A 113,394-nucleotide genomic window follows, 5' to 3' on the forward strand; every position below is an offset into this window, starting at 1 on the left:
CAGGAAGATCCCGAGGTACTGGAGCCAGGGAAACCACGGCGCATGCACCGCGGACCGTGCCTTGCCGCTCTTCTCCCAGGTCTTTCGGAAGGACAGGTGGCTCAGCAGGATCATCAGCCAGACCAGGATGCCGCCGCCGAGCGCGACGCCGAACAGGTAGCCGTACGCCACCGGACTGAACACGCTGGTCAGCACCGCGATGCCCACGCCGATGCTCGAGACCCCGATCGCCGCGACCGGCGCGCCGCTCGCGCTCAGCGTGCCGATGGCCGCTGGTGCCAGCCCGGCGCGTGCGAGCGAGAAGAGCATGCGCGAGCACAGGTAGAGGTTGGCGTTCATGCTCGACAGTGCCGCGCTGATCAGCACCAGGTTCATGGCCGCGGCCGCGTACCTGAAGTCGAAGAAGGTGAAGACCTTCACGAAGGGGCTGTGGGCGACCTCCTTGGCGCCGGTCTCGGGCCAGGGCACGACGGCCAGCATGATGCCGAGCGAGAGCACGTAGAAGAGCACGAGGCGCGCGATCATGGTGCGCATGGCGCGCGGCACGGCCTTGGCCGGATCGGCCGCCTCGCCGGCCGTGACCGCGATGATCTCGATGCCGTAGAACGAGAAGATGGCGATCAGCACGCCCATCCAGACACCCCAGAAGCCGTGCGGAATGAAGCCGTCGTGCGCCGTGTAGTGATCGAAGCCCACGGCCGGGCGACCGATGCCGAAGACCACGGCTAGCCCGAAGACGATGAAAGCGCAGATCGCGAAGATCTTGATCGTCGACAGCCAGTACTCGAGGCTGCCGAAGGTGGAAACCGAGCGCGCGTTGGCGTAGATGATCGCGGCGCCGAAGCCCGTGGTCCACATCCACACCGGGATGTCCGGGAACCAGAAGCTCATGTAGAGACCGATCGCGACCGCCTCGCCGCCGATCGCGATCGACTGCGCGGCCCAGTAGGTGAAGCGCACGACGAAGCCGGCCCAGCGGTTCAGGTAGAGCTCCGCGTAGGTGCCGAAGGAACCGGCCGTCGGGTGGGCCACGGCCATCTCCGAGAGGCTGTACATCATGACCACGGCGATCACCGCGGCGATCAGGTAGCTCAGCAGCACGCCAGGCCCGGCATAGCCGATCGCGATGCCGCTGCCCATGAACAGCCCGGTGCCGATGGCGCCGCCGAGCCCGATCATCGTGAGCTGGCGCTGGGTGAGTGTGCGGGCCAGGCCTTGCTCCCGGTCCATGATCTTCTTGTCGTCATTCATAGCTTGTCTCCCTTGTCGATCGTGGGTCGGCCCGGTGCACCGTGGTGCCGGGCCCGTTTCAGGCCGGCAGCCGCGCCGGCAGCGTGACCTCCAGCAGTTCGAGCCCTGGCGCCGGACTCACGCGGTAGTCGGCGCCCGCGGGCAGCACGCAGCTGTCGCCCGCGTGCAGCGCGTGCTGGCCGAGCACGGTGCTGCCCAGTTCGCACTGGCCCGCGAGCACGAACAGGAACAGGAATTCGCCCTGGTGCGCGCCGGGCGCGCCGAGCGCTTCGCTCTCGACGGCCGCGTTCGCGGGGCCCGTCGCGGGCCGCAGCACGCGCACCCCGCCGAGCCCTTCGGTGGCCGCGGAGATGCCGGTGTCGCGCGCCTCGAAACCCGGCAGCCGCGAAGGGCCCCAGGGGGTGGCCGCCGCGACGTGGCGCACGAACTTCTGCGAGTCGTAGCTGCGCTCCGGCAGCCAGGCGCCGGTCGGCAGGTGCATCCCGGGGTCGCCGTGGGTCTCGTGGATCGCGGGGCAGCCGATCTCCACGACCTCGGCGCCGCCCGACGATTCGAGCACCCGGTGGCGGATCTCGGGCGGCTGCAGCACGCAGTCGCCCGCCTGGAGGACGAAGGGATCGCCCTGATCCTCGTAGACCAGCCGGACCCACCCGGCCTTGCAGAAGATCACCTGGAACCGGACCCGGTGGTAGTGCACGTAGTCCGGCACAGGGCCGCCCTGCGGAAGCAGGATGTGCGAGGCCACGAAGCGGCCGTTGAGGCGCGACGGGATGAGGTCCCGGTACAGCATGCCGGCGCGGCCGACACCCCAGCTCTCGGGTCCCGCGAGGCGCGTCAGCACGAATTCCTGGACCGCCGGCGGAACGTGGACCGGCGCGTGGGCGTCGACCAGGTCGACCACCATGCCGTCCGGACCGGAAAGGCGAGGGGGCGTGCCGGCCGGCAGCAGGGCGGGCTTGCAGAGCAGCCGGAGATGCGCCGCGTCCGGCGTTGCGTTGGGCACCATCTCGAGCCGAACGGTGCAGCCGTGGGCGCTCAGCACCGCGATGGTGGGCGCCTCCGAGGGCATGATCATCCGGACCTTGAAACCGAGCCGGGTGGTCAGGAAGTTGATGGAGTCGTTGAGGTTCTTGCAGCGCAGGACCAACTGCGCTCCTTCGATGGTGCTGGCGAGGGAATTGAGAGACATTGACGTGGAATTTCGTGAAAGTTAAGAGGCTTCTGATTCAGGGCAAAGCGAGGCCCCTGATCCAATGCTAGGGAGGGCCCATTGCGTGCCGTGTTAGGCGCTTGACGCCGGAAACGCTTGGGCCCTAGTGAAAACCCGCCCCCCTGTTCGTGAGTCCGGACCCTCCCGCCATGTCGTCAGCCGTTCCTGAAGAGCCCCCGGTCTCGGCCTGGCTGACTGCACTCGAATTCGACTGGGACGAGATCACGCGCGGCTACCGGCGGCAGGCGATCGCGAACAACGCGCTGGTGTTCGGCCAGGGCTGGCACCTGGATTCGGTCTACGTGGTGCAGTCGGGCCGTCTGAGGGTGACCGCCGACTCGATCGACGGCCGTAAGCACCACCTGATGTTCATCGGCCCGAATGGCCTGGCCGGCGATTGCGGTCTGTTCCTCGAGGGCCGGCGCTACCTGGTGTCGGCCGAGGCCGCGACCGACGCGGTCGTCTGCGCCGTCCCGGCCGCTGCCTTCATGAACGTGCTACAGCAGTCGCCGGCCCTGATGCGCCAGTTCGCGGCTTTGTCCGCGCTGCGCTTTCGGATCATGCTGCAGCACCATGCGCTGCTGGGCGCCAATTCGGCCAGGCGGCGAGTCTGCCATCACCTGCTCGGCCTGATGGGGAGCTACGGCGTCGCGCATCCCGCCGGCACCTTGATCAGGATGGCGTTCACGAAGCAGGAGATGGGTGACCTCTGCGCGCTCTCGCGTGTGAGCGTGTCGCAAATCCTGAGCCGGCTTGCGGAGGACGGCGTGGTCGCCGAGGAAGGCCGGGAGCTCGTGGTGCGCGCGGCCGACCGGCTGGTGGAACTGGCGCGGACCTAGTGTGACAGGCGCTAGTCGCCCTGGAAGCTGTCGCGGAAGGTGAACCAGGTGCTCGTGAAGAACATCGACGCCATCACGAGCGCGCCGCCGATCATCACGGCGCCCCCGGCCGCCGACGCCCCGGCGCCGACGCCCATCGCGCCAAGCGCGACCAGCAGCGTCGCCAGCAGGCTCAGCACGATGCCCGCGCCGATGAAGACACCCGCCCAGACGAGGCCGAACACGGTGAGCGCGCCGAAGTTCTTGAAGCAGGCCACGAAGCTGAAGAACAGGCTCTTGGCCGGCGGCACACGGTGCCAGTGCACCAGGGCGGGCGCGTGCCAGAAGGCCAGCGACAGCGGCAGGTACAACGCCATTGCGATCCACAAGGCCACCTGGAACTCGGTGGCCTCGGCCATTTCGCGCGTCAGTTGCCCGCCCAGCAAGTAGACGCGGGCGAATTGGCCGCCGTCGGCAATGGCGGAAATCGCCATGACCGCGAGGAACAGCGCCGCATACATCGCGCCCAGCACCGCCATCGGCCGCACGTCGGATCGCACCGCGTGCAGCGCCGCCAGGAACACGGTGCCGGCCGCCGGCTTCTCCGGCCCCGCGGCCTGCGCGGTCGCGGCCATCAGGCCCAGCGTCATGGTCGGCAGCAGCATCAGCGCGATCGCCGCGCCGACCAGCGGCAACTGCGAGGCGAGCGACACCATCGTCATGAAGAAGAAGAACAGCGAGATGAAGGCCAGCGGCTGTCGCGCGAAGGCCTGGAGCCCGGTGCGGACCCAGATCACGCCGGTGCGTGCCGGCACGAGATTGAGTTTCATCCTAGGCCGCCAACGGCTGGGCGCCGGTGGGCAATTCGAAGCCGGCGTGGGCACGTTCACGCAGCACCCGCTCGAAATGGCGCGGGTCGTGCGGCTTGAGCATGCTGGCTTCGCGCGGCAGGTGGAAGTCCCACAGGCGCGAGATCCAGAAGCGCAGCGCGGCCGCGCGCAGCATGGCCGGCAGCAGCGCGCGCTCGGCGCCGGTCAGCGGACGCACCGAGGCATAGGCGGCGAGCAGGGCGTCGGCGCGGGCGGCGTCATGGCGGCCGCTTTGCAGGTCGATGGCCCAGTCGTTCAGGCACACGGCGATGTCGAACAGCCAGGTGTCGGTGCCCGCGAAGTAGAAATCGAAGACGCCCGTGAGCCTCGGCGCATCGGCGCTGGCGTGGGTGTCGTACATCGCGTTGTCGCGGAACAGGTCGGCGTGCACCGGGCCGCGGGGCAGCGCGGCGTAGGCCGACGATTCGGCGATGTGGTTCTGGTAGGCGAGTTCGCTGCGCAGCAGCCCTGCCTGCGGCGCTTCCAGATAGGGCAGGACCACCGGCGCCGTGTCGTTCCACCAGTGCAGGCCACGCAGGTTGGGCTGGATGCGCGGGAAGTCGCGCGCGGCGATGTGCATGCGCGCAAGCAGCCGGCCGAGTTCGGCGCAGTGGGGCGCGGTGGGCGCCAGTTCGCTCTTGCCCTGCAGGCGCTGGACGATCGCGGCCGGCTTGCCGGCCACCGTGTGCAGCAGCTCGCAGGGTGCGTTCGCGGGAATCGACAGCGCGTGGCCATCCGGCGGGGCGACCGCCGGGTCGGCCACCGGCTCGGGGACGGGCAAGCCGCGCGCCGCGAGGTGCTTCATGAGGCAAAGGTAGTAAGGGAGCTGCTCGGCGCCAAGGCGCTCGAACAGCGTCAGCACGAACTCGCCCGATGCCGTGGTTGCGAAGTAGTTGGTGTTCTCGATGCCGCCCTCGATGCCGCGAAGCTCGCGCAGGGGGCCGAGTCCCAGGCGCTGGACCAGCGCGTCGGCTTCGTCGAATCCGACTTCCGTGAAAACCGCCACCGCGCGCTCAGAACTTGAAGACGTTCCACCAGACGCGCGAACCGCTCTCGCTGGCGCTGGAATCCGACTGGCCTTCGCTGCGCGAACGCTCGTTGTTGGGCATGACCTGGTAGGCCGGCGCGTTGGACTTGGGCTGTACGGTGATGTTCTGCGTCTGGCCGCCGACGCGGAGTTCGTCGATCTTGTTGCGGCTGTCCTCGATGTGGATGCGCTCGATCTTCTGGTTCTGGCGTCCGGCTGCCTTGTCCTGGTCGGCCTGTTGCTGCGCCGGGCGGGCGGACGACTCCGCGGGCTGAGGGTTCTGGGCCTGGACCGCCGCGAAGGGCGCAATACAGCCCAGCAGCACGGCAGCCAGCCGCATGCGGGGGACGAGAAGACGGGTGGACGACATGGGGCGATTGTAGGTCCGCGATTGCATCAGCGATACCCGCAGGTGCGCTCGGGGACGCACCTTGCGGGTGGGTTGCCCCGCCACGGCAAAATGCCTTGATGACCGACAAGAAAACGCTGCTGCTCGTCGACGGATCGAGCTACCTCTACCGCGCCTTTCATGCGATGCCCGACCTGCGTGCCGTTCCCGGCGACAGCGCCAGTCCGGCCACCGGTGCGATCCGGGGAATGATCAACATGATGACCGCACTGCGCCGCGAGGTGCGCGCGGACTACGCCGCCTGCGTGTTCGATGCGCCCGGCAAGACCTTCCGCGACGACTGGTATCCCGAGTACAAGGCCAACCGCTCGCCGATGCCGGACGACCTTCGCAGCCAGATCGAGCCCATCCACCAGGTGGTGAAGCTCCTGGGCTGGCCGGTGCTGTGCGTGCCCGACGTGGAGGCCGACGACGTGATCGGCACGCTCGCCCGCACTGCGGCGAAGCAGGGGATCGAGGTGATCGTCTCCAGTGGCGACAAGGACCTGAGCCAGCTCGTCGACGAGCACGTCACGATCATCGACACCATGAACGGCAAGAAGCGCGACATCGCCGGCGTCACGGCCGAGTTCGGGGTGCCACCGAGCCTGATGATCGACTACCAGACGCTGGTGGGCGATGCGGTCGACAACGTGCCGGGTGTCGAGAAGGTGGGCCCCAAGACGGCGGCCAAGTGGCTCGGCGAATACGGCTCGCTCGACGGTCTCATCGCCCGCGCGGGCGATGTCAAGGGGCAGGCCGGCGAGAACCTGCGCAAGGTGCTCGACTGGCTGCCGCAGGGCCGGCGGCTCGTGACCATCCGCACCGACTGCGATCTCGACGGCCATGTGGCCGGCCTGCCGTCGCTCGACGGGATCGCGATCGGCGCTCAGCAGATCGATGAGCTGAAGGTCTTCTACGAGCGCTTCGGCTTCAAGTCGCTGGTGAAGTCGCTCGAAGCGCACGACACGCCGCCCGAACGCATCGAGGAAAGCAGGAAGAGCCATGGAGCGGAAGGCGGCACCGGGTTGTTCGACCAGCCCGGCTTCGAGGCTGTCGAGAAGGCCTCCAACCTCGTCTACGACACCATCTTGGCCTGGGAGATGTTCGACCAGTGGCTCGCCAAGCTGCAGTCGGCCGATCTCGTCGCGCTGGACACCGAAACCACCTCGCTCGACGAGATGGTGGCCGAGATCGTCGGCATCAGCTTCAGCGTGACGCCGGGCGAAGCGGCCTACGTCCCGGTCGGCCACAACTATCCCGATGCGCCGGCGCAGCTGCCGCGTGACGAGGTGCTTGCGCGCCTCAAGCCGTGGCTCGAAGACGGCACGAAGAAGAAGCTCGGCCAGCACATCAAGTACGACCGCCACGTGTTCGCCAACCACGGCATCGAGGTGCAGGGCTATGCGCACGACACGATGCTGCAGAGCTACGTGCTCGAAGTGCACAAGCCGCACGGGCTCGCCAGCCTCGCGGAGCGGCACCTCGGCCGCACCGGCATCGACTATGAAGACCTGTGCGGAAAGGGCGCGCACCAGATCCCGTTCAGCCAGGTCGCGATCGACAAGGCGGCCGAATACGCCTGCGAAGACTCCGACCAGACACTGGATGTTCATCGCGCGCTCTGGCCCAGACTCCAGGCCGACGAGAAGCTGCGCTTCGTCTATGAATTGGAGATGGCGACCAGCGAGACGCTCTACCGCATCGAGCGCAACGGCGTGCTCATCGACGCGCCCACGCTGGCCTCGCAAAGCAACGAACTGGGCAAACGCATCATGGCGCTGGAGCAGGAGGCCTACACCCTGGCCGGCCAGCCGTTCAACCTCGGCTCGCCCAAGCAGATCGGCGAGGTGTTCTTCACCAAGCTCGGGCTGCCGGTGGTCAAGAAGACGCCGAGCGGCGCGCCGAGCACCGATGAAGAGGTGCTTGAAAAGCTCGCCGAGGACTTCCCGCTGCCCGCCAAGATCCTGGAGCACCGGGGCCTGTCGAAGCTCAAGGGCACCTACACCGACAAGCTCGGCCTGCTGGCGCATCCGCGAAGCGGACGGGTGCACACGCACTACGCGCAGGCGGTGGCCGTGACCGGCCGGCTGTCGAGCAACGACCCCAACCTGCAGAACATCCCGATCCGCACGGCAGAAGGCCGCCGCGTGCGCGAGGCCTTCGTGGCGCCGGCGGGCCGCGTGATCGCGAGTTCGGACTACTCGCAGATCGAGCTGCGGATCATGGCCCACATCAGCGGAGACGAATCGCTGCTGCGCGCTTTCAAAGAGGGCATCGACGTGCATCGCGCGACCGCCGGCGAGGTGTTCGGCGTGGCGGTCGACCAGGTGTCGAGCGAGCAGCGTCGCTACGCGAAGGTGATCAACTTCGGCCTCATCTACGGCATGAGCAGCTTCGGCCTCGCGCGCAACCTCGGCATCGACAACAAGGCCGCGGCGTCGTACATCGATCGCTACTTCGCGCGCTATCCGGGCGTGAAGGCGTACATGGACGAGACCAAGGCGCGCGCCAAGGAGATCGGCTACGTGGAGACGGTGTTCGGCCGGCGCCTCTACCTGCCCGAGATCAAGTCGCCCAACGGCCCGCGTCGCGGCGCTGCGGAGCGCGCGGCCATCAACGCGCCGATGCAGGGCACCGCGGCCGACCTCATCAAGCTCAGCATGGTGAAGGTGCAGGAAGTGCTCGATGCCGAGAAGCGCGGCACGAAGATGATCATGCAGGTGCACGACGAACTGGTGTTCGAGGTGCCCGAGAGCGAGGTCGAGTGGGTTCGTACGGAGATCCCTCGGCTCATGGCGAGCGTGGCGGATCTCAAGGTGCCGCTGCTGGCAGAGATTGGCTTTGGTCCCAACTGGGACAAGGCGCATTGATTGTTGCTCGCCCCCAGGCTGCGCGCACTTCGTGTCGCTTCGCCAACCCCCTACCGGGGGCAACACCAGCGGCCCGGCGAAGCCGGTTCCGCGGTGTTTCCGGTATTTCATTTTTGGGAGACATGACTGAATGACTGCTGTTGCTTTTGCCCGTAAAGCTTTTCTGTTGACCGCACTGAGCGCTGCATGCGCATGTGCCCTTGCCGCCCCCGATGAACGCCTGACTGCGTTGGCCGCCAAGGAGAAGCCGGCGCTGCTCGAAACCCTCAAGGAGTTCGTCTCGATCGAATCCGGCAGCCGTGACCTCGAAGGCCTCGACAAGATGGCGAACCTCGTCGCCTCGAAGTTCAAGGCGCTCGGCGGGCAGGTGGAGCTGATCGATGTGTCCGAGGGCGCCTACCGCATGGAAGACACGCCCGAGAAGATCGGCAAGGTGGTGCGCGCGACGTTCAAGGGCACGGGCACCAAGAAGATCATGCTGATCGCGCACATGGACACGGTCTACCAGATCGGCATGGCCAGGCAGCAGCCTTTCCGCATTGACGGCGACAAGGCCTACGGCCTCGGCATTGCCGACGACAAGCAGGGCGTCGCGGTGATTGCGCACACGGTTGCGATGCTGAAGGCGATGAACTTCAAGGACTACGGCACGCTCACGGTGCTGATCAACGGCGACGAGGAAATCAGCTCGCCGGGCGCACGTTCGCTGATCACCCAACTGGGCGGCGAGCACGATGTCGTGATGTCGTTCGAAGGCTCGTCGGTGCGCGACGACAAGCTGTCGCTCGCGACGGCGGGCATTGCATCGGTCACGCTCAACGTGACGGGCAAGGCCTCGCACGCGGGCTCGGCGCCGGAAGCGGGCGTGAATGCGCTTTACGAACTGTCGCACCAGATCCTGCAGATGCGCGACCTGTCGGACCCCGCGACGGGGCTCAAGCTCAACTGGACCATCTCGCGCGCCGGCAGCAACCGCAATGTGATTCCGGCGACGGCAACGGCCGGTGCGGATGTGCGCGTGCTGAAGGTGAGCGACTACGACCGCATCGAGCACCAGGTGAGGGAGCGCGCGAAGAACCAGCTCGTCCCGCAGGCGAAGGTCGAGGTGAAGTTCGAGCGCCGCCGTCCACCGCTGGAGGCGAACGATGCGTCGCTCGCCCTGGCGACGCATGCGCAGCAGATCTACAAGGATCTCGGCAAGACGCTCGGCGCGGACGACAAGGTCGCAGGCGGCGGCACCGATGCGGCTTTCGCTGCACTGAAGACGAAAGCGGCGGTGGTCGAGCGCTTCGGCCTGCAGGGCTTCGGTGCGCATTCGATGGACGCGGAGTACGTGCTGATCGATTCGATCGAGCCGCGGCTGTATCTGGCGACGCAGCTCATCATGGACGTCTCGCGCGGCAAGGTGAGCCAGCCCGGGCACTGAGCGAGATGCGACTGCGCCACATCGAGGTCTTCAACGCGATCATGCTCACGGGGAGCGTGAGCGCGGCGGCGCGGCTGATCAACATCACGCAGCCGGCGGTGAGCCGCACGCTGCAGCATGCGGAGATCCAGCTCGGCTTCTCGTTGTTCCAGCGCGCAAAAGGGCGCCTGACGCCGACCACCGAGGCGCTGGCGCTGTACCCGCACATCGAGCGGTTGTTCGCGCAGCTCGACGAGGTGCAGCGGCTCGCGGCGAACCTGCGCGCGGGGACCGACTCGGGCGAGCTTCGAATCCTCACGGTGCTGGCGTTGAGCTACGAGGTGCTGCCGCGTGCGCTCAAGCGCTTCCGCGAGAAGCATCCGGGTGTGGCGGTGACGGTCGAATCGCTGCACTCGCCGCAGATCATGTCGGCGTTGTTGTTGCAGGAGGCGGACGTGGGCTTCGCGTTCAGTCCTGCTGTGCATCCCTCGTTGACGCAGGAGACATTGGCGGACAGCCGCATGACCTGCATCGCGCCGAAGGGCATGCTGTCGCGCGCGCTGTTGCGCAACGGCTCAGTGGCCTTGCACGACCTGGTCAAGCTGCCTGTGGTGGGGCTCGACAGCCGCGATCCTGTAGGGACGAGCCTGAGTCAGGCGTGCCGGCAGGCGGGGGTGGGGTTCCAGGCCGTCGTGACCGTGCAGACGTATCACGCGGCGCTGGCGATGGCGCATCACGGGCTTGGTGTGGCGCTCGTGGATGGATGCACTGCGCAATCGGCGGATCGGGACAAGGTGGATGTGCTGGCGCTGGAGCCGCTGATTCCGGTGCCGATTCGGGCGCTTCGGTTTGCCGGTCGGCCGGATTCTGTTGCTGTCCGGAACATCACTCGGTTCATGCGGGAGGCTGTCGAGGAGATGAGTTCTTCGGCTTAGGGGTGGCGATGGCGGGCGGTGAGCCCTTGGGCGGCCGACGTCACCGGCCGCTTCGCGGCTGCCCTGCGCTGCTCGCGGTACGCGGGGTCCGCGCGAAACTCGCTTCGCTCAAACACGCGCGGCCCTCTTTCCGCGTGCCGCTGCGCTGCTCGGCGGTGCCTCAACGGCCGCCCAAGGGCACACCGCCCGCCGCCGCTGAAACGGTAGGGGAGAACTGTCCACCTTCACCGGCTTGGTGGGGGAAGGATTGGCGACGTCGCAGACGAGCAGGCCCTTCGCACACCACGGAGCCCGGGTTGCGGTGCGGCGCTGGGGGCGCCTCTACGCCGCCGAGGAGCGCAGCCTTTCGCGGATCAGGACTCGCGCTGTCTGAGCGAAGCGAGTTTGCGCGAGACCCCGCGAAAGGCGAGCACCGCAGGGCAGCCGCGAAGCGGCCGGCGTAGTGAAGCCGCCAGCGCCGCACCGCAACCCGGGCGGCCCCAACCAACGCGCGCGAACAGCCGAGTCAGTGGTTATCCCGAGGAATCCCGAACGTAGCGTGGATCCGCTGGTACTTCACGGCAGGCTTCAGAACCATCCCTTCCGAAAGCTCATCGACAACAGCCCGCTGGATCTCCTGCCAAGGCGTCTGGCTCTTCGGATACGGATAGCCCCCTTGCTTCTCCAACTCTGCACGCCGCTTCGCCAGTTCCTCATCCGAAACCAGCATGTTCGCAGTGCGCTTCTTGAGATCGATGCGCACACGGTCCCCGGTACGCACCAGCGCCAGCCCACCGCCCGTCGCGGCCTCCGGCGAGGCATTCAGGATCGAAGGCGACCCCGACGTCCCCGACTGCCGCCCGTCGCCAATGCAAGGCAGCGCCGTGATGCCCTTCTTGAGCAGATACGAGGGCGCCCGCATGTTCACCACCTCGGCAGCGCCCGGATAACCCACAGGCCCCACGCCGCGCATGAACAAGACGCTTCGTTCGTCGATCTTCATCTTCGGATCGTCGATCCGCGCGTGATAGTCCTCCGGTCCGTCGAACACGATCGCCGTGCCCTCGAAAGCCATCGGATCGTTCGGATCTTCCAGGTAGCGCGAATGGAATTCGGCCGTGATCACGCTCGTCTTCATGATCGCGGAATCGAAGAGATTGCCCTTCAGATTGAGGAAGCCTGCGTTCTTCTTCATCGGCTTGTTGTACGGGAAGATCACCTTCCGGTCGCTCGTGAACTTGCCCTCGCAGTTCTCGGCCAGCGTCTTGCCATTGGCCGTCATCGCCGGCTTGATCTTCTTCTGCGCGACCAGTTCGGCCACCACCGCAGGCAGTCCGCCGGCGCGGTAGTAGTCCTCGCCGAGATACTCGCCCGCCGGCTGCAGATTGACCAGCAGCGGAATCTTGTAGCCGTGCTTCTCCCAGTCGTCCGTCGTCAGCTCCACGCCGATGTGGCGCGCGATCGCATTCAGGTGCACCGGCGCATTCGTCGAGCCGCCCAGCGCGGAGTTGACCACGATCGCGTTCTCGAATGCTTCGCGTGTGAGGATGTCCGAAGGCTTCAGGTCCTCGCGCACCATCTCCACGATGCGCTTGCCCGTCATGTAGGCCATCTCCTGGCGGTCGCGATACGGCGCCGGAATCGCGGCGCTGCCCGGCAATGTCATACCCAGCGCCTCGGCCAGCGAATTCATCGTCGAGGCCGTGCCCATCGTGTTGCAGTGGCCCGTCGACGGCGCCGACGATGCGACCAGCTTCAGGAATTCCTGGTAGCCGATCTTGCCCGCCGCCATCATCTCCCGCGCACGCCACACGATCGTGCCCGAGCCCGTGCGTTCGCCCTCGTACCAGCCGTTGAGCATCGGCCCCGAGTTCAGCGCGATCGCAGGAATGTCCACCGTCGCCGCCGCCATCAGTTGTGCGGGCGTCGTCTTGTCGCACCCGGTCGTCAGCACCACGCCGTCGATCGGATACCCGTACAGCACCTCGACCAGCGACAGGTACTGCAGATTGCGGTCCAGCGCCGCCGTCGGCCGCTTGCAGGTTTCCTGGATCGGATGAATCGGAAACTCGAACGCAATGCCGCCCGCATCGCGGATCCCCTCGCGCACCCGCTCGGCCAGCACCAGATGATGCCGGTTGCACGGCGCGATGTCCGAGCCCGTCTGCGCGATGCCGATGATCGGCCGGCCCGACTGCAGCTCGTCGAAACCCATGCCGAAGTTCATCGTGCGCTCGAGGTAGAGCGCGGTCATGTCGGCATTGGCCGGGTTGTCGAACCAGGCTTGCGAGCGCAACTTGAACTTCGGAGTCTGGCCCGTCGAGGCCTTGGCGTTTTTCTTCTTCTTGGGCGTCATGCGATTCCCTTCAGGGTCTGGTCTGCGTTCGGCGCGGCTTTGCAATCGTCGATGTACTGGCGAACGATATCTGCGAAGTTCTCGTGCGGATGCAGGCCCAGCCTCGCGGCGCGCATGGCCGAGGCGCCGCTCGGCCAGTTGGCGACGATGCCCGCGATGCGCTCGTCGCGTTCGAATCGCACCCGCGCGCGCACGGCCGGACCGGCCACCTCTTCGAGTGCATCGAGCATCTCGCGCACCGTCACGTTGAGCGCCGGCAAGTTGAGTGCGGTTCGCCCGCAGAAGGCCTCGCGGCTGGCCTCGTAGACCGCGATCAATCCGTCCACCGTGCGTGCCGGCGATGTCATGGGATGCGACACGTCGGGTGAGACGGGGCAGATCGACTCCATCCCCGCCAGCGGCTCGCGGATGATGCCGCTGAAGAATGACGACGCCGCGCCGTTGGGCCGGCCGGGCCGCACCGTTACCGTCATGAGCCGCGCCGCGCGGCCGTCGATGTAGCCCTTGCGCGTGTAGTCGGCGATGAGGTGTTCGCAGATCAGCTTCTGGATGCCGTAGGACGTCTGCGGCACAGGCAGCGTGTCGTCGCCGACGATCTTCGGCATCGGATGCGCCGGGTCGGGTCCGAACACCGCGACCGAGCTGGAAAACACCACACGCGGCACCTTGCCGCCGGCGTTGACGCGCGCGCGGATCGCATCGAGCAGCGCGCGTGTGCTGTCGAGGTTGGAGCGCAGGCCGAGGTCGAAGTCGAGTTCGCATTCGCCCGAGACGGCGGAGGCGAGGTGAAAGACGCCATCGAACTCTTCGTCGCGCAGCGCGGTGGTCTGTTCCAGCAGCGGGCCGGTGCGTGCTTCCACGCGCGGATCCGCGAGCAGGCTCGCGGGCGGCGGCGCGATGTCGGTCAGCACGATGCGGCCGATGCGCTCGCCCGCGAGCGTGCCGCGCGCGAGCAAGGCCTGGGCGAGGCGCGATCCGACGAAACCGCCGCCTCCCGTGATCATCAGTTTCATGGGGACTCCTTCATGGCTTTCTTGCCCTTTCTGGCAGTGGTGGCCGCAGCCTCGCGAACGGCCTTGACCGCCGCCTGGCGACGACGGCCGTCGATGACGCCGCCCTCGATCAGTCGCTGTTCGCCGCGGGTGATGTGTTCGGTGGCCCGGCGCCGCGCCGCTTCGGGATCGCGCGCTGCGATCGCTTCGAAGATGGCGCGGTGCTCGCGCTGCACCTCGGTCATGAAATCGAGCCGGCGCGCCTCGTTGCCGCGCGTGATGCGCATGCCTTCGCGCAGGTACTGCTCCAGGAAGCCGAGCAGCAGCCGGAACTGCGGGTTGCCGGTGGCTTCGCCGATGACACGATGGAAGGCGAGGTCCTCGGCAACGCCGTCGCGGCCGTCGGCCACGGCGCCGTCGATGGCTTTGAGGGCGCGGCGCAGTTCGGCGATCTGGGCGCGCGAGGCACGCTCGGCGGCGAGGGCGGCGATTTCGCCTTCGAGCACTCGCCGGACCTCCACCACATGCACCACCGCCTGCACCGAAGTCAGCACAGCCGGGTCGAAGGCCAGGGCCTGGTTGACCGGTCGCGGCGCCACGTACACGCCCGAGCCCTGCCGCGAGTTGACCATGCCCTTGGACTTGAGCTGGTGCACCGCCTCGCGCACCACGGTCCGCGAAACGCCGTGGGCCTCGGCAAGCTTCTGCTCGGTCGGCAGGCGGTCGCCTTCGTGCAGGGCGCCGGACTCGATCTGCGCGCTCAGCAGCGCCGCCAACCGGTCCGACAGCCGATCGACGATCAGCGGAAGGGGTTGGGAAGATGCCGGAACGCGCACGGCGTGGATGGAATTCAGCTCGGTTATCTGGTCATCATACAAATTGACCGGGGGTTAATGCGTACCGGTTTGCCCTGATGCGCGAGCCTTTCGCGATGCCAATACTGCGCGGTTGCGAAAGCGGTTTCATGGCCCCCGAGGCGCCGCCTTCGCCAGTTCCGCGTACTTTGAAGGCTCCAGTGCATGGCAAGTGTCACGATCCAGGCAGTCAAGAAGAACTTCGGTGATGTCCCCATCCTTCACGGCGTGGACATCGACATCCGGGACGGCTCCTTCACCGTCCTCGTGGGGCCATCGGGCTGCGGCAAGTCGACCTTGCTGCGCATGATCGCCGGGCTCGAGGAGATCAACAGCGGCGAGATCCGCATCGGCGACCGCCGCGTGAACGACCTCCCGCCGAAGGAGCGCGACATCGCGATGGTGTTCCAGAACTACGCGCTCTACCCGCACATGACGGTGCGCGACAACATGGCGTTCGCACTCGCACTCGCGAAGATCGACAAGGCCACCATCGAGCAGAAGGTCGGTCGCGCGGCCGAGATCCTCGCGCTCACGCCGCTGCTCGACCGCTATCCGCGCCAGCTCTCGGGCGGTCAGCGTCAGCGCGTGGCGATGGGGCGGGCGATCGTGCGCGATCCGCAGGTGTTCCTCTTCGACGAGCCGCTGTCGAATCTCGACGCCAAGCTGCGCGTGGCCATGCGCAGCGAGATCAAGGAGCTGCACCAGCGGCTCAAGACCACCTCGATCTACGTCACGCACGACCAGATCGAGGCCATGACCATGGGCGACAAGATCGTGGTGATGCGCGACGGCCGCATCGAGCAGACCGGCAGCCCGCTGGAGCTCTACGACCGGCCGGCCAACCAGTTCGTCGCCGGATTCATCGGCTCGCCGGCCATGAACTTCCTTCCCGGCACGCTGCGGCGCAACGGCGGCGCGGCGATGGTCGAGCTCGCGGACGGCACGAAGCTCGACGCACCGACGCACGCGGGCGGCGTCGACGGCCAGCCGGTCGTCTACGGCACGCGGCCCGAGCACCTGAGTCTTGCGGACGGCGGCGGCATTCCCTCTCGCGTCGTGGTGATGGAGCCGACCGGCATGGACACCTTCGTCGCCTGCCGGCATGAGGGCACCGAGATCTCGGCGGTGTTCCGCGAGCGCCACGACTTCGCGCCGGGGACCACCATCCACCTGCAACCCGATCTTCAGCGCGCGCATCTCTTCGACGCAGGCACCGGCCAGAGGCTGGTGGCTTGAGGTTCTTTTCTTGACCCTTTCAACATCAGGAGACAAAGAATGAGTGACTTCAATCGCCGCACGATTCTCAAGAGCTCGGCGGGCTTCGCGGCCGCGGCGTCGCTCGGCGTCGGCACGGCCGTCTTCTCGCCGCTCGCGAATGCCCAGTCGATGACTTTCAAGCCCGAGAAGGGCGCCAAGCTGCGCGTGCTGCGGTGGAGCCGCTTCGTGCAGGGCGACATCGATGCCTACATGGCCAACGTGAAGAAGTTCAGTGAAACCACCGGCATCGAAGTGCGCGTGGACAACGAGAACTGGGAAGACGTGCGGCCCAAGGCGGCGGTGGCGGCCAACACGGGCGCCGGCCCGGACATCATCCTGTCGACCAACGACGACGCGAACCTCTATCCCGACAAGCTGCTCGACGTGACCGATCTCGCCGAGTACCTCGGCAAGAAATACGGCGGCTGGTATCCGGCGGCGGAGATGTTCATGCGGCCCGACGGCAAGCGCTGGATCGGCTTGCCGCTGGGTGCCTCCGGTTCGCTGATGGTGTACCGGGAGAGCATGCTCAAGGCGGCCGGCTTCGAGACCTTCCCGAAGACCAACGACGATTTCCTCAAGATGTACAAGGCGCTCAAGGACAAGGGCACCCCCGGCGGCATGGCGCTCGGCAATGCAACGGGCGACAGCACCTGGACCAACTGGCTGGTCTGGTCCTTCGGGGGCAAGCTGGTGGACAAGAACAACAAGGTGGTGCTTGACAGCCCCGAGACGATCAAGGCGCTCGAATACGCCAAGGAGCTGTACGCGAACTTCATCCCCGGCACGCTCTCGTGGCTGGACCCGAACAACAACAAGGCCTTCCTCGACGGGCAGATCAGCGTCACCAACAACGGCATCTCGATCTACTACGCGGCGAAGAACTCGCCCGACGCGAAGGTCAAGGAGCTGGCCTCCGACATCAACCACGCGGTCTTCCCGGTCGGGCCGGTGGGCGTGCCGACCGAGTCGCACCTGTTCTTCAACCAGATGGTCATGAAGTACACCAAGTACCCGCAAGCCGCGAAGGAGTTCCTGCGCTTCATGATGGAGCGGCCGCAGTTCGACGACTGGCTCAAGGGCGCGGGCGGCTACGTCGCGCAGCCGCTGCGCGCCTACGAGGCCAACGAGATCTGGACCGTGGACCCGAAGAACACGCCATACCGCGACTCGGTCAAGAACCTGCGGCCCGCCGGCTACGAAGGCAAGCTGGGCTATGCGTCGGCCGGCGCGGCGGCGGACTTCATCATCCCGAACATGGTGGCCGAAGCGGCGAGCGGCTCGAAGTCGCCGAAGGAGGCCGCGGAACGCGCGCAAAAACGTGCAGAACGCTATTACAAGGTCTGAGAATGGTCGCGCAGGCGCGCCGCATTCCATGACGCTGCTTGCCCGCTTCCAGAACAGCCGCAACGCCCTCGGCTTCGCCTTCATGCTGCCGGCGGCGGTGCTGCTGCTGCTGTTCCTGACTTACCCGCTCGGCCTGGGCACCTGGCTCGGCTTCACCGACACCAAGGTGGGCCGGGGCGGGGAGTGGGTCGGGCTGGAGAACTATGTCTTTCTCTGGAACGACTCGGTCACGCGGCTCGCACTCTTCAACACGCTCTTCTACACGGCGGTGGCGAGCGTGTTCAAGTTCTTCCTCGGGCTGTGGCTCGCGGTGCTGCTCAACAAGAACATCCGCTTCAAGACCTTCTTCCGCGCGGTCATCCTGCTGCCGTACATCGTGCCGACGGCGCTGTCGGCGATCGCGTTCTGGTGGATCTACGACTCGCAGTTCTCGATCATCAGCTGGGCGCTGGTGAAGCTTGGGCTCATCGACCACTACATCGACTTCCTCGGCGATCCGTGGAATGCGCGCATGGCGGTGATCGCGGCCAATGTGTGGCGCGGCGTGCCCTTCGTCGCGATCACGCTGCTGGCGGGGCTGCAGACCATCTCGCCGTCGTACTACGAGGCCTCGGCCATCGACGGCGCGACGCCATGGCAGCAGTTCCGGCACGTCACGCTGCCGCTTCTCACGCCGATCATCGCGGTGGTGATGACGTTCTCGGTGCTGTTCACCTTCACCGATTTCCAGCTCATCTACGTGATCACGCGCGGCGGGCCGCTCAATGCGACGCACCTGATGGCAACGCTGTCTTTCCAGCGCGCGATCTCGGGCGGAGCGCTGGGCGAGGGCGCGGCGATCGCGATCGCGATGGTGCCCTTCCTGCTCGCCTGCATCATGTTCAGCTACTTCGGCCTTCAGCGCCGTGCATGGCAACAGGGAGGCTCCGACAAATGAGCGCCAAGCCCGGACAGATGGATGTGGTCGGCATGGGCTACCTGGAGTCCGTGCCGCGCAAGGTGGTCACGGTCTACCTGCCGCTCCTGGTCTTTCTCATCGTGCTGCTGTTCCCGTTCTACTGGATGGCGATCACCTCTGTGAAGCCCGATGCGGAACTGCTCTCGCGCGAGGGCAACCCGTTCTGGGTGATCGCGCCGACGATCAATCACTTCCACAAGCTGCTGTTCGACACCTCGTACCCCCAGTGGCTGTGGAACACGCTGCTGGTGTCGGTGGTATCGACCTTCGCGTCGCTCGCCTGCTCGGTGTTCGCGGCGTACGCGATCGAGCGGCTGCGCTTCAAGGGCTCCCGGCAGACCGGGCTCGCGATCTTCCTCGCCTACCTGGTGCCGCCGTCGATCCTGTTCATCCCGCTCGCGAACGTGGTTTTCAACCTCGGCATGTTCGATACGCGCTGGGCGCTGATCCTGACCTATCCGACCTTCCTGATCCCGTTCTGCACCTGGCTGCTGATGGGCTACTTCCGCTCGATCCCGGCCGAGCTGGAGGAGTGCGCCCTGATCGACGGCGCGAGCCGCTGGCAGATCCTCGTGAAGATCGTGCTGCCGCTCGCGGTGCCGGGGCTGATCTCGGCGGGCATCTTCGCCTTCACGCTGTCGTGGAACGAGTTCATCTACGCGCTGACCTTCGTCTCGTCGTCGGAGATCAAGACGCTGCCCGTCGGCGTGGTCACCGAGCTGGTGCAGGGCGACGTCTACCAGTGGGGACCGCTGATGGCCGGCGCGCTGCTCGGCTCGCTGCCGGTGGCGTTCATCTACTCGTTCTTCGTCGAGTACTACGTGTCCGGGATGACCGGTTCGGTCAAGGAGTGAAGGCCGCGAGCGCGGTCCTCAATTCCGAAAGCGCGCCGTCCCAGTCGCCCGGCGAGGGCTGGCGGAAGACGCGGAAGGCCGGATACCACGGGGTCGTCTCGCTGCTGGTGAACCAGCGCCAGTCCGCCGCATAGGGCAGCAGCAGCCAGGCCGGTGCGCCGATCGCACCTGCAAGATGCGCGATCGAGGTGTCGGTGGTGATGAGCAGGTCGAGCGCCTTGATCTGCGCGGCCGTGTTCACGAAATCGGAAGCGTCGAAGGACCGGACCACCGGGCCCTGGGTGCCGGCATCGGCCTGCTTCAGCGTCTCGGGCAGCAGCAGGCTCCACACGCTCGCGTTCGTGGGCAGCGACGCGCGCAGCGGCGCCAGCGGGATCGAGCGCTTGTGGTTCTCCGGGTGGTCGGGATTGCCGGTCCAGACGATGCCGATGCGCGGCCCCGGCCGCGACGCGATCGACTGCCGCCACCGGTCGACCCTTTCCGGATCGACCTGCAGGTAGGGCACCTCGCCGGCCAGGCTCGATATGTCGAAAAGTCCGAGTGCCAGCGGCAGGCTCATCAGCGGGCAATGGAAGTCATGGGCTGGCAGCGCATCGCCGCGACCCGCGAGGACGTCCACGCCCTTCAAGGAACGCAGGCTGTCCTGCAGCGACCGCTGCACCTCGAACACGATCCGGCCGCCGCGCGATGCCAGCAGCGGCACGTAGCGGCAGAACTGCAGCGTGTCGCCCAGGCCCTGCTCGGCATGGACCAGGAGCGTCTTTCCCTGGAGCGGCTCGGCGCCGGTCCAGCGGGGCGCGTCGAAGGTTCGCGCGTGGCCGAATCGCTCTTCCTCGATCCGCTGCTCGTAGGCAGGCCAGCCGTGCGCGAAGTCCCCGGCGCCGAGCAGGCACAGCGCGCGGTTCCATCGCACGCCGGCCGGTGCGTCCGTCTGCGCCAGCAACCGGTCGTAGTGCGGCATGGCCTCAGGGTGCCGCTGCATGTCGCGCAGCGCGTTCGCGAGATTCATTCGCGCCTGCCCGTCGTTCGGGTTCTGCGCGAGGAGGTGTTCGTACAGCGGGATGCCTTCGTCGAAGCGGTCCACCGCGCACAGCGCATTCGCGAGATTGAATTCGATCTCGGGGCGGCCCGGGGCCAGCTTGCGCGCCTTCTCCAGTGTGGCGAGCGCGGCATCGTGCCGCAGCAGCGCGAGTTCGGCGACGCCGAGATTCATCAGCAGTTCGGCGCTGTCCGGCTGCGCGCGCAAGGCTTCCGCAAAGGCCGCGTGGGCCTCGTCATGCCGACCCGCCTCGAAGAGCGATTCGCCGAAGCGGCGCAGCAGGTCCGGCCCCAGCGGCCCCACCTGCCGCAGCCGCATGAAGCATTGGATGGCCTCTTCGTGCCGTCCGAGGGATTGCAGTGCTTCGGCCTTGTGCGGAAGCACCCGCACCTCGCCGGGCCGCTGCGCGAGCACCTGCTCGAAGCCTGCAAGGGCGCTGCCCGGGTCACCCGCCTGCCGGTGCAGCAAGGCGAGGTTGAAGCGCATCGCGACGTTGCCGGGATCGCGCTGCAGCGATTCGCCGAGCAGGCCGATCGCGCCGGGGATATCGCCCCTGCCGGCGGCGATCAGCCCGAGCATCGCCGGTGCGCGCGCATCGGCCGGGTCGGCCTCGCGCAATGTCTTCCACGCGGCTTCCGCCAGATCCACACGGCCCTCGCGCTGGTGGGCCAGTGCGCGATCCGCCAGCTCCGACTTCTGCTGCGGCGACATCAGAGGTGCTCTTTCACCTCGTCGAGCGGCGAGCCGAGCAGGGCGTTGATGCGGTGCTTGAGGGCGGCGCGGCGGTCGTTCGTCAAGTACACCTGCCGGGCGGCCTCGATGAACTTCGCGTCGAAGCGGGATTCGCGTTCGGCGTGGCGCACTTCGTTCTCGATGTCCCAGAGCTGCTTGTTGACGGCGAGCAGTTCGGCCTGCACCTGCTCGATGGCGGCGGCTTCGGAAGAGGTCTCCAGCACTTCGGCGGTCGCCCTGGAGAGCAGTTCGAGTTCGCGCCGGACGAAGACCAGCTTGGACTCGTCGGTCACGCGCTCGCGCTTGATCTCGAGAATCGTCTTTTTGTCGAAGAGTTCGCCGGGCGAAACCGGGACCATTACGGGTGCGTGCACGAGGAAATCCGCCATCAAGTCAAGGAAGCCGCGAATTGTAGAAGGGCCCCCGACAGGCCCAATCCATCGTTCGCAGTGAGCTTGTTCGGGGCGATGGCGACCGCGATTTGCGGTTTCTGCAAACTGCTGCGCACGCCGGCCCAAGCGAGGTGCGGGGCTGCCTGCCGGAAGGAGATGAACATGATTCGATCCTGGGCGCTCTCGATATTGCTGGCCGCGGGCGCGTCCGCGGCGAGTGCGGCGGACCTGACCGTCGTCTTCGTCAATCCGGAGAACTTCCGCGATGCCGCGTATTCGCGCTCGTTCCCCAGCGAGCGCGATCGGGAGGAGGTGATGCGCGACGTGCAGCAACACCTGCAGCGGCTCGCCGACCGCCATCTGGGGCCCGGCGATGCGCTGCGCATCGAAGTGCTCGACATCGATCTGGCCGGCGGTTTCAGTCCGCTGCGCCGGGCGGGTCCCGAGGTGCGGATCCTGACCGACGTCACCTGGCCGCGCATGGAGCTGCGCTACGAGTTGAGCTGCGACGGTCAGGTGATCGCGAGCGGCCGCGAACGCATCAGCGACATGAACTACCTCCTGATGGCGCGGCGCAGCTCGAGCAGCGACCGCTTCATTTATGAGCGCGCGATGCTGGACGACTGGTTCGCGCGCCGCATTGTTGCCGCGAAGGAACACGGCTGATCCGGGCGAATCCAATGGCTTGCCGGCGTCGCTTTCCCGTGCCGGCAGGAGGTGTGCGATGAAGCAACTCAAGCATTGGCAGGACGTGGTGAATGCACTTCTGGGCGTATGGCTCGCCATTTCGCCCTGGCTCGTGAGCTACCAGGAGATCCCGTCGCCCACCGCGAACGCGGTGCTCGTCGGCGTGGCGCTGGTGGCCGCGGCGCTGGGCGCGATGATCGTGCCGCGCGCCTGGGAGGAGTGGACCGAGTGCGCGCTCGGCGCGTGGCTGGTCATCTCCCCGTGGGTGATCGGCTTCGGCATGCACCGCCAGGCGATGCTGACCGCGGTGATCACCGGCGCGGTGATCGTGGCGCTGGCACTCTGGACGCTGGTGACCGACAAGGAATACAGCGGCTGGCTCCATCGCCCGGCGCATTGACCGTGCGGGCGCGCTGCCGCCGGCTCAGCCGGCGAGCGGCGTTTTCGGCCGGTCCGGCCGCACCCGGCGCGCCGGCCGCAGTTGCTGGATGAGCGCGACGAGCCGGTCGGCCATGCGCCGGCAGGCCTCGCCGCCGCCCGTGAGAAAGCGCGCGTCGAACAGGATCGACAGCATGTCGAGGTGGTCCATCGTCGTGTCGATGCGGCGCACCTGCGGGCCGAGATTCATCAGCGCGTCACGGTAGGCCTCGAGAACGGACGCCAACGCCGCATCGCCGGCACCGTCCGGCGCGGCGAAGCTGCCGTCGCGCAGCTTTTCCACCAGCAGGGCTTCGGGGCTGGCGACCACGTCCCAGGCATCGCCGTCGTGCGCGGTGGCCCTGGAGATGATCAGGCCGCACTGCCGTGCGAGCGCCACGCCGTTGGCCATCGCTGCCGGCGCATCCCATCCATCGAGCGCGGTCTGCAGCGCGAGCGCACGCAGGGCCTCGCAGGGACGGAAGCCGTCGTCGCCCGCCATGCCTTCGGCGCGCGCATACGCCTGCAGGCCGGCCTGCACCTCATCGGTCATCGCACTGCGCCAGCGGTGGCGCTGCGCGGCGGTGCCCTTGATGCGCAGCAGATGCAGCGCGAACACCACCGCCTTGCGTTCGCAGGCGTCGCCGAGCAGGGCATAGCGATCGGCGTTGGCGCGCAGCGGCGCGGCCGCGCGGCAGAGCGTGCCGCCGGACACGAGGCGATCCAGCGCGCGCAGCCGCCCGATGCCGTGCTCGATCAGCGGCAGGCCCTTGGGCATCGGCCGCGGCGGGTACTTGCGGCCCGCCTGTTGTCCGGTGTGGATGCGTTCGATGTCGCGTTCGGCGCGCGCAAATCCGAGTTCGACCTCCACCGCCGCCAATTGCTCGATGTCTCGAATCGGTACGCGGCCCTGCAGGTCGACCGTCCGGATCGCCACGACCAGGGCGCGATAGGCCTGGTCGGGGCAGCCCAGATCGCGCCAGATCGTGCCGAGTGCGGACTGCAGCATCGGCAACCGCAGCCAGGACGGCGGGCAGCGCCGGTCGCGCGCCTCCTCGATCGCCTGGATACGCGCCTGCCGTTCGCTTTCCAGCGCGCGGTCGGGACGGCGCGCGATCTCGACCCGGGCGCGCGCGAGCTCGTCGAGCATCTCGTCGATCGACGCGAAGGGCGCTCGGCCCCCTGCGGCGCCGGAAGTGGCGTCGGCCGGCTCCGCAAGCCAGAGCGGATCGCCATAGGCCTGGAAGGCGCCCCACGTCACGTTGTCGGATCGCGTCGCCCACAGGGCCTGGCGGGCCTCGAACACTGCTTCTCCGAAGGGGCGCCGGTTCTGCAGCAGCGACTGGTAGAACACCTCGCCGAACTGCTGCGCCAGCTTGTCGTCCACCGCCCAGCCCGCGACGACCACGCAGCGCACGCCGATGGCCATCAGCTCGCGCGCGACGCTGCCGGCCAGCTTGTTGCCGTCGCGCACCGTTGGCCCGGCCGCCCCGCCCGGATCGATCTGGCCCAGGTGGCAGCAGTTGAGGAAGACCAGTTCGGGCACCGATTCCATCGCCTCGATCTCGGCGGCGGTGATGAGCAGCCCGCCCGAGAGCACCACGCCGCTGCGGCGCAGCCCGTCCACGTGCCGCTGGTCGAACACGCCGTGTGCGGACACGTGCAGGATGCGGTAGGGCTTGCGATAGAGCTTCGCGAGCACGTCGGAGGCGAGGTTGTCGGCGCCGATGGCGCGGCTCACCTCGTAGCCCATGCCGACCAGCAGGCCCGCGACCGCGTTCGCTTCCACCTCGGCGCCGGAAAGCGGATCGGGGTCCTTGCCTTGCGGGTTGGCCGGATCCGGAAACGCTGCCGCAAACCCCTGCACCGACGGATTGCCGACCACGTAGGCGCTGCGCGCCAGGCTCTGCCGCACGTCGCGCCGGTAGGCCGACGAGGACAGCTGCCGCACCACCGGCGTGCACAGCGCCAGCGGCACGAGCGGGCCGTCCGTCTGCGCCTCGGTCGCGAACAGGGGATCGGTCAGCATCAGCTCCCACGGCAGGTTGGCGGTCGCGCCATCGACCACCAGCACGATGCGCTGGAGCTGCCGCGCCGCGTCCTTGAAGTCCGGCGGCACGATGAGCTGGAACAGCATGCGGCCGAAGTCGGCGTTCCATTGCGTCTGGCTGATCTGCTGGCGCACCAGCGTCTCGATCAGGCTCGGCTGGCGCTGCTGCACCACGGTCTCGGCGCGCGCGCGCTGGCCGACGTAGAGGAAGCGGAGCCTGTCGGCAAGCCGGGTGGCGCCGTCGGGGCGCGGAGCGGCGGCCTGGTCGTCGGCATCGGTGACGATCAGCCGCGGCCAGTAGCTCGCGCCACGCGCATCGAACAGGCGCTGGCGCAGCCCGGTGCCTTGCACCAGCTCGGGGTTGCAGGCGAGCAGCGTGTCTTTCGACGCCGCGGCCGTCTGCAGCCGGGACGCGAGCTGGCGCAGCTCGTAGACCGCGGTGATGGCCGTGTCGAGATAGAGCTCGACGATGTCCAGCTGCGACACCCGCACCGACAGGCCCGTGGTGCGCCGGAACTTCTCGTTGGCATCGATGACGCCGCGCACCAGCGCCTCGACCGAGCCGGCGATGGTCAGGTTGGCCGACGAGTTGTAGCCGAGCAGCAGGGTCGCCAGCGGCACCTCGCGGTCCTCGCGGCCCATCACGTCGACCACCTGCAGCAGATAGCGCAGCACGCCGGCGCGCACCGCGACCATCAGCGCGTCCTGGCTCAGGCTGCCTTCGTAGCTGCCCAGGCCGGTGACCACCGCGCCGACGAGCACGCCGCGTCGGCGTTCGATCGCGCTGGGCGTGCGCAGCACCACCGCCGCGGTGCCGAGCGGGCCGGCGTAGAGGTCGAGCGCGCGGCGCTGCGCAAGCTGGCCGTCCATGAGCTCGGCGTCGATCAGCGCCTCGGTGCCGGCCATCGAGTCGTTCTCGTAGTGGCCGACCATGATCGGGTACGACAGGAACCGCAGGTCCATTGCCTTGAGGTTCACTTCGAGGCGCTGCTTGGCGCGCGCCGCGACGCGGGTGTCCGGCGTGCCGCCGATCACGGCGGCGGCGAGGGTCGCGTCGTCGACCGCGTTCGGCGGACCGGGGTCGTAGCTCACCGGGCGGTCCGGCGCGGCCCCGCGCGCGATGGGCGGCGTGCGCTCGAGCGCAGCGGTCGCGCCGGTCACCAGCAGCTCGCCCAGTGCAGCGAAGGCGGACGGGGTGGAAAGCAGATCGCCATGCACCGCCGGCAGGTAGTAGAAGCTCCCGATGCCGCCGATGCGGCCCGAATCCCAGGTCACGGTGCCGTCGCCGCGTGCGGTCGAGACCATGCGCAGGCGGGGCGTTCCGCTGCGCGTTTCCAGCCGGACCCCGCACGGGGTGTTCGGCGCGATGCCGAAAACGTAGACCGACTTCGCGCGATACGCGTCCGGCAGCGCGGGCAGGCCGGTGTCGTCGGCCTTCGCATCCTCGGTCCACAGCCATCCGGCCGAGGCGAGGGTCTCGGCATCGGGCTGGCCACAGTGGTAGTCGCCGAACCACAGGTCGGTGTTGACCGCCTTCAGCGCCGTCCAGCCTTCGGGGCGCCAGTACTGCTGCGGCTCGCCGCCCTCCGGCTGTCCTTCGAAGGTGTCGACGAAGCCCGGCCGCGGCAGCAGTTGCAGCGCGCCGCGGAAGCCCGAGACGACATCGAGCACCTCCTGCATGTCGTGCCGGATGTCGAGCCGCGCGAGCGTGCGCAGCGCGTCGCCCTTGCCCAGCAGGTTCTCGACCATCGAATGCGAGCCCTGGTGCGGCGTGCCGGCCATGACGAGTCGCGCGCCGTCGCGCTGCATGAGCCGGTCCATCACTTCGCGCCGCCGGTGGATGCATGCGCGAACCACCAGCCCGCCCATGCTGTGCGCGAGCAGGCGGATCGGCTGCGTCGTCTGCTTCAGCAGCAGGTCGAGGAAGGTGCCGAGCCGCTCGCCGAGCACGTCCAGCGGCTGGCGCCAGTCGTAGGGGAAGGGCACCACGCGATGGCTGCCCGCGAGGTGCTCGCAGATCGCGCCGTAGGTCTTGCCGAAGAGCCCGCCGGTCGTCACATTGGCGGCGCCGAAGGCGATGTCCGTGAGGCCGCCGGCCGCGAGGCTCAGGGGGTTCAGCCACACCCGCTTGCCGTCCGCATCGAGGCAGGTGCCCATCACGCCGGGCAGCACGACGACGATCGGCCGCTCCGCGCCCGCGGCGTCGCGCGACGCGCCGATGCCCGCGGCGTCGAGGCTGGTGAACTGCGGCGGCATCACGCGGAACGCGGCGACGTCGTCCGGCCGATCGAGCACCAGCCAGTCGCGCATCGCGCTGCGCGTCTCCAGGTTGCCGAAGTAGCTGAAGTGCGAGACATCCGACGCGCGGTCGAACATCACGCGGGCATTGGCCTTCACGGCGACCCCGGCGAGCATCGATGCGGTGTCGACCACGAGGTCGTTGTCGGTGTTCTCGAACAGCAGGAAGTCGGTGAGCAGCGTCCCCATGCGCATCAGCAGGTTGCCGCCCTGGATGTCGCCGGCGATCAATCCCATGCGGATGTCGGGCTGCACCGCCCCGTCGCGTAGTAGCGCGGCCATCGGCGAGTCGGGCAGCATCGCCTCGATGCCCGGCACGAGGTGCGGATTGGTGCGGTTGCGCGCGATCTCGATCACCACGCGCTTGAACGCCGAATACAGCGGGTTGCCGAAGAAGTAAGGCACCCGGCCGATCAGCGTCAGCAGGCCCGAGAGAAACACGTCGAAGTTGCCGCTCGCGAGCTTGGTCCCTTGCGAAGGGCTGGCCACGCGCACATAGCGCTCGATCACCGGCGCCTTGTCGCGCAGCATCGCGAACAGGTGGCCCAGCTGCTCGCGGTGCCGGGCGTGCGCGGTGTCCAGCTCCTTGCGCACCTCGGCTTCGCGGCCCTGCGCATCGCCCACGCCGGGGAAGGCGAAGCTGTAGCTGTCGATGTGGCGGTCGATGTCCTGCAGGCACATCAGGTCGCCGACGATACCGCCGCGCGAATGGGTCACGAGGCTGATGCGCGCACCCTTGGGCAGCGCCGTCGCCAGTTGCAGCGCGTTGTCGATCGGGCTTTCGGACAGCGTGCGGTGCTCGAAGCCGTAGATGCCGCCCGGGAAGCGGCTTTCGAGCCGGGCCCAGAGGCCGCGGTCGCCGCGCTGCAGGTCGGCGAAGCTGCCGAGCGTGCTCGACGCGGTGCCGTGGACGAAGACCAGCGCCGGGCGAGCCTTGCCATCGGAGCCGATCATCGCCGCGACGTCGTCCGGCGCGCCGCCTTCGAGCTTGCCGCCCGTATCGTTCCAGCGGTAGAGATGACCGGCCGGCCGGCCGAGGCGGTCCTCGATGACGGTCATGAGCGCCTGGGTGGCGAGCCAGCTCACGCCGGCATCCACCGCGGCCGCCTGCTTGCCCTTGGCGCCCTTGTCCTTCGGGAGATCGGCGATGAGCGCCTCTGCCGCCTCGGTCAGCGAATCGCGGCCCACGGCCACCGACACCACGCGCGTGACCAGACTGCCCATCGCGTCGGAAAAGACGCCCCGGCGCGGCATCGCGCTTTCGGCGTTCAGGCGATCGAAGAGCACGCGGCCATCGTCGTCGACCAGATCGGGCCGGTTGAGCAGCAGCGCATCGCGCAGACGCGCGGGGCTGGTGACCAGCGTGCCGCCGTCGGCCAGGTCGATCACCAGCACGTCGTCGTCGGCCGCTGCGATTTCGCTCGCGGTGGCGTCGGCCATACCGCGTACGGCGGCGCCCAGCTCGATGCCGGACTTCGGCGTCAGCAGTCCGTCGGGCAGGAAATCGTCCTCGGCCGCAGGGACGTTCGCGCTGCGCGTGGAAGACTTCAGAAGAGCAGGCACCTCGGGTCTTGTGTCCTCGCGTCCGGTGAGCTTCAGGACGATCGGTGGCGCCATGCGCTGTCTCTCCTCTCGGCGTGGCAGGGCGTCAGGTGAAGACAGCGCGGTTTCGCGCCTGCGCGCTGCCCTGGATCTGCGGCTTCTGCGGATAGCGCGTGGAAGGCAGGTCGTCCGCCAGCGCCGCGTGCCACTGCGTGTAGCTCGCGTTCGCGGGCAGGGCGCGCAGCGCCTTCAGCGCGTAGAAGGTGAAGGCGCCGTTGGAGCGGTTCGCGAAGGTCGCGTCATAGCTGAAGTGGTTCTCGCCTTCCTCGCAGCCGGCCATGAGAACGTCGCCGGCATCGTCCTGCTGCGCGCTCCCGAGCGCGGCGGCGGCTGTGTGGTTCGCGTCGGCGGGCACCGGGCCGCCGCCCGGCCCCCCCTTCGCGAGCCGCTCGCCGGACATCCATGCCGTCATCGGCATGAAGCGCGGCATCCTCCCGGCCTCCTTGTCGGCGCTGCTCGGCGGCGCACGGTTCACGGTCCCTGAGTGACAGCTATCGGAAATCAGGACGATGTGCACGCCCTCGCGGCGCGCCATGAAGATCGCATGGATCTCGTCGTCGATCAGCGCGGCGTTGATCAGGCGGATGTCGTGGGGACAGAGCGCCTCGTCGAGTCCGTCGGCCTCGTCGCCGTCGGTGTCGTACTGGTAGGTGCCATGGCCCGAGTAGGTGATGACGACCACGTCGCCGCTCACTGCCTGCCCGACGATGTGGTTGAACGCGTCGACCATGCCGGCCTTGGTCGCTTCCCCGTCGAGCAGCTTGCGCACGCTGAAGCCGCGCGAAGTCAGTTCGGCGGCCCAGTCGTTGGCGTCGTTGACGCAGCCGGCAAGGTCCATGTCGGTGCCGGGGTAGTTGTTGATGCCGATGCACAGGGCGAGCTTGGACATGCGTGCCTCCTGTCGTTCGTTCGGTCAGGATGGGGGCGCCGGCGGCGCCTTCCTGATTGAACACGCGGCAGGCGCGCAAGTCGTCTTCCAAACGGACTATGGCGCACGGCAGGGCGCACGGCGCGATGCGGCCGCGCGCGCCGGTCATCGAGCCTCAGGCGCTCAGGGCTTTCATCTCCGCATACAGGTCCGCCTTGCCCTCGAAGCCGATCCCCGGCAGGGCCGGCAGGGTGACGTAGCCGTTGTCCACCCGCACGCCATCGGGGAAGCCGCCATAGGGTTGGAAGAGATCGGGATAGCTCTCGTTGCCGCCCAGCCCGAGGCCGGCTGCGATCGCCAGCGACATCTGGTGCCCGCCGTGGGGGATGCAGCGGCTCGGCGACCAGCCGTATTCCTTCAGCATGTCCAGCGTGCGCAAGTATTCGACGAGGCCGTAGCTCAAGGCGCAGTCGAACTGCAGCCAGTCGCGGTCGGGGCGCATGCCGCCGTGTCGGATGAGGTTGCGCGCGTCCTGCATCGAGAAGAGGTTCTCGCCGGTCGCCATGGGGCCCGCGTAGACCTCGGAGAGCTTCGCCTGCAGTTGGTAGTCGAGCGGGTCACCCGCTTCTTCGTACCAGAAGAGCGGGTACTGCGACAGCGCCTTGGCGTAGTCGACGGCGGTCTTGAGGTCGAAGCGGCCGTTGGCGTCCACCGCGAGTTGCTGGCCGGGGCCGAGGATCCTGAGCACCGACTCGATGCGTTCGCAGTCCTCGGCCAGCGTGGCGCCGCCGATCTTCATCTTGACCACCGAGTAGCCGCGAGCGAGGTAGCTCTCCATTTCCTTGCGCAGGCCGTCGAGTCCCTTGCCGGGGTAGTAGTAGCCGCCGGCCGCGTAGACGAAGACCCGCGGATTGGCCTTGCCGTTGCCGTAGCGTTCGGCCAGCAGCTGGAAGAGCGGCTTGCCCGCGATCTTCGCGACCGCGTCCCACACGGCCATGTCCATCGTGCCCACGGCCACCGAGCGTTCGCCGTGCCCCCCGGGCTTCTCGTTGATCATCATCTGCGCCCAGATCTTGTGCGGATCGAGGTTCTCGCCGGTCTCGTCGACCAGCGTGGCCGGATCGGCTTCGAGCACGCGCGGGCGGAAGCGATCGCGGATCAGTCCGCCCTGTCCGTAGCGGCCGTTGGAGTTGAAGCCGTACCCGATCACCGGCTTGCCGTCGCGGACCACGTCGGTGACCACGGCGACGAGGCTCAGGGTCATCTTCGAGAAGTCGATGTAGGCGTTGCGGATGTCCGATTTGATCGGGCGGGTGGATTCGATGATGTCGACGATTTTCATGATGCTTTTCGATGAGTGACGGGAAGTGAAAGAGCGCAGCGTCAGCGCGGCAGCGAGGAGCCGCCGCAGATGGCGACGTCCTGGCCGGTGATGGCGGCCGCGGAGGGCGACAACAGGAAGGCGACGAGGGCGGCGATCTCCGCCGGCTCGATGAGCCTTCCGATGGGCGGAAGGCGCGGTGCGCTGCCGGCCCGGGCCGGATCGGCCAGCATGCCGGTGGCCGTGGCGGCGGGCGAGACGACATTCACCGTCACGCCCCGGTCCGCGACTTCGGCCGCCCAGCTTCGCGCCAGCGCGATGAGCGCCGCCTTCGTGGCCGCGTACTGGCCGCGTCCCGGCATGCCCTGCGCCACGCGGCTGCCGATGAAGATCACGCGGCCGTGCCTGCGCTGCGCCATCGCGGGCACGATCGCATCGGCGATGCGCGTCGCGGCATCCACATGCAGGCGCCACATCAGTTCGCCGCCCGCGTGGTCGAGCTGGCCGAGCGTCCCGACGCGCAGCACGCCGGCCGCATGCACGAGCGCATCGGCGTCCTGCAGCGCGGCGGCCGCGGCGGCGACGCTCTCGCCTTTCGACAGGTCCGCTTCGACCGGCGTGAAGGCCCCGTGCGCGATGGCCGGCGGTGCGACATCCAGCCCGCTGACGCGCCAGCCCGAAGCCAGCAGCGATTCCGCGATCGCGCGGCCGATGCCGCTGCTGCTGCCGGTGACCACGGCATGCCGCAGGTCATTCGACATGGATGTTCCCCTCGGTCACGATCTTCTGGGAGCGCGCCATGTCGCCGCCCTGGAACTTCGCGAATTCCTCCGCGCTGCCGGGTGCGAGCAGCAGGCCCTGTTCCTTGAGCTTGTCCTTCATGTCGCCGGCCAGCGCCTTGTTCACCTCGGCATTGAGCCGCTGCACGATCTCCGGCGAGGTCTTGGCCGGCGCCCAGAGGCCATACCAGCTGTAGAACTCGAAGCCGGGAATCGTCTCCGCCACCGTCGGCACGTCCGGCAGGCTGGAGGCGCGCTGCGCCGAGGTCACCGCGACCACGCGGAGCATGCCGCTCTTGTGGTACTGGAGCGACCCGAGAATGGGATCGATGAAGCCGTCGATCTGCCCGCCGATCAGGTCCTGGAAGGCCGGCGCGGTGCCCTTGTAGGGAACGATCAGGTAGTCGATATTGCCCGCGCGCCTGAGCAACTCGGTAGAAAGATGCCCGGCGGAGCCGATCGAACCCACCGCGAAGGTCATCTTGCCCGGATGCTCCTTCGCATACGCGATGAGCGACTTGATGTCGGTGATCGGCAGCTTCTTGTTGATCGCCACCGACAGCGGCGCCTTGGCCACCAGCGCCACCGGCGCGAAGTCGCGGTTCACGTTGTAGGGCACCGACTTCATCGTCATCGGCGCCGTGGTGAAGGTCGAGGCGTTGAACAGCAGCGTATAGCCATCCGCGGGCGCCTTGGCGACCACGTCGCCGCCGATCACGCCGTTGCCGCCCGCGCGGTTCTCGACCACGAAGGGCTGGCCCATCTGGTCGCTGAGCTTCTGTGCCAGCAGGCGGCCCACGAAGTCCAGCGTGCCGCCGGGCGGGAACGGGATCACCATCTTGATCGGCTTGCTCGGATACGTCTGCGCAAAGCCGCTGGCGGTCGCCGCGAGGGCGAGGGCGCCCAGCGCGGCGCGGATGAAGTGCTTGCGTCGCATGTCTTGTCTCCTGGATGGGTTTGAAGAGCCAGGCGGACTTGGCGCCCGGCTTCGGTCGGCGGAATCAGCGCTTGAGCAGGCCCGCGCGCTTCACGGCGGCGCGCAGGGCTTCGACTTCCTCGGCGTTGGGCGCCTCGGTGGGCGGGCGCACCGTCGCGTCGTCGAGAACGCCTGCGAGGTACATGCCGCCCTTCATTCGCGCATGGGCCTCGCCCGTGGGCTCGCCGCCGCCGTAGACCGCATCCTTGAGCGGCGTGATGATGGCCTGCACTTCCATCGCGCGCTTGAGGTCGCCGGCCTTGACCGCGTTCCACAGGTCGATGATGAGTTGCGGGATGAAGGTGGCGAAGCCGACCAGCGCGCCGTCCACGCCCTGCACCATCGAAGCCAGCAGGTATTCGTCGTGGCAGGTCAGGATGGCCTTGGAGGCATTGGCTTCGCGAATCGCCTGGATGTCGCGGGCGTACTTGTTCATGTCGCGCTGACCCACCTTGAAGGCCTGCACGTAGGGCAGCCGGGCCAGGTCGGCCAGCAGCTTCGACGAATACGAAGCGCGCGTCCACGCGGGGTAGACGTGGCACACGAGGTCGAGCTCGGGCGCGGCCTTGTGGATCGCCTCGAAATACTGCAGCGCATGGTCCGGCGTGAAGCCGAAGCGCAGCCAGTGGTGGGGCGGCATGACGTCCAGCGCCACGGCGCCGGCGGCCTTGGCGGCGCGGGCATGCTCGGCGGCATCGGCCAGGCCTTCGCAGACGATCGACGAGATCACCGGCAGGCGGCCCTTGAGCTCGTCGGCGACGATGCGGGTGACCTCGGCGCGCTCCGCGGGCGTCAGCGCGAACACCTCGCCGGTGTGGCCGTTGGTCATCACCGCGACCACGCCATCGTGGCCGGCGAGCCATGAAGCCAGCTTGCGAAGCGCGGGCTCGTCGATCTTGTGGTCACGGGTGAAGGGGCACGAGATGGCGGGAATGATCCCCTTGTAGTTCGCGATGGAAGGCATGCAGTCGTCTCCTGGATGAGTCAGTGGGTTGTCGGGTGGCTGTCGATGGGGTGAATCTTCCCGCCCCGAGGCGTATACGGTCCAATACCCGATTCGCATACAACTATCTCCACGGAGAAACCGAGAAAGGACGCACCGCATGGGCCCGGGAAACCGACCGCTGGATCTGGAATGGCTGGAGGACTTCCTGGCGCTGGCCGAAAGCGGCAATTTCTCCCGCGCGGCGCAGGCGCGGAACATTGCGCAACCCGCGTTCAGCCGGCACATCCGCGCGCTGGAGGAATGGGTCGGCGTGGACCTGTTCGACCGCAGCGCGCATCCGGCCGCGCTCACGGCGGCGGGGCGGCGCTTCCAGCCCTTGCTGGAAGAGACGCTGGCCCAGCTGGAATCGGCGCGCATCAAGGCGCGGGCCGCGCACGACCAGGCGGCGGCGAGCCTGCTCTTCGCGGCGACGCATGTGCTGTCGCTCACCTTCTTTCCGCAGTGGCTGGGCGGGCTGGAGTCGCAGTTGCGGCTCGGACCGATCCAGACCATCTCGGACAGCTTTCATGCCTGCGAGGACCTCGCGCTGCAGCGTCGCGTGCAGTTCGTGCTGTGCCATGGGCACCCGGAGGTGCCGGGGCGACTCGACGAGGCGGAGTTCCCGATGCTGCGGCTGTCGGACGATGTGCTGCTGCCGGTGTCCGCGCCGCTGGCCGGGGGTGGCGGTGCGATGCATTCATTGGATGCTGCGGAGGCGGCGGTACCGGTGCTGGCGTACAGCGAGCCTTCAGGGCTCGGCCGCATCATGCGTGCGCGGATGCGTCAGGTGTTCGGCGAGGGCAGCAGCGTGCCCACGCTGCCGCAGGGCGTCGACATCGTGTTCACCGCGCACCATGCGGCCCTGCTCAAGGCGATGGCGCTCGAGGGCCGCGGCGTGGCCTGGCTCCCGAGGAGCCTGATCGCGGCTGAGTTGAAGAGCGGCGCGCTGGTCGCGGCCGCATCCGCCGAATGGAACGTGCCCGTCGAGATCAGGCTCTATCGCCAGCGCGCGGACATGGCGCCGGCGGCCGAGGCGCTGTGGACGCTCGTGCAGGAGCGCCCACCGGGCTCAGGCGGGCGTTGAGCAGAGGCTGCGGATCTCTGCGGGGATCGGCACCGCGCGGATGCCCCCGCCTTCGCGCTTGGCCGCGAAGATACGCACCTCCTCGCATTCGAGAATCAGGTCTTCGCCGCGCATCACGCGGTAGCGCTGCACGAAGCTCTTGTCGCGCCATTCTGGAATCGTCACCGTAACGCTCAACGTGTCGCCGTAGCTTGCGCTCTTGACGAAGCGCGTGTGCGTGTCGACCAGCGGTGTGCCGATGACTCCCATCGTCTGCGCCGTTTCTTCCCAGCGCGGCACCCCGCGCTCGGCGAAGAAATGGCGCGACGCGGCGTCGATCCAGCGGAAGAAGTTGGGAAACCAGACGATGCCGGCAGGGTCGCAGTCGCCGAATTCGACGCGCACGGTGTAGATGACTTCGATGCTCATGTCAGTGTGAAGTTGAAATCCGCGGGGGAGGTCGGGGCGCGTGGCGAGGACGCCGGGTGGTCCCCTCCGCGAATGTCCCCCGGCCTTCGGCCTCCTCCTTTATTTCGCTGCGGGGACCACCCGGCATCCTCGCCACGGGAAACGCCGCGGCGTGCGGGCCGATCAACCACGGCCGTGACGGATCGCGCCGATGGTGTGCTCTGCGCAGCGAAATAAAGGAGGAGCCCGAAGGGCGGGGGACATTCGCGGAGCAGAGTACACCGTCGGCGCGGTCCCGCCCCACCCGTCGACCATCACCCCATCCTGGTCGGCAGCCACAAGGCAATGATCGGGAACGCGATCAGGATGACGAGCCGCAGGATGTCCGTCAGGATGAACGGCAGCACGCCCTTGAAGATCGTCGTGAAAGTCACCTCCTTCACCACGCTCTTGATCACGAACACGTTCATCCCCACGGGTGGATGGATCAGGCCCAGTTCCACCGTCATCACGATGATCACGCCGAACCAGATCGGATCGAAGCCCAGGTGCACGATGACGGGATAGATGATCGGCACGGTGAGGATGATCATCGCCATCGCGTCCATCAGGCAGCCGAGCACGAGGTACATCAGCATGATGAGCGCGAGCACGCCGTAGCGGCCGATGCCGAGGCCGGTGAGGAACTCGGTGAGCTTCTGAGGGCTCTGCGTGATCGTCAGGAAGTAGCCGAAGAGCAGCGCGCCGATCAGCACGGTGAACACCGCTGCGGCCGTGCGCGTCGCCGACAGCAGTGCCTCGCGGATCTTCGGCCCGTCGAGCTTGCGCCGCAGCACCCCCAGGATGAAGGCACCGCTCGCCCCCACGCCGCCGGCTTCGGTCGGCGTGAAGAAGCCGCCGTAGAGCCCGCCGATCACGAAGACGAAGAGCACCAGCGGCGCCCACACGTTCTTGAGGTCGGCCACGCGCTGAGACCACGGCTTGACCTCGCCGCCCGGCAGCCAGCCCGGACGCACCTTGACGATCACCATGATGGTCAGCACGTACATGGTCATCGCGAGGATGCCCGGCACGATGCCCGCCATGAAGAGCTTGCCGATGTCCTGCTGCGTGAGGATCGCGTACACCGCCAGCACCGTCGACGGCGGCAGGATCGCGCCCAGCGTGCCGCCCGCGGCGATCACGCCGGTCGAGAACGACTGCGGATAGTTGAAGCGCCGCATCTCCGGATAGGCCACCGCCGAGAAGGTGGCCGCGGTGGCGACCGACGATCCGCAGATCGCCGCGAAGCCGCCGCAGGCCAGCACGGTCGCGACGCCGAGGCCGCCGCGCAGGTGCCCGATCATCGAGTTCGCGGCCTTGAACAGCTCGCGGCTCACGCCCGACACCGACACCAGCGCGCCCATCAGCATGAACATCGGGATCACGCCGAAGGTGTAGTCGGTCACCGTGCGCATCGACGTCTGGCCCACCAGCTTGAGCGCCGGCCCGATGCCGACGATCGATGCGTAGCCGGTGACGCCGACCAGCCCCATCGCCATGCCGACCGGCACGCGCAGGAGCATCAATGCAAAAAGTGCGAAGAAGCCAAGGATGGCGATTGCATCAGTGCTCATGCTTACTCATCGGCTTTCATTTCAGGCTTCTCGTCGTGAAGGAGTTCGGGATGGAAGATCAGGCGCCATGTGCGGATCGCGATCAGCAGCACGGCCGAGACATCGCCGAGCCACGCGACCGCGTAGAACGGCCAGGTCGGGATGTTCATGTCGTAGGTCAGCACATGGTCGACATAGGTGCCGCGCACCTTGTCGAACAGCGTGGCGGTCTGCACCGTGACCACGAAGAGCAGCACCACGGTGGCGAAGACGTCGATCCAGCGCTTCATGCGCGGGCTCGCGGCGGTCCACACGAGGTCGACCGTGATGTGGCCGCCCCGGTAGCTGGTCGCCGCGATGCCCCAGAAGATCAGGATCCCCAGCAGCATCCGGCCGAAGTCGTACGAGTCGGGGATCGAGGTGTCGAAGAACTTGCGCAACACCACCGCGAGGAAGATGTTGAGCGCGACGATCCCCACGAACAGGGCGGCGAGCCATTCGATCGCATTGATGAACCGGTCGCCGGCCGCCCCAATCTTCTTCGGGGCGTGGTCGCTTCCAGCCGTCATTACAGCGCCGAGCTGGTCTTGGCGAGGTTGGCCTTCAGCGAATCCATCACCGCCTTGGGATCCTGGCCGACCTTCTTCACGCTCTCGGCCCATTGCGCCTCGACCGGGGCCACGGACTTGCGCCATGCGTCGAGCTGTTCGGGCGTGAGCTTGTAGATCTCATGGCCCGATTGCGCGGCGATCTTCGCGCGGCCGCCGTACTCGAAGTCGGCCCACGGGGTGGCGACCTTCTCGGCCCACTCGCTGGTGCAGTGGTCATCGATCACCTTCTTCTGCGCAGCCGACATGCTGTCGTACTTGCCCTTGTTCATCGCCCAGACGAAAGGCGTGACGTAGAGCGGCGCGTCCATGTGATAGCTCACCACCTTGTCGATGCCGAAGAGGCCGATCGAACCCCACGGGAAGGTGATCGCATCGGCCACGCCGCGCTCGAGCATGTCGCGCGATTCGGGGGCCGAGGCCTGCACGTTGGTGCCGCCGAGCGAGGTGACCATCTGGCCGATGGTGCTGGTGGCCGGGCGGATCTTCATGCCCTTGATGTCGGTGGGCGCGAGGATCTTCTTGCGCGCGTGAAAGGTGCCGGGGTCGTGCACGAAGGCGAAGCAGACCTTCACGTCCTTCATCTCGGTGGCGGCGTACTGGCGATACCACGCATCGATGGCGGCTGTTCCGCCCTTGCCGTTGGCGAAGAGGAAGGGCAGCGAAGCGCCCGCCATGATCGGGAAGCGGCCCGGCTGGTAGCCCGGGTTGATGTAGGCGAAGTCGGCGATGCCGTCGCGCGCCATGTCGTAGTGGTCGAAGGCCTTGCCGAGCTGCTCCGACGGGAACAGCACCGCTGTGATGGTTCCGTTGGATGCCTTCTTGATGTCGTCCGCCCATGCCTGCAGCGAGGGGTTCAGCGGATGCTGCGCGGGCACCCAGCTCGACATCTTGAGCTGGACGGGTTTGTCCTGCGCCTGCGCGGGTGCTCCGGCCAGGGCCAGCGCCGCCGAAAGGGCGAGGACGGCGCGCGCGGCAGCCGAGGGCATGAGGCGGGTTGTCGACATGGATGTCTCCTTCGAAGGTGTTGTTGAATTCGTCGATGGGTTTGCGCGCATCTTGTGGTGTTTGTGCAGTGCGCAATTCGGTTATTTTTTGTAAAGGTCCGCGTGGGCGTAAATCGGCGTTTACCTTGAGAGTCAGAGCGCACGCGTCGCCGAACCCGGCGCGCGCTTCATCCAGCGGATCGGCTGCTCCCTGACGGGGCGCGCCGGGGCCCCGTGGCGCACCAGCGTGGCGTCGAGCGCGGTGCCAGCTTCGTCCGCGAGCGCGGCTTCGCGCGCGGCGGCGATCGCCTCGGCGCGCGCGCCCGGCGTGCCGTCGGGCAGGGGCGCGATCGCCAGATGGTCGATCACATGCAGCAGGTTGTGCTTGCCGCGCTCGTTGGTGCTGCCGTAGCCCTTGATGAGGCGGCCGCACAGCGCGATCTCGTGGCCCAGGCGCCAGTGCGCCTGCGTACCCTTGACGACTGCGTCGAGCCAGCGGTCGATCAATGCCTGTTCGTGCGCAAACCGCTGCCCGCGCCGGCGCAGCCATCGCATTGAAGCGAGCAGCCGCAGCGACGCCATGCCGATCACCGAATGGCTGCCCACCTTGAGCGGCAGCGCCCACGGCGTGGACCGCCGCCGATCCCAGGCAGTGACGCGGTCGGCCAGCGACGGCGGCAGCAGCGCGGCGAACTCGGGCGCGCCAGGCTTGAAGTGGTCATAGACCTTCACGAGGTCGTCTTCGCCGGCCTTGACCTCGTCGCGTACGCGCCGTGCACGGCTCGCGCGGCTCTTGAGTTCGGCGACGCGCACGATGTCGTCGAAGGCCATCCACAGCGCGAGCCAGCGCGCCATCTCGCGCGTGATGGCGAAGGCGTGCGCACCCGCCGGATCGGTGGTGCGTTCGGCCGCGAGCACCTTCTGGAGCCTCTCGACGTAAAGCTGTGCGTAATCCGCATCCTGGTAGTCGAGCACGCGGGCGTGGCCGAGCGCGAGCATCTCGTGCACCGCGGGCGGGAACAGGCTCGCGACCGCCTGCGGCAGGGCAGCCGCGGCGGGCGATTCGTCCTTGGACGACGCGAGCAGGCCGGTGACCATCGCGGCCTGCTGGCGCGGCGCGTTCACCGCGTCGAAGGCCTTGGCGAAGCCACGCAGACTGGCCTCGGCCATCTTGCTGACCTTGTCGCCGTTGCCGCGCACCACCGCTTCGTAGGCTTCGCGCGGGAAGGGATAGAGCCCGCTGCCTGCAATGGCGCCGAGCATCACCGCGCTCACGACCGTACCGGCCTCGCGCGCAGCGGCGCCCATCTCGAACACGTGATGCTCGCGGCTGAAGGCCTTGAGCACGTCGAGCAGGCGCTGTGCGTCCGCACGGCCGTCGCCGAGCTGCATTCGCTCGGCCGTGGTGAGCGTGCGGCTCGACGAGGTGATGACGAGCGTGCGCTGCGGCGTGCTCATGCCGTTGCCGATCTGGCGCGTGGTTTCGAGCAGCTCCGACGACACGATCGCATCGAGCGCGCCCGGAACCGGGCTCAGGCTGAACACCGGGCTGCGACCGCCGAGTTCGACCAGCGGAACAGGGAAGACTTCGACGTAGTAGGTGGTCGCGCCGGTGCGCTGCGCGACGCCGGGGATCGAGGTGCTCTGCGCCGCATAGCCGGCATGGCGCGCGACATCGACCAGCCATTCGGTCAGCACGCCGCCGCCCTCGCCGCCGAGCGCGCAGATGAGAAGGGTGATGGGTTGTGTTCGGTTCATGTTCGTCATGCCGGCTGAAGGACGCGAACGACCGCGCCGCGCAGGCTGTGCAGCAGCCTTTCATGCCACTTGGGGTTTTGCACCACTTCGGCGCGATAGAAGCTCGGGCACAAGGTGGCGGCATGCGCATTCGCGCCGCAGAGGCCGCAGCCCACGCACCCGTCGATGACCACGGCCACCGGGTCCACCTTCAGCGGATCGGGGTTGTCCTTGATCGTCAGCGTCGGGCAGCCCGACAGCCGGATGCACGCGTGGTCGCCGTTGCACACGTCTTCGTCGACACCGTACTTCACGCGCACCACGCGCTCGCCCTGCCGCAGCAGGCTCGCGATCCACGGCTTGATGCGGCGCTGGCGCTCGAGCTGGCATTCGCCCTCGGCGATGATCACCTTGAGGCCGTCGAAGCTGCTCGTGAAGGCCTCGTTGAGCGTCTTGCGCATCCTGTCCACGTCGTAGGTATGGACGGTGCGCAGCCACTGCACGCCCAGGCCCTTCAGCGTGGATTCGATAGTCTGGTTCTTGTCGACCAGGCTTTGCTGCTTGTCGACCGCCTGCGCCTTCACTTCGTCGTCCGGCGTGGAGATGATGTCCTGCGTGCCGGTGGCCGAGGTGTAGCCGTTCTTGAAGATCATCAGCACCGCGTCGTCGCCGTTGAAGAGCGCGCTCTGCACGCCGGTGAGCAGCCCGTTGTGCCAGAAGCCGCCGTCGCCCATGATCGACAGCACCCGCCGCTGCATCATCGGCGACACGCCCGCGCGGCTCGCGAGGCTCATGCCGTAGCCGAGGATCGAGTGCCCCATCGAGAAGGGCTCGAAGGTGCCGAAGGCGTGGCAGCCGATGTCGGCGGCAATGTGCACCGGGCCGCTGTCCTGCTGCGCGAGCTTGAGCGCGGAGAACACCGGCCGCTCGGGGCAGCCGATGCAGAAGCTCGGCGGGCGGTTGGGCAGCGGCGTTTCGAGCTTTGCCGCGACGGCCGCGCGGCGATCGCGGTTGCCGGTGAGCCAGCCTTGCGCGGAATCCTGCGAATGCACCGGCAGATGGCGTTGCACGAACGATGCGAGGCCGCCGGAGAGCGCCTCGACGCCGAGTTCGCCCGCCGGCGGCAGCATGTCGCAGCCGTGCAGCGCGGTCTGGATGTCGCGGCGGCGCAGCAGGGTGGCGATCTCCTGCTCGATGTACTCGGGCTGGCCTTCCTCGACCACGAGCACCGCGCGCTTGCCGGCGCAGAAGTCCGCGACTTCCTCCGGCACCAGCGGATAGGTCACGTTGAGCACCAGCAGTGGAATGTCGGTCGCGCCGAAGGCATCCGCGAGCCCGAACTGCTGCAGGCTGCGGATGAGCGCGTTGTACAGCCCGCCCTGCACCACGATGCCGAGATCGGCGTGCCTTCCCGGCATCAGCTCGTTGAGCTTGTGCTCGGCGATGTAGCGCCGCGCCGCGGGCAGCCTTTCCTCGCCCTTGAGCTTTTCATGACGGAAGGTGACCGGCGGATGCGCGAGCCGCATGTAGTCGAAGCCGGCCGGCTCCTCGATCAGGGCCCGCGTGGAGACCGGCGGCGGCAGGTTGTCCCTGCATTCGAAGCTGCCGCGCACATGGCAGGTGCGGATGCGCAGTTCCATCATGCAGGGCATGTTGGAGGTTTCCGAAAGACGGAACCCATGCTCGACCATGTTCACCATCACACCGAGGTCGGGCCGCGGATCGAGCAGGCACATGCTCGACTTGAGCGCGTAGGCATGCGTGCGCTCCTGGATCACCGAGGCGCCTTCGCCGTAGTCCTCACCGACCACGATCAGCACGCCGCCGCGCACGCCCGGCGACGAGAGGTTGGACAGCGCGTCGGCCGCCACGTTGGTGCCGACGATCGACTTCCAGGTCACTGCGCCGCGCAGCGGATAGTGGATCGACGCGCCGAGCATCGCGGCCGCCGAGGCCTCGTTGGAGCAGGCTTCGACATGCACGCCGAGCTCGTCCATGTACGGCTTGGCCTGCACCATGACGTCGAGCAGGTGCGAGACCGGTGCACCCTGATAGCCGCCGACGTAGGCCACGCCCGATTGCAGCAGCCCCTTGGTGATCGCGAGGATCCCCTCGCCGTGAAAGGTGTCGCCAGCGCCGAGGCGCAGTGTTTCGATTTCCTTGCTAAACGAAACTTCCATCGTGTTTTCCTCCCCCAGCCTCGCCCACTTCGTGTGGCTCGGACACCCCCTCGAGGGGGCGCACCCGGCGGCCCGGCAAAGCCGGTTCCGCGGGTGCCCTGGGTTGACTATGTCGGGCTAGTGGGTTGCGGGTTGCGCCAAGGCGCGGTTGGGAAAGTGATCGGTGCTAGTTGCCTTGGACACGGGCGATGTAGTAGGCGAGGTTGTCGAGGTCCTCCGGCGGAATGCCGTTCACCGCCTCGACCATCGCCATCGTGTAGCCGGGGCGCTTGCCGGAGCGGAATTCGCGCAGTGTCATCTGCAGATAGTCTTCCTTTTGCTGCGCGATGCGCGCCACCTGCTGTCCGCCGCTGAAGTCGGCGCCATGGCACATCGCGCACTTGTATTGCTGCGCGAGCACCTGCCCGCGCGTCATGCGTACGGCGTCGGGCGGCGTGGCCGGCGGCGGCGCGGGTACCGGCGGCAGCGTTGCGATGAATTCCGAGAAGCCGCGCATGTCCTGGTCCGACATGGTCTTGGCGACCGCGCTCATGGCCTCGTTGGAACGGCGGCCTTCGCGGAACAGGAAGAGCTGCGTGATCGCATAGAACGAATGCTGGCCCGCGAGCACCGGCGTGCCCGGCATCTCGCTGCGGCCGTTGGCGCCGTGGCAGGCGGCGCACAGCGCCGCGTAGCGCTGTGCGTAGGCGCCCGGGCCGCCCGCGGACTGAGCGCCCGCGGCCGTCGCCGCGAGCCACAGGAGCGTGGCCGTCGCTGCGGTGATGGCGTGTCTCGCCGTCCTTCTCATTTGCCGTAGCTGATGCGATAGATCGCGCCGGCGTGGTCGTCGCTCACCAGCATCGAGCCGTCCTTCAGGATCATGAAGTCCACCGGGCGGCCGAGGTAGTTGTTGTTCTCGACGAAGCCGGTCATGAAAGGCTCGATCTTGGCGCCGCCCTTGCCGTCGGGCCAGGCGACCGAGATGTCGGCGTACTTGACGGTGCGGTTCCATGGACCGTGGCGCGCGATGAACATCGCGCCCTGGTACTTCGCTGGGAACATCTTGCCGGTGTAGAACTTCAGCCCCAGCGAGCCGGCATGCGGGCCGAGCAGCGCGTTGGGCTTCTTGAAGTCCGCACAGTTCTTGCCCCAGCCGAACTCGGGGTCGGGGATGTTGCCCTGGTGGCAGTACGGATAGCCGAAGTGCTGGTTCGGTCCGGTCACCTCGTTGAGCTCGTCGTTGGGCAGCTCCTCGCTGAGCCAGTCGCGGCCGTTGTCGGTGAACCAGAGGTGGCCGGTCTTCGGATCGAAGTCGAAGCCGACCGTATTGCGCACGCCGGAGGCCACGGTTTCCATGCCGCTGCCGTCGAGGTTCATGCGATAGAGCTTGGCGTACTCGCCCGGATCGCAAATGTTGCAGGGCGCGCCGATCTCGAAATAGAGCTTGTTGTCGCGGATGCGCAGGAACTTCCAGCTGTGGTCGCCGCCGCCCGGCAGCTTGTCGTAGATCGTGGTCGGCGTGCCGAGGTTGTCCAGCTTGCCGTCGACGTTGTCGTAGCGGTAGATGTGCGTGTTGGTCGCAAGGAAGAGCGAGCCGTTCTGGTACTCGATGCCGGTCGCGAAGGGCATCTTGTCGATGATCACCTTGGGCTCGTGCTTGCCCTTCTCGGGGATCGCGTAGACCTTGTTGCCCACGAACAGCGTGCTGACGAGGATGTTGTCGTTCGGACCCTGGCGCAGCCCGCGCGCATCGAGCACGCCCGAGGCCCAGGTCTCGACCTTGAAGCCCGGCGGCAGCTTGAACTTCTTCGTGGGCAGCTGGTCGACCGCGGTCGGGATCGGGAAGGCCGGCACCGGCGCCATGCGCATGGCGGTATCGGTCTTGGGTCGCCCCTTGGCCCAGCCGGGTTCTTCGGCCGGTTGCTGCTGGGCCCATGCGGCGGTCGCCGCGCAAAGCAAGGCGGCGATCACCGCGTGCTGACGGATCTTGACCATCTCTTGTCTCCTTCTCTTTGGGGTTGGCTCGACGCCACCCGGGAGTGTGCGAGACCGTGGGTCGGCCATCAATAAAATGTTCGAGCTAAACAATATGAATGCCATGCATATCGACGCCGTCGACCTCAATCTGCTTCGGCTCTTCGACGCCGTCTATCGCGCGCGAAGCGTGAGCAAGGCGGCCGAATCTCTCGGCCTCACCCAGCCCGCGGCCAGCCACGGACTCGGCCGGCTGCGTCTCCTGCTGAAGGACGCGCTGTTCATCCGCGCGCCCGGCGGGGTGGCGCCCACGCCGCGCGCCGAGCGCCTCGCGCGGGCGGTGCAGTCGGCGCTGGCCACGCTCGAAGACGCGCTCGGCGAGCCCGATCGCTTCGAGCCCGGGGAATCGCGCAAGACCTTCCGCATCCACATGAGCGACATCGGCGAAGGCCGCTTCCTGCCGGCGCTCATGGCGCGGCTGGGCGAACTGGCGCCCGGCGTGCGGCTGGAAACGCTGCCGCTCCTGCCGCAGGAGATCGCGCCCGCGCTCGACAGCGGCCGCATCGATTTCGCCTTCGGCTTCCTGCCGAAGGTACGCGATACGCAACGCGTCACGCTGCTGAAAGACCGCTACATCGTGCTGCTGCGCAAGGGGCATCCTTTCGCCAAGGCGCGGCGCACCGGGCAGGCCATGCTCGAGACGCTGCGCAAGCTCGAATACGTCGCAGTGCGCACGCATGCCGAGACGATCCGGATCCTCCATTTGCTGAACCTCGAAGACCGCGTGCGGCTCACCACCGAGCACTTCATGGTGCTGCCGGCGATCGTCCGCGCGACCGACCTCGCGGTGGTGATGCCCCGCAACATCGCGCGCGGCTTCGCGGAAGAGGGCGGCTACGCGATCGTCGAGCCGGCGTTTCCGCTGCGCGATTTCACCGTGTCGCTGCACTGGAGCAAGCGCTTCGAGGCGGATCCGGCGAACCGGTGGCTGCGCGAGGTGATCAAGGACCTTTTCAAGGAGGCGTGAGGTTGGGGTTAACCCCTAGCTTCCATACCGGCCACCACATAGCCGATATGGGCATGCCCATATGCATCGAGGGCGTTTAAGGAATAACTTTCGTCTGGCCCGATTCTTGATCGCCCCCACGAGCATGAGCATGACAACGAGTACACAACCCATCCAGTTCTTCCACCGCGGCCGGATCGTCGACGTCAGCGGCGTGCACCCGACCCGCTCGGTGCTCGACTGGGTGCGTGAGGACGCCCGCTGCACCGGCACCAAGGAAGGCTGCAACGAGGGCGATTGCGGTGCATGCACCGTGGTGATCGGCGAACTGGCCGATCCGGGCGAGAAGGGAGCGATCGGCGGGCTGCGCCTGCAAACGGTCAACGCCTGCATCCAGTTCCTGCCGACGCTGCACGGCAAGGCGCTTTTCACGGTCGAAGATCTCAAGGCGCAGTGCGGGCACGGCCATGACGCGCAGCAGCACGACAAGCATCCGGTGCAACGCCTGCATCCGGTCCAGCAGGCGATGGTCGACTGCCACGGCTCGCAGTGCGGCTTCTGCACGCCGGGCTTCGTGATGTCGCTGTGGTCGACCTACGAACACCACCAGGAAGGGCAGACGCGCCCGACGCGGCAGCAACTGGCCGACGACCTGTCGGGCAACCTGTGCCGCTGCACCGGCTACCGGCCGATCCTCGACGCGGGCCAGCGGATGTTCGACCTGCCGGCGGTGCGCCTCGACACCAAGCCGGTGGTGGAGGCATTGACCGCCCTGAAGCACGAACACACCTTCGACTACGCCGCGCCGCTGGGCCAGCGCCTCGATCATTTCCACGCGCCCACCACGCTCGCCGAACTGGCCGCGCTGCGCGAGGCCAAGCCGGCTGCGCAGCTGCTGGCCGGCTCGACCGACGTCGGTCTGTGGGTCAACAAGCAGTTCCGCGACCTCGGCGACATCATCTATGTGGGCGACGTGGCCGAGATGAAGGCGATCGAGGAACGCCCGGATGAGCTCTATCTCGGCGCGGGCGCCTCGCTCGAATCCGCCTTCGCGGCGCTCGTGCGGCGGGTGCCGAGCCTGACCGACGTGTGGCTGCGCTTCGCCTCGCCGCCGATCCGCAACGCAGGCACGATCGGCGGCAATGTGGCCAACGGCTCGCCGATCGGCGATTCGCCGCCGGTGCTGATGGCGCTCGACGCCGAGATCGAACTGCGCCGCGCCAACGCCGTGCGCCGCATGCCGCTGCCCGACTTCTACGTCGACTACATGAAGAACCGCCTGGAACCGGGCGAGTTCGTGCAGGGGCTCGCGATCCCGAAGGCCGCGCTGGCGCGGCAGGTGCGGGCCTACAAGGTCAGCAAGCGCTTCGATTGCGACATCTCGGCCCTGTGCGGCGGCTTCGCGATCGATCTCGACGGCGATGTGGTGAAGGACGTGCGCCTTGCGTTCGGCGGCATGGCCGCGATCGTCAGGCGCGCCGCGAACGCCGAGGCCGCGCTGATCGGCAAGCCGTGGACGCAGGCGACGGTGAACGCCGCCAAGCTGGCGCTCGCCAAGGACTTCACGCCGCTGACCGACATGCGCGCGAGTGCCGACTATCGCCTGCAAGTCGCCCAGAACCTGCTGCAGCGCCTCTGGCTGGAAACGCGCACCACCGATCCGTTGCCCGTGGAAGCCACCAGCGTGTGGAGCGTGATGCCGCACGCCGTCGCCGTGGAAGGAGTCTGAGATGAACAAGCCGATCGATCCGAAGCTCTTCAAGTCGGCCGAGGCCTTTGCCGACTACGTCTCCAACACCGCCGCCCGCATCGACGTGAACGCGGAAGCCAAGGCGCATGGCGACGGCGCGCGGGTGGGCATCAGCCGCCCGCACGAATCGGCCGCACTGCACGTGGCGGGCGAGGCGAACTACATCGACGACATTCCGGAACTCGCGGGCACGCTGCATTGCGCGCTCGGTCTTTCCCCGGTGGCGAACGGACGGCTCAAGGAGATGAAACTCGATGCGATCCGCGCGATGTCGGGCGTCGTCGCGGTGCTGACCGCGGCGGACATCCCGGGCAGCAACGATTGCGGCTCGATCGTCCATGACGATCCGATCCTGTGCAGCGGCGACATCCGCTACATGGGCCAGCCGGTCTTCGCGGTGATCGCCGAGACCCGCGATGCCGCGCGCCGCGCCGCCGCACGCGCCAAGGAGGCGCTCGACATCGAGGCCGCGCCGCCCGTGATCACGCCACAGGAAGCGCATGCGAAGGAGCAGTACGTGGTGCCGCCGATGCACCTCGTCCGCAACACCGACGAAGGCGGCGCCAAGGCCGCGATCGCCAAGGCGCCGCATCGGCTCAAGGCGCAGCTCGACGTCGGGGGGCAGGAACAGTTCTACCTCGAAGGCCAGATCAGCTACGCCATTCCGAAGGAAGGCGGCGCGATGCATGTGTACTGCTCGACGCAGCATCCGAGCGAGATGCAGCACCTGGTCGCGCACGCGCTGCACCTGCATGCGAACGAAGTGCAGGTCGAATGCCGGCGCATGGGCGGCGGTTTCGGCGGCAAGGAATCGCAGTCGGCGCTGTTCGCCTGCGTGGCTTCCGTGGCGGCGAACAAGCTCAAGCGGCCGGTCAAGCTGCGGCTGGACCGCGACGACGACTTCATGATCACCGGCCGCCGTCACTGCTTCTGGTACGAATACGAAGTGGGCTACGACGACGAAGGCCGCATCCTCGGCGCCGAGATCACGATGGTTTCGCGCGCCGGCCACTCGGCCGACCTGTCGGGCCCGGTGATGACCCGCGCGCTGTGCCACTTCGACAACGCCTACTGGCTGCCGAACGTGGAGATGCACGGCTTCTCCGGCAAGACCAATACGCAGAGCAACACCGCGTTCCGCGGCTTCGGCGGTCCGCAGGGCGCCATCGCCATGGAGAACATCCTCGACAGCGTGGCGCGCGAGCTGGGCCGTGATCCGCTGGATGTGCGGCGCGTCAACTTCTACGGCAAGACCGAGAACAACGTGACGCCCTACGGCCAGACGGTGGTCGACAACGTCATCCACGAGCTGGTGGCCGATCTGGAATCGAGCAGCGACTACCGGGTGCGCCGGGAGGCGATCGCGGAATTCAACGCGAAGAGCCCGGTGCTCAAGCGGGGCATCGCGCTGGCGCCGCTAAAGTTCGGCATCTCGTTCAACGTCAAGCATTTCAACCAGGCCGGCGCGCTGGTCCATGTCTACAACGACGGCTCGATCCTGGTGAACCACGGCGGCACCGAAATGGGGCAGGGCCTGAACACCAAGGTCGCGCAGGTGGTGGCGCACGAGCTGGGGGTGAGCTTCGAGTGCGTGCGCGTCACCGCGACCGACACGCAGAAGGTGGCCAACACCTCGGCCACCGCCGCATCGACCGGCGCCGACCTGAACGGCAAGGCCGCGCAGGATGCGGCGCGGCAGATCCGCGAGCGGCTGGCCGCCTGTGCTGCAGCGCGTCATGGCGGCGATGCATCGGCGGTGCGCTTTGCCAACGACAAGGTCGAGGTCAACGGCCGCACGCTCCCGTTTGCCACCGTGGTCGGCGAGGCGTACCTGGACCGGGTGCAACTCTGGTCCGACGGCTTCTATGCCACCCCCGGCCTTTCCTGGGACAAGGACAAGATGCAGGGCCGCCCGTTCTTCTATTTCGCCTACGGCGCGGCGGTCAGCGAGGTGATCGTCGACACGCTCACCGGCGAATGGAAGCTGCTGCGCGCCGACATCCTGCACGACGCCGGCAAGTCGCTGAACCCGGCGGTCGACATCGGCCAGGTCGAAGGCGCCTTCATCCAGGGCATGGGCTGGCTCACGACCGAGGAGCTGGTGTGGCATCCGAAGACCGGTTTGCTGACCACCCACGCGCCGAGCACCTACAAGATCCCGACGGCCAATGACTGCCCGCCGGTGCTGAACGTGCGGCTGTACGAGGGCCAGAACTTCGAGGATTCGATCCACCGCAGCAAGGCCGTCGGCGAGCCGCCGCTCCTGCTGCCGTTCTCGGTGTTCTTCGCGATCCGCGACGCGGTGTCGTCGGTGGGCGAGCACCAGGTCGATCCGCCGCTGCGCGCCCCGGCGACCAGCGAGTCGATCCTGCGTGCGATCACCGCGGTGCAGGGCGCGGCCGCCTGAGGGCGCTTCATGTAGCGGCGCGCTGTCTGTATAACTGCCCGCACCTTCCAGACCATCGCGGGCAGTCATGAGAGACCAGGCGCTACTCGACAAGATCGATCTCCACCTTATCCGGGTTCTACACACCGTGCTCACCGATCGCAGCGTCTCGCGTGCGGCCATCCGATTGGGGATGTACCAGCCCGCCGTGTCCGCCGCCCTCAAGCGGTTGCGGGAGCTTTCGGGCGACCCGCTGCTGGTGCGCTCCGGCTCCGGCATGGTGCCGACCGACGCGGGCCTGCGCATGATCGAGCCCGCGGCGGCGATCCTGCGCTCGGCCGAGATGCTTTTCAGCGATGCGCGCGGCTTCGATCCGCAGACGGCGCAGACCACCTTCCGCATCGCGGCGAGCGACTACATGGACCCGCTTTTCCTGCCGCAGCTCGTCGCGCGCATCAAGAGCCAGGCGCCGATGTGCCACATCGAGATCCATCCGCTGTCCTCCGATTCGGACTACCACGCGCACCTCTCGCTCGGGCAGGTGGACGTGGTGATCGGCAACTGGCTCAAGCCGCCGGAGGACCTGCACATGGCGCGGCTCTTCGGGGACGACATCGTCTCGCTGGTGAACAAGGACCATCCGGCGGTGCGCCGCGGCTGGGACTTCGAAAGCTGGCTGTCGGCCGAGCATGTCGCGCCGACGCCCACGCACCCCGGCGCGCGCGGGATCATCGACCAGATGCTCGACGAGATGGGCCGCCAGCGGAACATCACCGCGCGCTGCGCGCATTTCGGGCTGATCCCCGACATGGTGGCGTCGAGCCTGCTGGTGCTCACCACCGGCCGCCAGTACTGCGAGCGCTTCGCCGACCGGCTGCCCGTCGCGATCCTCGAATGCCCGGTGCCGCTGCCGCGCCTCATGTACTACCAGCTGTGGCACGAGCGCACCCATTCGTCGAGTTCGGCGCGCTGGCTGCGCGAGCGGACCAAGGAAGTGGCCGCATCGCTGCGGCCCGCGGCGGCGGCCGCCGCCGCCAGCGGCACCGGATAGACCTGGATTGATTCGCGCCCGGCGTCGCGAAGCAGCACGAACCCACGCCATCGACCCATAAAGACTCGGAGACAAGACGATGAACCGGACAGACCAAGTGCTCGACCTCGGCGGGCAGGACCTCTCACGACAGCGCACTGCGCCCGCCGCCAAAGGCTGGGCCGAGCGCATCTTCAAGCTGGAGGAGCACGGCACCACCGTGCGCACCGAGATCGTGGCGGGGCTCACCACCTTTCTCACGATGGCCTACATCATCTTCGTGAACCCGTCGATCCTCGGCGACGCGGGCATGCCCAAGGACGCGGTGTTCGTCGCGACCTGCCTGATCGCGGCGCTGGGCACCGCGATCATGGCGCTTTATGCCAACTACCCGATCGCGCTCGCGCCGGGGATGGGGCTCAACGCCTACTTCGCCTACGTGGTGGTGCTGCAGATGGGCTTCACCTGGCAGGCGGCGCTGGGGGCGGTGTTCATCTCGGGGTGCCTGTTCCTGCTGGTGACGGTGTTCAGGCTGCGGGAGCTGATCATCAAGGGCATCCCGCATTCGATCCGGGTGGCGATCACGGTCGGCATCGGGTTGTTCCTCGCGATCATCGCGCTCAAGAGCGCGGGCATCGTCGCACCGTCGAAGGCCACCTACATCACGCTGGGCGACCTGCACACGCCGCAGGTGGTGCTGGCGACCATCGGCTTCTTCCTGATCGTGGTGCTGGACCGCCTGAAGGTGCCCGGCGCGATCCTGATCGGGATCGTCACGGTGACGGTGCTCTCGTTCTTCTTCGCGGACAACACCTTCCACGGCGTCTTCGCCGCGCCGCCCTCGATCGCCCCGACCTTCCTGCAGCTGGACATCAAGGCGGCGCTCTCGGGCGGCATCCTCAACGTGGTCCTGGTGTTCTTCCTGGTCGAGCTGTTCGACGCGACCGGCACGCTGATGGGCGTCGCCCGCCGCGCGGGTCTGCTGGTGCCGGGGCGGATGGACCGGCTGAACAAGTCGCTGCTGGCCGACAGCGGCGCGATCTTCGCCGGCTCGCTGCTCGGCACCTCGAGCACCACTGCCTATGTCGAAAGCGCTGCGGGCGTGCAGGCCGGGGGCCGCACGGGCCTCACGGCACTGACGGTCGCGGTGCTGTTCCTCGCCGCGCTGGTCATTTCGCCGCTGGCCGGCGCGGTGCCTGCCTACGCGACCGCGCCCGCGCTGTTCTTCGTGGCATGTTTGATGCTCAAGGAACTGACCGAACTGGAATGGGAAGAAACGACAGAGGTCGTCCCCGCCGTCGTGACGGCGCTGACCATGCCTTTCACCTATTCCATCGCCAACGGCCTGGCGTTCGGCTTCATCTCGTACGCGGTGCTGAAGCTGTTCACCGGCCAGGCCAGGCAGGTGCACTGGATGGTGTGGCTGATCGGCGGCGTGTTCCTCTTCAAGTTCATCTATATCGGGGGGCACTGAAGCCGTCCGGCGCGGACGAACTGACGAGACAATAGGCGATCGCCGAGAGGCGGTTCAGGGCTCTTGCGACAACCCACAGGCCAGGCATAGGCATGACAATCCATAGACTCCAGCTAGCGCACATCACCAAGCGCTACCCCTCGGTGGTCGCCAACAGCGATGTGTCGCTGACGGTGGCGCCGGGCGAGACCCACGCCGTCCTCGGCGAGAACGGCGCGGGCAAGTCCACGCTGATGAAGATCATCTACGGCTCGGTCAAGCCGGACGAGGGCAGCATCATGTTCAACGGCAATCCGGTGAACGTGCGCAACCCGCAGGAGGCGCGGGCGCTGGGCATCAGCATGGTGTTCCAGCATTTCAGCCTGTTCGACACGCTCACCGTGGCCGAGAACGTCTGGCTCGGCCTCGACAAGAGCCTGAGCCTCGCCGAAGTGGCCCGTCGGGTGCAGGCCAAGGCCGGCGAGTACGGGTTGGACATCGACCCCTCCCGCCCCGTGCACACGCTGTCGGTCGGCGAGATGCAGCGCGTCGAAATCATCCGCGCGCTGCTCACCGACCCCAAGCTGCTGATCCTCGACGAGCCCACCTCGGTGCTCACGCCGCAGGCGGTGCAGAAGCTCTTCGTCGTGCTCAAGCAGTTGGCCTCCGAAGGCTGCAGCATCCTCTATATCAGCCACAAGCTGCACGAGATCCGCGAGCTGTGCACCGCGTGCACCGTGCTGCGCGGCGGCAAGGTGACGGGGGTGTGCAATCCGCAGAACGAATCGAACGAATCGCTCTCGCGCCTGATGATCGGCGCCGAGCCCCCGCCGCTCATGCACCGGCCGATCCATGCCGGCGCTGTGGCGCTGCAGGTCAAGGGCCTGACGCTGGCGCGCGAGGATCAGTTCGGTGTCGATCTGGACGGCATCTCGCTCGATGTGCGCGCAGGCGAAGTCGTGGGCATCGCCGGCGTTTCCGGCAACGGCCAGAAGGAACTGCTCTACGCGCTCTCGGGCGAGGACACGCGCGCCCAGGCCGGAATGATCGAGGTCTTCGGCAAGGCCGCCGCGCATTTCCGGCCGCGCCGCCGCCGTGCGCTCGGCCTGCACTTCGTGCCCGAAGAGCGGCTGGGCCGCGGCGCGGTGCCGACGCTCGGGCTTGCCCACAACCTGCTGCTCACGCGCAGCAACGCGGTCGGCAAGGGCGGGTGGATCCGCACCCGCGCGCTGAACCAGCATGCGGCCGACATCATCAAGCGCTTCAACGTGAAGGCCGGCGGGCCGGGTGCGGCGGCGCGATCGCTGTCGGGCGGCAATCTGCAGAAATTCATCGTCGGCCGCGAGATCGACGCCAACCCGAAGATCTTCATCGTCTCGCAGCCGACCTGGGGCGTGGACGTGGGCGCGGCGGCGCTGATCCGCGGGGAGATCCTCGCGCTGCGCGACGCCGGTTGCGCGGTGCTGGTGGTCAGCGAAGAACTCGACGAACTGTTCGAGATCAGCGACCGGCTGTACGTGATTGCCAAGGGCCGCCTGTCGCCCTCGATCGACCGCGCCGCCGCCACGGTGCCCCAGATCGGCGAGTGGATGAGCGGCCTGTGGGACAAGTCGCGCCACGCCGCCACGGCTTCGCAGGAGGTGGCCCATGCTTAAGCTCGAACCTCGCCCGCAACTCTCGCGCTTCTGGAGCTACGGCTCGCCGATCCTCGCGCTGCTCGTCACGGTGCTGATCGGCATGGCGCTCTTCGCCGCGCTCGGCAAAGATCCTGTCAAAGGGCTGCTCGTCTTCTTCTGGGAGCCGATCAAGACCCCCTATGCGCTGGGCGAGCTGATGGTCAAGGCGACGCCGCTGCTGATCATCGCGCTCGGCCTGGCCGTGTGCTTCCGCGCCAACGTCTGGAACATCGGCGCCGAAGGGCAGTTCGTCTTCGGCGCCATCGCGGCCGGCGGCGTGGCGCTCCTGGCCGACAAGACCACGAGCCAGATGATCGTCGTGCCCATCCTGATCGCGGGCGTGCTGGGCGGCATGGTGTGGGCCGGCATCGTCGCCTTCCTGCGCGACAAGTTCAACGCCAACGAAATCCTCGTGAGCCTGATGCTCGTGTACGTCGCGACGCTGCTGCTCGGCTACATGGTCTACGGGCCGTGGAAGGACCCGCATGGCTACAACTTCCCGCAGACGAAGACCTTCGAGGCGGTGACGCAGATCCCGCGGCTGATGAAGGGTTCGCGGGTGAGCATCGGGCTCGTCATCGCGCTGCTCGGCGCGGGGGCGCTCTGGGTGTTCCTGTTCCGCACGCGCGCGGGCTTCGCGCAGCAGGTGGGCGGGCTGGCCCCGGCGGCGGCGCGCTATGCGGGTTTCTCGGCACGGCGCGCGGTCTGGATCGCGCTGCTCACCTCGGGCGGCGCGGCGGGCCTCGCCGGTGCGCTCGAAGTCGCGGGGCCGCTCGGGCAGCTCACGCCCTATGTGCCGGCGGGCTACGGCTTCGCCGCGATCATCGTCGCCTTCGTCGGGCGACTGCATCCGGTGGGGATGATCTTCTCGGCGGTGCTCATGAGCATGTTCTACATCGGCGGTGAACTCGCGCAGTCCCGGCTCGGACTGCCGAAATCGCTCACGGGCGTCTTCCAGGGTCTGCTGCTCTTCACGCTGCTGGCCTGCGACACGCTGATCGCCTATCGCATTCGCCGCAAGCTCGCACCGAAGGCTATCGCGGTGACGCCCGGAACCTCTTCGCTGCAGGCCAGCACGCCGCTGACGGCACCCGTCGCCCGTCCCGCGACCACGGAAGGAGCTGCATGACCATGAACCCCCACGCTCATCACTTCGTGTATTCGCTGCCCCCCGAGGGGGCGCATGCCTCCCTTGGGGCGGCCCGGCGGGAGGCATGATGGAAAGCTACGCACTCCTCCTGGGCTCGACCCTCAGCGCCGGCACGGTGCTCGCGATCGCGGCGCTGGGCCTCCTGATCAACGAGAAGGCCGGCATCGTGAACCTCGGCGCCGAGGGCATGATGCTTTGCGCCGCCATCGCGGGCTTCGCGACGGTCGTCACCACGCACAACACCTGGCTCGGCTTTCTTGCGGGCATGGCGGCGGGCGCGCTGCTCGCGGCCTTCTTCGGCGTGCTGGTGATCTGGCTCAACACCAACCAGTACGCGACCGGGCTGGCGTTGAGTCTGTTCGGCGTCGGTTTCTCGGCCTTTGCGGGCATCAACTTCGTGCAGGCCAAGCTGCCGTCGAGCACGAGCTACGCGCTGCCGGTGCTCGGCGACATCCCGCTGGTCGGGCCGGCGCTGTTCCGCCACCACCCGATGGTGTATTTCGCGGTGCTGCTCACCTTCGGGCTGGTCTGGTTCCTCTATCGCACGCGGGCCGGGCTGGTGCTGCGCTCGGTCGGCGAATCGCCGGAGTCGTCGCATGCGCTGGGCTATCCGGTGCGTCGCATCCGCTTCATGGCGGTGATCGCGGGCGGCGCGCTGTGCGGGCTCGCCGGCGCGTATCTCTCGACGGTCTACACGCCGCTGTGGGTCGAGGGCATGGTCGCCGGCCGGGGCTGGATCGCGCTGGCGCTGACCACCTTCGCGACCTGGCGGCCGATTCGCGTGCTGCTCGGGGCGTACCTGTTCGGCGGCGTTTCGATGCTCGGTTTCCACCTCCAGAGCACAGGGGTTCAGGTGCCCAGCCAGTTCCTCAGCATGCTGCAGTACATCGCGCCGATCGTGGTGCTGGCGCTGATCTCGCGCAACCCGGCTTTCATCCGCGTCAACATGCCGGCTTCCATAGGAAAACCGTTCTACCCCGGCTCATAATCGCGTTTCGTTTTGTTTCGTCGCCAACCCGTCCTATTGAGGATTTCAAACAATGACTGATCTGAACAAGCGCTCCCTGCTCAAGCTGGCCGCCCTGACCGCGGTGGCTTCGGCGGCCCTCGTGGGCTGCGGCAAGAAGGAAGAGGCTCCGGCACCGGCAGCAGCGCCTGCCGCCCCGGCGCCCACGGCGGCGGCGCCGGCACCCGCTGCGGCCGGTCCGCTGAACATCGCCTTCGCCTATGTCGGCCCGGTGGGCGACGGCGGCTGGACCTTCGCGCACGACAACGGACGCAAGGCGCTCGAGAAGGAATTCGGCGACAAGATCAAAACCACCTTCGTCGAGAGCGTGCCCGAGGGCGCCGACGCCGAGCGCGTGTTCCGCGACATGGTCAGCCAGGGCAACAAGCTGATCTTCGGCACCACCTTCGGCTACATGGAGCCGATGCTCAAGGTCGCAGCCGACAACAAGGACGTGAAGTTCGAGCATGCCACCGGCTACAAGACCGCCGAGAACATGCGCACCTACGACAGCCGCACGTACGAAGGCGCGTACATGGCCGGCATCGTCGCCGGCGCGATGACGAAGTCCAACGTCCTCGGCGTGGTCGGCTCGGTGCCGATCCCCGAAGTGCTGCGCAACATCAACAGCTTCACGCTGGGCGCGCAGTCGGTCAACCCGAAAGTCACGACCAAGGTGGTCTGGGTCAACGAATGGTTCAGCCCGCCGAAAGAAACCGAGGCGGCCACCGCCCTCATCAACGGCGGCGCCGACGTGCTGTTCCAGAACACGGACTCGCCGGCCGTGCTCAAGACCGCGCAAGAAAAGGGCAAGCGCGCCTTCGGCTGGGATTCGGACATGACCGCTTACGGCCCGAAGGCCCACCTGGCCTCGGCCACCATCAACTGGGCGCCGTACTACATCAAGGCCACGCAGGACGTGCTCGACGGCAAGTGGACCACCGGCCAGAGCTGGTGGGGCGTGAAGGAAGGCGCGATCGATCTCGTCTCCATCGCCGAAGACGTGCCGGCCGAAACCAAGGCCAAGGTCGACGAAGTCAAGAAGGGCCTGAAGGACGGCAGCTTCTCGATCTGGAAGGGCCCGATCGTCGGCCAGGACGGCAAGGAACTCGTGGCAGCCGGCACGGTCGCCGACGACAAGTTCCTCACCGGGATCAACTTCTACGTCAAGGGCGTCGAAGGCTCGGTGCCCGGCGGCGAGAAGAAGTAAGCAGGAAGGTCCGGACGCTTCCGGCACGAAGGGGTTGCTTGCGAGCAACCCTTTTTTCATTTCGACTTCGGACGAGCGATTGACTCATTCGGGCGCCGAGATTCCGCCTGAGCCGACCGGCGCCGTGATCATTCCTTGGCGTTCGCTGGCGCGCACTGCGGCACCTTCGCTTCCAGCGCGATCTTGCTGACGGCGTAGAGGGTGACCTGCCGCGCGACCGGGCTCCTTTGGGTATAGGCCGGTTCGTGCTCCAGGCCGCTCAGGCGGAACACCTGACGAACCTTGGCACAGTCCACGGGGCTGCGGCCGGACTGGGCGGGCACGGTGCCGTCGCCGGTGCCGCCGTCCGGTTTTCCGGCACGTAGCTCCCAATGGCTCACTTCGTGCGTGCCGTGCGGATTCCCCTCGAACGAGGTTCGCGGAACTCGCTTGAGGCCCACGTGCTCCGGGTTCTCCCCATCGATTCGGATGCGCGTGTCATTGGCGCTCATCTCATACACCTCCTGTGGTGCTGGCGTATCGGATTCGTCGCGTTCGCCGCGCTTCATCTGCCAGACGATGCGTTCGAAGCTCTCGGTCGCGCCTTTGTTGTCGGCTCCGTAGAAGGCGTAGGTGTTGGGGTGGTAGGTTTGCGGCGTGACTTGCTCGTGAAAGTCCTCCGCTTTCCCCAGAAATTCCAAATAGTCTCGCCACCGAATCGGCACCCCATCCTCTGGCGACAGCCACTCTTCTTTGACGAGCGCCCACCACCGGTCACGCCGCTTGTAGATTTCCGAGTAGGGGTCAGCCTCGTGCAGCATCTTCTGCACGTAGTTGTTGTCGGGGCCGCGAACTTCCAGCCAGTTCTGCTTGTAGCGCTGCGTCGGCAGCAGTTCGAGCGGGCCCGGCGCCTGCGCAAAGATGGCCGTCACCTCCTGGCCGGTGCTGCCGATGACCTGGCCGAGCCCCCAGCCTTCTTCAGACAAACCCAGCTTGCAGCGACGATAGGCAATCGGTGCGCCATCCACCGGCATCACGCCGTGCACGATGCCGGCGATCTTGGCCTCCATGCCATCCATTTGCTGGCATGCCCGCGCCACAAGGCCGCCCATGCTGTGGGTAATGACGATGACCTGCTCACAGCGCGAGTTGGCGCTGTTGTTCTCCGCAATCACCTCGTCGATGCGCCGCCTGAGCCGCTCGGCGCTGTTGGCGTTGTCGTCCAGCCAGTTGTAGCCGCAGGCATAGACGGGGAACAGCCACTTGCGAAGATTGGCGAAGTCTTCCGGGTCGCTCAGCGCCGGGCCCTTTTCGGGCCGCCACGGTTGATCGGCGGGGTCCTTGGCCTTGAGCTCCATCAGCGCCTTGATCTTGGTGACCACGTCGGTACGTTCGGGCTGCAGGGAACGATGGCCGTTGAGGGTCTCTTCCAGCAGCATCAGGAAGTCCTGGTAGCTGCCCTTGCCGACTTCGCCCCAGCCGCGACGTTGATAGCAAGTCTCCAGGTCCTTTGCATTTGCGGCCATGACGCTACCGACGGCCTTGGACGGCACGGCACCTTCGGGGTCGACCTCGGTTCGGTCGGGGTGTAGAAATTCCTGGCGTTTGCCCGCCTTCTGCCCCCACTTGTCAAAAAACAGCGATCCCAAGGAATCCAGGTTCCAGACCTTCGTTCTTTTTTCGTCCAGGCCACGCAAGTTGGAGCCCATGACGCCGGGCACAAAAACGATCGGCAGCGCGTTCACGATGCCTACGCGGACCACCACCAGATCGGTGCGTTCCTTGCGGGTGAGGTTGTGGCGATAACACAGGGTGCCGTCGGGTTGCGGGGAGGGGAGCAGGACGCGAGGGTCTTGAGGGGTGGTTGTGTCAGTCAAAGGTTGGCCTTCCCTTGCTTAGCGCTTGCGCACCGATGCGACGATCTCGTCCCACAGTTGCAGGACTTGCTTGTCGGACAGGCTGGAGTCGCTCTCCGGATGCACGATTGCGTTGCTTCGTGACGAGTAGTACGCCTTGCCTTCTGTCTCTGGCGGCTTCTGCCCCGCGGGGACGGGTACGAAGTACCGCATGCCTGTCTTCAACGCGATGCCGAAGAAGGGGCGCTCCAGCGTGCGAGGCTGGTCGTCGCGCCGCTCGATGTCAAAGAAATGGTGAATCGGAGATTGATTCGCCCTGGTGAGCGACTCCTCGGCGGGATCACCCCCCAGCTGAGTCTTGCCTTCGCGCAGCGTGGAGATCATGGTGTGAAACGGCGCGTAAGCTGCGTAGGCCTGCTTCCGGCGCTCAAGAATGCCCTGGCGCGGCTGCCCTGTGACGGCGTGGTAGTCAACCTCCAGCACGACGTCACCCACGTCGTTCGCACCGAACTGGAAGCTTGCCCTCTCATCGTCCTGCCCTACATCGAACAGCACGCCCTGCATGCAGAAGCCCGGCTTGGCGCGTTCCGCGTTCTCGTAGGGCAGGAGCTTCGAGGCGATCATCTTCAGACGCGCCTCGGCGGGAGCAGGGTCGGCGTTTCTGTAGGTGATGTTGTTGTCGTCGTTGCTGTACGACTTCTGCTCCAGCGTCACATAGCGCTGCCCTACCAGTACATGCAGCTCAGATTTGATCGATCCCGCTGAGGCTTCGTCCGGCAAACGCCGCAACAGGGCAGTGACCTTGTTGATCTGCTCTCCGTACAGCAGCATGGAGCCTTGGGTCTTCCGATTCTTTGTGTCTCTCATTTCGAAGCGCCGTTTGTTCACCTCGTCCCAGAACGCCTCATTCGTAAAGCGCTCCTGTTTGACAGTGGCATAGACAGTCTCGAAGTTCTTGCCCAGCCCGTAATACAGCTCGATGTTCCCCCAGCCGCTGGTGTGCAACTCGAAGCTCGAGGGCAGTGTGACGAGATAGCGGCCGATGCAATGGGTGGTGCGTTCTGTCGGAATGGCAGTCATGGTCTTGGGCGCGTAGTCAGCGGACGAGTGGAGTGACGAGCAGCCGCACAGCGACGCGGCCACCACGAGTACGAGCGAACGTAGGTTCATGTTTTGCAGACAGGGTTAGCGCTGGAGGCCTGGCAGTTCGAACGACGCGCTGTCAGGAGGCCGACCTCCTTCTGCATCGGGGGTTGCTGCGTCGAGGATCGAGGTCGCCCGCCTTGTCTTTCACGGCGACAGCATCGGCCTGACGGGCACGCGGGTTTCAATGCAAGCGCGCCCGGAAAGGCGGGCACGGCCGGGCCGCTGATGGCCAGCGTTTGAGGCATCTGTTTTCTCCCTGAATTGATCGCCGTGACAGTGGCGAGAACCCCGGTGGCGCGTGACGTCCGAAGTTCGCGGCGGAGCATATACCATCGCATCCGAATCGGCGTCCGTCTCTTGAAGGAATCTTGATGAGCGCGCCCTTGGACTCACGATGATCGAAAAAGAACTTTGGCATCCGGTTGCGCTCGCGGGTGAGCTGGCGGGCGCACCGCTCGCCGTGCGGCTGCTCGGCGAAGACCTCGTGCTGTGGCGCGACGGCGAGGGCGCGGTGCATGCGTGGGCCGACCGCTGCCCGCATCGCGGCGCGAAGCTGTCGCTCGGCCGCGTGGTCGAAGGCGAGGGCGGACCGCAGCTCGAATGCCCGTACCACGGCTGGCGCTTCGAATCCGTCGGGCGTTGTGCGCATGTGCCGGCGTTGCCGTCTTTCGTGCCGCCGGCCACGAATCGCGCGACGACGCATGCGGCCTGTGAATCGGGCGGCCTGGTGTGGGTGCGGATCGACGCGCCGGCGACAGGAGCGGCATCGCCTCCGGTGTTCGCAGCCGAGCACGACCCCGGCATGCGCAAGATCGACTGCGGCCCCTACGACGTCGAGACCAGCGCACCACGCCTCGTCGAGAACTTCCTCGACATGGCCCACTTCGGCTTCGTGCACGAAGGCTGGCTCGGCGCGCGCGACATGGCGGTGATCGACGACTACCGCGTCGAGCCCACGCCGAACGGGCTTCTGGCCACCGGCTGCAAGGCCTGGCAGCCTCAATCCACGGTCAACTCGACCGCCCCCGCGCAGGTCGAATACACCTACGAGGTGACCGCGCCCTACACCGCGGTGCTCACCAAGGTGCCCGATGCCGCGAGCGTCGGCATCGACGACTACCGCGAATCCATCGCCCTCTACATCTGCCCGATGGGAGCCGAGCGCAGCCGCGTGTGGTTCCGCTTCGCGACCTCGGACTTCGCGCGCGACGAGGCTTCGGTGCGCTCCTTCCAGGACACCATCTTCCTGCAGGACAAGCCGGTGCTCGAATCGCAAAGCCCCAAGCGCGTGCCGCTCGACCTGCGCGCCGAGCTTCATACCGTGGCCGACAAGGCCTCGTCCCTCTACCGCCGCCATCTGAAGTCGCGCGGCATCACCTTCGGAGTCTGCTGATGAACGCCTTCGCCCGTACGGTCCCGCCGATCGCCGCGGACCGCCTGCCCGACCTGCTGCGCACCATGCCCAAGGCCGAGCTGCACATGCACATCGAAGGCTCGCTGGAGCCCGAGCTGATCTTCGCGCTCGCGCAGCGCAACGGCGTCTCGATCCCCTACGCGAGCGTGGAGGATCTTCGCCGCGCCTACGCCTTCACCAACCTGCAGAGCTTCCTCGACATCTACTACGCCGGCGCCAGCGTGCTGATCGTGGAGCAGGATTTCTACGACATGGCCTGGGCCTACCTCGAACGCGCGGCGGCCGACAACGTGGTGCGCACCGAGATGTTCTTCGACCCGCAGACGCACACCGAACGCGGCGTCGCGATGCAGACGGTGATCGATGGCCTGCACCGTGCCTGTGTCGACGCGAAGTCGAAGCTCGGCGTCGATGCCGAGCTGATCCTGTGCTTCCTGCGCCACCTGAGCGAGGAGGATGCCTTCGCGACGCTCGAACAGGCGCTGCCGTTCCGCGATCGCTTCATCGGCGTCGGCCTCGATTCGAGCGAACTGGGCCATCCGCCCGAGAAGTTCGCGCGCGTGTTCGCGCGCTGCCGCGAACTGGGCTTCCATCTCGTTGCGCATGCGGGCGAAGAAGGCCCGCCGGCCTATGTCTGGAGCGCGCTCGACGTGCTCAAGGTCGAACGCATCGACCACGGCGTGCAAAGCACCAAGGACCCGGCGCTGATGAAACGGCTCGCGCAGGACCGCATCCCGCTGACGGTCTGCCCGCTGTCGAACCTCAAGCTCTGCGTGTTCCCCGACCTCGGCCAGCACAACCTGCGCGAGCTGCTTGACGGCGGACTGGTTGCCACGGTCAACTCCGACGACCCGGCGTACTTCGGCGGCTACATGAACCGCAACTTCACCGAGACCTTCGCCGCCACCGGGCTCACCGCGCAGCACGCGTGGCAGCTGGCGGCCAACAGCTTCGAGGGCAGCTTCACCGATGCGGCGACCAAGCGCGGCTACGTGGACCGGCTCAACGCCGTCTTCGACAGCTTCGCCTGAGTGCGCGCCGGTTTCGCGAGCAGCGGCAGCGCCACCAGCGCGCACGCCGCGGCGGCGAACCACACCATCGGCCAGTCGCGCCAGGCGAGCAGGTGCGGGATCGACCAGGGCGTGACGAAACACACGACGAACACGCTGGTGTTGGCCATGCCGAGCGCGGTGCCGGCGCGCGCCGGACCCGACAGGGTTGCGAGCTCGGTGTAGCCGACGCCATGCCAGGCCGAGACGCACACGCCGCAGGCCAGCACCAGCACGGTCAGCAGGACTTGCGAGGCGGGTGAGTCCGCCGGGGCGCTGCCGGTGGCGAGCGTCGCGAGGCCGAGCACGGCGAACAGGCCCGCGCTCCATGCGGTGCAGGCGCGCAGGTACGCCGGCCGGTTGCGGCGGCGATCGGTCCAGCGGCCGCTCCACACGCGCATCGCCATCGCGCCGAGCTGCAGGCCGACCATCGTGGCGGTGATCGCCGCGAAGCCGACCCGTCCGAAGTCGTGGAGAAAGACCGTGCCGAAGGACAGCACTGCGAACTGCGGCGCGCACAGGATGCCGATGCCCGCGACGAGGCGCCAGACGCGCGGATCCCCGAGCGGTCCACGCAAGGATGGCGCCGCCGGCGCATCGGCGCGCTTCGCGTTCCGGGGCGCGACCGGCGGCTCATTGGAGTACCTGCGCGCAGCAGCGCTTCGGTGTTCGCCTTCGGAGCGGCCGGGCGGCTCATGGACCCAGCACCAGGCCAACAGCCCGCTGAGCAGGCACAGCAGCGCAAGGAAGACGTAGAGCATCGCGAAGCCGGCGTGCAGCGCGATCGCCGGCAGCAGCAGCGCGCCGAGGCCGCCGCCGAGCGGCACGGCGGTCTGCCGGATGCTCATCGCGAGGCCACGTTCGCCCTCGGCGAACCAGCCCATCACGGCGCGTCCGCTGGCACCGTTGACGCTGCCGCCGAGCAGGCCCACGAGCAGCAGTCCGGCACCGAGCCAGCCGGGCCCGGGCACATGGCCGGATCGCGGCGCCGCGAGCAGCGCCATGGCGAGCAGCGCGAGCGCGGTCGTGCCAAGGCCCGTCAGCAGCACCGGACGGTCGCCCCAGCGATCGGTCAGCAGGCCCCAGGGAAGTTCGCTGATCGCGATGCCGAGCCCGATCAGGCCGAGCATCAGGCCCAGGGTGGCGTTGTCGAGCCGGTAGCCGGCGCGCATGACTACGGCGGTCATCGGGATGCCGCTGAAGGCGACCGAGAAGGCGGCGTTCGCCGCGACGCCGGCCGCGAGGACTTTCCAGCGGTGGCGGGGAGAGGTGGAGGGGGAATGTGGCATGGCGCGACGCAGTTTCCGCCCCGCGCAATGTTTTGAAAATCAGAAAATAATTGACCTTCAGTTCAAAAAAACAGGATGGTTGAAATGGGCCAGGTGTTGTTCGATCTGGACGTTCTGCGCAGTTTCTCGACCGGGATCGCGCTGGGCAGCTTTGCGCGTGCGGCCGACCGGCTCGGGCGTTCCACCTCGGCGGTGAGCGCCCAGCTCAAGAAGCTCGAGGCCCAGGCAGGCACGGCGCTGTTCCGCCGCGCGGGCCGCGGACTGCAGCTGACTGACGCGGGCGAGACCATGCTGGCGTACGCGCATCGCATGCTCGAGATCAACGACGAAGCGGCGGCCGCCATGCGCGGTGCCGACCTCGAGGGCTGGGTGCGCCTCGGCGTGCAGGAGAACCTCGGCGAATCGGTGCTGCCGGCGGCGCTCGGCCGCTTTGCGCGGGCCCATCCCAAGGTCCGCATCGAGGCGCACATGGCACGCAGTGCCGATTTGCGCGAGCGGCTGCACCTCGGGCAGCTCGACCTGGCGCTGATCTGGGAGGTCAAGGGCGCGCCGGGCGTGGCCGAGCTGCCGAACCGCGAGCGCCTGATGCGGCTGCCGCTGCAGTGGGTCGGTCCCGCCGATCTCGACGGGCTCGACGCGCCCTGGTGGACCGAGCGCCGTGCCGGCGGCGCGCGGAAGTCGCGGGAGCCCTTGCCGCTCATCCTGCTGGATGCCGCGTGCCCCCTGCGCGCGACCGTGACCGCCGTCCTCGACCGCGCGGGCATCGCATGGCGGCATGCGTTCACCAGTTCGAGCCTTTCGGCGCTCTGGGCAGCGACCTCGGCCGGGCTGGGGCTGTCGGCGCTCACCGCCTTCGGCCTGCCGGCGCATGTGCGTGCCTTCGACCACGGCATGGCCGGCCTGCCGGCGCTGCCGCCGATGACGCTGGCGATGTACCGCGCGCAGGCAGAGTCCGAGCCGCCCGTCGCGAGGATGGCCGATCTGCTGCGCGACGCGGTGCGCGACGGCTCGCGGGCCTTCTGAGCCTGCGGGCGCCGGTCAGGCCAGCCCGAGTTCGTCCCGGCCCTTCTGCGTGATGCCGACGACCTGCGCCGGGCGCTGCAAAAGCATACCGATCGAAGGGTGGTGCGGCGCCGGCACGAAGGCCACCACCAGCCCCGCGGCGCGCAGGATCCGGACCTGGTCGATGTCCGCGGTCTGCGTGAACGACATGGGCAGGGGCGACCCGGCAATCCGGCGCAAAAGGTCGATGGCCATGGTCGTCTCCTTGCCGATGTCCAGTTTCAAGTTCAGAGGTCCTGCATGCTGAAACGGAGCGCTCACCGCATGGCGGCCGCCCGAGCGCCGCAAGAGTAGAGAGCCGCGATGACACCGGTATGAACCAGGCATGACCCTCCGGCGACGTGCGCGGGGCATCGAGGGCTGCCGCCGAGGGCGACCCGGGTAAAATTCGGGATCGGCGCTGGTGCCCCCCAGCGCCGAATTTCATTTCCGGGGCCATGTAGAGGAACACCATGCTCAAAAACCTCGCAGCCGCGCTCGCGGCCGCCTGTTTCTTGATTCCCGCCTTTTCCCAACCCGCGCCGAAGGCCGATCCGCTGAAGGTCGGCTTCGTCTACGTCACGCCGGTCACCGATGCCGGCTGGACGCGCCAGCACGACGACGGCCGCAAGGCCATCGAGGCCGCATTGCCCGGCAAGGTGAAGACCACCTACGTCGACAACGTGGCCGAAGGCCCCGACGCCGAGCGCGTGATCCGCGATCTCGCGCAGCAGGGCAACAAGCTCATCTTCACGACCAGCTTCGGCTACATGGAGCCCACGATGAAGGTCGCGCGCGACTTTCCCGACGTGAAGTTCGAGTCGATCACCGGCTACAAGACCGCGCCCAATGTCGCGATCGCGAACGCGCGCTACTACGAGGGCCGCTACCTCGCGGGGGTCGCGGCCGGCCGCATGACGAAGACCAACGTCGCCGGCTATGTGGCGGGCTTCCCGATCCCCGAGGTGCTGCAGGGCATCAATGCCTTCACGATGGGCATGCGTTCGGTCAACCCGAAGGCGCAGGTCAAGGTCGTGTGGCTCGACGTCTGGTTCGATCCGCCAAAGGAGCGCGATGCCGCAATGGCGCTGTTCAACCAGGACGCGGACGTGATCGCCTTCCACACCGGCTCCACGGCCGTGATGGCCGCTGCGCAGGAGCGCGGCAAGCTCGCCATCGCCTATCACTCCGACATGCGCAAGGTCGCGCCCGACGCGCAGCTCGTCGCGGTGACCCACCACTGGGGCGACTACTACACCCAGCGCGCCCGCGCGGTGCAGGACGGCACCTGGAAGAGCGGCAACACCTGGGGCGGCGTCAAGGAAGGGATGATCCGCGTCGGCGACTTCGGGCCGAAGGTGCCCAAGCCGGTGCAGGACGAGGTGATGGCGCGGCAGAAGGACATCGCCGCCGGCAAGCTCAAGCCCTTCCAGGCGGCCGCCGCCGACGTGCGCGACAACGAGGGCCATGTCGTCATCGCCAAGGGCCAGTCGCTCGCCGACGAGCAGATCCTCAACATGAACTGGCTGGTCGAGGGCGTGCAGGGGCACGTGGGGCGCAAGACGCCCTGAGCCGCTTCAGTGGACGAAGCCGCTTTCGCGATGGAAGTAGGCGCCTTCGGGGTCCAGGCTCTTGACCTTCTTCGCCGGCTGGCCCGCATACACCACGTATTCCTCGGCGTGCGCCTTGTTGAGCAGCGATCCCGCGCCGAGGATGGTGCGGTCCGGCAGCACCGCGCCGCCCAGCACGGTGACGCGTGTGCCGAGCAGGCAGTAGGCCCCGATGCGGATCGGCTTGCAGTCCTGCCGGTTCTCGTGGGTGTCGATGCCGTGCGTGATGAGCTGCGAGCCGTAGCCCGCCACGGTGGTGAAGGCACCGATCTCGACCCGGTCGGTGCAGTCGATGATGTGCTGCTTCGTGATGGCGGCGTGGTCCCCCAGGAGCAGCGACGGATCGCGCCCCGAGCGATGGCGGAAGTGCTCGCCGAGCCGGGGGTGGCCGGTGACCCAGTTGGATCGCCCGATGTACGAATGCGCGCCGCACTCCATCCGGTCCAGGTGGATGGCAACCGTGAAATGGTCGATGTGCGCGCCTTCGTGCATGACCAGTTGATCCGGAAAGACGTAGGCCAGCCCGATGCGCGCGCCGTCCGCGATCTGGTAGCCCCAGAAGCGCCGGAGCACCCAGCGCTTGATCTTCCAGGGCAGCATGACGACGCAGAGCGCCAGCAGCCGCTTCATGATGCGACCGTCCTCCGTTCGCCGATGACGCGTTCGTAGGTGGCCTTGTAGTTGTTCGCCATCTGCGCCGCGCTGTAGTGCGAGGCGTTTTCCAGGCCCAGGCGGCGCATCTCCGCCAGGCGCGGTGCGGCCGCCTCCATCGCGGCGGCCATGGCGGAGGGGTCGTGCGGATCGACGTACACCGCGCCTTCGCCGCCGATCTCGTTCATCGGCGCGAGGTCGGACGTGAAGACCGGGCAGCCGCAGGCCTGCGCCTCGATGATCGGCCAGCCGAAGCCTTCCTGGAACGAGGGGAAGAGCAGCGCGGTCGCGCTGGCGTACAGCGCGCGCAGTTCTTCGTGGGACACCTTCTGCACGGTCTTGATGCGGTCGGCAACGCCATGCTTTTGCGCCAGCTCGGCCATTTCGGGCACCAATTCGGGGCCGACGAAGACGAGACGGTCCGCCATCGGCGGCTGCCCTGCGGCCGCGGCGCGCTCCTGCAGTGCGATGAAGGCTTCGAGGACGCCCGGGCGGTTCTTGCGGGCCATGTCCCAGCCCACGTGGATCAGGTACTTGTCCTGCACCGAGATCCCGAATCGCTCGATGATCTTCTGGGCCTCGTCGGGCGCCACCGGCGCGAAGTTGTCGTTCAACCCGTTGAGGACCGTCGTGACGCGGCGCTCTTCCGCCAGGCCCATGGAGAGCAGCTCGCGGCGCGTCATGGCCGACACGCACGCCACGAGATCGGCACGTCCCAGGCCCTTGGAGATCAGGCGCTGGAACTGCCGCCCGGTCCAGCCGACATTCCAGCCCTCGATCATTCCGTGCGCGGCCTGTACCGCGATCACGTCGTGGCAGGTGATCACATTGGGCTTGGACTTCACCCAGGGGATGTACATGCCGTTGGAATGATCGGCCACGTGGACCACGTCGGCCCAACGCAGATGCCGCCTGAGCGACGGGATGAACAGGACGAACTTGTCCAGGTAGCCGAGCCACTTGAACCAGCGCGAGGTGGCCGGCACGCGCAGCACGCGCCTCGGAGGCGAGACGACGCGGAGGTCGCAGCCGATGCGCGGCAATTCCCGCTCGAGCACGCGGCTGAAGGCGATCATGCTCGTCTGGCCGTCGGGCATGTAGTTTGCGATCAGGAGGACTTTCATCTTGTTGTGGCGCTCTTGGCGGCGTCGCGTGAATTCATCGATCTTCCTGGGGAAGAGGGAAGAACGGGCGGATGGGGCCAGAAAACCGATGAAGCGTACCATCCGCCCCGGCGGCATCATGTCAGCCATATGGCACTCGTATAGGGGCCATATGCGCAAGCACATCGTGTACCCGCATCGCTGACTTACCCTCCGTGCCCATGCAAGCGTACCGTGCCTCCCTCTTGAGATTCGATCCCGCCGGCCGGCCGGTCTATGACGAGGACGGCCTTCTCGTCGTCGGCCCCGATGCCGACGGGCGCCAGCGCGTTCAGGATGCGGGCGCCTGCGCCGCGGTCGCCGCCCGCCATCCGCAGGCGCCGGTCACGCATTGGCCGGGCCGCATCATCGCGCCGGGCTTCGTGGACATGCACATCCACTATCCGCAGACGGACATCATCGGCGCGCCGGCCGATGGCCTTCTGCCCTGGCTCGAGAACTACACCTTTCCGGCGGAAACCCGCTTTGGCGACAAGGCGCATTCGGCGGAAATCGCGGAATTCTTTCTTGATGAGTTGATGCGCAACGGCGTCACGACCTCGCTGACCTTCGCCACCTCGCACCCCCAGTCGGTCGACGCCTTCTTCGAGGCCGCGCAGCGGCGCCGCCTGCGCATGTTGACCGGCAAGGTGCTTCAGGATCGTCATTCGCCCGACGGTGTACGCGACCAGGCTGAACAGAGTCTGATCGACTCGGAAGCGCTCATCAGGAAGTGGCACAACGTCGACCGGCTCGGTTATGCGATCACGCCGCGCTTTGCGCCCACCAGCACCGATGCGCAATTGCGCGGGGCGGGCGAGCTTGCCGCGAAGTACCCGGACACCTGGATCCACTCGCACGTGGCCGAGAACAAGGACGAAGTTCGCTGGGCGCGCGAGCTGTTCCCGCACGCGCGCTCGTACCTCGACGTCTACGCGGGCTTCGGCCTGATGCGCGAGCGCGCCGTCTACGCGCACTGCATCCACTTCGACGACGACGACCGCCGCCTCATGCGCGAGACCGGCACGGCGACGGCGGTGAGCCCGACCAGCAATCTCTTCCTCGGCAGCGGCTTCTTCGACTTCGAGGGCGCAGATCGCATCGGCTATGAATACGGCCTGGCGAGCGACGTGGGCGGCGGCACCAGCTTCAGTCCGTTCACCACGATGATGGCGGCCTACTACGCCGGCCGCGAAGGCCAGACCAAGCCAGGCGTGAGCATTCCGCCTTCGCAGCTCTGGTGGCGTCACACCGCCGGCGCCGCACGGGCGCTGGGGCTGGAGGGCGTCATCGGCAACCTGCAGCCGGGCTGCGAGGCCGACTTCGTGGTCATCAACCCGAAAGCCACGCCGCTGCTCGCGCGCAAGACCTCGCTGGCCGCGAACCTGGAAGAACTGCTGTTCGCGATGATCGTGCTGGGGGACGACCGGCTGATCGAGCGCACCGTCATTTGTTGATCACCCCCAGGCTCGCGCACTTCGTGTCGCTCTCTCGCGCGGCCGCCAGCGGGGGCTGCTCTTCGGGCACGTCCAAGCCTGCGCAGGCAGGCTCGGAGCCGCGGCCCTCAGCCCCCTCGCCGGGGGCAATCCCGGCGGCCCGGCGAAGCCGGTTCCGCGGGATTTCTGGTCTTTTGGCGTACTTCTAGAATAGCGGCCCGAAAAAGGACCCTGCCATGAGCATCAAGAGCGACAAGTGGATCCGGCGCATGGCCGAGAAGAACGGAATGATCGAGCCTTTCGAGCCCGGCCAGATCCGCGAGCAGGACGGCCACAGGATCATCAGCTACGGTACCTCCAGCTACGGCTACGACATCCGGTGCGCGCCCGAATTCAAGGTGTTCACCAACATCCACAGCACGGTGGTCGACCCCAAGAACTTCGACGAGAAGAGCTTCGTCGACTTCCACGGCGACAGCTGCATCATCCCGCCCAACAGCTTCGCGCTCGCGCGTACGGTCGAATACTTCCGCATCCCGCGCAACGTGCTGACCATCTGCCTGGGCAAGAGCACGTACGCGCGCTGCGGGATCATCGTCAACGTCACGCCCTTCGAGCCGGAGTGGGAAGGCTACGTGACCCTCGAATTCAGCAACACCACGCCGCTGCCGGCCAAGATCTACGCTGGCGAAGGCTGCGCGCAGGTGCTGTTCTTCGAGAGCGACGAGGTCTGCGAGACCAGCTACAAGGACCGTGGCGGCAAGTACCAGGGCCAGCGCGGCGTGACGCTGCCGAAGGCCTGAGCCTACACCGCAAGGATCTGCCTGCGCGTACCATCGTGCGGGCATCGCGGGAATCGCGGTCAAGGAGCGTGTCATGAGATGGGAAGGCAACGAACAGTCCGACAACGTCGAGGACCGGCGTGATGATGGCGGCGGTGGGGGCGGTGGATTCGGCTTTCCCGTGGGCGGGCGCAGCATCGGCATCGGCACGGTGGCGGTCGCCCTGATCGCGGGCTGGATCTTCGGCATCAATCCCCTGACGGTGCTGGGGCTGCTCAGCGGTGGCGGGCCCCCCGCGCAAGTGCAGCAGCAGGGGCCGGCGCACAAGCCGCCGGCCGACGACCGCGAGGCGGCTTTCGTCTCGACCGTGCTCAAGAACACCGAAGTGGTGTGGAGCGACATCTTCCGCCAGAACGGCGGCACCTACGCCCCGCCCAAGCTGGTGCTGTTCCGCGGCGCCACGCCAACCGCCTGCGGCACCGGCCAGTCCGCCATGGGCCCGTTCTATTGCCCCGGCGACAAGAAGGTCTACATCGACCTGGGCTTCTACGACACCCTCCGGAACCAACTCGGCGCGCCGGGCGTTTTCGCGCAGGCCTACGTGATCGCGCACGAGATCGGCCACCACGTACAGGACGAACTGGGCATCACCGGCAAGCTCGACCAGATGCGCGGCCGCCTGAGCCAGACGCAGAACAATGCGGTCAGCGTCCGCGTCGAGTTGCAGGCGGACTGCTTCGCCGGCGTCTGGGCGCATCATTCGCAGGAGTCCAAGCAGTGGCTGGATCCGGGCGACATCGAATCCGCGATGAACGCGGCGCAGAAGATCGGCGACGACGCCCTTCAGCGCTCGGCCGGCCGTGCCGTGGTGCCGGACAGCTTCACCCACGGGACCAGCGCCCAGCGCCAGCGGTGGTTCTCCACCGGCTTCAAGAGCGGCGACCTGCGCGACTGCGACACGTTTGCTGCACGAGGTCTCTAACCCGAGCCTCGCCCACCTCGTGGGGCTCTGACACCCCCTTTCAGGGAGCAATCCCGGCGGCCCGGCGCAGCCGGTTCCGCGGGATTTCCAGCTTGGCCAAACCGCTCTGGCAGGCCTCGGATATAGGGGTAACCCCATTCCTGCGACAATAGAAGGCTTCATGACCAGTTCCTTCTCCAATCTTTCCCTGGCCGAGCCTCTGGCGCGCGCTGTAGCCGAAATGGGCTACGAGACGATGACGCCCATCCAGGCACAGGCCATTCCGGTGGTGTTGTCGGGCCAGGACGTCATGGGTGCCGCCCAGACCGGCACCGGCAAGACAGCCGCCTTCTCGCTGCCGCTGCTGCAGCGGATGCTCAAGCACGAGAACAGCTCGACCTCCCCGGCGCGCCATCCGGTGCGCGCCCTGGTGCTGCTGCCCACGCGCGAGCTTGCCGACCAGGTCGCGCAGCAGGTCAAGCTCTATGCCAAGTACACGAACCTGCGCAGCACGGTCGTGTTCGGCGGCATCGACATGAAGCCGCAGACGCTCGAACTCAAGAAGGGCGTCGAGGTGCTGGTCGCCACGCCGGGCCGGCTGCTCGACCACATCGAAGCCAAGAACGCGGTGCTCAACCAAGTCGAGTACGTGGTGCTCGACGAAGCCGACCGCATGCTCGACATCGGCTTCCTGCCGGACTTGCAGCGCATCCTCTCGTACCTGCCCAAGCAGCGCACCACGCTGCTGTTCTCGGCCACCTTCTCGCCCGAGATCAAGCGCTTGGCCGGCAGCTACCTGCAGAACCCGGTCACGATCGAGGTGGCGCGGCCGAACGAAACGGCTTCCACCGTCGAGCAGCACTTCTACAGCGTGAGCGACGACGACAAGCGCCGTGCGCTCAAGCAGATCGTGCGCCAGCGAGGCATCACGCAGGCCTTCGTGTTCGTCAACAGCAAGCTGGGCTGCGCGCGGCTCGCGCGTTCGCTCGAGCGCGAGGGCCTGAAGACCACCGCCCTGCATGGCGACAAGAGCCAGGACGAGCGCCTGAAGGCCCTCGCCGCCTTCAAGGCCGGCGAGGTCGACCTGCTGGTGGCCACCGACGTGGCCGCGCGCGGCCTCGACATCAAGGACGTGCCGGCGGTCTTCAACTTCGACATCCCGTTCAACGCCGAGGACTACGTGCACCGCATCGGCCGCACCGGCCGTGCAGGTGCATCCGGCTTGGCGGTGAGCTTCGCGAGCGGCGGCAACGACGTCCGGCTGGTGGCCGACATCGAGAAGCTGATCAAGAAGAAGATCGAGCTGGAGCCCGTCGAATTCGACGACGAGCGCCCGCGCGGTCGCATCAACGACGGCCGCCGCCACTGGCGCGAAGAGGGCGAAGCCGGCGATGCGCGCGACGTGCTCGATACGCTGGACCGTCCGCGCGATCGCTCCGACTCGCGTCCGACCCGCAATGGCCGTCCGCACCGCGCGCCGGCCGCGCCGCGCGATCCCTTCTTCGAGAAGCCTTACGAGGCGCCCGAGCGCGAGGCGGCGCCCGCGTGGGAAGCCACGGCCAAGGCAGCGCCGGCGCGTGGGGTCTCCAGCAACATCAAGAGCAAGCGCAAGGTCGCCGCGCTTTTCAAGTCAAACCCCTAGGCTACCCCCCAGCCTCGCTCACTTCGTGTAGCTCGGGCACCCCCTGCCGGGGGCAACACCGGCGGCCCGGCGGAGCCGGTTCCGCGGTGTTCCCCGTGTCTCGCGCAGTTAGCCGGGTTTCTGGGCCTGGGGGCACTTCACCTGGATCAGCTCGCGTTCCTGCGGCGTGGCGCCGATCCGCACGGCGCTGAGGCAGCCGCCCCACACGCAGCCGGTGTCGGTCGAGATCAGGTCCGGCCTGGAGAGCCAACCCAGCGTCGACCAGTGGCCGAACGCCACCGTCGCAGTCGACGTCTTGCGGCCCGGCACGTCGAACCACGGCATGAAGCCTTCGGGCGCGCCGGCCTCCGCATCCTTGGATTCGAATTCCATCACGCCACTCGCGGTGCAATAGCGCATCCGCGTCAGCGCGTTGACGATCACGCGCAGCCGCGCGGCGCCGGTGAGCGATTCATTCCATTGAGCGGGGTCGTTCCCGTACATCGTGCGGAAGAACTCCGCGACGTCGGGGCCCTGCAGCGCCGATTCGAGTTCGCCCGCGAGGCGCATCGTGTCCTCGACCGTCCATTGCGGCAGCACGCCCGCATGCACCGTCAGCAGCGTGCCGCCGCCGATGTCATGGCGCAGCGCCACATGCTGGTGGCGCAGCCAGTCGAGCATCGCATCGCGGTCCGGTGCGTCGAGCACGGCGGCGAGCGTGTCCTTGCGGCCGACCTTGCGCGCCCGATGGGCCACGCCAAGGAGGTGCAGGTCGTGATTGCCGAGCACGCTCTGCGCCGCGTCGCCGAAGCGCTGCACGCGCCGCAGCACCTTGGCCGATGCGGGCCCGCGATTCACGAGGTCGCCGAGCACGATGAGGCGGTCGCGGCTCGGGGAGAAGTCGATCTTGTCCAGCAGCCGCTGCAGGGGTTCGTCGCAGCCCTGCAGATCACCGATCAAGTAAAGTGCCATGATCCCCATTCTCTCCTGCGTTCATGGACGTTTTCCTCCTGGCCTTGCTGACGACGGTCAATGCGTTGTTTGCAATGTCCGAAATGGCCCTTTCCACCAGCCGCCGCGCGCGCCTCGCCGCGCTGGCCGAGACGGGGGACGCGGGCGCCGCCGCGGCGCTCAAGCTGATGGGAAATCCGACGCAGTTCCTCTCCACGGTGCAGATCGGCATCACTTCCATCGGCATGCTGAGCGGCATCGTCGGTGAGGCCGCGTTCGCCGAACCGCTCGGCGCGTGGATGGAGAAGATGGGCCTGGGCCGGGGCACCGCCAGCATCGCGTCGACCGCGTTCGTGGTGACCTGCATCACCTTCTTCACGATCATCTTCGGCGAGCTGGTGCCAAAGCGCATCGGCCAGCTCTATCCCGAGCCGGTGGCCCGCTACGTGGCCCGGCCGATGCGGTGGCTCGCTTCCATCGCCAAGCCCTTCGTGCTGCTGCTGTCGAGCGTGACGGCGGCCATGCTCAAGCTGCTGCGCATCGACTCGAACGCGGCCCGCGTGGTCACCGAAGAAGAGATCTCGGCCAGCCTGGAAGAGGGTGTGGACGCCGGCGTGATCGAGATGCACGAGCACCAGATGGTGCGCAACGTGTTCCACCTCGACGATCGGCGGCTCACCTCGCTCATGATCCCGCGCGCCGACATCGAGTGGCTCGATGCCTCGCTGACCATCGCCGAGGGCCTGCAGAAGGTCTCCGAGGCGGGCGCGCGCAACCAGGTCCATTCGTGGTATCCGGTGTGCCGCAATTCGCTCGACGACGTGGTGGGCGTGACCAGCGTGGCGCATCTTCTCAAGCTCGGCGCGGAACACCAGGGTACGGTGGGCGAGGCCGTGCAACCTGCGATGTTCGTGCCCGAGACGCTCACCGGCATGGAGATGCTCGAGCAGTTCCGCTCGCGCGCCGGCCGGCTGGTGTTCGTGGTCGATGAATACGGGGTGGTGCAGGGGCTGATGACGCCGCGCGACCTGCTCGAAGCCATCACCGGCGAGCTGCAGGTGCCGACGCATGCCGAGGCCTGGGCGCGGCAGCGCGCCGACGGCGTCTGGGAGCTCGATGGCCTCATGCCGGTGTCCGAACTGCGTGCGCGACTCGGCATCCGCGAACTGCCGGACGAGGACCGCGGCCGCTACAACACCGTCGCCGGCCTGCTGATGTTCGTCTCGGGCCAGTTGCCGGAGGTCGGGGAGCACATCGACTGCGCCGGCTGGTGCTTCGAGGTGGCCGCGCTCGACGGCCGGCGGATCGACCGCGTGATGGCCTATCCCGACACGCGCTCGCCCGAACACGCGCCCTGAGCGAAGAACCCCCACTCCGCTCCTACGCTCCTATACTGGCCGGCCCAATCCGGAGACCTGCCATGACCGTGCCGAGCAAGACCCTGCAGATCCGTTCCCTCGTCCGCAGCAGCGGCGAACTGGAACTCTCGCTTCAGGAAGACGCCATCCCCCGGCCCGCCGCGAACGAAGTGGTCGTGCGGGTCGAGGCCTCGCCGATGAACCCGTCGGACCTGGGCCTGCTGTTCGGCGCGGCGGACCTGCGCACCGCCAAGGCCTCCGGCACGCCGCAGCGGCCCGTCGTGACCGCCGCCATTCCCGAGGCGGCCATGAAGAGCATGGCCGGCCGCGCGGACCAATCCATGCCGGTCGGCAACGAAGGCGCGGGTGTCGTCGTGGCGGCCGGTGCGTCGCCCCAGGCACAGGCCCTGCTGGGCAAGACCGTGGCGATGATCGGCGGCGCGATGTACACGCAATACCGCTGCATCGACGTCGCGCAGACCATGGCCCTGCCCAAAGGTGCGACCGCGGCGGAAGGCGCCTCGTCCTTCGTCAATCCGCTCACCGCGCTCGGCATGGTCGAGACGATGCGGCGCGAAGGTCACAAGGCGCTCGTGCACACCGCCGCCGCGTCGAATCTCGGCCAGATGCTCAACCGCATCTGCATCAAGGACGGCATCCCCTTGGTGAACATCGTGCGCAAGCAGGAGCAGGAGGACATCCTGCGCGCCATCGGCGCCAAGTACGTCTGCAATGCCACCTCGCCGACTTTCATGCAGGACCTGACCGATGCGCTCGCCGAGACCGGCGCCACGCTGGCCTTCGACGCGACCGGGGGCGGCAAGCTCGCAGGGCAGATCCTCAACGGCATGGAAGCCGCGCTCCTGCGCAAGGCGACCGAATACAGCCGCTATGGCACGACCACGCACAAGCAGGTCTACATCTACGGCGGGCTCGATCGCGGCCCCACCGAGTTCACGCGCGGCTTCGGCATGAGCTGGGGGATGGGCGGCTGGCTGCTGTTCCCGTTCCTGATGAGGATCGGCCCGGAAGGCGCGGAGAAGCTCAAGGCGCGCGTGGCGGCCGAACTGAAGACGACCTTCGCGAGCCGCTACACGAAGGAAGTTTCGATGGTGGAGGCGCTCTCGCTCGGCGAGATCGCGGTCTATTCGAAGCAGGCGACCGGCGAGAAGTACCTGCTCAATCCGAGCAAGTAACTCGCGGGCTCAGCCCATCGCGAGGCGGGTGCCGCCGCCGGACGTGGTCTTGCGGTTGCCGTCCGGTCCATAGAAGAGCTGCACGCTCGATTGCAGGAACTGCAGTGCCTTGTGCGTGAAATCCAGGTGCGTGTGCACGATCGATCCGTTGCGCAGGTTCTGCGCCCGGGCCTTCTCGGCAAGCTCCTGCAGCGCCTGCCAGGCCTGGCGGGTCGCTTCGCCGCCGGCCATCGCCGCGGCGTCGGCGCCGGCAGCGCCCGGTTCGAAGCCCAGCGCCGATTGCGCGGTCTCGCGCTGGCGGTCGATCTCGGCGATGCGGTCGAGCAGCTGTACCTTCTGTTCGGTGATCCCTTCCAGTTCACCGAAGCGGCGCTCGGTCATGGCGTTCTCTTCCTGCGCCAGCAGCACCAGGAATTCCTCGATGCAGGATTTCTCCGCATGAAGGTACAGCAGCATCGTGTTCATGGGTTCTTTCCGGGATCGAGCAGGTCGCGCACGCTGTCCATCAGGCCGTCGGCGATGCGCTCGGGGTTGACCTGGTAGCGCCCGGCGCGGATGTCCTCGCGGATCGCCGCCACGCGGGCGGCGTCGAAATCACCACCGCGGGACCCCGGCAGCGCGTGGACCCGGGCCGAGACCTGCGCAGCGTCCTTCGACGATCCGGCGGCTCCGGCCGAACTCGCGGAAGCGGAACCCGACTTCGCGGGGCGGATGAGAGGCGTCGCCGAAGACGCGGGTTGATCGATTTTCAAGATGGTTCCTCAAAGGGGGCTCGCCCCTATATCGGCGAAACGGTCCGCAACTTTAGGGCCCGGAGGCTGGATTGACGATCCATGAAGACCACTACGCGTCCCTACGTATTTCCACGACGTCACTGCGCGAGCCGGATCTGGCCTTCTTCGTCGGCGATGCCACTCACCAGACGGCCGTCGCGTGTCCTGGCCTGCACGGCGGCGCCGACTTCGGCGCGTGTCATGGCCTTGCCTTCGGTGCTGACGGTGAAGCCCGCGCCCTGCGCAACCACCTGCACCGTCTGTCCCTGCTGGATCACGATCATGCTGCGCACATGCTCCTTGCGCAGCGGCGCACCCGCGGCGATGCGCTGGGCGCTGGTGACGCCGCGCAGTGCGTTCGCCTCGGTGACCACGTTGCGCGGCAGCGCGGTGAGATCGCCGCTGCGTTCGATGAAATCGCCCGCGCCCAGCGTCATGCCGGGCTCGATCGCGCGCGCGGCCACGAAATAGCGGCCTTCCACCGCCACGTTGGCCGAGACGAAGCGGGACCACGGCTTGTCGCCGCGGCAGCGCAGCCCGATGGACACGCGGCCCCAGGGCGCCGTGCCGGTCGGCATGAAAGCCTCATAGTCGCTGCAGGGCGGAAGCGCGCCGCCAGTGGGCAGGAAGCTCACCCGGGCCTTTCCCGGCAGGCCGGAGGTCTGCACCTGAAGGTAGCGCTCGATGGCCTCGCGAGCCTCTTCAGGCAACTGGGACGCGGCGAACGACGCCACGCCGATGCCCGCCATGCATGCCGGCAGGACGATGCGAAGGAGACGTCCGAAGGTCTTGCGTTGTTCCATGGGAATCGATGTGTTGCCGGGGAATTCTAGGAAGACACCCCCTGATGCGAAGTGCCGAAGTGCTGGCGAAAACCCCCTTTGTTCGACCCATTGCAAAAGCGTCTCGTGCATAGACTCGCTTTCCATCTGTCGCCACGCCCAGTGCGAACGCGACGCCACAAAGGATGGAAAGAAGATGATCGACAAGCTGGATGCAGCGCTTCGCTTCAACCGCGAAGCACTCAATCTGCGGGCCGAGCGCCAGGAAGTGCTGGCGGCCAACATCGCCCACGCCGACACGCCCAACTACAAGGCGCGCGACTTCGATTTCAGCAGCCGGCTCTCGCAGGCCGTCGAACAGGGCCGCCAGGCGCAATCGTTCGCGATGGCGACGACTTCGTCGCGCCACCTCGCCGGCGAGGCCAAGTCGATGCCCGACCAGGACCTTCTCTATCGCGTGCCCACGCAGTCGAGCATCGACGGCAACACCGTCGAGATGGACGTCGAGCGCATCAACTTCGCCGACAACGCGCTGCGCTACGAGTCGAACCTCACGGTGCTCGGCGCGAAGATCAAGACCATGCTGTCCGCGGTGCAGCAGTAAGCGCGAGGAGCCGTCCGATGCCACTCCCGAGTGCTTCCATGAACATCTTCAGCGTGGCGGGTTCCGCCATGAGCGCGCAGTCGCAGCGCATGAACGTGACCGCGAGCAATCTTGCCAACGCGGAAAGCGTCTCAGGGCCCGACGGCCAGCCGTACCGCGCCAGGCAGGTCGTGTTCGAAGTCGCGCCCACGGGCCAACAGGACATCGGCGGCGTGCAGGTCTCGCGCGTGGTCGAGGACCCATCGCCCCCCAGGATGGTCTACGACCCGAAGAACCCGCATGCCAACGCCGACGGCTACGTCGCGATGCCGAACGTCAACGTGGTCGAGGAGATGACCAACATGATCTCCGCCTCCCGCAGCTACCAGGCCAACGTCGAGGTGCTCAACACCGCGAAGACGCTGATGGTCAAGACCCTGACCATCGGCCAGTAATCCAACCGCGAAGAAAGAAGAAAAGCCATGGCCATCGCCGACACCTCATCCATCAGCGGCGTCAATGCCGCCAGCGCCGCGGCCAGCACCGCGAGCGTCGCGAACGACGACAACGAGCAGCGCTTCCTCAAGCTGCTGGTCGCGCAGCTCAACAACCAGGACCCGCTCAATCCGATGCAGAACGCGGAGCTCACGTCGCAGCTCGCGCAGATGAGCACCGTGAGCGGCATCGAGAAGCTCAACAGCACGCTGTCGGGGCTGGTGAACCAGACCGGATCGAACCAGGTGCTGCAGGCCGCGTCGCTGATCGGCTACGCAGTGCTGTCGCCCGGCAACACCCTCACCACCACCGCGCCGGCAGAGGGCGCGGACCCGGCCCCCAAGGCCTTCGCAGTGGAACTTCCCGGCACGGCCGCCGATGTGCAGATCAAGATCGTCGACGGCAGCGGCAAGACGGTGCGCACCATCGACGCCGGCTCCATGAATCAGGGCGTCAATTCCGTCACGTGGGATGGCAAGGACGATGCCGGCAATGTCGTGCCCGCTGGCAGCTACACGTTCACGGTGGCCGCCACGAACGGCAGTTCCGCCGTGTCGTCGACCGCACTCACCTTCGCGCAAGTCGCGGCAGTCAAGCAGGGCACCAGCGGCGTCACGCTCGAACTCGCCACCGGCCAGAGCATCGGCCTGTCCGACGTGCGCATGTATCTCTGACCCATCCCTCCAAACGCATTGAACTAAGGAATCCATCATGGCCTTTTCCCAGGGCATCAGCGGACTTGGCGCCGCTGCCGCGAATCTCGATGTCATCGGCAACAACATCGCCAACTCGGGCACCGTGGGCTTCAAGTCGTCCACCGCGACGTTCTCGGACATCTATGCCGGCTCGCGCGTCGGCCTCGGCGTCTCGGTGTCGGGCGTGGTGCAGGACTTCTCGCAGGGCGTGACGCAGACCAGCAGCCGTCCGCTCGACGTGGCGATCATGAACGGCGACGGCTTCTTCCGCCTCACCAGCGCGAACGGCGAGGTCATGTACTCGCGCAACGGCCAGTTCACCAAGGACAAGGACGGCTACATCGTCAACTCGTCCGGCTTGCGCCTGACCGGCTACGGCGTCAACGCCAGCGGTGGCATCAGCGGCGGCACGCCCGGCGCGATCCAGATCCCCACCGCCCCGATGTCGCCGAACGCCACCACCGGCGTGCAGGCCGAGTTCAATGTCGATTCGCGCAGCACCGTGCCGACAAAGACGCCTTTCGATCCGACCGACTCGAACACCTTCAACTATTCCAACGCGATCGGCCCGGTGTACGACTCGCTCGGCAATCCGCACGACCTTGCGGTGTACTTCGTCAAGACCGGCGCCAATGCGTGGGACACGTACGGCACGATCGACGGCACCCAGATCCAGCTGGCAGCGCCCGCGCCGGCCGGCTCGCCGCTGGGTTCGGTGGCCTTCGACACCAACGGCAACATGACCGCACCGGCGGGCGGCAAGATCACGCTGCCGACGCTGACCTACACCAATGGCGCCGCCACATCGAACATCACCGTCGACCTGAGCGGCACCACGCAGGTCGGTGCAGCCAACGGCATGAGCAAGCTCGCGCAGGACGGCTACACCTCCGGCCAGCTCACCTCGTTCTCGATCAACGCCGACGGCACCATCACCGGCAAGTTCTCCAACGAGCAGACCAAGCTGCTCGGCCAGGTGGTGCTGTCGTCCTTCGCGAACCCCAACGGCCTGGAGCCCAAGGGCGAGAACATGTACGCCGAGACGCAGGCTTCGGGCGCGGCGCTCACCGGCACGCCGGCCGAAGGCAGCAAGCTCGGCTCGCTGGCTTCCGGCGCGCTCGAATCGTCCAACGTCGACCTGACCTCGGAACTCGTCAACCTCATCGTCGCGCAGCGCAACTACCAGGCCAACGCGCAGACCGTGAAGACGCAGGACCAGGTCATGCAGACGCTGATGAACATCCGCTGACGCGAGCCGACAGGAGCCACCAGTGGATCGAATGCTGTATGTCGCGATGAGCGGTGCCAAGCAGGCCATGGAGCAGCAGGCCTCGGTCGCCAACAACATGGCGAACGTGTCGACGCCGGGCTTCCGTGCGCAGATCAATGCCTTTCGTGCCGTGCCCGTGGTCGGCGAGGCATCGCCCACGCGTGCCTTCGTGGCCGCGACCACGCCGGGCGCGGACTTCCGGCAGGGCCCGGTGACGGACACCGGCCGCGAACTCGACGTCGCCGTGCGCGGCGACGGCTGGCTGGTGGTCCAGACGCCGACCGGCGAGGCCTACACCCGCGTCGGCAACCTCCAGGTCGCATCCGACGGCCAGGTGACGACCATGGGCGGACGCCCGGTGGTCGGTGACGGCGGCGGACTGGTGATCCCGCCGGGCTCGTCCGTGACCATCGCCGCTGACGGCAGCATCACCGCGCACGCGCCGGGCGATCCGCTGACCGGCCTGAACATCGTCGGCCGCATGAAGCTCGTGAACCCGCCGGTCGCCGATCTGGAGCGGGGCGAAGACGGGCTCTTCCGCATGCGTCAAGGCCTGCCGCCGGCCGAGGCCGATCCCGCGGTGACGGTCACTGCCGGCGCGATCGAAGGCAGCAACGTGAATCCCGTCGAAGCCATGGTGGCCATGATCGCCAACGGACGCAGCTTCGAGATGCAGATGAAGTCCATCCAGTCCGCCGACCTGAACGCGCAGTCGGCCAACAAGCTGCTCGCCTACGGCTGATCCGCCTCGGCACGAGCAACACCGCAGGAGCCATTCCATGATCCGTTCCCTCTACGTGGCCAAGACCGGCCTCGAAGCCCAGCAGACGCAGCTCGACGTCGTCTCCAACAACCTCGCCAACGTCGCGACCACCGGCTTCAAGAAAAGCCGCGCGGTGTTCGAGGACCTGCTCTACCAGAACATCCGCCAGGTCGGCGGCCAGTCCTCCGACCAGACGCGCCTGCCTTCGGGCCTGCAGGTCGGCACCGGCGTGCGCGTGGTCGCCACCGAGCGCATGCACTCGCAGGGCAACTTGACCAAGACCGACAACCCGAAGGACGTCGCCATCAACGGCGCGGGCTTCTTCCAGGTCCAGATGCCCGACGGAACGATGGCCTACACGCGCGACGGTTCGTTCCAGACCAATGCCGAGGGCCAGCTCGTGACCGCGAGCGGCTACACCGTCGAGCCCGCGATCACGATCCCGCAGAACGCCACCAGCCTCACGATCGGCCGCGACGGCATCGTGTCGGTCACGCAGGCCGGCAGCCAGTTGACAGTGCAGGTCGGCCAACTCCAGATCGCGAACTTCCTGAACCCCACCGGCCTGCAGAGCATGGGCGAGAACCTCTACACCGAGACCGATTCGTCGGGCGCGCCCAATGTCGTGAACCCTGGCGTGGATGGCGCGGGCGTTCTGACGCAGGGCTACACCGAGGCGTCGAACGTCAATGTGGTCGAAGAGCTGGTGAACATGATCGCGACGCAGCGTGCGTACGAGATCAACAGCAAGGCGATCCAGACGTCCGACCAGATGCTCGCCCGCCTGGCACAGCTGTGAACACCCCCAGTCTTCGCGCACTTCGTGTCGCTTCGCCAACCCCCTTGCAGGGGGCGACACCGGCGGCCCGGCGAAGCCGGTTCCGCGGTGTCTCCCGGATGGGGGGAGCGGGCGCGGTGCTTGTTCTCGTGGTCGGCTGCGCGCAGATTCCGAAAGATCCGCTGGTGCATCAGCCGATGACGGCGCGCGCCGACGATATCAGCCAGTTGCCGAGCCGCTCGCGTTCGGGCGCGATCTTCCAGGACAACGGGCGCGGCATCGCGCTGTTCGAGGATCGACGGCCGCGCAGCGTCGGGGACATCCTGACCATCGTCATCAGCGAAAAGCTCAACGCGAGCAAGAACTCGGGCGCGAACGCGAGCCGCAACGGAAGCATGGCTGCGGCCTTCGATCCGATCCCGAAGGTGCTCGGCGGCCTCTTGGACAACCAGGACGCGAAGCTGTCCGGCACCAACGCGCTCACGGCCAAGGGTGGCGCGAATGCCACCAACACCTTCAGCAGCACGATCACGGTCACCGTGACCGACGTGCTGCCCAACGGCAACCTGCTGGTGAGCGGCGAGAAGCAGATGGGCATCAACCAGGGGACGGAATTCATCCGCTTCTCCGGCGTGGTGAACCCGCGCACCGTCACCGGCCTCAACACCGTGCTCTCGACCCAGGTGGCGGATGCACGCATCGAATACACGGCCAAGGGCTACATCGACGAGGCGCAGAACATGGGATGGCTCCAGCGCTTCTTCCTCAACGTTGCACCGTTTTAGATATGGCACACCCCCAGCCTCGCCCACTTCGTGTGGCTCTGCACCCCCTTGCAGGGGGCAACACCGGCGGCCCGGCGAAGCCGGTTCCGCGGTGTTTCACCAACGGCGTTCGCTTCGCTTCGCTTGCTCTGGCTATGGCCTTTTCGTTCCTTGCGCCGGTGCATGCGGAGCGGCTCAAGGAGCTGGCGACGATTCAGGGGGTGCGGGACAACGCGTTGATCGGCTACGGGCTCATGGTGGGTCTCGATGGCACCGGCGACCAGACGATGCAGACGCCGTTCACCACGCAGAGCCTGAACAACATGCTGCAGCAGCTCGGAATCACGATGCCGCAGGGCGTGAACATGCAGCTCAAGAACGTGGCGGCGGTGATGGTGACGGCGACGCTGCCTTCGTTCGCGCGACCCGGCCAGGCGATCGACGTGACGGTGTCGTCGATGGGCAATGCCAAGAGCCTGCGCGGCGGCACGCTGCTGATGACGCCGCTCAAGGGTGTCGACGGCGCGGTCTACGCGATCGCGCAAGGGAACATGGTCGTGGGTGGCGCAGGTGCGTCCGCCAACGGCAGCAAGGTGCAGATCAACCAGCTCAGCTCCGGCCGCATTCCGTCCGGCGCGATCGTGGAGCGCGCCGTGGAGACAGTGGTGGGCGGCGAAGGCGCGCTCACCGTCGAGCTCACGCGCTCGGACTTTGGCACGGCGCAACGCGCGGTCGAGGCGATCAACCGGCAGTTCGGGTTCGGAATCGCCGAGGCGGTGGACGGGCGCGTGATCCGCGTTCAGGCGCCGGAATCGCCGCAGGAGCGCGTCGGCTTCCTCGCGCGCCTCGAAGGGCTCGAGGTCACGCCGGCGCAGGCGGTCGCCCGCGTGGTCATCAATGCGCGCACCGGGTCGGTGGTGATGAACCAGGCGGTGCGCGTGAGCGAATGCGCGGTGGCGCACGGCAACCTCTCGGTGGTCATCAACACCCAGCCGGTGGTCAGCCAGCCGGAAGCGTTCTCGCGCGGCCGCACGGTCGAGTCGGCGCAGTCGGAGATCTCGGTCAACCAGGGCAGCGGGGCGCTGCAGATGGTGCGCGGCAGTGCGTCGCTGTCCGACGTGATCAAGGGCCTCAATGCGCTGGGCGCGAATCCGCAGGATCTGGTCTCCATCCTGCAGGCCATGAAGACGGCCGGTGCGCTGCGTGCCGAGCTGGAAATCATCTGAGGACGCGGCATGGGGATCACCGCAACACCCGCCACGGGCATCGCCGACACGAGCCGCAGCGGCGCGCTGGACCAGCGCTTCGCGCTCGACGTGCAGGGCGTCGATGCGCTCAAGCGCACCACCCGTACCTCGCCGGAAGAAGGGCTTCGCCAGGTCTCGCGCCAGTTCGAGGCGATGTTCATGAACATGGTGCTCAAGAGCATGCGCGAGGCGACGCCACAAAGCGGCATGTGGGACAGCCAGAGCGAGAAGATCTATACCTCGATGCTCGACCAGCAGCTCTCGCAGAACCTCTCGGGCCGCGGCGTCGGCCTGGCCGAGGCCATGCTGGTGCAGCTCCAGCGGCAGGTCGCATCGGGCTCCGCCAACATGGATGTCGAGGCCGCGCCGATGTCGCTGCTGCCCCGCGGCGGCATGCCGCTGAAGCCGGACTCGGGGATTCCGCTCGGCTCGGCGCCGGCGCCGTCCACGCGCATCGACCTGAGCGTCTACCAGGTGAACAACGATCGCGGCGGCAGTTCGGCCGCGGCCGCCTCGCTGCAGGGCCATGTCGATGCCTTCGTCGATCGCATGGGCGCATCGGCGCAGGCCGCGAGCGAGGCCAGCGGCGTGCCGGCGCCACTGATCCTTGCGCAGGCCGCGCTCGAATCGGGTTGGGGCAAGCGCGAGATCCGCGCCGACGACGGCGCGCAGAGCTTCAACCTCTTCGGCATCAAGGCCGACAAGAGCTGGCAGGGCCGCGTGGTCGAGACCACGACCACCGAGTACGTCGACGGCGAACCGCAGCGCGTGCGCGCGAAGTTCAGGGCCTACGGCTCCTACGAGGAAGCCTTCACCGACTACGCCCGCTTCATGACCCGCAACCCGCGCTACGCCAACGTGGTCACGGCCGGCGATCCGACCGAAGCCGCGCACGGCCTGCAGCGCGCGGGCTACGCCACCGATCCGCAGTACGGACAAAAGCTCGTGCGGATCATGCAGAAATTCGGCTGATCTGCCGATAGCCGACAGAACCCTCTCTCACAGCCGATGCAAAGGAATCCCATGGCAGAGATCACGACCCTCCAGCCCCGCACGGGCGGTGCCGCTTCCCAGGCCCTCGCCAACGCCGGGCGCCTGGAGGTGGTCACCTTCACCCTTGGCGAGGAGGAATACGGCATCGACATCCAGAAGGTGCAGGAGCTGCGGGGCTACGACGCGGTGACGCGGATCGCGAATGCGCCGGAATTCATCAAGGGGGTGGTGAACCTGCGGGGGATCATCGTGCCGATCATCGACATGCGGATCCGCTTCGGGATCGGCACGCCGAGCTACGACCAGTTCACGGTGGTGATCGTGCTGAACATCGGCGGGCGGGTGGTGGGGATGGTGGTGGACAGCGTGTCGGACGTGATCACGCTGGCTGCGGAGCAGATCAAGCCGGCGCCGGCGATGGGCTCGGCGCTGGACACGGACTACCTGATCGGGCTGGGCACGCTGGAGGAGCGGATGCTGATCCTGGTGGACATCGACCGGCTGATGTCCAGCGAGGAGATGGGGCTGATCGAGAAGCTCGCCGCCTGAGGCACAGCGCCAGGCACATCGAAACACTTGGACGGAGGAGACAGGAATGAAGGATTGGAAGATCGGCACGCGCCTGGGCGGCGGATTCGCGCTGGTGCTCGCACTGGTGGCAGCCATTGCGGGCATCGGCGTCGTGCGGTTGCAGGGCGTGGGAGATGCCACGCAAGAAATGACACGGCAATCGCTGGAGAAGGAGCGCCTCGCGGCGGCCTGGCTGCTGGCCACGAGCACCAACAGCGTGCGGACCTTCGCGCTCCTGAAAAGCAACGACCCCGAAGTGCAGGAGTTCCTGCAGAAGAGCATCGGCCAGAACAGCGCCGTCATCAACGAGACGCAGCAGAAGCTCGAGGAGATGCTGAGCACCCCCGAGGAGCTGGCGCTGAGCAAGGACATCAAGAGCCGGCGCGCGGAGTACGTCGAGCTGCGCAGCACGATCCTGAAACTCAAGTCGGACGGAAAGCTCGACGAAGCGACCCGGCTGAGCAAGGAGAAGCTGATTCCCACGCTCGACGCCTACGACGCAAGCATCCGCGCGATGGCGAGCCACCAGAAGGAGCAGATCGACAAGGCCGCCGGCTCGATCGACGAGCTGTACCGATCCGGGCGCAACCAGGTGATCCTGCTGGCGGCGTTGGCGCTTGCCGTGGGGTCGGTGCTTGCATGGCTGCTGACGCGCAGCATCGTGGAGCCGATCGACGAAGCGCTGCTGATCGCAGAGACCGTGGCCTCCGGCGACCTCAGCAAGGACTTCGAGAGCGATCGCGGTGGCGACTTCGGGCGCCTGCTCAACGGCATGGGCGAGATGGAAGACATGCTCACCGACATGGTGGGCCGCATCCGCACGGCGACCGATTCGATCGTGGTCGCCTCGAGGCAGATCGCCGCCGGCAATCAGGACCTGTCGTCGCGCACCGAGGAACAGGCCAGCTCGCTCGAAGAGACGGCTGCGTCGATGGAAGAACTCACCAGCACGGTGAAGCAGAACGCCGACAACGCGCGCCAGGCCAACCAGCTCGCGGTCTCCGCGTCCGAAGTCGCCGTCAAGGGCGGCAAGGTGGTGAACGAGGTGGTCGACACCATGGCGTCGATCAACGAGTCCTCACGCAAGATCGTGGACATCATCGCCGTGATCGACGGCATCGCGTTCCAGACCAACATCCTGGCGCTGAACGCTGCCGTGGAAGCGGCGCGCGCAGGCGAGCAGGGCAAAGGGTTCGCGGTGGTCGCCTCCGAAGTGCGCAGCCTGGCGCAGCGCTCCGCGGCGGCGGCCAAGGAGATCAAGAGCCTCATCGACGACTCGGTCGGCAAGGTCGACATCGGCAGCGCCCTGGTCGACGAGGCCGGCAAGACGATGGACGAGATCGTCGGCAGCGTGCGCCGCGTGACGGACATCATGGGCGAGATCACCGCCGCCAGCCAGGAGCAGACCTCGGGCATCGAGCAGATCAACCAGGCGATCACGCAGATGGATCAGGTGACGCAGCAGAACGCCGCACTGGTCGAGGAAGCGGCCGCGGCAGCCGCGTCGCTGCAGGAGCAGGCTGGCGGGCTGTCGCAGGTCGTCGGCATGTTCAAGCTCGACGACGACGGCGCGGCGCCGGCGGAGCCCGAGCCGGTCGCGGCGCCTGCAGTGCGAAAGACCGCCCCCAAGGCGCTGCCCGCCACGGCAGCGACCCCGAAAAAGACAACCCCCACGGCTCCGGCCGCGCCCGCCACCTCGGGCGCGGGCGACTGGACCGAATTCTGAGATCCACCCTCTACGAAAGATATGCGCCCTGCAGAGGCGCAATGACGATGACTTCCTTATCCAACCTGAAGATCGGCTCGCGACTGGGCCTGGGCTTCACCCTCGTCCTCGTGTTCATGGCCGCCATTGCCGCCTTGGGCGTGAACGCGCTGTCGAACCAGAACGACCGGCTCGACCGGATCGTCAACGACAACAACGTGAAGATCGCGGCGGTCAACGCGATGCTCACCACCATCCGCGACATCGCCACCTACGGCACCGAGCTGGTGCTGATCAACGACGAGGCCGGCATCTCCGCCCAGATGAAGAAGATCGCCGGCGCGCGCGAGCGGTTCGCCGAAGCCAACAAGGCACTGCGCAAGCTGGTCACGTCGGCGGAAGGCAAGGCGAACCTCGTCAAGGTCGATGAAGCGCTGGCCGTCGCCGCGCCGCTCAGCGAGCAGCTCATCGAGCTGGCGCGGCAGAACAGGAACGACGAAGCGACCCAGCTTCTCATGACGAAGTTCGCCCCCGCGGTGCGCGCAACGCTGACCGCGCTGGACGAGCTGAACGCCCATCAGGTCAAGCGCGCCGACGGCATCAATGCCGAGGCCCTCGCCGACTACCAGCGCGCGCGCAGCGTGGTGATCGGGCTTGGCGTGCTCGCCGTGCTGCTGGGTGCCGGCGTTGCGTGGCTCATCACCCGTTCAATCACGCAACCGATCCGCCAAGCGGTCAAGGTGGCCGAGACCGTGGCCGCCGGCGACATCACCTCGCGCATCGAGGTGCACTCGAAGGACGAAACCGGGCAGCTCATGCACGCGCTGCGCGAGATGAACAACAGCCTCGTGAAGATCGTCGGCGAAGTGCGCAATGGCACGGACACGATCGCGACCGCATCGAGCCAGATCGCATCGGGCAACCAGGACCTGTCGTCGCGGACCGAAGAGCAGGCCAGCTCGCTCGAAGAGACGGCCGCCTCGATGGAGGAACTCACCAGCACCGTCAAGCAGAACGCGGACAACGCCCGTCAGGCCAACCAGCTCGCGGTGTCGGCGTCTGAAGTGGCGGTGCGCGGCGGCAGCGCCGTCTCGCAAGTGGTCGACACGATGGGCTCGATCAACGCGTCCTCGCGCAAGATCGTGGACATCATCGGCGTCATCGATGGCATCGCGTTCCAGACCAACATCCTCGCGCTGAACGCGGCGGTCGAGGCCGCTCGTGCAGGTGAACAAGGGCGTGGCTTCGCAGTCGTGGCTTCCGAGGTGCGCAGCCTCGCCCAACGTTCGGCGGCGGCTGCCAAAGAGATCAAGACCCTGATCGACGATTCCGTCGAGAAGGTCGAGGAGGGCACCAGGCAGGTGGCCGAAGCCGGCCGAACGATGGACGAGATCGTCGAGAGCGTGAAGCGCGTGACGGACATCATGGGCGAGATCACTGCGGCGAGCCAGGAGCAGACCTCGGGCATCGAGCAGGTCAACCAGGCCATCACGCAGATGGACCAGGTCACGCAGCAGAACGCCGCACTGGTCGAGGAGGCTTCGGCCGCCGCGCAGGCACTGCAGGAGCAGGCTGGAAGCCTGTCGCAGGTCGTGGGCGTCTTCAGGCTGGCGCACGAAGCGTAACGGCGTCTTCAGTTTTGTCAGCACCTGCCGATAAGAAATCGATTGCGCTGGCGGCCGACCGCCAGTTCCCAAGTTCGAATCATTGAAGGAATGTGCGATGAGATTGAAGGATCTGAAGATCGGTACGCGCCTGGCCATCGGCTTCGGCGCCATGCTCGTACTGATGGCGCTGATTGCCGGCACCGGCATGCATCGCCTGTCCAACGTGGGCAACGCGACCGAGGCGATGGTTGCCGGCCCGCTGGCCAAGGAGCGCATGGTGGCCGAGTGGGCGAAGAACCTCGCCGCGAGCATCGTGCGGACCTTCGCGATCGTGAAGGCCACCGACCCCGCCACCGAGGCCTACTTCAAGAAGGAACTCGCCGCGGGCCAGGCCATCATCAATCCGCTGCAGAAGAAGATCGAAGAGACGATGGTCACGCCGGAAGAGAAGAATCTCTACGGCGAAGTCGCCGAGGCGCGCCGCAGCGTGCTCGAGATGCTGGGCGCGATGAACAAGCTCAAGGCCGACGGCGACCTCGAGGGCGCGAACAAGCTGGTCGACGGTCCGTTTGCGGCGGGTCTCGCGAAGTATGAAAAGTCTGTCGGCGCGCTGGCCGACTACGAGCGCTCGCAGATCGACGGTGTCGCCACCGGCATCGAGTTGGACCATGTGAACGGTCGCAATGCATTGATCGTGCTGGCGCTCGTGGCGTTCGCGCTGGGGGCGTTCCTGGCATGGCGCCTCACGCTCGGCATCGTCCGTCCGCTCGGCGAGGCGGTCTCCGTGGCGGAAACCGTGGCTGCCGGCAACCTGGGCAGCCGCATCCAAGTGCACAGCCGTGACGAGACGGGCCAGCTGATGCATGCGCTCAGGGAGATGAACCAGAGTCTCGCGCGCGTCGTCGGCGAGGTGCGCAATGGCACGGACACGATTGCGACCGCCAGCTCGCAGATCGCCTCGGGCAACCAGGATCTTTCCTCGCGCACCGAGGAGCAGGCGAGTTCGCTGGAAGAAACCGCCGCCTCGATGGAAGAGCTCACCAGCACCGTCAAGCAGAACGCGGACAACGCGCGCCAGGCCAACCAGCTCGCGGTGTCGGCTTCTGAAGTGGCGGTGCGCGGAGGCAGTGTCGTCTCGCAAGTGGTGGACACGATGGGCTCGATCAATGCCTCGTCGCGCAAGATCGTGGACATCATCGGCGTGATCGACGGCATCGCGTTCCAGACCAACATCCTGGCGCTGAACGCAGCCGTCGAGGCGGCACGTGCCGGCGAACAGGGCCGCGGCTTTGCAGTCGTGGCCTCCGAAGTTCGCAACCTCGCACAGCGCTCCGCCGCTGCCGCCAAGGAAATCAAGACCCTGATCGACGACTCGGTGGGCAAGGTCGAGGAAGGCAGCAAGCAGGTGGCCGAAGCCGGCCGCACGATGGACGAGATCGTCGAGAGCGTGAAGCGCGTGACGGACATCATGGGCGAGATCACGGCGGCCAGCCAGGAGCAGACCTCGGGCATCGAGCAGATCAACCAGGCCATCACGCAGATGGATCAGGTGACGCAGCAGAACGCCGCACTGGTCGAGGAAGCGGCCGCGGCTGCGGCATCGCTGCAGGAACAGGCGGGCAGCCTCACGGGCGCCGTGAGCGTATTCCGACTGGAAAGCCGCTGAACCGAAAACCCAAAAGAAGAAATGCGCGTCAATCTTCCGATCACCGATATCGAGTACCCGCTGCCGCAGGACGCGGCGCTGGTCTCCCGCACCGACCTCAAGGGACGGATCACCTACGTCAATCCGCTCTTCGTCGAGGTCAGCGGCTATACCGTCGAAGAGCTCATGGGCAAGGCGCACAACATCGTGCGCCATCCGGACATGCCACCGGAAGCCTTCGCCGACATGTGGGAGACGCTTGGCCGCGGCCTGCCGTGGACCGGGCTGGTCAAGAACCGCCGCAAGAATGGTGACTTCTACTGGGTGCAGGCCAACGTCACACCGGTTCGCCGGAACGGCGCGACGGTGGGCTACATGTCCGTGCGCAGCCGGCCCGAGCGTGCCGATGTCAAGGGTGCCGAGCAGGTCTATCGCAGGCTCCTGGAAGGCAAGGCCGCCGGCCTGCGGATCGTGCAGGGCGAGGTCGTCTCGCCCGGCTGGTCCGATCCGATCGGCTGGCTGCGCCGCATCCCGGTTCGCCGCCGGGTGTTCGCGGTGACGAGCGCCGCGGCGCTTCTCACGCTCGTCTTCGGCGGCGCGGCATGGGCGCAGGCCTCGGCACTCGTCGCCAGGTCGGACGCGCAGAGCTGGCTGCCTCATCTCATCGCGGCGGCGACCCTCGGTGCGACGCTCGCGTGGGCGGGGCTGGGCCACTTCCTCGGGCGCACCGTCTTCCGATCGCTCGATCAGGCATTGGACGCGGCGCGGGCCATCGCCGGCGGCGCGCTGGTCAAGTTCGAGATCCGTCCCGAGGACGAGACCAAGGACCTCCTGCGCGCGCTCAACCAGATGAGCGCCAACCTCTGCGCGATCGTCGCGGACGTCGGGGTCAACGTGTCGGGCGTGATGAGCACCTCCGGCCAGATCGCCATCGGAAACCAGGACCTGTCCGCGCGCACGGAGCAGCAGGCGAGTTCGCTCGAAGAGACGGCCGCCTCGATGGAACAGCTCACCAGCACCGTCAAGCAGAACGCCGACAACGCGCGCCAAGCCAACCAGCTGGCGGTGATGGCGTCGGACGTGGCGGTCAAGGGCGGCAGCGTGGTGTCGCAGGTGGTGGACACGATGGCGGCCATCGACGCCTCGTCGCGCAAGATCGCCGACATCATCGGCGTGATCGACGGGATCGCCTTCCAGACCAACATCCTCGCGCTCAACGCCGCCGTGGAAGCCGCCCGTGCGGGCGAGCAGGGCAAGGGCTTCGCGGTGGTCGCCGCCGAGGTGCGCGGGCTCGCGCAGCGCTCGGCGCACGCGGCCAAGGAGATCAAGGACCTGATCGACGATTCGGTCGGCAAGGTCGGCGCGGGCACCGCCCTTGTCGGCGAGGCCGGCAAGACCATGGAAGAGATCGTCGGCAGCGTCAAGCGCGTGACCGACATCATGGGCGAGATCACCACCGCGAGCCAGGAGCAGACCGCGGGCATCGAACAGATCAACCAGGCCATCACGCAGATGGACCAGGTCACCCAGCAGAACGCGGCACTCGTCGAACAGGCGTCGGCCGCCGCCCAGGCACTGCAGGAGCAGGCCGGCGGGCTCGTCGACGCCGTGAGCGTGTTCAAGCTGGAGCGCAACTAATTCTCAAGTGGAGTCAAGCAAATGCAGACGAAGACAACCGATACATCGAAGGCGGACAAGCCGCTGGAATTCCTGTCGTTCACCCTCGGCGAGGAGGAATACGGCATCGACATCCAGAAGGTGCAGGAGCTGCGGGGCTATGACGCGGTGACGCGGATCGCGAATGCGCCGGAATTCATCAAGGGGGTGGTGAACCTGCGGGGGATCATCGTGCCGATCATCGACATGCGGATCCGCTTCGGGATCGGCACGCCGAGCTACGACCAGTTCACGGTGGTGATCGTGCTGAACATCGGCGGGCGGGTGGTGGGGATGGTGGTGGACAGCGTGTCGGACGTGATCACGCTGGCTGCGGAGCAGATCAAGCCGGCGCCGGCGATGGGCTCGGCGCTGGACACGGACTACCTGATCGGGCTGGGCACGCTGGAGGAGCGGATGCTGATCCTGGTGGACATCGACCGGCTGATGTCCAGCGAGGAGATGGGCCTCGTCGAAGCGGCCGCGGCCTGAGCCGGACGGCACACACATTCATCGCCTGATCATGAAACTCCTGTCCAACGTACGCATCGGCACGCGCCTGGCCATCGGCTTCGGCGTCGTGCTGGCACTCACGATCCTCTCGAGCGCCTTCTCCCTGGTCACGGCCAGGAGCAACGCGGAGGCCACGCGGCACATGATGGAAAGCCCCCTGGCCAAGGAGCGGCTCATCTCCGACTGGTACGTGCTGACCTATTCGGCCATCGCGCGGACTTCGATGATCGCGAAGACCACCGACGAGACCTTGCCGGTCACCTTTGCCGACGTGATCTCCGACAGCGTGAAGAAGGGCAGCGAGACCATGGCGAAGGTCGAGGCCCTCCTGCTCGTGGACGAGGAGAAGGCGATGTTCAAGTCCATCGTCGAGCTGCGCGCCAAGTACCAGGCGGCCAAGGACGCGGTGAGCAAGGCGAAAGCGTCCGGCAGCGCAGCGGACACCGAGCGCGCCTTCAAGGAGCAGTTCCAGCCTGCCGCCAAGGCGTACGAGACGCGCGTGCTGGACCTGCTCTCGATGGAGCGCAAGGCCATCAACGACATGAGCCATGCGATCGACGAGGCGAACGCGCGCGCGCTCCAGATGCGCACGGTGCTGTTCGTGCTGACGATGGTGCTCGGCATCGGCTTCGCCGTGCTGATCTCGCGCAGCATCGTCAAGCCGCTGGGCGAGGCGGTGAAGGTGGCCGAGACCGTGGCGGCCGGCGACCTGAGTTCGCGCATCGAGGTGGAGTCCCGGGACGAGACCGGGCAGCTGATGCGCGCGCTGAAGGAGATGAACGACAGCCTCTCGAAGGTGGTGGGCGAAGTGCGCACGGGCACGGACACGATCGCGACGGCGTCGGGCCAGATCGCGTCGGGCAACCAGGACCTGTCGTCGCGCACGGAAGAACAGGCCAGCTCGCTCGAAGAGACGGCCGCCTCGATGGAGGAACTCACCAGCACCGTCAAGCAGAACGCGGACAACGCGCGCCAGGCCAACCAGCTCGCGGTGTCGGCTTCTGAAGTGGCCGTGCGCGGCGGCAGCGTGGTGAATCAGGTCGTGGACACGATGGGCTCGATCAATGCCTCGTCGCGCAAGATCGTGGACATCATCGGCGTGATCGACGGCATCGCGTTCCAGACCAACATCCTGGCGCTGAACGCAGCCGTCGAAGCGGCACGTGCCGGCGAACAGGGCCGCGGGTTCGCCGTGGTCGCCTCCGAGGTGCGCAACCTCGCGCAGCGTTCGGCCGCTGCCGCCAAGGAAATCAAGACCCTCATCGACGACTCGGTGGGCAAGGTCGAGGAAGGCAGCAAGCAGGTGGCCGAAGCCGGCCGCACGATGGACGAGATCGTCGAAAGCGTGAAGCGCGTGACGGACATCATGGGCGAGATCACCGCCGCCAGCCAGGAGCAGACCTCGGGCATCGAGCAGGTCAACCAGGCGATCACGCAGATGGACCAGGTCACGCAGCAGAACGCCGCACTGGTCGAAGAAGCCGCTGCCGCCGCAGGCTCGCTGCAGGAGCAGGCCACGAGCCTCGTTCAAGCCGTCAGCGTGTTCCGTCTGCACGCGCATGCGCAAGTCAAGACCGCACCCGCGCTCAAGCGTGCACCGGCTGCGGCACCGAAGGGCGGCGCCAGGCCGGCGCCCGCGGTGCGCGCCAGGGAAGTGAAGACGGAACCCCAGCTCGCCGCGTCCGGTAGCGCCCCGGGGGACTGGACCGAGTTCTGAACCAGAAAGAATTGACCATGAAATCCTTTGCCAACCTCCGGATCTCAGCCAAGCTGCTCGTATCCTTCATCGCGGTCCTTGCCTTGACCGTCGTCGTCGGTGTGATCTCGATCGTGCAGCTATCGAAGGTCAACGCCATGTCGACCGAGATCACGACCAACTGGATGCCGGCCACCCGCACGCTGCTCGAGATCAAGGGCCTCATGGCGCGTTACCGCTCGATCGAGCTGCAGCACATCCTCTCGGACACGCTGACCGAGATGTCCGAGTACGAGAAGTCGATGAGCGGCACCTGGGCCGAAGTGCAGAAGAATCTCGTCGAGTACGAGAAGCTCATCTCGGAGCCCGAGGAACGCGAGATCTTCCCGGTCTACAAGAAAGCCATCGCCCAGTACGCCGCGGAACACGAGAGGGTCGTCGCGCTCTCGCGTGCACAGAAGAAGGACGGCGCGACCGCAGTCATCCGCGGCGAATCGCTGAAGATCAACCGCGAGTTGAACGACATGGTCGACAAGCTGGCTGCGGTGAACCTTGCCGGGGCTGCCAAGGCCGACGCCACCGCCGAGACGGTCTATGCCAGTGCGAAGGTGTGGGTCATCGGCCTCCTGGGGGGGCAGCATCGTCGTGGGCCTCGTGCTGGCGGTGACCATCGCCCGTGCGGTATCCAAGCCTCTGTCCGACGCAGTCAAGGTGGCCCAGTCGGTCGCCGCCGGTGACCTCACCAGCCGCATCGATGCGCAGACCAAGGACGAAACCGGGATGCTGCTCGCCGCGCTGAAGGAGATGAACGGCAGCCTCGTGAAGATCGTGAGCGAGGTGCGCACGGGCACGGACACGATCGCGACGGCGTCGGGCCAGATCGCATCGGGCAATCAGGACCTGTCGTCGCGCACGGAAGAACAGGCCAGCTCGCTCCAAGAGACCGCTGCCTCGATGGAGGAACTCACCAGCACCGTCAAGCAGAACGCGGACAACGCGCGCCAGGCCAACCAGCTCGCGGTGTCGGCTTCTGAAGTGGCGGTGCGAGGCGGCAGCGTCGTCTCGCAAGTGGTGGGCACGATGGGCTCGATCAATGCCTCGTCGCGCAAGATCGTGGACATCATCGGCGTGATCGACGGCATCGCGTTCCAGACCAACATCCTGGCGCTGAACGCGGCCGTCGAAGCGGCACGTGCCGGCGAGCAAGGGCGTGGTTTCGCAGTCGTGGCTTCCGAGGTGCGCAACCTCGCGCAGCGTTCGGCCGCTGCCGCCAAGGACATCAAGACCCTCATCGACGACTCGGTGGGCAAGGTCGAGGAAGGCAGCAAGCAGGTGGCCGAAGCCGGCCGCACGATGGACGAGATCGTCGAAAGCGTGAAGCGCGTGACGGACATCATGGGCGAGATCACGGCGGCGAGCCAGGAGCAGACCTCGGGCATCGAGCAGATCAACCAGGCCATCACGCAGATGGACCAGGTCACGCAGCAGAACGCCGCACTGGTCGAAGAAGCCGCTGCCGCCGCAGGCTCGCTGCAGGAGCAGGCCACGAGCCTCGTGAAGTCCGTCAGCATCTTCCGCCTGGGCAGCGACAACGAGGCCGCCCGCGCGATCGCGCACGCACGTGCGAAGAGCGCGCCGGCCGCATCGCCGCGCGCCGCCAGGTCCGCACCGGCTGCCAGGCCGGCATCCGCAGTGCAGCCACAGGCCGTCGCGCGCACCGAACCCTCGGGCGACTGGACGGAATTCTGATCCGCCTGCTCCGGGCTGCGGCGCCGCAGGTCTTCAACATCCACCAAGGGTGCCGATATAGACGGGGAAGGCATCGCAGCGATGCCACCCCCGCCGAACTCCCCACCACACAGGTCGAAAGAACATGTCAGGAAGCTTGTTTTACACGGGTCTGAGCGGCCTCAGCGTGGCCCGCACCGCGTTGATGACCACGGCCCACAACACCGCCAACGTCTACACCGCGGGCTACAGCCGCCAGGTCGCACAGGTCTCGACCAACGCCCCACTGGCCACCGGCTCCGGCTACATCGGCGGCGGCGCGCGCGTCACCACCGTCACGCGCAGCTACGACGCCTACCTCACCGCGCAGCTCGCAGGCGCGCAATCCAACTCGGCTGCGCTCAGCGCCTACAGCACGCAGATCAATCGCATCGACACGCTGCTCGCCGACAAGACCGCCGGCCTCAGCCCGCTGATGCAGAGCTTCTTCACCGCGGTGCAGGGCGTCGCGAACACCCCGGCCGATTCGGCCGCGCGCCAGCAGCTCATCAGCTCGGCGCAATCGCTGGCGAACAAGTTCCGCTCGACGGACCAGTACCTCTCCGACATCAACTCGTCGCTCAACGACCAGATCGCCGGCAGCGTCGACCAGATCAATACCTATTCCAGCAAGATCGCGGGCCTCAACCAGCAGATCAGCATGATGACCGCCGTCGCCGGCGGCCAGCCCCCGAACGACCTGCTCGACCAGCGCGACCAGATCGTCAGCGAACTGAGCCAGATCGTCGACGTGAAGGTGCTGCAGCAGGACAACGGCAAGTACAACGTCTTCATTGGCACCGGCCAGTCGCTGGTCGTCGGCGACCAGGCCGCGACGATGAAGGCGGTGAATTCGGCCGCCGACCCGACGCGCAAGGCCCTCGCGCTCGTCGGCATCGCCGGCAACGTGCAGGAGCTCGCCGACAAGTCCATCACCGGCGGCTCGCTCGGCGGCATCCTGAGCTTCCGCAACGAATCGCTCATCCCCACGCAGAACGCGATCGGCCGCCTGTCGATGGCGCTCGCGAGCGCGGTCAACGACCAGCAGAACCTCGGCGTGGACCTCAACGGCGTGCTCGGGCAGGACTTCTTCACGACCGCTGCCCCCGGCGTCTTCTCGAACGCCAGGAACACCGGCAACCTCGTGGTCGCAGGCACCATCGCCGACGCCGGCCAGCTCACCACCAGCGACTACACGGTGCAGGTCAAGGACGTGTCGGGCACGCTGAACTACATCGTCACGCGCAGCGCCGACAACCAGGCCGTCGGCACCTACACCAGCTTCCCGATCACCTTCGACGGCGTCAGCCTCACGGCCGCCAGCGGCACCGCGCAGGACGGCGACACCTTCCTTGTGCAGCCGACCCGCTACGGCGCGCGCGACATGGACGTGCTCGTCAAGGACCCGGCCAAGGTCGCCGCCGCGTCGCCGGTCATCACCGGCACCACCGCCGGCAACCAGGGCTCGGGCGCCATCACCGCCGCGACCGTCGACAGCAACTACCTCGCATCGCCGCTGGCCGCCAACGTCACGCTGAGCTACGACGCCACCACGAACGAACTCTCGGGCTTCCCCGCGACCTCGGCCGTCACCGTCACGCTGCCCGGCGGCGCTTCCACCACCTACGCGGCCGGCGCGCCGGTGCCGTACACCGCGGGGGCGAGCATCGGCTTCGACGGCATCTCTTTCGCGATGAGCGGCGCCCCCGCGCAGGGCGACACCTTCACGGTCAACAGGAATTCTGCGGGCGTGTCGGACGGCAGCAATGCCCTGTTGGTGGGTGCGCTGCAGCGCAAGGCGCTGGTCGGCAACGGCACCACCACCTTCAACGGCGCGTACTCGCAGCTCGTGAGCGAGGTTGGCAACAAGGCGATGGAGATCAACACCGCCAGCACCACGCAGGAGAGCGTGACGGGCCAGATCAAGGCGGCGCAGCAATCCATCTCCGGGGTCAACCAGGACGAGGAAACCGCGAACCTGCTGATGTACCAGCAGATGTACCAGGCCAACGCCAAGGTGATCCAGACCGCATCGACCATCTTCGACGCGATCCTCGCCATCGGCGCCTGATCCCTCTCGACCCAAAGATTCAAGGAGCCGTGATGCGCATCAGCACCAGTTCTTTCTACGAGCAGAACGTCAAGGCGATGGGTCTGCAGCAGCAGAACCTGTTCCGAGTCCAGCAGCAGCTGTCGGCGGGGACCAAGTTCCTCACCGCCGGAGACGATCCGGTGGGCGCCGCGCGCGCGCTCGGCGTCAGCGAATCGCTGGCCGAGTCGGCGCAGTACGCGACCAGCCGCGACCGCGCGAACCTGTCCCTGTCGCGCGAGGAAACCGCGCTCGACAGTGCGACCAACATCCTGCAGAACATCAAGACGCTCACCGTGCAGGCCGGCAACGGCACGCTGTCGGACGCCGACCGCGCCGCGCTCGCGACCACGATCCAGAGCAACCTCGACCAGCTCGTCGGGCTGGCCAACTCCGACGATGGCAACGGCCAGTTCCTGTTCGCCGGCTACAAGAGCGCCAGCGCGCCTTTCGTGCAGCAGGCCGGCGGCGGCGTGCAGTACATCGGCGACCAGGGCCAGCGCTTGATGCAGGTGGACGTGGCGCGCCAGATGTCGACCGGTGACGACGGTCGCACCGTCTTCCAGTCGGTGCAGGGCGGTGCGGGCTACGTCACCTCCGGCTCGGCGGCCAATACCGGCAGCGGCGTGTTCGGCAGCGTCGGCATCAAGGATGCGACCGACCCCGACTACGGCAAGGACTTCCAGATCAGCTTCCTCGGCGGCAACTACACCGTCACCACCAACGAGACGCCGCCGGTGGTCGCCGCCACGGGCGCCTACACCGAAGGCTCGCCGATCAGCTTCGGCGGCCTGCAGATCGGCATCACCGGCACGCCGGTCGACGGCGACTCCTTCAATGTCACCACGGCAAAGAATGCCGGCACGGACATCTTCGCGTCGATCGGCGCGCTGGTCACCGCGCTCAAGACACCGCTGACCGGCGGCGGCGCCGCGGCGCAGGCGAGCCTGCAGAACGCGCTGAGCACTGCCAACGTCAAGGTCACGAACGCGCACGACAACGTGCTGACCGTGCTCTCGTCGGTGGGTTCACGCATGTCCGAGCTCGATTCGCTCAACTCCAGCGGCGCATCGCGGGACCTGCTCGACAAGAGCTACCTGTCGGACATCCAGGACCTGGACGTGACGGCCGCCATCTCGGAGTTCTATCAGCGCCAGACTTCGCTGCAGGCTACGCAGATGACCTTTGCGAAGCTGAACTCGATCGCGCTGTTCAACTACCTCTGAAGGTGTGTGGGCGCCCACCGCGCCCACGGTGCTGGTGGCACCCCCTCTTGCCGGCGGCCGGCTTCCCGGGCAGCATCACGCTGCGGCCGGGTGGCCGCGTTCACAGTCCCGCACCGATCGCGGTCGCCAGAGGACGAAGCAAGAGGAGTGAACATGCCAGGTCTCGAGCAGAGGGGCTGCGCCCGGGTGGCGCCGCTCGTGCACCTTGTCGAAGCCGAGGGGGCTTTTCAACTGTTCCTGGAGCTCAGGCGGATGCTGGAAGACGACGGTTATCCGGTCGTCACCTTCAGCTCCGTCGAGGCCTTGCTTGATCGACCGCCGGATGCGGCTTCGGGCTGCATCGTCCTCGGTGTCGAGACCCTCGGCCCGGAAGGACTCGACTTGCAGGCGTTGGTGGCGTCGAAGTCGGACCTGCCCGTGATCCTCGTGACCTCGAGCACCACGGCGCGCGACGTGGTACGCGCCATGAAGCAGGGTGCTGCCGACTTCTTCTGCAAGCCGTTCGACGAGCGCGCGATTCTGACGGCGGTCGACAAGGCCGTCAGCGGCCACAGGCTGAAGGCCCAATCGCGCAAGCTGCGGGAGGGATTCGAGCATCGCCGCGCGAGCCTGACGGCAAGAGAGCGCGAGGTGTACGAGCTGCTCGCCCTTGGCGCATCGAACCAGGTCATGTGCGAGAGCCTGGGCCTGGCCGAGCGGACGCTCAAGCACCATCGATCGCGCGTCATGGAGAAGCTGGGCGTGAGATCGATCGTCCAGCTGGTGCGCGCGATCGAAGGCCGGGGCTAGGGGCAACCCTTGTGGACCCTCGTGGCGGCGGTCAGAATCGCGAGGCCATTCATTGCGGTTCATTCATGGTTCGAGGAGGGCGCATATGTTCGACTTGAAGATGGGGTATCGACGCCGGACTGCCGCATCGCTCGTGCTCGCAGCCGGGCTTGTCGTCGTGTCGGGAACTGCCTTCGCGACCACGCAGTCGCAGCAGCGTCAGCAAGGTCGGGCTGCGAATCAGTCGGCCAAGCACGAGGCGCGTTCCGACAAGATCGATTGCAGGGCGGAGAACCAGAAGAGCAACGCCGAGTGTCGCCAGGAAAAGCGCAACACGAAGCAAGAGGGCCGGCAGACAAAGCGCGAGATCAAGTACTGAGCGGCGTCGCGGAGCGATCGTCGGCAGCGCCGCGGAACTATCGCGGATCGACTGCTGCGGAGACGGCGATGTCGCCGCAAAAGAGATCCAGATTGCCGTCGGCAGGCGCGCTCCTGACCAGGATCGCATGCGGCGTTGCCTGCAGCGCGGCCAGACGGACCGTGGCGGTGTTCTCGATGGTGTAGGGCGGTCCGATCTGGGATGCGGAGCCCTTGGAGCGCGCCAGCACGGTCTGGTTGAGCGAATGAGCGGGACGGCTGGACAGAGCGCCGCAAGCCCCCTCGTAGATGTAGGTGTAGAGATGGACCGGGCGGCCGACGTAGGGCGGAACGCCCGCCACCGTGACTGACACGGCAGTCTGCTCTCCGCGTCCTATGAGATGGGCCCAGGCGTTCTTGCCTGCGTTGACGCGACTGCCGGCAAGAGGAATATTGACCACGATGTCCGCCTGGGCGCGTGCGGTCTGTGCTGGCGGGACGTCTGCGCATCCGGCGAGCCCCGAGGTGAGTGCGGCGGCGAGTAATGGAAGCGGTCGCATGCGATCTCCCGGATCGGCGCCCAGCCGGCTTCGGAGGCTTATCGGATGAACAGGAAAACCGTCACCGCGAGGACGACGCCCGCCATCACGAACTTCGCAATCGAAGGCACACCTCTCTTGACCGGCTCGTGCGTGCGGTCGGCGCGGTTCAAGGCAACGAACCCGCTGAAGCTCTGGGTGTCGGTGGATGGATCTGCCATGTGAGCATTGTGCCGGGGCAGGTGCGATTCATCCAAGGAGAAAGCGCACACCTTTTTCCTCAATTTGTGCGTCCAGCGCCCGGCCGATCGGAGGAGGAATAGGCCCCGTCGTCGTAGGCGGCAGCATAGGCCGTCCAGTCCTGCTGCACCTGCTTCGCCGCCTCGATCGATGCATCGAGCACCCGCGTCTTCCATTTGCTGCGCTGCCCGAAGTCGATCAGTCCATCGGCGATGTCCGAGCCGTCGCGCCCGGCGCTTCGCAGTTGGGCCCACGCCACCAGCTTCGCCATCACGGTGATCACGCCTTCGAGATCGCTCGCGTTTTGCGCCGACTTGCCGCCCAGTGCGACGCGGTCCTCGCTCGGTTGCAAGGCGCGCAGCACGTAGGGCGATCCGCTCACGATCACCGGCTGGAGGAAGGCCATCGAAACCGCCTGAACGCGGCGCTGAAGTGCCACGACCCGATGTGCTTCCGACGTCCACCTGGGTTGTTCGACCTTCTTCAGGTGCGGCACCAGCGAAGAGGGCAGGGCCCGCTTCAGGTCCAGCACGTAGTTGCCGTCGGGCGAGCCCTTGCCCTCGACCAGGATCGCGTAGCGGTCGATGCCCAGACTGCCGGTGCCGGCGATTCGGCGCGCCACGTCCAGGACCTCGTAGAACTTCGGGTTCGGCTGCGCCGCGGCGAACTGATGGATGACCTGCACCGCCATCGCCCGCTGCTGGTCGGAGGCGCCCAGCGCCTTCTTGCCGTCCGTGCGCAGCACACGCCGGCGCCCCTTGATGTCGGTCCGGCCGGCGAGAAACTGCGAGCGCTGCCGTTCTCGCAGCCCGTCGAGCAGCACGCGAACCAGACCCTGTGCGGTGTCGCGCTCCACCCAGTAGGCCTTGCCGTTGGAGAGCGCCGAGGCGTAGCTTTCGATGAAGACTTCGCAGAGCCTGCGCGCTTCGCGCGGGCCCGCGGAGAGGCTTTCGGCGCCGACCCAAAGGCTCGTCAGGAACCGGATCAGGTCCCAGCTCGCGGGTGCGAGCGCGGACTCGTCGAAGTCGTTGATGTCGAAATAGACGAGCCGGTTGTCGCCCTTGTAGCTGCCGAAGTTCTCCAGGTGCAGGTCGCCGCACACCCAGGTCAGCGGCGCCGAGCGCGGCGCGCCGATGCGGGCGAGGCGGTCGTAGAAGAGATGGCAAGTGCCGCGCAGGAACACGAACGGGCTGGCGCGCATGTTGCGGTATTTGAGCGCCAGGCGTTCGGGGTCCCGGCCCTCGTTGAAGGATCGGATCTCACGCACGACATCCATCACGCACCTCCTCTTTCCGAGGCGTCGATCGCCTGTCGAAGGACGATACGCGAAATGACCCGGAGCAGTGCGCAATTCGTCAGGGAACGCTCAGCCTCCATGCGGCACAGTGCCGGCATGCCACGCATGTCACAGAGAAGCAGACGTCTGAAGATCATCAAGCTTGCACGCCCCTCGACGGGCGCGATGCTCCAGCACGCGGCCTCCGCCGCGCTGGCCCTCGCGATCATCGCCGGGGCACATTCCGTGAGCGTGCTTCTGCATCTGTGATGCCGGAGATCCCGGCGGTTCGCGCGACCTCCGGCGTGCGTGGGGCTAGCCCGGCCGGATGCCTGCGGATTTGACGAACTGTCCCCAGTTCTGAAGCTCCTTGCGGACGAGGCTGCCGAACTCGTCGGGCTGGTTCGGTGACGCGACCGTCATGCCCAGATCCGCGAGGCGCGCGCGGGCTTCGGGCGTGCCGAGGACGCGGAAGAGCTCGGCATTCCACTTGTCGATGACCGCCTTGGGCGTGCCCGCGGGCGCGACCAGTCCTTCCCATTCGCGCAGCTCCAGTCCGGGCATGCCGGCTTCCGCGAGCGTGGGCACCTCGGGCAGGGCGGACAGGCGCTGCGGGCTCGTCACCGCGAGCGCACGCAGCTTGCCGCCGCGCACCAGCGGCGCCGCCACCGAACTCGTCGCGAACATCGCCGAAACCTGGTTGCCGAGCAGTCCGGTCACGGCTTCGGCAGGTCCTTTGAATGGCACATGCAGCATGCGGACCTTGGCCGCACGCGCGAACGATTCGCCGACCAGATGGGCGGGCGAGCCGTTGCCGCCCGATCCGAAGCTGATCGCATCCTGCTGCGCGCGGGCGTGTTGAAGCAGATCGGCGACCGACTGGATCGGCGAGTCCGCAGGCACCACGAGGACGTTGTAGAGCCACACCAGATTCGCCACCGGCGCGAGGTCGTTCGCCGTGTCGTAGGGCAGCGGGCCCATGAGTTCGGGCAGCACGGTGTGCGTCAGGAAGATGATGCCCATCGTGTAGCCGTCCGGTGCGGAACGCGCGAGCGCCTGCAGCCCGATCATGCCGGTGGCGCCCGGCCGGTTCTCGACCACCACCGGTTGCTTCCATGCGCGCGCGACGCCGTCCGCCACGAGGCGTGCCAGCACATCCGGCGGACTGCCGGGCGGCAGCGGCACGATGATGCGGATCGCGCGCTCGGGGTAGCTCTGCGCGCGCGCCGGCAGGGGCAGCACGGCGGCCATCGGGGCCGCGGCCAGTGTTTGCAGCAAGTGTCTGCGGCGGATCATGGATCGCTCCTCAGGCGGCGGCCGCGGCCGGCAGCGCCACGGGGGCCGCCGACGAGACCGGCGGCAGGAACACCACGTCGTACTCGCGCGCGACCTTGACGACTTCGGCAGGGCTCGACATGTTGTGGATGCGGCGATACAGATCCACCAGTTTGCCTGCCGGCGCCGCCCAGAACAAGGCATGCGCCGGCGCACCGGAATTGTTGAAGAAGGCGTGCGGAATGCCGCGCGGCATGCGCACCAGGTCGCCCGCCGACGCGGAAGTGGTCTTGCCGTCGAGGATCAGGTCGATGCGGCCTTCCAGCACGTAGATGTATTCGTCCTGGTGCGGATGCACGTGCGGCGGCACGAAGGTCTCCTCGGGGAACACCGCGTGCCACGAGAAGCTGTCCTCGCTCATCTGCTTGGGCGTGTAGACCTGGCCGAGGATGTTCCACGACACGCTGTCGAGGCTCTGGTTCTTGCGGGTGATGTCGGGCGTTTCACGCATCGTGGGGCACTCCTTCGGTGGTGGTCAGCCGGTCGAGCGTCGAGGCGACCAGCGGGTTGTGGGAAGCGAAGCGGGGCTTGAAGCGGCGGCGCGCCTGCGCCAGGTCTTCCTCGTCCCAGTAGCCGATGAGGATGCCGCCCTCGGTGATGCGTGGCTGCGCCTCGATGGACTCGATCGCGCCGTCGGGCACCGTGACGCGCTGGCGTGGCTGGCGCGCCCAGCGAAAGAGCATTTCGTGCAGGCGCTCGATCGCGGCGCGATGCTCAGGCAGTCCGGATGCGCCAAGATCGCTGAACTCGCGCGGGTCGGACGCGAGGTCGAACAGCATCGGGCGGTAGTTCTCGAACAGCACGTACTTCCAGCGCCCGTCGAAGATCATGCGCATCCACGCATCGCGCGGCCGCGTGTCGAGTGCGATGCGCGATTCCTGGAACGAGAAGTCGTACTCGCACACCACGGCCGAGCGCCAGTCCGCCGGCGTCTCGCCGAACAGAAGCGGGCGCAGCGAGCGGCCGTCCATCACATGCGGCACGGGCGCGCCGCCGTACACGTCGAGGAAGGTCGGCGCGATGTCGACCGCCTCGACCAGCGCCTGGCTGCGCGTGCCGCGCATCGCATCGGCGCGTGGGTCCGGGTCGTAGACGATCAAAGGGCAGCGGATCACCGGCTCGTGGAACAGGTCCTTCTCGCCCATCCAGTGGTCGCCGAGATAGTCGCCGTGGTCCGAGGTGAAGACGATCATGGTCGAGGACATCAGCCCGCGTTCCTCGAGGAAGCGGAACAGCACGCCGAGCTGGTCGTCGATCTGCTTGATGAGGCCCATGTAGCCGGGCATCACCGCATCGCGCACGCCGTCCTGCGAGAAGGTGCGCGAGACGCGGTGGTCCATCATTGCGGCGTACACCGGATGCGGGTCGTCGCGCTCGGCCTCGCTGCGCACGACCGGCAGCGCGTCCTCGGGGCCGTACATGCTCGCGTAGGGCTCGGGGACGATGTAGGGCCAGTGTGGCTTGATGTAGGACAGGTGCAGGCACCACGGCTCTTCGCCGGCTTCGCGGATGAAGTCCATCGCGCGGCGCGTGATGTAGGGCGTCTCGGAGTGCTCGTCCGGAATGCGCGCCGGGCGGTTGCTGTACTTGAGGAACCAGCCCGAGCGCAGCGTGCCGTCCTCGTCCTCGGTGGCGTTGGCCCATTCCTCCCAGGGGTTGTCGCCGCCGAAGCCCTGGCTGCGCAGGTAGTCGCTGTAGGCCGGATCCGGATCGTGGCCGGAGTAGGGATGGATGCCGTCGTCGCGCTCGTAGGCATCGAAGCCGCACTGCGCGATGCGCACGCCGATCTGGGATTCCGGATCGATGCCCAGCCGCGACATGCCGGAGAAATCGGCGCGCATGTGCGTCTTGCCGACCAGCACGGAGCGCACGCCGAGTGGGCGCAGATGGTCGCCGATGGTCATCTCGCCGGCCTTCAGCGGCACGAAGTTCCAGCTCGCGCCGTGCGAGTGCACGTAGCGGCCGGTGTAGTAGCTCATGCGCGACGGACCGCAGACCGGCGAGTTGACGTAGGCGCGATCGAAGATCACGCCGCGCGCGGCGAGCGCATCGAGGTTCGGCGTGTGCAGCCTGGGGTGGCCGAAGCACGAAAGGTGATCGGCTCTGAGCTGGTCGCACATGATGAACAGGATGTTCTTGACGGGGGACTTCACGCGGCACTCCTCGTGGGGCAGGGAACTTGGAAGCCATGCTAGGCGGCACGCCCGCCGCGATCCAATGGTTTCGAGTGAAGTCGATTACCATGGGTTATCACCCCTCGACCCCACCCCGGAGGCCCGCGCCATGCGCCTGCAGCACCTGCACCTGTTGTTGACCATCGCGCACACGGGGAGCCTGCGCGCCTCGGCGGAGACGCTCAACGTGACCCAGCCCGCGCTCACCAAGGCGCTCAAGCAGCTGGAGGAAGAGTTCGGCACCACGCTCGTCATCCGCAGCCCGAAGGGCGTCCGGCTGGCCCCCGCCGGCGAACTGCTGGCCGCGCGCGCGGCGACGGTGGTGCGCGAGATCGATCGCGCGCGCGAGGAAGTCGAGTGGCTCACGCGCCATGCGCAGGCGACCGTGACCGTCGGCGTCTCGCCCGCCGCGGCGTTGATGCTCGCGCCGCAGGCCGTGTCGCGGTTCCAGTCACGCTGGCCCCAGGTGCGCGTGCGGCTGGTCGACGCGCTCTATCCGACCGCGCTCGCGCAGCTGCGCTCGGGCGAGCTCGATCTCGCGCTGGGCCCCTTGCCGGCGACAGGCCTGGGGCGCGACCTCGAGGCGCGCGCGCTCATCGACAGCCCGGAAGTGATCGCGGCTCGCGCGGGCCATCCGCTCGCGAAAAGCCGGCAGCTCGCGGATCTTGCCGATGCGAACTGGGTACTCACCGGCCCGACGCAGGGGCCGGGCGATCCTGCGCATCTGCAGATGGAGAAGCTCGGCCTGCCTCCACCGCGCATCACGCTGGAGTGCGAGTCCTTCTCGACCCTGCTGGCCGTGCTGCCACGGATGGATGCGGTCGCGCTCATGCCGCGCCGCTTCTTCGAGAGCCATGGCCCGCGCATCGGTCTCGTCGTGCTGCCGATCGCCGAAGCGTTGCCGCTGACGACGATCCATCTTTTCCTGCGCACCGATTCGCCGTTGACGGTGCCGACGCAGCGGCTCATGGATGCCTTCGTCAGCGAGGCGCAGGCGCTGCGTCGTGCGCGCAACTAGGCGCGGGCGGTCACGGCGGCCCACCAGTCGTCGAAGAGCGCGTCGAGTCCGTCTTCAAGCGCCGCCCACGACTTGAGCACCGTGAAGTGATCCTTCGCGGGTGCTTCGGCGCATGCACTCCAGTGGCCCTTGGCCTGCCATGCCTCGTGCATCGCGCGGTTCTGCCGGAGGAATTCCGGCGTCTCGGCGCCGCCCACGAGCCAGACGGCCGGAACACCATCGCGACCCACGCGATGGATCGGCGACATGCGACGCGCGGTGTCCGCGTCGAGCCGCAGGCGTTCGTTCAGCGTGGTGTCGCGCAGCGGGGCGAGGTCGTAGATGCCGCTGATGGCCCAGATGCCATCGACGCGGGCCGGATCACTCTTGGGCAGTTGGCCGTGGCCCAGAGCGAACTCGCTCGCAAGGTGCGCGCCGGCCGAATGGCCCGCGACCACGAGCGGCAGACGCGTCCATTCCGGCGCCATGCCGTGCGCCGCAGCGGCGGCGGGCCGAAGGGCCTGCACCAGTTCCGGCAGCGTCACGTCCGGGCACAGTGGGTAGTTCGCGAGGACCACATGCAGGCCGCGCCGCTGGAAGGCGGGGGCAAGCCACCGGAACAGCGACTTGTCGCGCGACTGCCAATAGCCCGCATGCAGGTAGAGCAGCACGCCGCGCGCGGTCCCGGTGCAAGGAAAGGCATCCAGCCGTTGGCGCGGATGGGGCCCGTAGGGCTGGTCGATGCGCGCCCCGGGCGAGGAAGCGACGATGTCGCTCTCGCGCTGGAAGCCCGCCAGCAGCTCGGGAAAATTGGGGCGACCCTGGCCTTCGACGTACTCGAATTGATGGTTGATCGGCGTGTTCATGCATTCGTGGAGAGAACGGGCGATTGTGTCCGGCGTGGTCGCCGGGCGCATCGATCCATTCTCGGGGTAACGCCTGATGCTGCCCGGTTATCTTGGTCGCCTAATCAAATGGATTCATGTCATTCGAGGAACAGGACATCATGATCTCCAGGAGATTCAAGGCGCGTGCCTTTGTCGCCGCACTCATGGCGGCGACGGTCGTGGCATCCGGCCCGGCGCTCGCGGCGGACCCGATCAAGGTCGGGCTGGTCGTGCCCGTGACGGGCCCGTTCGCCTACATGGGCCGCCAGATCGAGGCCGGGGCGTCGCTGTACCTCGCGGAGCACGGCGACACCGTCGCGGGCCGCAAGGTGGAGATCGTGATCAAGGACGACGCGGGCGTGCCTGCGACCACCAAGAGGCTGGCGCAGGAACTCGTGCTGAACGACAAGGTCGCCGTTCTGGCCGGTTTCGGCCTGACCCCGCAGGCCTTCGCCGCCGCGCCCGTCGCCACCCAGAGCAAGACGCCGATGGTCGTCATGCAGGCGGCGACGTCCTCGGTGACCGAGAAGTCCCCCTACATCGTGCGCACCAGCATGACGCTGCCGCAGGTGACCGGCGGGGTGGCGGACTGGGCGGCCGCCAACAAGATCAGAAAGGTCGTGTCGCTGGTGTCGGACTTCGCGCCGGGGGTCGATGCCGAAACCACCTTCAAGGAGCAGTTCGTCGCGAAGGGCGGCCAGATCGTCGAGGCCTTGCGCATGCCCATGATCACGAACGATTTCTCGCCCTACCTGCAGCGCGCCCGGGATGCCAGTCCGGATGCGATCTTCCTGTTCCTGCCGGCGGGCGACTCCGCGGCCATCTTCATGAAGCAGTTCGCGGAACGCGGCCTGGACAAGGCCGGGATCAAGCTGATCGGGACCGGCGACATCGTGGACGACGACGTGCTCGGGCAGATGGGCGACGTGGCGCTGGGGACGATCACCTCGCACCACTATTCCGCCGCACACCCTTCCGCGCTGAACAAGAAGTTCGTCGAGGCTATCGAGAAGGCCAACAAGGGCATGCGGCCCAGCTTCATGGCGGTCGGCGGCTACGACGGCATGCGCGTCATCATGGAAGGCCTGAAGGCCACGAACGGGGCGGGCGGGGAAGCCCTGGTCAACGCGATGAAGGGGCAGAAGTTCGAAAGCCCGCGCGGTCCGGTGCTGATCGATCCGCAGACGCGCGACATCGTCCAGGACGTCTACATCCGCAAGGTCGAGCGCGTCGGCGGCAAGCTCTACAACGTGGAGTTCGACGTGCAGAAGGCCGTGAAGGATCCGGGAAAAGCGAAGCAGTGAATGCAGGCTGAGGGACCCGGGCCTATGCGTCCTCCCCGGGGCCTTCTCCGTACCGGCGCATCGCGTTGAGCAGGACCGACAGGTTCCGCACGCCCACTTCGCCGGCGAGTTCCGACTCCGCGATCGCCACGGCCCGGCCGAATGCGGCGAGCCATTTTCGTCCCCACGGCGTGAAGCGCACGATGCGCACGCGCTTGTCGGAAGGGTCCTCCACGCGCTCGACCAGCCCCATTGCCGCACACTGATCGACGAGTTCCGTCATGGCGGCGCTGGTCATGGCGGCTCGCCGCGCCAGTTCGGTGATGCGGGTTCCCTTGAGGTCCAGGTGCCGCGTGAAGTTCACGTGCGAGCGGCGCGTCTGCGTGTAGCCGCTCTCCGCCATGAGCGCCAGCACGCGCTCCTCGAAGCGACGCAAGGCGTTGCTCAGGATCCTGCCGGCGTTCCTGGTGCGCCAACTTTCATCCAAATCCTGCCTCCCTTCATGGCTGTGTGGTGGGCTGTTTATACCTGCCGTGGGCGCTGGCGTCCAACGAGATAGTTTGGTAACCTAAATAAATTCCACATCGCTCCGAAGTGATCGCCCATGGTCGCCGACGCCCCTTCCACCTTGCCTCCATCCTCCGCGATCGAGACGGACGTCCTCATCGCCGGCGGCGGTCCGTGCGGCCTGATGCTCGCCAACGAACTGGGCCGCCGCGGCGTCCGTTGCCTGCTGGTCGATGCCAAGCCGGGCACGGCCTTCAACCCGCAGGCCAACGCGACGCAGGCGCGCACCATGGAGCATTACCGCCGGCTGGGCTTCGCGCACGAGATCCGCGCGCAGGGGCTGCCGCCGGACCATCCGACGGACATTGCCTACTTCACGCGCTACGCCGCGCACGAGCTGGCACGCATCCGCCTTCCCACCGCGGCGGAGGCGATCGTCAAGGTCAAGGCGATGACGGGCTCGTGGAGCGCAGCAGAGTTGCCGCATCGCATCTCGCAGAAGTTCGTCGAGCAGACCCTGCGCCGTCACGCAGAGGCCTGGCCGAGCGCCGAAGTGCGCTACGGCTGGCGGCTCGATCGCTTCGCCGACGACGGCTCGTCGGTCGGTGCCACGATCAGACCGAGCGCGGGCGGCGCGGCGCAAGAGGTGCGGGCCCGGTTCCTGGTCGGCGCCGACGGCGCGCGCAGCTTCGTGCGGCAGCAGCTGGGCATCGAGTGGGGCGGCGTCACCGGCATCCAGCGCGAGTTCATGGGCGGCAAGATGTTCGCCGTCTATCTGCGGGCACCCGGGTTCATTTCGGTGCTGCGCCATCCGAAGGCCTGGATGTACGTGGCCGTCAACCACGAGCGGCGTGCCTTCATGGCCTCGGTCGATGGCAAGGCCGAATACGCATTCCATGCCGCGCTGCGCCCCGGCGAGGATGCCGACGGCTGGACCGAGGCCGATGCGCGCCGCGTCTTCGCCGAGGCCGTCGGCGCCGAGGTGCCGATGGAGATCCTCTCGATGGGGACCTGGCTTGCGGGCCATGCCCTGGTGGCCCGGCACTTCCAGCAAGGTCGCGTCTTCATCGCCGGCGACGCCGCGCACCTGTTCACGCCGACCGGCGGCCTCGGCTACAACACCGCGGTCGAGGACGCAGTGAATCTTGGCTGGAAGCTGGCCAGCATCGTGCAGGGCAAGGCGCCGATCGCGCTGCTCGACAGCTACGAGGCCGAGCGCAAGCCCCTGGCCGAGCGCAACACCGGCTACGCGCGCCGCTTTGCCGATTCCGTGGGCCTGTTCGCGGCCAGGCCCGAACTGGAAGAGGATTCCGCGCGCGGCGAGGCCGAGCGTGCATCCGCATCGCGCTACCTCGACGAGCACGCCCGCCTCGAATTCAACATTCCCGGCGTGACCTTCGGTGGGCGCTACGACGGCTCGCCTCTCATCGTCGCGGACGGCGCGCCGCTGCCGCCCGACGAGCCGAACGACTACGTCCCGACGGCCAGCCCCGGCGGCCGCCCGCCCCATGCCTGGCTGGACGATGGGCGTTCGTTGTTCGACCTGTTCCATTCGGAGTGGACGCTGCTCGCGCTGGGCCCCGATGCACCCGCCGCCGAGCCCTTCGAAGCCGCCGCGCGCGCTTCGGGCACCGACCTGCGCGTGGTGCGCCTGCCCGAGCCGGCCCTTCGGGCGCTCTACGAGGCGCCGCTCGCCTTGATCCGCCCCGATCAGATCGTCGCGTGGCGCGGGTTCGACGCGGAAGACGCCGAGCGCGTGCTCGCTCGCGTCACCGGTCGCCAACCTCGCTGACAGGCCGCGACGCGCGTCTGGAGGCCCGACCGCGCGGAACCAGCATGCCGACCTGCCTGCGATAGGCGCGATAGCGCTCGCCGAATTGCATCAGCAGGTCGCGCTCCTCGAACGCGACGCCGATCAGGATGTAGGCGCTGAACCCGAGCGCGAACAGCAATCGTCCGAACGTCATAACCGGCACCGACCAGAAGCTCACCAGAAAGCCCACGTAAAGCGGATGGCGCACGTAGCGGTAGAACAGCGGCGTCCTGAATTCGCTCCGTGGCGCAGTGCGGCCGGTCAAGCCGGCATGGACTTGCCGCAGACCGAACAACTCGAAGTGGTCGAGAAGGAACGTGCTGACGAGGGCCACTAGCCAGCCGAGCCCGAACAGGCCCCACAGCAGCGCAGCGATGGCCTTGTTTTCGACGCGCCACACCACGGGCGCGTCGATCGGCACCCAGAGCCGGAACATCACGACCAGGACGACGCAGGTGGCGACGACGAATGTGCTGCGTTCGATGACCGGTGGGACCCACTGCGCCCACCAGCGTTTGAAGCCCCCGCGCGCCATCATGCTGTGCTGGACACCGAAGAGCACGAGCAGCGCGACGTCGGTGCCGACCGCTTGCATCCAACCCGCGCCCGGTCCGACATCGACCGACCTGGGGACCCACAGATTGCCGCTGAAGCCGATGAAATACAGCAGCGTCGCGGCGCTCGCCAGGTAGGCGAGCAGGCCATAGAGAAACGACGACAGGGCGCGCACGGTGACCTCCTTGGTGCAGCTGAAGGCCCCACTCTAGAGCGCGGGCGTCCCTTGAACGTCCCTGGGCAACGGCACCGTACCCGGCTATAAAACACGCGATGCCTTCGCCCAGCCGATCCGCCGCGAGTGAACTGCCTGCCCCGGAGTTGCGGATCTTTGGCGTGCCCGCGCTGGTGGTGCAGGGGCATGAAGTTCCGCTCTCGCTCAAGCGCGCGTTCGCGCTGCTGGCCTACCTCGCCTTCCACCCCGGGCCCGTGCCCCGGGCGCACCTCGCCACGCTGCTGTGGCCGGATGCCGATGAAGCGCAAGCCCGCACGCGCCTGCGCCGGCTGGTCTACACGCTGGAGGATGTGGCGGGTTGCAGGATGCTTTCGTCGGCCAACGATTGCCTGTCGCTCGCGGCAGGGCGGCTCGAGACGGACGCACTGCAGTTCACCCGCTTCGCGCGCAGCGCCGTCGCGTCGGAGGCACTCGAGGACGCCACGCTGGCCCAGGCGCGGCAATGGATTGCCTGCGCGCGTCGTCCGCTCTTGCAGGGCATCGTCCTGGGGTCCGATGCGTTCGTCGATTGGCTCAAGGCGGTGTCGATCGAGCACGAACACCTCCTCGCGCGCCTGCTGGAGCGGGTGATCGATGCGTTGGCGAGGCGGGGCGAGTTCGCCACGGCGCT

General features: G+C 67.3%; 99 protein-coding genes and 1 pseudogene (2 of these 100 cut by a window edge). 56 read left to right on the forward strand and 44 right to left on the reverse strand.

Annotated features, from left to right (window positions below; all coding sequences use genetic code 11):
- Both WKW77_RS07920 and WKW77_RS07925 read right to left on the reverse strand, forming a co-directional pair.
- Window positions 1-1,251: the 5' portion of an amino acid permease gene (locus WKW77_RS07920; RefSeq protein WP_340356311.1), read on the reverse strand. The gene continues 150 nt to the left of window position 1, outside the view; the window shows 1,251 of its 1,401 coding nt (coding positions 1-1,251); it begins with the start codon at window positions 1,249-1,251; its stop codon lies off the left edge, out of view.
- A gap of 58 nt (window positions 1,252-1,309) precedes the next feature.
- Window positions 1,310-2,440, reverse strand: coding sequence for a cupin domain-containing protein (locus WKW77_RS07925; RefSeq protein ID WP_340356312.1), 1,131 nt, complete (start codon window positions 2,438-2,440; stop codon window positions 1,310-1,312).
- Between the two features lie 170 nt (window positions 2,441-2,610).
- Between WKW77_RS07925 and WKW77_RS07930 the strand changes: the two genes are divergently transcribed.
- The gene (locus tag WKW77_RS07930; protein WP_340356313.1) at window positions 2,611-3,300 is read left to right on the forward strand and encodes a Crp/Fnr family transcriptional regulator; all 690 of its coding nucleotides are present in this window, start codon (window positions 2,611-2,613) and stop codon (window positions 3,298-3,300) included.
- Window positions 3,301-3,311: 11 nt separating this feature from the next.
- Here the strand turns inward: WKW77_RS07930 and WKW77_RS07935 are convergent, their stop codons facing one another.
- Genes WKW77_RS07935 through WKW77_RS07945 form a run of 3 tightly spaced genes read right to left on the reverse strand, consistent with a single transcriptional unit; the run spans window position 3,312 to window position 5,545 of the window.
- On the reverse strand, window positions 3,312-4,109 hold the full coding sequence (locus WKW77_RS07935) for a BPSS1780 family membrane protein (protein ID WP_340356314.1): 798 nt from the start codon (window positions 4,107-4,109) through the stop codon (window positions 3,312-3,314).
- 1 nt (window position 4,110) lies between these two features.
- Window positions 4,111-5,154, reverse strand: a complete 1,044-nt coding sequence (locus WKW77_RS07940) for a homoserine kinase (RefSeq protein ID WP_340356315.1) — start codon at window positions 5,152-5,154, stop codon at window positions 4,111-4,113.
- A 7-nt stretch (window positions 5,155-5,161) separates the two neighbouring features.
- Entirely contained in the window at window positions 5,162-5,545 is a 384-nt protein-coding gene (locus WKW77_RS07945) for a hypothetical protein (RefSeq protein ID WP_340356316.1), read from the reverse strand.
- A 98-nt stretch (window positions 5,546-5,643) separates the two neighbouring features.
- Between WKW77_RS07945 and polA the strand changes: the two genes are divergently transcribed.
- From polA to WKW77_RS07960, 3 genes are all read left to right on the forward strand, one after another.
- Window positions 5,644-8,436, forward strand: coding sequence for a DNA polymerase I (gene polA, locus WKW77_RS07950; protein ID WP_340356317.1), 2,793 nt, complete (start codon window positions 5,644-5,646; stop codon window positions 8,434-8,436).
- A gap of 130 nt (window positions 8,437-8,566) precedes the next feature.
- Entirely contained in the window at window positions 8,567-9,862 is a 1,296-nt protein-coding gene (locus WKW77_RS07955; RefSeq protein ID WP_340356318.1) for a M20/M25/M40 family metallo-hydrolase, read from the forward strand.
- A 5-nt stretch (window positions 9,863-9,867) separates the two neighbouring features.
- The gene (locus tag WKW77_RS07960) at window positions 9,868-10,776 is read left to right on the forward strand and encodes a LysR family transcriptional regulator (protein WP_340356319.1); all 909 of its coding nucleotides are present in this window, start codon (window positions 9,868-9,870) and stop codon (window positions 10,774-10,776) included.
- A 505-nt stretch (window positions 10,777-11,281) separates the two neighbouring features.
- Here WKW77_RS07960 and WKW77_RS07965 read toward each other — a convergent pair.
- The 3 genes from WKW77_RS07965 to WKW77_RS07975 are packed head-to-tail and all read right to left on the reverse strand — an operon-like array spanning window position 11,282 to window position 14,939.
- The gene (locus WKW77_RS07965) at window positions 11,282-13,111 is read right to left on the reverse strand and encodes an IlvD/Edd family dehydratase (protein WP_340356320.1); all 1,830 of its coding nucleotides are present in this window, start codon (window positions 13,109-13,111) and stop codon (window positions 11,282-11,284) included.
- A complete protein-coding gene (gene denD / locus WKW77_RS07970; protein WP_340356321.1) occupies window positions 13,108-14,124 on the reverse strand; it encodes a D-erythronate dehydrogenase in 1,017 nt (338 codons plus the stop codon). Before denD ends, WKW77_RS07965 begins: the two co-directional genes overlap by 4 nt.
- Window positions 14,121-14,939 carry a FadR/GntR family transcriptional regulator gene (locus WKW77_RS07975; RefSeq protein ID WP_340356322.1) on the reverse strand — a complete coding sequence of 273 codons (819 nt, stop codon included), beginning with the start codon at window positions 14,937-14,939 and terminating at the stop codon, window positions 14,121-14,123. The genes denD and WKW77_RS07975 overlap by 4 nt, the downstream gene beginning before the upstream one ends.
- Before the next feature lie 183 nt (window positions 14,940-15,122).
- On the opposite strand from WKW77_RS07975, the gene WKW77_RS07980 reads away from it, so the two are divergent.
- The 4 genes from WKW77_RS07980 to WKW77_RS07995 are packed head-to-tail and all read left to right on the forward strand — an operon-like array spanning window position 15,123 to window position 19,376.
- Complete coding sequence (locus WKW77_RS07980) at window positions 15,123-16,196, forward strand: ABC transporter ATP-binding protein (protein ID WP_340356323.1); 1,074 nt, start codon at window positions 15,123-15,125, stop codon at window positions 16,194-16,196.
- A gap of 39 nt (window positions 16,197-16,235) precedes the next feature.
- On the forward strand, window positions 16,236-17,564 hold the full coding sequence (locus tag WKW77_RS07985) for an ABC transporter substrate-binding protein (protein WP_340356324.1): 1,329 nt from the start codon (window positions 16,236-16,238) through the stop codon (window positions 17,562-17,564).
- Window positions 17,565-17,598: 34 nt separating this feature from the next.
- The gene (locus WKW77_RS07990) at window positions 17,599-18,501 is read left to right on the forward strand and encodes a carbohydrate ABC transporter permease (protein ID WP_340356706.1); all 903 of its coding nucleotides are present in this window, start codon (window positions 17,599-17,601) and stop codon (window positions 18,499-18,501) included.
- The gene (locus WKW77_RS07995) at window positions 18,498-19,376 is read left to right on the forward strand and encodes a carbohydrate ABC transporter permease (protein WP_340356325.1); all 879 of its coding nucleotides are present in this window, start codon (window positions 18,498-18,500) and stop codon (window positions 19,374-19,376) included. Before WKW77_RS07990 ends, WKW77_RS07995 begins: the two co-directional genes overlap by 4 nt.
- Here WKW77_RS07995 and WKW77_RS08000 read toward each other — a convergent pair.
- Genes WKW77_RS08000 through WKW77_RS08010 form a run of 3 tightly spaced genes read right to left on the reverse strand, consistent with a single transcriptional unit; the run spans window position 19,366 to window position 21,703 of the window.
- Complete coding sequence (locus tag WKW77_RS08000) at window positions 19,366-21,126, reverse strand: tetratricopeptide repeat protein (protein WP_340356326.1); 1,761 nt, start codon at window positions 21,124-21,126, stop codon at window positions 19,366-19,368. The two genes, WKW77_RS07995 and WKW77_RS08000, sit on opposite strands and share 11 nt — an antisense overlap.
- Window positions 21,126-21,521: a DUF6165 family protein gene (locus tag WKW77_RS08005; protein ID WP_340356327.1), complete on the reverse strand. Its 396-nt coding sequence runs from the start codon at window positions 21,519-21,521 to the stop codon at window positions 21,126-21,128. Before WKW77_RS08005 ends, WKW77_RS08000 begins: the two co-directional genes overlap by 1 nt.
- 14 nt (window positions 21,522-21,535) lie before the next feature.
- Complete coding sequence (locus WKW77_RS08010; protein ID WP_340356328.1) at window positions 21,536-21,703, reverse strand: hypothetical protein; 168 nt, start codon at window positions 21,701-21,703, stop codon at window positions 21,536-21,538.
- Here WKW77_RS08010 and WKW77_RS08015 point away from each other — a divergent pair.
- Together WKW77_RS08015 and WKW77_RS08020 are read left to right on the forward strand one after the other, a co-directional pair.
- Window positions 21,702-22,205 carry a DUF3016 domain-containing protein gene (locus WKW77_RS08015; RefSeq protein ID WP_340356329.1) on the forward strand — a complete coding sequence of 168 codons (504 nt, stop codon included), beginning with the start codon at window positions 21,702-21,704 and terminating at the stop codon, window positions 22,203-22,205. The two genes, WKW77_RS08010 and WKW77_RS08015, sit on opposite strands and share 2 nt — an antisense overlap.
- A gap of 58 nt (window positions 22,206-22,263) precedes the next feature.
- Window positions 22,264-22,626 carry an SPW repeat protein gene (locus WKW77_RS08020; RefSeq protein WP_340356330.1) on the forward strand — a complete coding sequence of 121 codons (363 nt, stop codon included), beginning with the start codon at window positions 22,264-22,266 and terminating at the stop codon, window positions 22,624-22,626.
- Window positions 22,627-22,650: 24 nt separating this feature from the next.
- On the opposite strand, the gene WKW77_RS08025 is transcribed toward WKW77_RS08020, so the two are convergent.
- The 6 genes from WKW77_RS08025 to WKW77_RS08050 form a co-directional block, all read right to left on the reverse strand.
- Window positions 22,651-28,608: a CHAT domain-containing protein gene (locus WKW77_RS08025; RefSeq protein WP_340356331.1), complete on the reverse strand. Its 5,958-nt coding sequence runs from the start codon at window positions 28,606-28,608 to the stop codon at window positions 22,651-22,653.
- 31 nt (window positions 28,609-28,639) lie between these two features.
- Window positions 28,640-29,482, reverse strand: coding sequence for a caspase family protein (locus WKW77_RS08030; protein WP_340356332.1), 843 nt, complete (start codon window positions 29,480-29,482; stop codon window positions 28,640-28,642).
- Window positions 29,483-29,636: 154 nt separating this feature from the next.
- On the reverse strand, window positions 29,637-30,803 hold the full coding sequence (locus WKW77_RS08035) for a mandelate racemase/muconate lactonizing enzyme family protein (protein WP_340356333.1): 1,167 nt from the start codon (window positions 30,801-30,803) through the stop codon (window positions 29,637-29,639).
- Between the two features lie 41 nt (window positions 30,804-30,844).
- On the reverse strand, window positions 30,845-31,543 hold the full coding sequence (locus WKW77_RS08040) for an SDR family NAD(P)-dependent oxidoreductase (protein WP_340356334.1): 699 nt from the start codon (window positions 31,541-31,543) through the stop codon (window positions 30,845-30,847).
- Window positions 31,533-32,498 (reverse strand): Bug family tripartite tricarboxylate transporter substrate binding protein, encoded by a 966-nt coding sequence (locus WKW77_RS08045; protein WP_340356335.1) that lies wholly within the window; start codon window positions 32,496-32,498, stop codon window positions 31,533-31,535. Before WKW77_RS08045 ends, WKW77_RS08040 begins: the two co-directional genes overlap by 11 nt.
- Window positions 32,499-32,562: 64 nt before the next feature.
- A complete protein-coding gene (locus WKW77_RS08050; RefSeq protein ID WP_093161116.1) occupies window positions 32,563-33,501 on the reverse strand; it encodes a dihydrodipicolinate synthase family protein in 939 nt (312 codons plus the stop codon).
- A 139-nt stretch (window positions 33,502-33,640) separates the two neighbouring features.
- Between WKW77_RS08050 and WKW77_RS08055 the strand changes: the two genes are divergently transcribed.
- A complete protein-coding gene (locus tag WKW77_RS08055; protein ID WP_340356336.1) occupies window positions 33,641-34,606 on the forward strand; it encodes a LysR family transcriptional regulator in 966 nt (321 codons plus the stop codon).
- On the opposite strand, the gene WKW77_RS08060 is transcribed toward WKW77_RS08055, so the two are convergent.
- The 8 genes from WKW77_RS08060 to WKW77_RS08095 all read right to left on the reverse strand — a co-directional run bounded on the left by WKW77_RS08060 (window position 34,592) and on the right by WKW77_RS08095 (window position 44,073).
- Complete coding sequence (locus WKW77_RS08060) at window positions 34,592-35,014, reverse strand: acyl-CoA thioesterase (protein ID WP_340356337.1); 423 nt, start codon at window positions 35,012-35,014, stop codon at window positions 34,592-34,594. The genes WKW77_RS08055 and WKW77_RS08060 overlap by 15 nt on opposite strands.
- Window positions 35,015-35,307: 293 nt before the next feature.
- Window positions 35,308-36,609, reverse strand: a complete 1,302-nt coding sequence (locus WKW77_RS08065) for a TRAP transporter large permease (RefSeq protein ID WP_340356338.1) — start codon at window positions 36,607-36,609, stop codon at window positions 35,308-35,310.
- 2 nt (window positions 36,610-36,611) lie between these two features.
- Window positions 36,612-37,157, reverse strand: a complete 546-nt coding sequence (locus WKW77_RS08070; RefSeq protein WP_340356339.1) for a TRAP transporter small permease — start codon at window positions 37,155-37,157, stop codon at window positions 36,612-36,614.
- Window positions 37,157-38,203, reverse strand: a complete 1,047-nt coding sequence (locus WKW77_RS08075) for a TRAP transporter substrate-binding protein (protein ID WP_340356340.1) — start codon at window positions 38,201-38,203, stop codon at window positions 37,157-37,159. The genes WKW77_RS08070 and WKW77_RS08075 overlap by 1 nt, the downstream gene beginning before the upstream one ends.
- Window positions 38,204-38,335: 132 nt before the next feature.
- A complete protein-coding gene (locus WKW77_RS08080) occupies window positions 38,336-39,940 on the reverse strand; it encodes an indolepyruvate oxidoreductase subunit beta family protein (RefSeq protein WP_340356341.1) in 1,605 nt (534 codons plus the stop codon).
- Between the two features lie 5 nt (window positions 39,941-39,945).
- Window positions 39,946-42,099, reverse strand: a complete 2,154-nt coding sequence (locus tag WKW77_RS08085; RefSeq protein ID WP_340356342.1) for a thiamine pyrophosphate-dependent enzyme — start codon at window positions 42,097-42,099, stop codon at window positions 39,946-39,948.
- A 166-nt stretch (window positions 42,100-42,265) separates the two neighbouring features.
- Window positions 42,266-42,886: a c-type cytochrome gene (locus WKW77_RS08090; protein ID WP_340356343.1), complete on the reverse strand. Its 621-nt coding sequence runs from the start codon at window positions 42,884-42,886 to the stop codon at window positions 42,266-42,268.
- Window positions 42,883-44,073, reverse strand: a complete 1,191-nt coding sequence (locus WKW77_RS08095; RefSeq protein WP_340356344.1) for a PQQ-dependent sugar dehydrogenase — start codon at window positions 44,071-44,073, stop codon at window positions 42,883-42,885. Before WKW77_RS08095 ends, WKW77_RS08090 begins: the two co-directional genes overlap by 4 nt.
- 94 nt (window positions 44,074-44,167) lie before the next feature.
- On the opposite strand from WKW77_RS08095, the gene WKW77_RS08100 reads away from it, so the two are divergent.
- The 9 genes from WKW77_RS08100 (at window position 44,168) to WKW77_RS08140 (ending at window position 56,719) form a co-directional block, all read left to right on the forward strand.
- The gene (locus tag WKW77_RS08100) at window positions 44,168-45,079 is read left to right on the forward strand and encodes a LysR family transcriptional regulator (protein WP_340356345.1); all 912 of its coding nucleotides are present in this window, start codon (window positions 44,168-44,170) and stop codon (window positions 45,077-45,079) included.
- A 124-nt stretch (window positions 45,080-45,203) separates the two neighbouring features.
- Window positions 45,204-46,787, forward strand: coding sequence for a xanthine dehydrogenase small subunit (xdhA, locus tag WKW77_RS08105; RefSeq protein WP_340356346.1), 1,584 nt, complete (start codon window positions 45,204-45,206; stop codon window positions 46,785-46,787).
- A gap of 1 nt (window position 46,788) precedes the next feature.
- A complete protein-coding gene (xdhB, locus tag WKW77_RS08110) occupies window positions 46,789-49,215 on the forward strand; it encodes a xanthine dehydrogenase molybdopterin binding subunit (RefSeq protein ID WP_340356347.1) in 2,427 nt (808 codons plus the stop codon).
- Window positions 49,216-49,282: 67 nt separating this feature from the next.
- Window positions 49,283-50,245, forward strand: coding sequence for a LysR family transcriptional regulator (locus WKW77_RS08115; protein ID WP_340356348.1), 963 nt, complete (start codon window positions 49,283-49,285; stop codon window positions 50,243-50,245).
- 79 nt (window positions 50,246-50,324) lie between these two features.
- The gene (locus tag WKW77_RS08120; RefSeq protein ID WP_340356349.1) at window positions 50,325-51,698 is read left to right on the forward strand and encodes an NCS2 family permease; all 1,374 of its coding nucleotides are present in this window, start codon (window positions 50,325-50,327) and stop codon (window positions 51,696-51,698) included.
- Between the two features lie 92 nt (window positions 51,699-51,790).
- A complete protein-coding gene (locus tag WKW77_RS08125; RefSeq protein ID WP_340356350.1) occupies window positions 51,791-53,332 on the forward strand; it encodes an ABC transporter ATP-binding protein in 1,542 nt (513 codons plus the stop codon).
- Window positions 53,325-54,482, forward strand: a complete 1,158-nt coding sequence (locus WKW77_RS08130) for an ABC transporter permease (RefSeq protein WP_340356351.1) — start codon at window positions 53,325-53,327, stop codon at window positions 54,480-54,482. Before WKW77_RS08125 ends, WKW77_RS08130 begins: the two co-directional genes overlap by 8 nt.
- Window positions 54,483-54,570: 88 nt before the next feature.
- Complete coding sequence (locus tag WKW77_RS08135) at window positions 54,571-55,491, forward strand: ABC transporter permease (RefSeq protein WP_340356707.1); 921 nt, start codon at window positions 54,571-54,573, stop codon at window positions 55,489-55,491.
- A 52-nt stretch (window positions 55,492-55,543) separates the two neighbouring features.
- On the forward strand, window positions 55,544-56,719 hold the full coding sequence (locus WKW77_RS08140; RefSeq protein ID WP_340356352.1) for a BMP family ABC transporter substrate-binding protein: 1,176 nt from the start codon (window positions 55,544-55,546) through the stop codon (window positions 56,717-56,719).
- A 128-nt stretch (window positions 56,720-56,847) separates the two neighbouring features.
- Here the strand turns inward: WKW77_RS08140 and WKW77_RS08145 are convergent, their stop codons facing one another.
- Window positions 56,848-58,575 (reverse strand): esterase/lipase family protein, encoded by a 1,728-nt coding sequence (locus tag WKW77_RS08145; RefSeq protein ID WP_340356353.1) that lies wholly within the window; start codon window positions 58,573-58,575, stop codon window positions 56,848-56,850.
- Between the two features lie 18 nt (window positions 58,576-58,593).
- Window positions 58,594-59,634, reverse strand: coding sequence for a T6SS immunity protein Tli4 family protein (locus WKW77_RS08150; RefSeq protein ID WP_340356354.1), 1,041 nt, complete (start codon window positions 59,632-59,634; stop codon window positions 58,594-58,596).
- 460 nt (window positions 59,635-60,094) lie between these two features.
- On the opposite strand from WKW77_RS08150, the gene WKW77_RS08155 reads away from it, so the two are divergent.
- The gene (locus WKW77_RS08155) at window positions 60,095-61,093 is read left to right on the forward strand and encodes an aromatic ring-hydroxylating dioxygenase subunit alpha (RefSeq protein WP_340356355.1); all 999 of its coding nucleotides are present in this window, start codon (window positions 60,095-60,097) and stop codon (window positions 61,091-61,093) included.
- The gene (locus WKW77_RS08160; RefSeq protein WP_340356356.1) at window positions 61,093-62,145 is read left to right on the forward strand and encodes an adenosine deaminase; all 1,053 of its coding nucleotides are present in this window, start codon (window positions 61,093-61,095) and stop codon (window positions 62,143-62,145) included. Before WKW77_RS08155 ends, WKW77_RS08160 begins: the two co-directional genes overlap by 1 nt.
- Here the strand turns inward: WKW77_RS08160 and WKW77_RS08165 are convergent.
- Window positions 62,103-63,452, reverse strand: a complete 1,350-nt coding sequence (locus WKW77_RS08165) for an MFS transporter (protein WP_340356357.1) — start codon at window positions 63,450-63,452, stop codon at window positions 62,103-62,105. The two genes, WKW77_RS08160 and WKW77_RS08165, sit on opposite strands and share 43 nt — an antisense overlap.
- Window positions 63,453-63,536: 84 nt before the next feature.
- Between WKW77_RS08165 and WKW77_RS08170 the strand changes: the two genes are divergently transcribed.
- Window positions 63,537-64,475: a LysR substrate-binding domain-containing protein gene (locus WKW77_RS08170; RefSeq protein ID WP_340356358.1), complete on the forward strand. Its 939-nt coding sequence runs from the start codon at window positions 63,537-63,539 to the stop codon at window positions 64,473-64,475.
- A gap of 15 nt (window positions 64,476-64,490) precedes the next feature.
- On the opposite strand, the gene WKW77_RS08175 is transcribed toward WKW77_RS08170, so the two are convergent.
- A complete protein-coding gene (locus WKW77_RS08175) occupies window positions 64,491-64,739 on the reverse strand; it encodes a hypothetical protein (protein WP_340356359.1) in 249 nt (82 codons plus the stop codon).
- A gap of 227 nt (window positions 64,740-64,966) precedes the next feature.
- Here WKW77_RS08175 and WKW77_RS08180 point away from each other — a divergent pair, with 227 nt between their 5' ends.
- Window positions 64,967-66,064 (forward strand): BMP family ABC transporter substrate-binding protein, encoded by a 1,098-nt coding sequence (locus tag WKW77_RS08180; protein WP_340356360.1) that lies wholly within the window; start codon window positions 64,967-64,969, stop codon window positions 66,062-66,064.
- A 6-nt stretch (window positions 66,065-66,070) separates the two neighbouring features.
- Here WKW77_RS08180 and WKW77_RS08185 read toward each other — a convergent pair whose 3' ends face one another.
- On the reverse strand, window positions 66,071-66,733 hold the full coding sequence (locus tag WKW77_RS08185) for an acyltransferase (protein ID WP_340356361.1): 663 nt from the start codon (window positions 66,731-66,733) through the stop codon (window positions 66,071-66,073).
- Window positions 66,730-67,878, reverse strand: a complete 1,149-nt coding sequence (locus WKW77_RS08190; protein WP_340356362.1) for a glycosyltransferase family 4 protein — start codon at window positions 67,876-67,878, stop codon at window positions 66,730-66,732. The genes WKW77_RS08185 and WKW77_RS08190 overlap by 4 nt, the downstream gene beginning before the upstream one ends.
- A 200-nt stretch (window positions 67,879-68,078) precedes the next feature.
- On the opposite strand from WKW77_RS08190, the gene guaD reads away from it, so the two are divergent.
- The 4 genes from guaD (at window position 68,079) to WKW77_RS08210 (ending at window position 72,717) form a co-directional block, all read left to right on the forward strand.
- A complete protein-coding gene (gene guaD / locus WKW77_RS08195; RefSeq protein WP_340356708.1) occupies window positions 68,079-69,353 on the forward strand; it encodes a guanine deaminase in 1,275 nt (424 codons plus the stop codon).
- Window positions 69,354-69,568: 215 nt separating this feature from the next.
- Window positions 69,569-70,135 carry a dCTP deaminase gene (dcd, locus tag WKW77_RS08200; protein WP_106555705.1) on the forward strand — a complete coding sequence of 189 codons (567 nt, stop codon included), beginning with the start codon at window positions 69,569-69,571 and terminating at the stop codon, window positions 70,133-70,135.
- A gap of 73 nt (window positions 70,136-70,208) precedes the next feature.
- Window positions 70,209-71,096 (forward strand): KPN_02809 family neutral zinc metallopeptidase, encoded by an 888-nt coding sequence (ypfJ, locus tag WKW77_RS08205; protein ID WP_340356363.1) that lies wholly within the window; start codon window positions 70,209-70,211, stop codon window positions 71,094-71,096.
- A 160-nt stretch (window positions 71,097-71,256) separates the two neighbouring features.
- Window positions 71,257-72,717 carry a DEAD/DEAH box helicase gene (locus WKW77_RS08210; RefSeq protein ID WP_340356364.1) on the forward strand — a complete coding sequence of 487 codons (1,461 nt, stop codon included), beginning with the start codon at window positions 71,257-71,259 and terminating at the stop codon, window positions 72,715-72,717.
- A 108-nt stretch (window positions 72,718-72,825) separates the two neighbouring features.
- Here the strand turns inward: WKW77_RS08210 and WKW77_RS08215 are convergent, their stop codons facing one another.
- Window positions 72,826-73,668, reverse strand: a complete 843-nt coding sequence (locus WKW77_RS08215) for a symmetrical bis(5'-nucleosyl)-tetraphosphatase (RefSeq protein ID WP_340356365.1) — start codon at window positions 73,666-73,668, stop codon at window positions 72,826-72,828.
- A 23-nt stretch (window positions 73,669-73,691) separates the two neighbouring features.
- Here WKW77_RS08215 and WKW77_RS08220 point away from each other — a divergent pair, with 23 nt between their 5' ends.
- A complete protein-coding gene (locus WKW77_RS08220; protein ID WP_340356366.1) occupies window positions 73,692-75,005 on the forward strand; it encodes a hemolysin family protein in 1,314 nt (437 codons plus the stop codon).
- A gap of 62 nt (window positions 75,006-75,067) precedes the next feature.
- Window positions 75,068-76,201, forward strand: a complete 1,134-nt coding sequence (locus WKW77_RS08225; RefSeq protein ID WP_340356367.1) for a zinc-binding dehydrogenase — start codon at window positions 75,068-75,070, stop codon at window positions 76,199-76,201.
- 9 nt (window positions 76,202-76,210) lie between these two features.
- On the opposite strand, the gene WKW77_RS08230 is transcribed toward WKW77_RS08225, so the two are convergent.
- The 3 genes from WKW77_RS08230 to flgA all read right to left on the reverse strand — a co-directional run bounded on the left by WKW77_RS08230 (window position 76,211) and on the right by flgA (window position 77,777).
- Window positions 76,211-76,666, reverse strand: a complete 456-nt coding sequence (locus WKW77_RS08230) for a flagella synthesis protein FlgN (protein ID WP_340356368.1) — start codon at window positions 76,664-76,666, stop codon at window positions 76,211-76,213.
- Window positions 76,663-76,953 (reverse strand): flagellar biosynthesis anti-sigma factor FlgM, encoded by a 291-nt coding sequence (gene flgM / locus WKW77_RS08235; RefSeq protein WP_340356369.1) that lies wholly within the window; start codon window positions 76,951-76,953, stop codon window positions 76,663-76,665. Before flgM ends, WKW77_RS08230 begins: the two co-directional genes overlap by 4 nt.
- Before the next feature lie 119 nt (window positions 76,954-77,072).
- Window positions 77,073-77,777 (reverse strand): flagellar basal body P-ring formation chaperone FlgA, encoded by a 705-nt coding sequence (flgA, locus tag WKW77_RS08240; RefSeq protein ID WP_340356370.1) that lies wholly within the window; start codon window positions 77,775-77,777, stop codon window positions 77,073-77,075.
- Window positions 77,778-77,952: 175 nt separating this feature from the next.
- Between flgA and flgB the strand changes: the two genes are divergently transcribed.
- From flgB to WKW77_RS08345, 21 genes and pseudogenes are all read left to right on the forward strand, one after another.
- Complete coding sequence (gene flgB, locus WKW77_RS08245) at window positions 77,953-78,360, forward strand: flagellar basal body rod protein FlgB (RefSeq protein WP_340356371.1); 408 nt, start codon at window positions 77,953-77,955, stop codon at window positions 78,358-78,360.
- A 38-nt stretch (window positions 78,361-78,398) separates the two neighbouring features.
- Window positions 78,399-78,794 (forward strand): flagellar basal body rod protein FlgC, encoded by a 396-nt coding sequence (gene flgC, locus WKW77_RS08250; protein ID WP_340356372.1) that lies wholly within the window; start codon window positions 78,399-78,401, stop codon window positions 78,792-78,794.
- A 27-nt stretch (window positions 78,795-78,821) separates the two neighbouring features.
- The gene (locus WKW77_RS08255) at window positions 78,822-79,508 is read left to right on the forward strand and encodes a flagellar hook assembly protein FlgD (protein ID WP_340356373.1); all 687 of its coding nucleotides are present in this window, start codon (window positions 78,822-78,824) and stop codon (window positions 79,506-79,508) included.
- Window positions 79,509-79,545: 37 nt separating this feature from the next.
- Window positions 79,546-80,778, forward strand: coding sequence for a flagellar hook protein FlgE (gene flgE, locus WKW77_RS08260; RefSeq protein WP_340356374.1), 1,233 nt, complete (start codon window positions 79,546-79,548; stop codon window positions 80,776-80,778).
- A 22-nt stretch (window positions 80,779-80,800) separates the two neighbouring features.
- On the forward strand, window positions 80,801-81,541 hold the full coding sequence (flgF, locus tag WKW77_RS08265) for a flagellar basal-body rod protein FlgF (RefSeq protein ID WP_340356375.1): 741 nt from the start codon (window positions 80,801-80,803) through the stop codon (window positions 81,539-81,541).
- A 37-nt stretch (window positions 81,542-81,578) separates the two neighbouring features.
- Window positions 81,579-82,361: a flagellar basal-body rod protein FlgG gene (gene flgG / locus WKW77_RS08270; protein WP_340356376.1), complete on the forward strand. Its 783-nt coding sequence runs from the start codon at window positions 81,579-81,581 to the stop codon at window positions 82,359-82,361.
- A 98-nt stretch (window positions 82,362-82,459) separates the two neighbouring features.
- Window positions 82,460-83,125: a flagellar basal body L-ring protein FlgH gene (locus WKW77_RS08275; protein ID WP_340356377.1), complete on the forward strand. Its 666-nt coding sequence runs from the start codon at window positions 82,460-82,462 to the stop codon at window positions 83,123-83,125.
- Between the two features lie 134 nt (window positions 83,126-83,259).
- On the forward strand, window positions 83,260-84,330 hold the full coding sequence (locus WKW77_RS08280; protein WP_340356378.1) for a flagellar basal body P-ring protein FlgI: 1,071 nt from the start codon (window positions 83,260-83,262) through the stop codon (window positions 84,328-84,330).
- A gap of 9 nt (window positions 84,331-84,339) precedes the next feature.
- Window positions 84,340-85,323: a flagellar assembly peptidoglycan hydrolase FlgJ gene (flgJ, locus tag WKW77_RS08285; protein WP_340356379.1), complete on the forward strand. Its 984-nt coding sequence runs from the start codon at window positions 84,340-84,342 to the stop codon at window positions 85,321-85,323.
- A 51-nt stretch (window positions 85,324-85,374) separates the two neighbouring features.
- The gene (locus WKW77_RS08290; RefSeq protein ID WP_340356380.1) at window positions 85,375-85,893 is read left to right on the forward strand and encodes a chemotaxis protein CheW; all 519 of its coding nucleotides are present in this window, start codon (window positions 85,375-85,377) and stop codon (window positions 85,891-85,893) included.
- Window positions 85,894-85,939: 46 nt separating this feature from the next.
- Window positions 85,940-87,640 carry a methyl-accepting chemotaxis protein gene (locus WKW77_RS08295; RefSeq protein ID WP_340356381.1) on the forward strand — a complete coding sequence of 567 codons (1,701 nt, stop codon included), beginning with the start codon at window positions 85,940-85,942 and terminating at the stop codon, window positions 87,638-87,640.
- A 47-nt stretch (window positions 87,641-87,687) separates the two neighbouring features.
- Complete coding sequence (locus WKW77_RS08300) at window positions 87,688-89,244, forward strand: methyl-accepting chemotaxis protein (protein WP_340356382.1); 1,557 nt, start codon at window positions 87,688-87,690, stop codon at window positions 89,242-89,244.
- A gap of 97 nt (window positions 89,245-89,341) precedes the next feature.
- Window positions 89,342-90,892 (forward strand): methyl-accepting chemotaxis protein, encoded by a 1,551-nt coding sequence (locus tag WKW77_RS08305; RefSeq protein ID WP_340356383.1) that lies wholly within the window; start codon window positions 89,342-89,344, stop codon window positions 90,890-90,892.
- A gap of 21 nt (window positions 90,893-90,913) precedes the next feature.
- Window positions 90,914-92,509: a methyl-accepting chemotaxis protein gene (locus WKW77_RS08310; protein ID WP_340356384.1), complete on the forward strand. Its 1,596-nt coding sequence runs from the start codon at window positions 90,914-90,916 to the stop codon at window positions 92,507-92,509.
- Between the two features lie 21 nt (window positions 92,510-92,530).
- Window positions 92,531-93,019: a chemotaxis protein CheW gene (locus WKW77_RS08315; RefSeq protein ID WP_340356385.1), complete on the forward strand. Its 489-nt coding sequence runs from the start codon at window positions 92,531-92,533 to the stop codon at window positions 93,017-93,019.
- A 31-nt stretch (window positions 93,020-93,050) separates the two neighbouring features.
- Entirely contained in the window at window positions 93,051-94,757 is a 1,707-nt protein-coding gene (locus WKW77_RS08320) for a methyl-accepting chemotaxis protein (RefSeq protein WP_340356386.1), read from the forward strand.
- A 17-nt stretch (window positions 94,758-94,774) separates the two neighbouring features.
- Window positions 94,775-96,485 (forward strand): annotated as a pseudogene (locus tag WKW77_RS08325) (methyl-accepting chemotaxis protein).
- Window positions 96,486-96,609: 124 nt separating this feature from the next.
- Window positions 96,610-98,574: a flagellar hook-associated protein FlgK gene (gene flgK / locus WKW77_RS08330; protein ID WP_340356387.1), complete on the forward strand. Its 1,965-nt coding sequence runs from the start codon at window positions 96,610-96,612 to the stop codon at window positions 98,572-98,574.
- Between the two features lie 32 nt (window positions 98,575-98,606).
- Entirely contained in the window at window positions 98,607-99,818 is a 1,212-nt protein-coding gene (gene flgL / locus WKW77_RS08335; protein ID WP_340356388.1) for a flagellar hook-associated protein FlgL, read from the forward strand.
- 153 nt (window positions 99,819-99,971) lie between these two features.
- A complete protein-coding gene (locus tag WKW77_RS08340; protein WP_340356389.1) occupies window positions 99,972-100,607 on the forward strand; it encodes a response regulator transcription factor in 636 nt (211 codons plus the stop codon).
- 85 nt (window positions 100,608-100,692) lie between these two features.
- Window positions 100,693-100,965: a hypothetical protein gene (locus tag WKW77_RS08345; protein ID WP_340356390.1), complete on the forward strand. Its 273-nt coding sequence runs from the start codon at window positions 100,693-100,695 to the stop codon at window positions 100,963-100,965.
- A gap of 37 nt (window positions 100,966-101,002) precedes the next feature.
- On the opposite strand, the gene WKW77_RS08350 is transcribed toward WKW77_RS08345, so the two are convergent.
- Genes WKW77_RS08350 through WKW77_RS08360 form a run of 3 tightly spaced genes read right to left on the reverse strand, consistent with a single transcriptional unit; the run spans window position 101,003 to window position 102,998 of the window.
- Window positions 101,003-101,503 (reverse strand): hypothetical protein, encoded by a 501-nt coding sequence (locus tag WKW77_RS08350; RefSeq protein ID WP_340356391.1) that lies wholly within the window; start codon window positions 101,501-101,503, stop codon window positions 101,003-101,005.
- 38 nt (window positions 101,504-101,541) lie between these two features.
- Entirely contained in the window at window positions 101,542-101,703 is a 162-nt protein-coding gene (locus WKW77_RS08355) for a hypothetical protein (protein WP_340356392.1), read from the reverse strand.
- A gap of 59 nt (window positions 101,704-101,762) precedes the next feature.
- Window positions 101,763-102,998: a DUF2252 domain-containing protein gene (locus tag WKW77_RS08360; protein ID WP_422823159.1), complete on the reverse strand. Its 1,236-nt coding sequence runs from the start codon at window positions 102,996-102,998 to the stop codon at window positions 101,763-101,765.
- A 126-nt stretch (window positions 102,999-103,124) separates the two neighbouring features.
- Between WKW77_RS08360 and WKW77_RS08365 the strand changes: the two genes are divergently transcribed.
- The gene (locus WKW77_RS08365) at window positions 103,125-103,268 is read left to right on the forward strand and encodes a hypothetical protein (protein WP_340356394.1); all 144 of its coding nucleotides are present in this window, start codon (window positions 103,125-103,127) and stop codon (window positions 103,266-103,268) included.
- Window positions 103,269-103,313: 45 nt separating this feature from the next.
- Here the strand turns inward: WKW77_RS08365 and WKW77_RS08370 are convergent, their stop codons facing one another.
- Genes WKW77_RS08370 through WKW77_RS08380 form a run of 3 tightly spaced genes read right to left on the reverse strand, consistent with a single transcriptional unit; the run spans window position 103,314 to window position 106,486 of the window.
- Window positions 103,314-104,294, reverse strand: a complete 981-nt coding sequence (locus WKW77_RS08370; protein ID WP_340356395.1) for a Bug family tripartite tricarboxylate transporter substrate binding protein — start codon at window positions 104,292-104,294, stop codon at window positions 103,314-103,316.
- 10 nt (window positions 104,295-104,304) lie between these two features.
- On the reverse strand, window positions 104,305-104,784 hold the full coding sequence (locus WKW77_RS08375) for a cupin domain-containing protein (protein WP_340356396.1): 480 nt from the start codon (window positions 104,782-104,784) through the stop codon (window positions 104,305-104,307).
- Window positions 104,777-106,486: an alkaline phosphatase family protein gene (locus WKW77_RS08380; protein WP_340356397.1), complete on the reverse strand. Its 1,710-nt coding sequence runs from the start codon at window positions 106,484-106,486 to the stop codon at window positions 104,777-104,779. The genes WKW77_RS08375 and WKW77_RS08380 overlap by 8 nt, the downstream gene beginning before the upstream one ends.
- A gap of 130 nt (window positions 106,487-106,616) precedes the next feature.
- Here WKW77_RS08380 and WKW77_RS08385 point away from each other — a divergent pair, with 130 nt between their 5' ends.
- A complete protein-coding gene (locus WKW77_RS08385) occupies window positions 106,617-107,525 on the forward strand; it encodes a LysR family transcriptional regulator (protein WP_340356398.1) in 909 nt (302 codons plus the stop codon).
- Here WKW77_RS08385 and WKW77_RS08390 read toward each other — a convergent pair.
- Window positions 107,522-108,370 (reverse strand): alpha/beta hydrolase, encoded by an 849-nt coding sequence (locus tag WKW77_RS08390; RefSeq protein ID WP_340356399.1) that lies wholly within the window; start codon window positions 108,368-108,370, stop codon window positions 107,522-107,524. The two genes, WKW77_RS08385 and WKW77_RS08390, sit on opposite strands and share 4 nt — an antisense overlap.
- Window positions 108,371-108,486: 116 nt before the next feature.
- On the opposite strand from WKW77_RS08390, the gene WKW77_RS08395 reads away from it, so the two are divergent.
- Window positions 108,487-109,695 (forward strand): ABC transporter substrate-binding protein, encoded by a 1,209-nt coding sequence (locus tag WKW77_RS08395; RefSeq protein ID WP_340356400.1) that lies wholly within the window; start codon window positions 108,487-108,489, stop codon window positions 109,693-109,695.
- 22 nt (window positions 109,696-109,717) lie between these two features.
- Here the strand turns inward: WKW77_RS08395 and WKW77_RS08400 are convergent, their stop codons facing one another.
- Window positions 109,718-110,161: a MarR family winged helix-turn-helix transcriptional regulator gene (locus WKW77_RS08400; RefSeq protein ID WP_340356401.1), complete on the reverse strand. Its 444-nt coding sequence runs from the start codon at window positions 110,159-110,161 to the stop codon at window positions 109,718-109,720.
- A gap of 117 nt (window positions 110,162-110,278) precedes the next feature.
- Here WKW77_RS08400 and WKW77_RS08405 point away from each other — a divergent pair, with 117 nt between their 5' ends.
- Entirely contained in the window at window positions 110,279-111,973 is a 1,695-nt protein-coding gene (locus WKW77_RS08405; protein WP_340356402.1) for an FAD-dependent oxidoreductase, read from the forward strand.
- Here WKW77_RS08405 and mddA read toward each other — a convergent pair.
- Window positions 111,951-112,724, reverse strand: coding sequence for a methanethiol S-methyltransferase (gene mddA / locus WKW77_RS08410; protein ID WP_340356403.1), 774 nt, complete (start codon window positions 112,722-112,724; stop codon window positions 111,951-111,953). The two genes, WKW77_RS08405 and mddA, sit on opposite strands and share 23 nt — an antisense overlap.
- 98 nt (window positions 112,725-112,822) lie before the next feature.
- Here mddA and WKW77_RS08415 point away from each other — a divergent pair, with 98 nt between their 5' ends.
- A protein-coding gene (locus WKW77_RS08415; protein ID WP_340356404.1) for a bifunctional AfsR/SARP family transcriptional regulator/alpha/beta hydrolase crosses the window boundary here: on the forward strand, window positions 112,823-113,394 show its start. The gene runs 1,060 nt beyond the window's last position; only the first 572 of its 1,632 coding nucleotides appear in the window; its start codon is at window positions 112,823-112,825; its stop codon lies off the right edge, out of view.

It is taken from the genome of Variovorax ureilyticus, assembly GCF_037889935.1.
Classification (GTDB): domain Bacteria; phylum Pseudomonadota; class Gammaproteobacteria; order Burkholderiales; family Burkholderiaceae_C; genus Variovorax; species Variovorax ureilyticus.

What these genes read in the sequence shown, in the direction of transcription:
- WKW77_RS08180 (WP_340356360.1), top strand. Translation starts at nt 64,967, where the DNA reads ATGCTCAAAAACCTCGCAGCCGCGCTCGCGGCCGCCTGTTTCTTGATT.
- flgB (WP_340356371.1), top strand. Translation starts at nt 77,953, where the DNA reads ATGATCGACAAGCTGGATGCAGCGCTTCGCTTCAACCGCGAAGCACTC.
- WKW77_RS08065 (WP_340356338.1), bottom strand. Translation starts at nt 36,609, where the DNA reads ATGAGCACTGATGCAATCGCCATCCTTGGCTTCTTCGCACTTTTTGCA.
- WKW77_RS07930 (WP_340356313.1), top strand. Translation starts at nt 2,611, where the DNA reads ATGTCGTCAGCCGTTCCTGAAGAGCCCCCGGTCTCGGCCTGGCTGACT.
- xdhB (WP_340356347.1), top strand. Translation starts at nt 46,789, where the DNA reads ATGAACAAGCCGATCGATCCGAAGCTCTTCAAGTCGGCCGAGGCCTTT.
- WKW77_RS08150 (WP_340356354.1), bottom strand. Translation starts at nt 59,634, where the DNA reads ATGACTGCCATTCCGACAGAACGCACCACCCATTGCATCGGCCGCTAT.
- WKW77_RS07925 (WP_340356312.1), bottom strand. Translation starts at nt 2,440, where the DNA reads ATGTCTCTCAATTCCCTCGCCAGCACCATCGAAGGAGCGCAGTTGGTC.
- WKW77_RS08100 (WP_340356345.1), top strand. Translation starts at nt 44,168, where the DNA reads ATGAATGCCATGCATATCGACGCCGTCGACCTCAATCTGCTTCGGCTC.
- WKW77_RS08355 (WP_340356392.1), bottom strand. Translation starts at nt 101,703, where the DNA reads ATGGCAGATCCATCCACCGACACCCAGAGCTTCAGCGGGTTCGTTGCC.
- WKW77_RS08360 (WP_422823159.1), bottom strand. Translation starts at nt 102,998, where the DNA reads ATGGATGTCGTGCGTGAGATCCGATCCTTCAACGAGGGCCGGGACCCC.
- WKW77_RS07965 (WP_340356320.1), bottom strand. Translation starts at nt 13,111, where the DNA reads ATGACGCCCAAGAAGAAGAAAAACGCCAAGGCCTCGACGGGCCAGACT.
- flgG (WP_340356376.1), top strand. Translation starts at nt 81,579, where the DNA reads ATGATCCGTTCCCTCTACGTGGCCAAGACCGGCCTCGAAGCCCAGCAG.
- WKW77_RS08165 (WP_340356357.1), bottom strand. Translation starts at nt 63,452, where the DNA reads ATGCCACATTCCCCCTCCACCTCTCCCCGCCACCGCTGGAAAGTCCTC.
- WKW77_RS08130 (WP_340356351.1), top strand. Translation starts at nt 53,325, where the DNA reads ATGCTTAAGCTCGAACCTCGCCCGCAACTCTCGCGCTTCTGGAGCTAC.
- WKW77_RS08315 (WP_340356385.1), top strand. Translation starts at nt 92,531, where the DNA reads ATGCAGACGAAGACAACCGATACATCGAAGGCGGACAAGCCGCTGGAA.
- WKW77_RS07945 (WP_340356316.1), bottom strand. Translation starts at nt 5,545, where the DNA reads ATGTCGTCCACCCGTCTTCTCGTCCCCCGCATGCGGCTGGCTGCCGTG.
- ypfJ (WP_340356363.1), top strand. Translation starts at nt 70,209, where the DNA reads ATGAGATGGGAAGGCAACGAACAGTCCGACAACGTCGAGGACCGGCGT.
- WKW77_RS08125 (WP_340356350.1), top strand. Translation starts at nt 51,791, where the DNA reads ATGACAATCCATAGACTCCAGCTAGCGCACATCACCAAGCGCTACCCC.
- WKW77_RS08340 (WP_340356389.1), top strand. Translation starts at nt 99,972, where the DNA reads ATGCCAGGTCTCGAGCAGAGGGGCTGCGCCCGGGTGGCGCCGCTCGTG.
- WKW77_RS08225 (WP_340356367.1), top strand. Translation starts at nt 75,068, where the DNA reads ATGACCGTGCCGAGCAAGACCCTGCAGATCCGTTCCCTCGTCCGCAGC.
- WKW77_RS07960 (WP_340356319.1), top strand. Translation starts at nt 9,868, where the DNA reads ATGCGACTGCGCCACATCGAGGTCTTCAACGCGATCATGCTCACGGGG.
- WKW77_RS08155 (WP_340356355.1), top strand. Translation starts at nt 60,095, where the DNA reads ATGATCGAAAAAGAACTTTGGCATCCGGTTGCGCTCGCGGGTGAGCTG.
- WKW77_RS07995 (WP_340356325.1), top strand. Translation starts at nt 18,498, where the DNA reads ATGAGCGCCAAGCCCGGACAGATGGATGTGGTCGGCATGGGCTACCTG.
- WKW77_RS08160 (WP_340356356.1), top strand. Translation starts at nt 61,093, where the DNA reads ATGAACGCCTTCGCCCGTACGGTCCCGCCGATCGCCGCGGACCGCCTG.
- WKW77_RS08365 (WP_340356394.1), top strand. Translation starts at nt 103,125, where the DNA reads ATGTCACAGAGAAGCAGACGTCTGAAGATCATCAAGCTTGCACGCCCC.
- WKW77_RS08305 (WP_340356383.1), top strand. Translation starts at nt 89,342, where the DNA reads ATGAGATTGAAGGATCTGAAGATCGGTACGCGCCTGGCCATCGGCTTC.
- WKW77_RS08370 (WP_340356395.1), bottom strand. Translation starts at nt 104,294, where the DNA reads ATGATCCGCCGCAGACACTTGCTGCAAACACTGGCCGCGGCCCCGATG.
- WKW77_RS08275 (WP_340356377.1), top strand. Translation starts at nt 82,460, where the DNA reads ATGGGGGGAGCGGGCGCGGTGCTTGTTCTCGTGGTCGGCTGCGCGCAG.
- flgC (WP_340356372.1), top strand. Translation starts at nt 78,399, where the DNA reads ATGAACATCTTCAGCGTGGCGGGTTCCGCCATGAGCGCGCAGTCGCAG.
- dcd (WP_106555705.1), top strand. Translation starts at nt 69,569, where the DNA reads ATGAGCATCAAGAGCGACAAGTGGATCCGGCGCATGGCCGAGAAGAAC.
- WKW77_RS08075 (WP_340356340.1), bottom strand. Translation starts at nt 38,203, where the DNA reads ATGTCGACAACCCGCCTCATGCCCTCGGCTGCCGCGCGCGCCGTCCTC.
- WKW77_RS08170 (WP_340356358.1), top strand. Translation starts at nt 63,537, where the DNA reads ATGGGCCAGGTGTTGTTCGATCTGGACGTTCTGCGCAGTTTCTCGACC.
- WKW77_RS08395 (WP_340356400.1), top strand. Translation starts at nt 108,487, where the DNA reads ATGTCATTCGAGGAACAGGACATCATGATCTCCAGGAGATTCAAGGCG.
- WKW77_RS08055 (WP_340356336.1), top strand. Translation starts at nt 33,641, where the DNA reads ATGGGCCCGGGAAACCGACCGCTGGATCTGGAATGGCTGGAGGACTTC.
- polA (WP_340356317.1), top strand. Translation starts at nt 5,644, where the DNA reads ATGACCGACAAGAAAACGCTGCTGCTCGTCGACGGATCGAGCTACCTC.
- WKW77_RS08220 (WP_340356366.1), top strand. Translation starts at nt 73,692, where the DNA reads ATGGACGTTTTCCTCCTGGCCTTGCTGACGACGGTCAATGCGTTGTTT.
- flgL (WP_340356388.1), top strand. Translation starts at nt 98,607, where the DNA reads ATGCGCATCAGCACCAGTTCTTTCTACGAGCAGAACGTCAAGGCGATG.
- WKW77_RS07955 (WP_340356318.1), top strand. Translation starts at nt 8,567, where the DNA reads ATGACTGCTGTTGCTTTTGCCCGTAAAGCTTTTCTGTTGACCGCACTG.
- WKW77_RS08185 (WP_340356361.1), bottom strand. Translation starts at nt 66,733, where the DNA reads ATGAAGCGGCTGCTGGCGCTCTGCGTCGTCATGCTGCCCTGGAAGATC.
- WKW77_RS08035 (WP_340356333.1), bottom strand. Translation starts at nt 30,803, where the DNA reads ATGAAAATCGTCGACATCATCGAATCCACCCGCCCGATCAAATCGGAC.
- WKW77_RS08385 (WP_340356398.1), top strand. Translation starts at nt 106,617, where the DNA reads ATGCGCCTGCAGCACCTGCACCTGTTGTTGACCATCGCGCACACGGGG.
- WKW77_RS08350 (WP_340356391.1), bottom strand. Translation starts at nt 101,503, where the DNA reads ATGCGACCGCTTCCATTACTCGCCGCCGCACTCACCTCGGGGCTCGCC.
- WKW77_RS08405 (WP_340356402.1), top strand. Translation starts at nt 110,279, where the DNA reads ATGGTCGCCGACGCCCCTTCCACCTTGCCTCCATCCTCCGCGATCGAG.
- WKW77_RS08215 (WP_340356365.1), bottom strand. Translation starts at nt 73,668, where the DNA reads ATGGCACTTTACTTGATCGGTGATCTGCAGGGCTGCGACGAACCCCTG.
- flgK (WP_340356387.1), top strand. Translation starts at nt 96,610, where the DNA reads ATGTCAGGAAGCTTGTTTTACACGGGTCTGAGCGGCCTCAGCGTGGCC.
- flgJ (WP_340356379.1), top strand. Translation starts at nt 84,340, where the DNA reads ATGGGGATCACCGCAACACCCGCCACGGGCATCGCCGACACGAGCCGC.
- denD (WP_340356321.1), bottom strand. Translation starts at nt 14,124, where the DNA reads ATGAAACTGATGATCACGGGAGGCGGCGGTTTCGTCGGATCGCGCCTC.
- WKW77_RS08020 (WP_340356330.1), top strand. Translation starts at nt 22,264, where the DNA reads ATGAAGCAACTCAAGCATTGGCAGGACGTGGTGAATGCACTTCTGGGC.
- WKW77_RS08060 (WP_340356337.1), bottom strand. Translation starts at nt 35,014, where the DNA reads ATGAGCATCGAAGTCATCTACACCGTGCGCGTCGAATTCGGCGACTGC.
- WKW77_RS08295 (WP_340356381.1), top strand. Translation starts at nt 85,940, where the DNA reads ATGAAGGATTGGAAGATCGGCACGCGCCTGGGCGGCGGATTCGCGCTG.
- WKW77_RS08045 (WP_340356335.1), bottom strand. Translation starts at nt 32,498, where the DNA reads ATGCGACGCAAGCACTTCATCCGCGCCGCGCTGGGCGCCCTCGCCCTC.
- WKW77_RS08300 (WP_340356382.1), top strand. Translation starts at nt 87,688, where the DNA reads ATGACTTCCTTATCCAACCTGAAGATCGGCTCGCGACTGGGCCTGGGC.
- WKW77_RS08310 (WP_340356384.1), top strand. Translation starts at nt 90,914, where the DNA reads ATGCGCGTCAATCTTCCGATCACCGATATCGAGTACCCGCTGCCGCAG.
- WKW77_RS08085 (WP_340356342.1), bottom strand. Translation starts at nt 42,099, where the DNA reads ATGGAAGTTTCGTTTAGCAAGGAAATCGAAACACTGCGCCTCGGCGCT.
- WKW77_RS08190 (WP_340356362.1), bottom strand. Translation starts at nt 67,878, where the DNA reads ATGAAAGTCCTCCTGATCGCAAACTACATGCCCGACGGCCAGACGAGC.
- WKW77_RS08390 (WP_340356399.1), bottom strand. Translation starts at nt 108,370, where the DNA reads ATGAACACGCCGATCAACCATCAATTCGAGTACGTCGAAGGCCAGGGT.
- guaD (WP_340356708.1), top strand. Translation starts at nt 68,079, where the DNA reads ATGCAAGCGTACCGTGCCTCCCTCTTGAGATTCGATCCCGCCGGCCGG.
- flgE (WP_340356374.1), top strand. Translation starts at nt 79,546, where the DNA reads ATGGCCTTTTCCCAGGGCATCAGCGGACTTGGCGCCGCTGCCGCGAAT.
- WKW77_RS08375 (WP_340356396.1), bottom strand. Translation starts at nt 104,784, where the DNA reads ATGCGTGAAACGCCCGACATCACCCGCAAGAACCAGAGCCTCGACAGC.
- flgA (WP_340356370.1), bottom strand. Translation starts at nt 77,777, where the DNA reads ATGGAACAACGCAAGACCTTCGGACGTCTCCTTCGCATCGTCCTGCCG.
- WKW77_RS08210 (WP_340356364.1), top strand. Translation starts at nt 71,257, where the DNA reads ATGACCAGTTCCTTCTCCAATCTTTCCCTGGCCGAGCCTCTGGCGCGC.
- WKW77_RS08135 (WP_340356707.1), top strand. Translation starts at nt 54,571, where the DNA reads ATGGAAAGCTACGCACTCCTCCTGGGCTCGACCCTCAGCGCCGGCACG.
- WKW77_RS08015 (WP_340356329.1), top strand. Translation starts at nt 21,702, where the DNA reads ATGATTCGATCCTGGGCGCTCTCGATATTGCTGGCCGCGGGCGCGTCC.
- WKW77_RS08050 (WP_093161116.1), bottom strand. Translation starts at nt 33,501, where the DNA reads ATGCCTTCCATCGCGAACTACAAGGGGATCATTCCCGCCATCTCGTGC.
- WKW77_RS08030 (WP_340356332.1), bottom strand. Translation starts at nt 29,482, where the DNA reads ATGTCCAAGCTCGCCCTGTGCATCGGCATCAACAACTACCCCGGCACC.
- WKW77_RS08320 (WP_340356386.1), top strand. Translation starts at nt 93,051, where the DNA reads ATGAAACTCCTGTCCAACGTACGCATCGGCACGCGCCTGGCCATCGGC.
- WKW77_RS08090 (WP_340356343.1), bottom strand. Translation starts at nt 42,886, where the DNA reads ATGAGAAGGACGGCGAGACACGCCATCACCGCAGCGACGGCCACGCTC.
- WKW77_RS08115 (WP_340356348.1), top strand. Translation starts at nt 49,283, where the DNA reads ATGAGAGACCAGGCGCTACTCGACAAGATCGATCTCCACCTTATCCGG.
- WKW77_RS08095 (WP_340356344.1), bottom strand. Translation starts at nt 44,073, where the DNA reads ATGGTCAAGATCCGTCAGCACGCGGTGATCGCCGCCTTGCTTTGCGCG.
- WKW77_RS08345 (WP_340356390.1), top strand. Translation starts at nt 100,693, where the DNA reads ATGTTCGACTTGAAGATGGGGTATCGACGCCGGACTGCCGCATCGCTC.
- WKW77_RS08230 (WP_340356368.1), bottom strand. Translation starts at nt 76,666, where the DNA reads ATGAACACGATGCTGCTGTACCTTCATGCGGAGAAATCCTGCATCGAG.
- WKW77_RS08290 (WP_340356380.1), top strand. Translation starts at nt 85,375, where the DNA reads ATGGCAGAGATCACGACCCTCCAGCCCCGCACGGGCGGTGCCGCTTCC.
- WKW77_RS08025 (WP_340356331.1), bottom strand. Translation starts at nt 28,608, where the DNA reads ATGGCGCCACCGATCGTCCTGAAGCTCACCGGACGCGAGGACACAAGA.
- WKW77_RS08255 (WP_340356373.1), top strand. Translation starts at nt 78,822, where the DNA reads ATGGCCATCGCCGACACCTCATCCATCAGCGGCGTCAATGCCGCCAGC.
- WKW77_RS07935 (WP_340356314.1), bottom strand. Translation starts at nt 4,109, where the DNA reads ATGAAACTCAATCTCGTGCCGGCACGCACCGGCGTGATCTGGGTCCGC.
- WKW77_RS08000 (WP_340356326.1), bottom strand. Translation starts at nt 21,126, where the DNA reads ATGTCGCCGCAGCAGAAGTCGGAGCTGGCGGATCGCGCACTGGCCCAC.
- WKW77_RS08070 (WP_340356339.1), bottom strand. Translation starts at nt 37,157, where the DNA reads ATGACGGCTGGAAGCGACCACGCCCCGAAGAAGATTGGGGCGGCCGGC.
- WKW77_RS08010 (WP_340356328.1), bottom strand. Translation starts at nt 21,703, where the DNA reads ATGTTCATCTCCTTCCGGCAGGCAGCCCCGCACCTCGCTTGGGCCGGC.
- WKW77_RS07985 (WP_340356324.1), top strand. Translation starts at nt 16,236, where the DNA reads ATGAGTGACTTCAATCGCCGCACGATTCTCAAGAGCTCGGCGGGCTTC.
- WKW77_RS08120 (WP_340356349.1), top strand. Translation starts at nt 50,325, where the DNA reads ATGAACCGGACAGACCAAGTGCTCGACCTCGGCGGGCAGGACCTCTCA.
- WKW77_RS08080 (WP_340356341.1), bottom strand. Translation starts at nt 39,940, where the DNA reads ATGAACCGAACACAACCCATCACCCTTCTCATCTGCGCGCTCGGCGGC.
- xdhA (WP_340356346.1), top strand. Translation starts at nt 45,204, where the DNA reads ATGAGCATGACAACGAGTACACAACCCATCCAGTTCTTCCACCGCGGC.
- WKW77_RS08040 (WP_340356334.1), bottom strand. Translation starts at nt 31,543, where the DNA reads ATGTCGAATGACCTGCGGCATGCCGTGGTCACCGGCAGCAGCAGCGGC.
- WKW77_RS08140 (WP_340356352.1), top strand. Translation starts at nt 55,544, where the DNA reads ATGACTGATCTGAACAAGCGCTCCCTGCTCAAGCTGGCCGCCCTGACC.
- WKW77_RS08280 (WP_340356378.1), top strand. Translation starts at nt 83,260, where the DNA reads ATGGCCTTTTCGTTCCTTGCGCCGGTGCATGCGGAGCGGCTCAAGGAG.
- WKW77_RS07980 (WP_340356323.1), top strand. Translation starts at nt 15,123, where the DNA reads ATGGCAAGTGTCACGATCCAGGCAGTCAAGAAGAACTTCGGTGATGTC.